The 115,343-nt window shown below is 67.6% G+C and carries 97 protein-coding genes and 1 riboswitch (2 of these 98 running past the window's edge); of the genes, 24 read left to right on the top strand and 73 right to left on the bottom strand.

What is annotated here, in order from left to right; all coding sequences use genetic code 11:
* The 6 genes from VX037_RS04960 to VX037_RS04935 all read left to right on the top strand — a co-directional run.
* Window positions 1-283: the 3' portion of an SDR family oxidoreductase gene (locus tag VX037_RS04960; protein WP_287014824.1), read on the top strand. 491 nt of this gene lie to the left of the window's left edge; 283 of the gene's 774 nt are visible here — the last part of the coding sequence; its start codon lies off the left edge, out of view; it ends in the stop codon at window positions 281-283.
* Between the two features lie 4 nt (window positions 284-287).
* Entirely contained in the window at window positions 288-1,418 is a 1,131-nt protein-coding gene (locus VX037_RS04955) for a lycopene cyclase family protein (RefSeq protein ID WP_328713420.1), read from the top strand.
* A gap of 102 nt (window positions 1,419-1,520) precedes the next feature.
* Entirely contained in the window at window positions 1,521-3,569 is a 2,049-nt protein-coding gene (locus tag VX037_RS04950) for a glycosyltransferase (RefSeq protein ID WP_328713417.1), read from the top strand.
* Window positions 3,566-5,812, top strand: coding sequence for a hypothetical protein (locus VX037_RS04945; RefSeq protein WP_328713415.1), 2,247 nt, complete (start codon window positions 3,566-3,568; stop codon window positions 5,810-5,812). Before VX037_RS04950 ends, VX037_RS04945 begins: the two co-directional genes overlap by 4 nt.
* Window positions 5,809-6,003: a hypothetical protein gene (locus VX037_RS04940; RefSeq protein WP_235722030.1), complete on the top strand. Its 195-nt coding sequence runs from the start codon at window positions 5,809-5,811 to the stop codon at window positions 6,001-6,003. The genes VX037_RS04945 and VX037_RS04940 overlap by 4 nt, the downstream gene beginning before the upstream one ends.
* Window positions 6,004-6,014: 11 nt before the next feature.
* Complete coding sequence (locus VX037_RS04935; protein ID WP_328713413.1) at window positions 6,015-6,929, top strand: glycoside hydrolase family 16 protein; 915 nt, start codon at window positions 6,015-6,017, stop codon at window positions 6,927-6,929.
* 1 nt (window position 6,930) lies between these two features.
* Here the strand turns inward: VX037_RS04935 and VX037_RS04930 are convergent, their stop codons facing one another.
* Window positions 6,931-8,178 carry a lipopolysaccharide biosynthesis protein gene (locus VX037_RS04930; RefSeq protein ID WP_328713412.1) on the bottom strand — a complete coding sequence of 416 codons (1,248 nt, stop codon included), beginning with the start codon at window positions 8,176-8,178 and terminating at the stop codon, window positions 6,931-6,933.
* Window positions 8,179-8,371: 193 nt separating this feature from the next.
* On the opposite strand from VX037_RS04930, the gene VX037_RS04925 reads away from it, so the two are divergent.
* Genes VX037_RS04925 through VX037_RS04915 form a run of 3 tightly spaced genes read left to right on the top strand, consistent with a single transcriptional unit; the run spans window position 8,372 to window position 12,962 of the window.
* A complete protein-coding gene (locus VX037_RS04925; protein WP_328713409.1) occupies window positions 8,372-10,807 on the top strand; it encodes an AMP-binding protein in 2,436 nt (811 codons plus the stop codon).
* Window positions 10,804-11,670 (top strand): beta-1,6-N-acetylglucosaminyltransferase, encoded by an 867-nt coding sequence (locus tag VX037_RS04920; RefSeq protein WP_328713407.1) that lies wholly within the window; start codon window positions 10,804-10,806, stop codon window positions 11,668-11,670. The genes VX037_RS04925 and VX037_RS04920 overlap by 4 nt, the downstream gene beginning before the upstream one ends.
* A complete protein-coding gene (locus VX037_RS04915; RefSeq protein WP_328713405.1) occupies window positions 11,664-12,962 on the top strand; it encodes a lipopolysaccharide biosynthesis protein in 1,299 nt (432 codons plus the stop codon). The genes VX037_RS04920 and VX037_RS04915 overlap by 7 nt, the downstream gene beginning before the upstream one ends.
* A 20-nt stretch (window positions 12,963-12,982) precedes the next feature.
* Here VX037_RS04915 and VX037_RS04910 read toward each other — a convergent pair whose 3' ends face one another.
* From VX037_RS04910 to VX037_RS04890, 5 genes are all read right to left on the bottom strand, one after another.
* On the bottom strand, window positions 12,983-13,903 hold the full coding sequence (locus VX037_RS04910; RefSeq protein WP_328713404.1) for a glycosyltransferase family 2 protein: 921 nt from the start codon (window positions 13,901-13,903) through the stop codon (window positions 12,983-12,985).
* Between the two features lie 69 nt (window positions 13,904-13,972).
* The gene (locus VX037_RS04905) at window positions 13,973-14,134 is read right to left on the bottom strand and encodes a hypothetical protein (protein ID WP_235722037.1); all 162 of its coding nucleotides are present in this window, start codon (window positions 14,132-14,134) and stop codon (window positions 13,973-13,975) included.
* A 75-nt stretch (window positions 14,135-14,209) separates the two neighbouring features.
* Window positions 14,210-15,193, bottom strand: coding sequence for a glycosyltransferase family 2 protein (locus tag VX037_RS04900; protein ID WP_328713403.1), 984 nt, complete (start codon window positions 15,191-15,193; stop codon window positions 14,210-14,212).
* Between the two features lie 81 nt (window positions 15,194-15,274).
* Window positions 15,275-15,637: a J-domain-containing protein gene (locus VX037_RS04895; RefSeq protein ID WP_235722356.1), complete on the bottom strand. Its 363-nt coding sequence runs from the start codon at window positions 15,635-15,637 to the stop codon at window positions 15,275-15,277.
* 106 nt (window positions 15,638-15,743) lie between these two features.
* Window positions 15,744-16,889, bottom strand: a complete 1,146-nt coding sequence (locus VX037_RS04890) for a helix-turn-helix transcriptional regulator (protein WP_328713400.1) — start codon at window positions 16,887-16,889, stop codon at window positions 15,744-15,746.
* Window positions 16,890-17,007: 118 nt separating this feature from the next.
* On the opposite strand from VX037_RS04890, the gene VX037_RS04885 reads away from it, so the two are divergent.
* Window positions 17,008-17,316 carry a hypothetical protein gene (locus tag VX037_RS04885; protein ID WP_328713398.1) on the top strand — a complete coding sequence of 103 codons (309 nt, stop codon included), beginning with the start codon at window positions 17,008-17,010 and terminating at the stop codon, window positions 17,314-17,316.
* 3 nt (window positions 17,317-17,319) lie between these two features.
* On the opposite strand, the gene VX037_RS04880 is transcribed toward VX037_RS04885, so the two are convergent.
* The 7 genes from VX037_RS04880 to VX037_RS04850 all read right to left on the bottom strand — a co-directional run bounded on the left by VX037_RS04880 (window position 17,320) and on the right by VX037_RS04850 (window position 23,838).
* On the bottom strand, window positions 17,320-17,700 hold the full coding sequence (locus VX037_RS04880) for a metal-sulfur cluster assembly factor (RefSeq protein WP_235722041.1): 381 nt from the start codon (window positions 17,698-17,700) through the stop codon (window positions 17,320-17,322).
* Window positions 17,697-18,152 carry a Fe-S cluster assembly sulfur transfer protein SufU gene (gene sufU / locus VX037_RS04875; RefSeq protein WP_235722042.1) on the bottom strand — a complete coding sequence of 152 codons (456 nt, stop codon included), beginning with the start codon at window positions 18,150-18,152 and terminating at the stop codon, window positions 17,697-17,699. Before sufU ends, VX037_RS04880 begins: the two co-directional genes overlap by 4 nt.
* On the bottom strand, window positions 18,152-19,435 hold the full coding sequence (locus tag VX037_RS04870) for a cysteine desulfurase (RefSeq protein ID WP_328713396.1): 1,284 nt from the start codon (window positions 19,433-19,435) through the stop codon (window positions 18,152-18,154). The genes sufU and VX037_RS04870 overlap by 1 nt, the downstream gene beginning before the upstream one ends.
* A 23-nt stretch (window positions 19,436-19,458) precedes the next feature.
* A complete protein-coding gene (gene sufC, locus VX037_RS04865; RefSeq protein WP_235722043.1) occupies window positions 19,459-20,232 on the bottom strand; it encodes a Fe-S cluster assembly ATPase SufC in 774 nt (257 codons plus the stop codon).
* 116 nt (window positions 20,233-20,348) lie between these two features.
* Window positions 20,349-21,566 (bottom strand): Fe-S cluster assembly protein SufD, encoded by a 1,218-nt coding sequence (gene sufD, locus VX037_RS04860; RefSeq protein ID WP_287014804.1) that lies wholly within the window; start codon window positions 21,564-21,566, stop codon window positions 20,349-20,351.
* Window positions 21,566-23,029: a Fe-S cluster assembly protein SufB gene (gene sufB, locus VX037_RS04855; RefSeq protein ID WP_266062209.1), complete on the bottom strand. Its 1,464-nt coding sequence runs from the start codon at window positions 23,027-23,029 to the stop codon at window positions 21,566-21,568. The genes sufD and sufB overlap by 1 nt, the downstream gene beginning before the upstream one ends.
* Window positions 23,026-23,838 (bottom strand): helix-turn-helix transcriptional regulator, encoded by an 813-nt coding sequence (locus tag VX037_RS04850; RefSeq protein WP_235722358.1) that lies wholly within the window; start codon window positions 23,836-23,838, stop codon window positions 23,026-23,028. Before VX037_RS04850 ends, sufB begins: the two co-directional genes overlap by 4 nt.
* Window positions 23,839-24,029: 191 nt before the next feature.
* Here VX037_RS04850 and mptB point away from each other — a divergent pair, with 191 nt between their 5' ends.
* From mptB to VX037_RS04830, 4 genes are all read left to right on the top strand, one after another.
* Window positions 24,030-25,838 (top strand): polyprenol phosphomannose-dependent alpha 1,6 mannosyltransferase MptB, encoded by a 1,809-nt coding sequence (gene mptB / locus VX037_RS04845; RefSeq protein WP_442903637.1) that lies wholly within the window; start codon window positions 24,030-24,032, stop codon window positions 25,836-25,838.
* A gap of 144 nt (window positions 25,839-25,982) precedes the next feature.
* Window positions 25,983-26,927, top strand: a complete 945-nt coding sequence (locus VX037_RS04840; RefSeq protein WP_235722046.1) for an ABC transporter ATP-binding protein — start codon at window positions 25,983-25,985, stop codon at window positions 26,925-26,927.
* Window positions 26,924-27,718 carry an ABC transporter permease gene (locus VX037_RS04835; RefSeq protein WP_328713394.1) on the top strand — a complete coding sequence of 265 codons (795 nt, stop codon included), beginning with the start codon at window positions 26,924-26,926 and terminating at the stop codon, window positions 27,716-27,718. Before VX037_RS04840 ends, VX037_RS04835 begins: the two co-directional genes overlap by 4 nt.
* On the top strand, window positions 27,715-28,794 hold the full coding sequence (locus VX037_RS04830; RefSeq protein ID WP_328713393.1) for a COX15/CtaA family protein: 1,080 nt from the start codon (window positions 27,715-27,717) through the stop codon (window positions 28,792-28,794). The genes VX037_RS04835 and VX037_RS04830 overlap by 4 nt, the downstream gene beginning before the upstream one ends.
* A gap of 40 nt (window positions 28,795-28,834) precedes the next feature.
* Here VX037_RS04830 and VX037_RS04825 read toward each other — a convergent pair whose 3' ends face one another.
* Complete coding sequence (locus VX037_RS04825; protein ID WP_328713392.1) at window positions 28,835-29,212, bottom strand: hypothetical protein; 378 nt, start codon at window positions 29,210-29,212, stop codon at window positions 28,835-28,837.
* A gap of 110 nt (window positions 29,213-29,322) precedes the next feature.
* On the opposite strand from VX037_RS04825, the gene VX037_RS04820 reads away from it, so the two are divergent.
* The gene (locus tag VX037_RS04820; RefSeq protein WP_266062247.1) at window positions 29,323-30,291 is read left to right on the top strand and encodes a quinone oxidoreductase family protein; all 969 of its coding nucleotides are present in this window, start codon (window positions 29,323-29,325) and stop codon (window positions 30,289-30,291) included.
* A 58-nt stretch (window positions 30,292-30,349) separates the two neighbouring features.
* Here the strand turns inward: VX037_RS04820 and VX037_RS04815 are convergent, their stop codons facing one another.
* Complete coding sequence (locus tag VX037_RS04815) at window positions 30,350-31,330, bottom strand: heme o synthase (protein WP_372474963.1); 981 nt, start codon at window positions 31,328-31,330, stop codon at window positions 30,350-30,352.
* Window positions 31,331-31,715: 385 nt separating this feature from the next.
* On the opposite strand from VX037_RS04815, the gene tkt reads away from it, so the two are divergent.
* Genes tkt through pgl form a run of 5 tightly spaced genes read left to right on the top strand, consistent with a single transcriptional unit; the run spans window position 31,716 to window position 38,181 of the window.
* On the top strand, window positions 31,716-33,812 hold the full coding sequence (gene tkt / locus VX037_RS04810; RefSeq protein ID WP_235722051.1) for a transketolase: 2,097 nt from the start codon (window positions 31,716-31,718) through the stop codon (window positions 33,810-33,812).
* 4 nt (window positions 33,813-33,816) lie between these two features.
* Window positions 33,817-34,935, top strand: coding sequence for a transaldolase (tal, locus tag VX037_RS04805; RefSeq protein WP_235722052.1), 1,119 nt, complete (start codon window positions 33,817-33,819; stop codon window positions 34,933-34,935).
* Between the two features lie 6 nt (window positions 34,936-34,941).
* Entirely contained in the window at window positions 34,942-36,480 is a 1,539-nt protein-coding gene (gene zwf / locus VX037_RS04800) for a glucose-6-phosphate dehydrogenase (protein ID WP_235722053.1), read from the top strand.
* Window positions 36,481-36,529: 49 nt separating this feature from the next.
* Complete coding sequence (locus tag VX037_RS04795) at window positions 36,530-37,450, top strand: glucose-6-phosphate dehydrogenase assembly protein OpcA (protein WP_235722054.1); 921 nt, start codon at window positions 36,530-36,532, stop codon at window positions 37,448-37,450.
* Window positions 37,450-38,181 (top strand): 6-phosphogluconolactonase, encoded by a 732-nt coding sequence (gene pgl, locus VX037_RS04790; protein ID WP_235722055.1) that lies wholly within the window; start codon window positions 37,450-37,452, stop codon window positions 38,179-38,181. Before VX037_RS04795 ends, pgl begins: the two co-directional genes overlap by 1 nt.
* A 74-nt stretch (window positions 38,182-38,255) precedes the next feature.
* Here pgl and VX037_RS04785 read toward each other — a convergent pair whose 3' ends face one another.
* From VX037_RS04785 to VX037_RS04620, 34 genes are all read right to left on the bottom strand, one after another.
* The gene (locus VX037_RS04785) at window positions 38,256-38,957 is read right to left on the bottom strand and encodes an NAD(P)H-dependent oxidoreductase (protein WP_268899909.1); all 702 of its coding nucleotides are present in this window, start codon (window positions 38,955-38,957) and stop codon (window positions 38,256-38,258) included.
* Window positions 38,958-39,086: 129 nt separating this feature from the next.
* Complete coding sequence (gene ppc, locus VX037_RS04780; protein WP_266062195.1) at window positions 39,087-41,939, bottom strand: phosphoenolpyruvate carboxylase; 2,853 nt, start codon at window positions 41,937-41,939, stop codon at window positions 39,087-39,089.
* Window positions 41,940-42,112: 173 nt separating this feature from the next.
* Window positions 42,113-42,346 (bottom strand): preprotein translocase subunit SecG, encoded by a 234-nt coding sequence (secG, locus tag VX037_RS04775; RefSeq protein WP_235722058.1) that lies wholly within the window; start codon window positions 42,344-42,346, stop codon window positions 42,113-42,115.
* Between the two features lie 182 nt (window positions 42,347-42,528).
* Window positions 42,529-43,317: a triose-phosphate isomerase gene (tpiA, locus tag VX037_RS04770; RefSeq protein WP_328713469.1), complete on the bottom strand. Its 789-nt coding sequence runs from the start codon at window positions 43,315-43,317 to the stop codon at window positions 42,529-42,531.
* Window positions 43,314-44,525: a phosphoglycerate kinase gene (locus tag VX037_RS04765; protein WP_235722059.1), complete on the bottom strand. Its 1,212-nt coding sequence runs from the start codon at window positions 44,523-44,525 to the stop codon at window positions 43,314-43,316. The genes tpiA and VX037_RS04765 overlap by 4 nt, the downstream gene beginning before the upstream one ends.
* A gap of 31 nt (window positions 44,526-44,556) precedes the next feature.
* Window positions 44,557-45,576, bottom strand: coding sequence for a type I glyceraldehyde-3-phosphate dehydrogenase (gap, locus tag VX037_RS04760; protein WP_235722060.1), 1,020 nt, complete (start codon window positions 45,574-45,576; stop codon window positions 44,557-44,559).
* A 162-nt stretch (window positions 45,577-45,738) separates the two neighbouring features.
* Entirely contained in the window at window positions 45,739-46,716 is a 978-nt protein-coding gene (gene whiA, locus VX037_RS04755) for a DNA-binding protein WhiA (protein WP_235722362.1), read from the bottom strand.
* A 131-nt stretch (window positions 46,717-46,847) separates the two neighbouring features.
* Complete coding sequence (locus VX037_RS04750; RefSeq protein WP_272492736.1) at window positions 46,848-47,897, bottom strand: gluconeogenesis factor YvcK family protein; 1,050 nt, start codon at window positions 47,895-47,897, stop codon at window positions 46,848-46,850.
* Complete coding sequence (gene rapZ, locus VX037_RS04745; RefSeq protein ID WP_266062192.1) at window positions 47,894-48,826, bottom strand: RNase adapter RapZ; 933 nt, start codon at window positions 48,824-48,826, stop codon at window positions 47,894-47,896. The genes VX037_RS04750 and rapZ overlap by 4 nt, the downstream gene beginning before the upstream one ends.
* Window positions 48,810-50,918: an excinuclease ABC subunit UvrC gene (uvrC, locus tag VX037_RS04740; protein WP_266062190.1), complete on the bottom strand. Its 2,109-nt coding sequence runs from the start codon at window positions 50,916-50,918 to the stop codon at window positions 48,810-48,812. The genes rapZ and uvrC overlap by 17 nt, the downstream gene beginning before the upstream one ends.
* Window positions 50,919-50,939: 21 nt before the next feature.
* Window positions 50,940-51,428, bottom strand: coding sequence for a PH domain-containing protein (locus VX037_RS04735; protein ID WP_235722063.1), 489 nt, complete (start codon window positions 51,426-51,428; stop codon window positions 50,940-50,942).
* Window positions 51,425-51,913, bottom strand: a complete 489-nt coding sequence (gene ribH, locus VX037_RS04730) for a 6,7-dimethyl-8-ribityllumazine synthase (protein WP_235722064.1) — start codon at window positions 51,911-51,913, stop codon at window positions 51,425-51,427. Before ribH ends, VX037_RS04735 begins: the two co-directional genes overlap by 4 nt.
* Complete coding sequence (locus VX037_RS04725; protein ID WP_235722364.1) at window positions 51,910-53,208, bottom strand: bifunctional 3,4-dihydroxy-2-butanone-4-phosphate synthase/GTP cyclohydrolase II; 1,299 nt, start codon at window positions 53,206-53,208, stop codon at window positions 51,910-51,912. Before VX037_RS04725 ends, ribH begins: the two co-directional genes overlap by 4 nt.
* Before the next feature lie 35 nt (window positions 53,209-53,243).
* Window positions 53,244-53,933, bottom strand: coding sequence for a riboflavin synthase (locus tag VX037_RS04720; protein WP_235722065.1), 690 nt, complete (start codon window positions 53,931-53,933; stop codon window positions 53,244-53,246).
* 67 nt (window positions 53,934-54,000) lie between these two features.
* Window positions 54,001-54,159: riboswitch (FMN riboswitch) on the bottom strand.
* Window positions 54,160-54,250: 91 nt separating this feature from the next.
* On the bottom strand, window positions 54,251-55,246 hold the full coding sequence (gene ribD / locus VX037_RS04715) for a bifunctional diaminohydroxyphosphoribosylaminopyrimidine deaminase/5-amino-6-(5-phosphoribosylamino)uracil reductase RibD (protein WP_328713391.1): 996 nt from the start codon (window positions 55,244-55,246) through the stop codon (window positions 54,251-54,253).
* A 49-nt stretch (window positions 55,247-55,295) separates the two neighbouring features.
* Entirely contained in the window at window positions 55,296-55,994 is a 699-nt protein-coding gene (gene rpe, locus VX037_RS04710) for a ribulose-phosphate 3-epimerase (protein WP_235722067.1), read from the bottom strand.
* A gap of 39 nt (window positions 55,995-56,033) precedes the next feature.
* Complete coding sequence (locus VX037_RS04705; RefSeq protein ID WP_328713467.1) at window positions 56,034-57,392, bottom strand: RsmB/NOP family class I SAM-dependent RNA methyltransferase; 1,359 nt, start codon at window positions 57,390-57,392, stop codon at window positions 56,034-56,036.
* A gap of 65 nt (window positions 57,393-57,457) precedes the next feature.
* On the bottom strand, window positions 57,458-58,402 hold the full coding sequence (gene fmt, locus VX037_RS04700) for a methionyl-tRNA formyltransferase (RefSeq protein ID WP_328713389.1): 945 nt from the start codon (window positions 58,400-58,402) through the stop codon (window positions 57,458-57,460).
* Window positions 58,403-58,493: 91 nt separating this feature from the next.
* Complete coding sequence (locus tag VX037_RS04695) at window positions 58,494-60,434, bottom strand: primosomal protein N' (RefSeq protein WP_328713465.1); 1,941 nt, start codon at window positions 60,432-60,434, stop codon at window positions 58,494-58,496.
* A gap of 85 nt (window positions 60,435-60,519) precedes the next feature.
* Window positions 60,520-61,731 carry a methionine adenosyltransferase gene (gene metK, locus VX037_RS04690; RefSeq protein ID WP_235722069.1) on the bottom strand — a complete coding sequence of 404 codons (1,212 nt, stop codon included), beginning with the start codon at window positions 61,729-61,731 and terminating at the stop codon, window positions 60,520-60,522.
* 155 nt (window positions 61,732-61,886) lie between these two features.
* Complete coding sequence (gene coaBC / locus VX037_RS04685; protein WP_235722070.1) at window positions 61,887-63,161, bottom strand: bifunctional phosphopantothenoylcysteine decarboxylase/phosphopantothenate--cysteine ligase CoaBC; 1,275 nt, start codon at window positions 63,159-63,161, stop codon at window positions 61,887-61,889.
* Between the two features lie 17 nt (window positions 63,162-63,178).
* Entirely contained in the window at window positions 63,179-63,478 is a 300-nt protein-coding gene (rpoZ, locus tag VX037_RS04680; protein WP_160902411.1) for a DNA-directed RNA polymerase subunit omega, read from the bottom strand.
* 76 nt (window positions 63,479-63,554) lie between these two features.
* Entirely contained in the window at window positions 63,555-64,223 is a 669-nt protein-coding gene (gmk, locus tag VX037_RS04675; protein ID WP_235722072.1) for a guanylate kinase, read from the bottom strand.
* 42 nt (window positions 64,224-64,265) lie between these two features.
* Complete coding sequence (gene mihF / locus VX037_RS04670; RefSeq protein ID WP_160902413.1) at window positions 64,266-64,580, bottom strand: integration host factor, actinobacterial type; 315 nt, start codon at window positions 64,578-64,580, stop codon at window positions 64,266-64,268.
* Between the two features lie 478 nt (window positions 64,581-65,058).
* On the bottom strand, window positions 65,059-65,895 hold the full coding sequence (pyrF, locus tag VX037_RS04665; RefSeq protein WP_266062181.1) for an orotidine-5'-phosphate decarboxylase: 837 nt from the start codon (window positions 65,893-65,895) through the stop codon (window positions 65,059-65,061).
* The gene (gene carB / locus VX037_RS04660) at window positions 65,892-69,224 is read right to left on the bottom strand and encodes a carbamoyl-phosphate synthase large subunit (protein WP_328713387.1); all 3,333 of its coding nucleotides are present in this window, start codon (window positions 69,222-69,224) and stop codon (window positions 65,892-65,894) included. The genes pyrF and carB overlap by 4 nt, the downstream gene beginning before the upstream one ends.
* Complete coding sequence (carA, locus tag VX037_RS04655; protein WP_328713386.1) at window positions 69,224-70,402, bottom strand: glutamine-hydrolyzing carbamoyl-phosphate synthase small subunit; 1,179 nt, start codon at window positions 70,400-70,402, stop codon at window positions 69,224-69,226. Before carA ends, carB begins: the two co-directional genes overlap by 1 nt.
* A complete protein-coding gene (locus tag VX037_RS04650; protein ID WP_287014819.1) occupies window positions 70,399-70,947 on the bottom strand; it encodes a PH-like domain-containing protein in 549 nt (182 codons plus the stop codon). The genes carA and VX037_RS04650 overlap by 4 nt, the downstream gene beginning before the upstream one ends.
* On the bottom strand, window positions 70,944-72,254 hold the full coding sequence (locus VX037_RS04645; RefSeq protein WP_287014820.1) for a dihydroorotase: 1,311 nt from the start codon (window positions 72,252-72,254) through the stop codon (window positions 70,944-70,946). Before VX037_RS04645 ends, VX037_RS04650 begins: the two co-directional genes overlap by 4 nt.
* Window positions 72,255-72,289: 35 nt before the next feature.
* Window positions 72,290-73,234: an aspartate carbamoyltransferase catalytic subunit gene (locus tag VX037_RS04640; protein ID WP_235722078.1), complete on the bottom strand. Its 945-nt coding sequence runs from the start codon at window positions 73,232-73,234 to the stop codon at window positions 72,290-72,292.
* Window positions 73,234-73,854 carry a bifunctional pyr operon transcriptional regulator/uracil phosphoribosyltransferase PyrR gene (gene pyrR, locus VX037_RS04635; RefSeq protein ID WP_235722079.1) on the bottom strand — a complete coding sequence of 207 codons (621 nt, stop codon included), beginning with the start codon at window positions 73,852-73,854 and terminating at the stop codon, window positions 73,234-73,236. The genes VX037_RS04640 and pyrR overlap by 1 nt, the downstream gene beginning before the upstream one ends.
* 148 nt (window positions 73,855-74,002) lie before the next feature.
* Window positions 74,003-74,470, bottom strand: coding sequence for a transcription antitermination factor NusB (gene nusB, locus VX037_RS04630; protein ID WP_235722080.1), 468 nt, complete (start codon window positions 74,468-74,470; stop codon window positions 74,003-74,005).
* Window positions 74,471-74,482: 12 nt separating this feature from the next.
* A complete protein-coding gene (gene efp / locus VX037_RS04625) occupies window positions 74,483-75,046 on the bottom strand; it encodes an elongation factor P (protein WP_235722081.1) in 564 nt (187 codons plus the stop codon).
* 37 nt (window positions 75,047-75,083) lie between these two features.
* Window positions 75,084-76,208, bottom strand: a complete 1,125-nt coding sequence (locus VX037_RS04620; RefSeq protein WP_328713385.1) for a M24 family metallopeptidase — start codon at window positions 76,206-76,208, stop codon at window positions 75,084-75,086.
* Window positions 76,209-76,317: 109 nt separating this feature from the next.
* Between VX037_RS04620 and VX037_RS04615 the strand changes: the two genes are divergently transcribed.
* Entirely contained in the window at window positions 76,318-76,809 is a 492-nt protein-coding gene (locus tag VX037_RS04615) for a B-4DMT family transporter (protein ID WP_235722083.1), read from the top strand.
* A gap of 45 nt (window positions 76,810-76,854) precedes the next feature.
* Here the strand turns inward: VX037_RS04615 and aroB are convergent, their stop codons facing one another.
* The 14 genes from aroB to aspS all read right to left on the bottom strand — a co-directional run bounded on the left by aroB (window position 76,855) and on the right by aspS (window position 98,298).
* On the bottom strand, window positions 76,855-77,976 hold the full coding sequence (gene aroB, locus VX037_RS04610; RefSeq protein WP_266062167.1) for a 3-dehydroquinate synthase: 1,122 nt from the start codon (window positions 77,974-77,976) through the stop codon (window positions 76,855-76,857).
* 4 nt (window positions 77,977-77,980) lie between these two features.
* Window positions 77,981-78,538 carry a shikimate kinase gene (locus VX037_RS04605; RefSeq protein ID WP_235722085.1) on the bottom strand — a complete coding sequence of 186 codons (558 nt, stop codon included), beginning with the start codon at window positions 78,536-78,538 and terminating at the stop codon, window positions 77,981-77,983.
* Window positions 78,535-79,743: a chorismate synthase gene (gene aroC / locus VX037_RS04600; RefSeq protein WP_287015985.1), complete on the bottom strand. Its 1,209-nt coding sequence runs from the start codon at window positions 79,741-79,743 to the stop codon at window positions 78,535-78,537. The genes VX037_RS04605 and aroC overlap by 4 nt, the downstream gene beginning before the upstream one ends.
* 51 nt (window positions 79,744-79,794) lie before the next feature.
* The gene (locus tag VX037_RS04595; protein ID WP_328713383.1) at window positions 79,795-80,178 is read right to left on the bottom strand and encodes a prepilin peptidase; all 384 of its coding nucleotides are present in this window, start codon (window positions 80,176-80,178) and stop codon (window positions 79,795-79,797) included.
* 120 nt (window positions 80,179-80,298) lie between these two features.
* Entirely contained in the window at window positions 80,299-81,126 is an 828-nt protein-coding gene (locus VX037_RS04590) for a shikimate dehydrogenase (protein WP_235722088.1), read from the bottom strand.
* 5 nt (window positions 81,127-81,131) lie between these two features.
* Entirely contained in the window at window positions 81,132-82,949 is a 1,818-nt protein-coding gene (locus VX037_RS04585; protein WP_328713381.1) for an endolytic transglycosylase MltG, read from the bottom strand.
* Between the two features lie 100 nt (window positions 82,950-83,049).
* Entirely contained in the window at window positions 83,050-83,481 is a 432-nt protein-coding gene (gene ruvX / locus VX037_RS04580; protein WP_328713380.1) for a Holliday junction resolvase RuvX, read from the bottom strand.
* Window positions 83,478-86,186 carry an alanine--tRNA ligase gene (gene alaS / locus VX037_RS04575; protein WP_235722091.1) on the bottom strand — a complete coding sequence of 903 codons (2,709 nt, stop codon included), beginning with the start codon at window positions 86,184-86,186 and terminating at the stop codon, window positions 83,478-83,480. The genes ruvX and alaS overlap by 4 nt, the downstream gene beginning before the upstream one ends.
* Before the next feature lie 88 nt (window positions 86,187-86,274).
* Window positions 86,275-87,762, bottom strand: a complete 1,488-nt coding sequence (locus tag VX037_RS04570) for a replication-associated recombination protein A (protein WP_328713378.1) — start codon at window positions 87,760-87,762, stop codon at window positions 86,275-86,277.
* Window positions 87,763-87,768: 6 nt separating this feature from the next.
* On the bottom strand, window positions 87,769-88,953 hold the full coding sequence (locus VX037_RS04565; RefSeq protein ID WP_328713376.1) for a phosphotransferase: 1,185 nt from the start codon (window positions 88,951-88,953) through the stop codon (window positions 87,769-87,771).
* Between the two features lie 195 nt (window positions 88,954-89,148).
* Window positions 89,149-90,117 (bottom strand): transglutaminase family protein, encoded by a 969-nt coding sequence (locus VX037_RS04560; RefSeq protein WP_287015979.1) that lies wholly within the window; start codon window positions 90,115-90,117, stop codon window positions 89,149-89,151.
* Window positions 90,117-92,822 carry a circularly permuted type 2 ATP-grasp protein gene (locus VX037_RS04555; RefSeq protein WP_328713463.1) on the bottom strand — a complete coding sequence of 902 codons (2,706 nt, stop codon included), beginning with the start codon at window positions 92,820-92,822 and terminating at the stop codon, window positions 90,117-90,119. The genes VX037_RS04560 and VX037_RS04555 overlap by 1 nt, the downstream gene beginning before the upstream one ends.
* Before the next feature lie 41 nt (window positions 92,823-92,863).
* Window positions 92,864-96,334: a transglutaminase family protein gene (locus tag VX037_RS04550; protein ID WP_328713374.1), complete on the bottom strand. Its 3,471-nt coding sequence runs from the start codon at window positions 96,332-96,334 to the stop codon at window positions 92,864-92,866.
* Window positions 96,335-96,456: 122 nt separating this feature from the next.
* Window positions 96,457-98,298 (bottom strand): aspartate--tRNA ligase, encoded by a 1,842-nt coding sequence (aspS, locus tag VX037_RS04545; RefSeq protein ID WP_328713372.1) that lies wholly within the window; start codon window positions 98,296-98,298, stop codon window positions 96,457-96,459.
* Window positions 98,299-98,461: 163 nt separating this feature from the next.
* On the opposite strand from aspS, the gene ypfJ reads away from it, so the two are divergent.
* Both ypfJ and VX037_RS04535 read left to right on the top strand, forming a co-directional pair.
* On the top strand, window positions 98,462-99,328 hold the full coding sequence (gene ypfJ, locus VX037_RS04540) for a KPN_02809 family neutral zinc metallopeptidase (RefSeq protein WP_235722097.1): 867 nt from the start codon (window positions 98,462-98,464) through the stop codon (window positions 99,326-99,328).
* Complete coding sequence (locus VX037_RS04535) at window positions 99,325-100,989, top strand: DUF885 domain-containing protein (RefSeq protein ID WP_328713370.1); 1,665 nt, start codon at window positions 99,325-99,327, stop codon at window positions 100,987-100,989. Before ypfJ ends, VX037_RS04535 begins: the two co-directional genes overlap by 4 nt.
* Before the next feature lie 10 nt (window positions 100,990-100,999).
* On the opposite strand, the gene VX037_RS04530 is transcribed toward VX037_RS04535, so the two are convergent.
* From VX037_RS04530 to VX037_RS04520, 3 genes are all read right to left on the bottom strand, one after another.
* Complete coding sequence (locus VX037_RS04530) at window positions 101,000-102,985, bottom strand: HNH endonuclease signature motif containing protein (protein ID WP_328713368.1); 1,986 nt, start codon at window positions 102,983-102,985, stop codon at window positions 101,000-101,002.
* A gap of 378 nt (window positions 102,986-103,363) precedes the next feature.
* A complete protein-coding gene (gene hisS / locus VX037_RS04525; protein WP_328713366.1) occupies window positions 103,364-104,629 on the bottom strand; it encodes a histidine--tRNA ligase in 1,266 nt (421 codons plus the stop codon).
* Window positions 104,626-105,369, bottom strand: coding sequence for an MBL fold metallo-hydrolase (locus tag VX037_RS04520; RefSeq protein ID WP_235722101.1), 744 nt, complete (start codon window positions 105,367-105,369; stop codon window positions 104,626-104,628). The genes hisS and VX037_RS04520 overlap by 4 nt, the downstream gene beginning before the upstream one ends.
* Before the next feature lie 230 nt (window positions 105,370-105,599).
* Here VX037_RS04520 and VX037_RS04515 point away from each other — a divergent pair, with 230 nt between their 5' ends.
* A complete protein-coding gene (locus tag VX037_RS04515; protein ID WP_287015496.1) occupies window positions 105,600-106,535 on the top strand; it encodes a peptidylprolyl isomerase in 936 nt (311 codons plus the stop codon).
* A 107-nt stretch (window positions 106,536-106,642) separates the two neighbouring features.
* Here VX037_RS04515 and VX037_RS04510 read toward each other — a convergent pair whose 3' ends face one another.
* From VX037_RS04510 to ruvB, 7 genes are all read right to left on the bottom strand, one after another.
* Window positions 106,643-109,135, bottom strand: coding sequence for a RelA/SpoT family protein (locus VX037_RS04510; RefSeq protein ID WP_287015495.1), 2,493 nt, complete (start codon window positions 109,133-109,135; stop codon window positions 106,643-106,645).
* 119 nt (window positions 109,136-109,254) lie between these two features.
* Window positions 109,255-109,845: an adenine phosphoribosyltransferase gene (locus tag VX037_RS04505; protein ID WP_235722103.1), complete on the bottom strand. Its 591-nt coding sequence runs from the start codon at window positions 109,843-109,845 to the stop codon at window positions 109,255-109,257.
* Window positions 109,838-111,493: an ABC transporter substrate-binding protein gene (locus tag VX037_RS04500; RefSeq protein ID WP_328713462.1), complete on the bottom strand. Its 1,656-nt coding sequence runs from the start codon at window positions 111,491-111,493 to the stop codon at window positions 109,838-109,840. The genes VX037_RS04505 and VX037_RS04500 overlap by 8 nt, the downstream gene beginning before the upstream one ends.
* A 64-nt stretch (window positions 111,494-111,557) precedes the next feature.
* Window positions 111,558-112,799 carry a protein translocase subunit SecF gene (gene secF / locus VX037_RS04495; RefSeq protein WP_328713364.1) on the bottom strand — a complete coding sequence of 414 codons (1,242 nt, stop codon included), beginning with the start codon at window positions 112,797-112,799 and terminating at the stop codon, window positions 111,558-111,560.
* Window positions 112,796-114,433 carry a protein translocase subunit SecD gene (gene secD / locus VX037_RS04490; RefSeq protein ID WP_287015493.1) on the bottom strand — a complete coding sequence of 546 codons (1,638 nt, stop codon included), beginning with the start codon at window positions 114,431-114,433 and terminating at the stop codon, window positions 112,796-112,798. Before secD ends, secF begins: the two co-directional genes overlap by 4 nt.
* Before the next feature lie 155 nt (window positions 114,434-114,588).
* Window positions 114,589-115,005: a preprotein translocase subunit YajC gene (gene yajC, locus VX037_RS04485; RefSeq protein WP_266062148.1), complete on the bottom strand. Its 417-nt coding sequence runs from the start codon at window positions 115,003-115,005 to the stop codon at window positions 114,589-114,591.
* Window positions 115,006-115,165: 160 nt separating this feature from the next.
* Window positions 115,166-115,343, bottom strand: the 3' end of a protein-coding gene (gene ruvB / locus VX037_RS04480) for a Holliday junction branch migration DNA helicase RuvB (protein WP_235722107.1). The gene runs 911 nt beyond the window's last position; 178 of the gene's 1,089 nt are visible here — the last part of the coding sequence; its start codon lies beyond the right edge, outside the window; its stop codon occupies window positions 115,166-115,168.

Below are 115,343 nucleotides of genomic sequence, written 5' to 3'. Positions count from 1 at the left end.
GAAGGCGGCGTTGATCCGGTTGACCGAAGAACTCGCGTGGGAACTGGGGCCCGGGATCCGGGTGAACGCGATCGCCCCATCGGTGGTGCGGACGACCTTCGCTTCCGGACTGATCGCCGGTGACAACGAGGCGCACATCGCCGCCGGCTACCCGATGGCCCGTATCGGCGAACCCGTGGACGTGGCCCGCGCGGCCGCATTTCTCGCAGGCGACGCATCGGCCTGGATCACCGGAGAGACCATTCGCGTGGACGGCGGCATGATGGCCACCGGCGGCGCGTGAGGATGTGACAACGCACGTCGCAGTCCTCGGTGCAGGACCCTCGGGCCGCGGCCTCGCCCATCGACTCCTCGTGGCCGGTCTCGACGTCACGGTGGTGGAGGCCCACCCGAGCCGACCGTGGTTGGCGACCTATGCCTGCTGGACCGACGAACTCCCGGCCTGGCTGGACCCGTCCACGATCGCCGCCCAGGTGAGTGCTGTCGGAGTGATCGGCCACACCGCAACCGAACTCGCTCGCGGATACAGCGTGTTCCACACCGCCGCGCTGCAGCGCAAGCTCACGCTCGACGACGCGCGGGTGGTCGGCGGACGCGTCGCAGACGTCGACGGTGGGCGCATCCGCCTCACCGACGGAACAACTGTCACTGCCGACGTGGTGGTCGACTGTCGCGGATCGTCGGCGCGCCACGCGCCGCGCCAGACGGCTTTCGGCATCGTCGTCGACGCGGCCACCGCGCGCCGCCATCTCGACAGCGCCGACGCCGTTCTGATGGATTGGCGTGCCACCGAGCGTGATCCGGGTGCCCTGCCGTCATTCCTGTACGCCATCCCGCTCGGTGATGACGAGTTTCTCCTCGAGGAGACGTGCCTGGCCGGTCGGCCCGCACTGTCGCTCGACGTGCTCGAGCATCGTCTGCGCAGTCGTCTCCGGGGCACCCCAACCGGCGTCCGACGAACCGAGCGGGTGTCGTTTCCGTTGACGGCGACGTCCGGACGACCCTGGCGACACCGGCCGTTGCGCCACGGAGCCGCCGGTGGCCTCTTGCATCCCACCACCGGATACAGCGTCGCGTCGGCACTGTGCGAGGCCGATCGGCTGGTCGGGGCGATCTCCGCCGGCCGCGACCCGGCGTCGACCCTGTGGCCTCGGAGCGCACGGGCGGTGTACCGCCTCCGCTTGCGGGGGCTCGCCGTGCTGCTCCGACTCGACGCCGAGGAGACCATCGGCTTCTTCGACGCCTTCTTCGCCATGCCGTTGACCGCCCAACGCAGCTATCTCAGCGACCGTGGCGACCTGTCCGGGACCCTGGCCGCCATGGCGCGAGTGTTCGCCGGTCTCGACATGTCCGTGCGAGCCGACGTCGCCCGGGGGTGTCTGGACCGGCCACCACCGTCCGGCGACGTCCCCGATTGAGCTGCTGCCCGACCATCGCCTACTCTAGGTTAGCCTTGCCTTGCCTAATTGAGGTTTCTCAAGGTGACCAAGGTTTCGTTGGACGTTCAGAGGAGACGGTCGGTGACCAGTTCTGCCACCGGTGTACACAGTCCCGCTCGATCCGGCCCGGTCTCGATCTGCGCGGTGATCTGCTGCTACACGACCGACCGGTGGTCGGTGGCCACTCGCGGCATTGATGCGGTGGCGCGACAGCTCGCGCCGACCGATCGGCTGCTCATCGTGGTCGACCACAATGCGGTTCTGCGCCGGCGATTCCTCGACCACGTCGACGTACAGCGGCCGGTAGGCGTTGCGACCGATCAGATCGTCGTGGTGGACAACGCAGGTGAGACTGGTTTGTCCGGCGCGCGCAACACCGGACTGGCCAACGCCACCGAGGACGTCCTCGTCTTCCTCGACGACGACGCGATCGTCCGACCGGGCGGGATCGACGAGGTACGGATCGCGTTCACCGATGCCGCGACCGTGGCGATCGGCGGTGGCGTCCACCCCGCGTGGGAAGGTCGGGCGCCGCGGTGGTTTCCCCGTGAGTTCGGCTGGGTGATCGGATGCGACTATCGCGGAATCGCGGCCGACGGCGGCGAGATCCGTAACCCGATCGGTGCCGCGATGGCGGTTCGACGTGCCGCACTCGAGACGATCGGGGGCTTCGCCACCGAACTGGGGCGAGTCGGCACGATCCCGGCCGGCTGCGAGGAGACACTGATGGGAATCGAGTTGCGCCGGGCCTACCCCGACGGCCGGATACTGCGACGGGTCGCTTTCGCGGTCGACCATCACGTGCCTGCGCAGCGTGCCGACCTACGCTACTTCCTGTCCCGCTGTCGTCACGAAGGCCAGTCGAAGGCGCTGCTGAGTCGCATCGCCGGACCATCGCAGGCGCTGTCCGCCGAGATCAGGTTCGTGGCGACGACGGTGACCACCGCAGTCGCCCGATACACCGCCCGGTTCTTCCGCGGTGACCGCAGCGCCGCAGCGCGCCTGGCCGTTATGGTCCTCGGCGTGGCCGTGACCGCGATCGGCACACTGATCGGATCGCTTCGCGGCGCCCCGTCGGCCGCCCGGCCCTCGGTTCCCGGAAGGTCACACACCCCGGTGACCGCCGACGATCTGGTGTCGATCGTGATCCCGTCGGTCGGCCGGGACCTGTTGCCGCTCACGGTGCACGCGCTGCTGGCACAGGAGAGCCCGAACATCGAGGTGATCGTGGTGGACAATCGTCCCGCGCGGGGTGACGCCCGCGCGCTGGTCAGCGCGATCACCGACGGTCGGTTACGCGTGGTCGACCAGCCCCGCGCTGGTGTGTCCGCCGCCCGCAACGCCGGCATCGCGGCGGCGTCCGGGCGCATCATCGCCTTCACCGACGACGACGCGATCCCCGATCCCGACTGGGTGACACGGATTCTCGACACCTTCGCCGCCGACTCCACCGGCAGCCTGGGCGCGGTCAGTGGTCGCGTGTTCAGCGCCGAACAGACGACCGAGATCCAGGGATGGTTCGAGGCCACCGGAATGTTCGACAAGGGCCCCACCGCCACCGTCTGGTCGATGGCGCCGCAGCCCGCCCACCGGGTGCTCGGCGAACAGGGGCCCACCGGGGTCTTCTTCCCTTACGTGGCCGGGCAATTCGGCTCCGGCAACAACATGGCGTTCACCGCGGAAGCGCTGTCACGCATCGGTGGGTTCGACGAACGACTGGGAACCGGGACGCCCTCGCGTGGGGGTGAGGATCTCGATGGCTTTCGCTCGGCGATCCTCGCCGGATGGACAGTCTGCTATCGCCCGGAGATGATCGTGCGTCATCATCATCGCGACACGATGGCGGATTTGCGTGCCCAGTGCTACGGCTACGGCACCGGCATGGCCGCGTCGTTGGCCAAGGTACTCGGCTCGCGTCATGCGCTCGGCGTGCTTCGGTGCCTACCGCTGGGGCTCTGGTTGTTGTTCGCACCGGGGTCGACGCGCAACGAGATCTTCCCGGACGCCTGGCCTCGGCACCTGCGCGCTCTCGAACAGCTCGGATACCTCACCGGTCCATGGCTGTTCGTGCGTACGCATCTGCAGCTGCGTCGACGCACCGTGGCCGGCCCGAGGAGACGGCAGTCGTGACCACCACCGTCGCCGAGCCGGTCGGTACGCATACGAACGCCGAGTCGACCGCCTACGGGTGGTCTCCGCGCGTGGGGTTGTATTCCGCTGCTCTGCTGGGTCTCTCGCTGCTGCTGATCACGCTGTGGCAGTCGGTCATGCCCGATACCGCGCCGCCCACGGCAGTCCGGGTGGTGCTTGTCGTCGCCGGGGTGATGTTCCTGCCGGGTATTCCCGTGGTGATCGCGCTGCGGATCCCGGGGCGGGCCTTGAGCACGGTCTTGGCCGTGTCGGTGTCCGTGTCGATCAATGCGCTCGCCGCACAGGTGAGCATCGTCGCCGAGGCGTGGAACCCGCTGCGCACCCAGAGCATCGTCGTGATCCTGGGCCTGGTTGCGTGCGCCGTCGCCTTCCGTACGGTCCCGGCGCGTACCTCGAGCGGTCCGATCGGGTTCGCCCGTCACCGGTGGACGGGCCGACGAGGATGCGAACTGCTCGCACTCGCCGTCGCGGTGGTGATGTTCGTCGCCGCGGCGCGCAGCATCGATGTCCTCGACGCCGGCCACTACGGCGTCATCGCCCTGGTGGGCCCCTGGTACATCGTCGGCATAGCCATCGTCGCCGGCGTCCTCGTGTCGGCGTTGCGAGCCCGGCGTCTCGACACGGTCGTGCTCGGCGCGCTCACCACCGTGATCATCCTCTTCAACACCATGCTGGTGGGACTGGCCACCGGCCAGACCTCGATCCCGACGTCCTTCGTGCACCGTGGATTCATCTCGATCCTCGCCGAGTCGCATCACCTGCCCAGCCAGATCGACGCGCGGTTCAGTTGGGCCGGGTTCTTTGCGCTGAGCGCCGGAATCCAGGACCTCACCGGATTGTCCGACGTGACCGCGTTGATGGTGTGGGCGCCTCTGGTCTCCGGGATCGTGTTGTCGTTCGGGCTCTATGCCATCGCCATCGCGATCACCGGTCGCGCACGCCTCGCGTGGCTGGCGGTGTTCCTGTACCACGCCACCAACTGGTACCAGCAGGACTACTTCGCCCCGCAGGCGATGGCGATGATCGGCTATACCGCGATCATCGCGACACTGTTGTGGCAGCTACGCCGCGCCCCACTGCCACCGCTGACCGGTGACACGCGCGGACAACGCATCCGACAGGCGATCTCCCGCACCCCCGGCCGCGTCCCCGGCTTCGGTCCCGGACGCACACTCGCCGTGGGCGCCGTCGTGCTGGTGATCATCACGGCGAACACCGTGACCCACCAGATCACACCGATGCTGACCGTGCTGGCACTCGCCGCCTTCGCGCTCACCGGGGCCACCCGGTACCGAACACTCTGGCTGGCAGCGGGTCTCATCTTCGCGGCGTGGTTCACCTACGGCGCGACGGACTACTGGTTCGGGCATCTGCCATCGGTGGTCAGCGAGATCGGTCAGGTCGGGCAATCGGTGAACGCGGGCGTCGGTGATCGCCTCAACGGAGATCCCACCTACCAGCGGATGCAGTACCTGCGGATGGCGGCCTCCGGCGGTTTCGTGCTGCTGGGGCTGGTGGGGTGGAGTCTGTGGCGTGGCAGACGGTCCTGGGCGGTGGGCGGCATGGTGTGCGCGTCGCCGTTCGTCCTCGTCTTCCTGCAGAGCTACGGCGGCGAGATGATCCTGCGTGCTTTCCTGCTCGCCTCCCCCACCGTGGCCCCGTTCGCCGCACTCGCGCTGGCCCTCCTCGCGCCCCGACTGCGCCGGATGTTTGCACCCGCAGTCGTGGTCGGCGCGATGGTCCTCGTGACCCTGCTGGGTGTGCTGGAGACGACCAATCGCGGACTCAACACCGCTTTCGAGGCCACCACCCGCGACGAGGTGGTGGTGACAGACGCGTTCATCGCCGCCGCGCCACCCGATGCGCGGGTGTTGAGTTTCGGCTACGCACCGCAGAGCGTCGGGGTGCGCCGCACACTCGACCCCGCCGGCCCACAGTTGTTCACCGTCGACAGTTACGACTGTCTCGACGATCTGGCGAGGTGCGCCGACGAACACGGTCCCGACTACCTCTACATTCCCAATCAGGGACTGCAGATGATCGCCTTGCAGTACGGCGTGCCACTGGCCGAGGTACACGATGAGATCGACGCGATCCTGGCGTCCGGCACCTATGTCACCGACGTCGACACCGACTCGGTGACGATTCTGCGGCGCGTCACCGAACCGTCGATCGACTACTCCGGAGTACTCGGGCCCAACTATCGACGGGATCTGCCATGAACGTCTCGATCGTGTTCTTCATCACCTGCGGACTGCTCCTGTTGTGCGGGGATCTGCTGCGCGAGTTGACCGTCGCCTCGACCGGAACGATCGGGCGGCAGGCGTCGGCGCACCGCTTGACCGCGGTGCTGGCCATCTGCACGGTGGCCACCGCCTACGTCACGCTCATGCGGTTGGCCGAGGCCCTGTGAGGGTGGGCGCGGTGAGGGTGGGCGCGCCACGTCGCCTGCTCAGTACCGCACTGGTCCCGCTCGTCGCCATGGTGTCCGCCTGCACCGCGGCATCGGGGTCCGCCGATGAAGCACCGACCACCGGTGGCGCAGCCTGTCCGCAGCCCGATGCGGTGAATGCAACGGCACCGGCACCATCGGCGGCGGGACCTGCGTGGGAACAGGTCTTCGTCGACGACTTCGATCGGTGTTCGCTCGGCGAACAGTGGGGTACTTATGCGGGCAGCCCGGGCGGCAATCCCGTGGGGACATGGGACGAGTCGATGGTCACGCTGGCCGACGGCACGCTTCGGCTGGCCGGCGAACGGACACCCACCGGATGGGTGACCGGCGGTGTCTCCAATTATCCGGTGACCCAGACCTATGGGCGGTGGGAGGTGCGCATGCGCGCCGATCCCAGCGCCGACCTGTCCTATCACCTACTACTGTGGCCGCAGAACGAGCAGTGGCCGCCGGAGATCGACTTCGCCGAATCGGTGTCGGCGATGCGCGACGAGATGTCGGCGTTCGTGCACTGGCAGAGCGCGGGCCAGAACCGAAAGGCCAACGCCGACATCGCGGGTCGCTTCATCGACTGGCACACGGTCGGGGTCGAGTGGCTGCCGGGCCTGATCCGCTACCTGCTCGACGGCCAGGTGTGGGCCGAGGTGCGTTCGGCCGACATGGTTCCGAACACGCCCATGTGGCTCGGCATGCAAGTCGAGGCAGGTGCCTGCGAGCGGCGCCTGGACTGGGGTATGACGCCGTGCGGCGATGACGAACCGAGGCCGCAGAGCGCGGATCTCGAGGTGGACTGGGTCAGTGTGTACCGACCGAGCGCAGAGTTCGCCTCGGCCGCCGAGGGCTACTTCAGCCCCACCCCCGGTGCGATACAGATCGGCGAGTGAGTCACCCCGGATATCGCCGCGGTGGCCGATCGAGCAGGGCGCGGGCCACGGGAATGGCCACCAGCACGGTGGTGATCGCCTCGGCCACGATCATGGCCCATCCCGCGCCGGCCAGTCCGTCCCGGGAGATCCACAGCGCACAGAGGGTGAGCATCACGACGGCATTGAGCGACTGGACCAGCAGTGCGGGAAGCAGTCTGCGCCGCACCCGGCAGATCGCGGTGAACGCCAGTCCGGCCACGGCGCAGGGAATCGCGATCGCAGCCAACCGCATCAGCGGTGTCCCCGCATCACTGTAACCGGGCCCTGCGAGTCGCAGGAGCAGCGGCCCGACGGTCAGCAGACCGAGCGACGCGACCCCCGCCACCACCGCCAGGATCGCTACGAAACGTCTCGTCAACGACACCACGTCCTCGGGCGCCGCGCTGACCGCGGCAACATAGGGGCCCATCAGCATCGTCATCAGCACCAACACGGCACTCACCAGCGACCATACGATCGCGAAATAGGCGTTGGACTCGGCGCCGAGAAGTCCGATCACCACCGGCGGCAACAGCAGCGGCGTCAGCGAACTCGCGACGTAGATGCCGTAGTTGCCGGCGATGAAGCGCCACTGCTGCGACCACGGGGGCAGATCCACGTCGACGGCCGCGGGTGTGCGCGCCGCCTGCACCAACGCGCGGCGTGCCACCACCCACAGAGCACCGCTCAACAAGGCTGCGGTCACCACCCAACCGAGAATCATGCCCAGACGTCCGGCCACCGCCGCCACACCCGCCGCCACAAGGAGTTTCAGGACGGCGTGGGCGATGTTCTTGCGCGCCGCCCAATCGGCGCGTTGCATCGCGATCGAGATGTGGTCGAGCAGCGCGAACCCCGACAGCACCACCACCACAACCGGAAACAGTGCCATCTGCGCCGGCGAGGCGAACATCTCTGAAGTGGGGCCGACGAGCAGGAAGCCGAGTCCGAGCAGAGCTCCCACCGAGGCGCCGACGGCGAGTCCTCGGATGGGGAGCCGCACGCTGCGAGCGCCCGCGATCGGCAGGAACCGCTCGAAATACGCGCCCAACCCGAGATTCCCGAAGGCCGACAACATCGTCGCGGTGGTGATAACCGCTGCCGCAGCGCCGACCTCGCCGGGCGGGTAGAGACGGCCCATCACGATCCAGTAGACGAGCCCAACCCCCGCGGTGACGACGCCGGAGATCGCGAGCGCCAGGGAGTTCCGCTCGATTCCGGGTGCCACCGACGTCCGCGACCCCATTGCTTCCCCATTTCGTGTAGGAGATCCCACAGCGCAGCTACCGAGCCGCCCCGCTCCGACAGGTAACAGTAGGCTAACCTAACCAATGTCTCGCACGTACCTCGCCGCGAGCACGAACAGGGGGTCCAGACCGTTGACACCACAAGCAGTCCTGAGCGACAGGTTCGCTGCTGTGGTGTCCGCACACGCCGACCGCACGGCGGTGCACACAGGGCAGGCCTTGATCACCTACGCGGAACTGGGACGGCAGGTCGCACAGCGCAGCGACCGGATCGGCGGGGCCGACGACCCGCGGCCGCTGGCGGTGCGTCTCGACGGGTCCGGCGACGCGGTGGCCGCACTGATCGCCGCGCTGCTGTCGGGCCGTCCGGTGGTTCCCGTCGACGCCGCCCTGCCATCCGAGCGGGTGCGCGCCATGGTCGGCGCGGTGCACGCGCGTGCGTTCCCGGGCTGCGACCTCCCGGACTGCGATCTCCCGGCTGCGGCGACCGCCGCCGGGCCACCGCCCGCGACCGTGCGGATACCGCCGTCGTGCCTGGTGATCGCGTTCACCTCGGGTAGCACGGGTCGGCCGAAGGCCGTCTTGCATCCGGCTGCATTGTGGCTCAACCAGATCGAGGAACTCGGTGAGGAACTCGGCCTGGGCCCCGACCACCGGGCCGCTCAGGCCCTGCCGGTCGGATACGGCGGCGGGCTCGACATCACCCTGGCCGCCCTCTTCAACGGTGCGACGCTGCACCTGGTGGAACCCCGCCTCGACGGCGTCGACGCGGCAGTGCAGGCGCTGCGGCACCACGCGCCGGACTCTCTGCACCTGAGTCCGGCCCTCCTCCGTGCGATCTGCGGCGAACCCGACGCCCATGCGGCACTACACGCTGTGGGTGTGGTCGCCACCTGCGGCGAAGCCGTCCACTCGGCGGATGTGCGGGCGCTACGCGCACTCGCCCCCTCGGCGACGTTCATCAATAGATCGGGTTCTTCGGAGACCGGGAACCTCACCTTCAACGTGGTTCCGCCCGCATGCCCGCTGCCGGACGGGATGCTCAGCGCCGGCCGACCGGCGCGGCACAAGCAGATCCGCATCGTCGACGACGCCGGAACCACGTTGCCCGACGGCGAGATCGGGCACGTCCATGTCACTTCGGCCCACATCGCGTCGGGCTACGTCGTCGACGGCCGGGTAGAGCTCTTCGAATCCGCTGCTGACGGGCGCCGCGACCACAGACTGGGTGACCGGGGTCGCTTCCACGATGGCGAGCTGCATCTCGTGGGCCGCACCGACGACACCATCAAGATCCGCGGCTACCGCGTGGACATCGCCGAGATCACCTCGGCCGCGATGGCCGTCGCGGGCATCGACGATGCGGTCGTCACGATCACCACGACGCGGGGACGTCCCGAGATCGTGGCCCATCTGGCCCCGACCCCGGGCAGGCGGCCTCCCGCGGTCGCCGACGTCCGTGCCGCGCTGGGCACGGTGCTGCCGACCTGGATGCAGCCGACCCATCTCATCATGGTTGCGGCACTGCCCCGCACCAGCAACGGCAAGGTCGACCGCACCGCCCTGCCCGACCCGGTCGATCGTGCGCCGCGGGTGGCGCCGAGAAGTGTGACGGAGGGTCTGCTGGCGCCGATCTGGGCGGATCTGTTGTCGGTGAGCGATATCGGCGCCGACGACGACTTCACGTCTCTCGGCGGTGACTCGTTGACCGCTGTCGAACTGATCCGGCGGATCGAGGACACCTTCGGCGTCCGGATCTCCCCGTCGACCGTTGTCAGCGCCGGCACCCTGGCCGCGCTGGCCACGCGCATCGATGGACAAGCCGACCATGCCGGCGCCGGAGTTGTTGCCGAACTCCCGTCCGTGGACGACAACCTCATTCGATCGGCCGGGCGACCGCTGGTCTTCGCGTTCGCCGGCGCCGGCGAAGCTGCGCTCGCGTTCGCACCGCTGTCGCGTCGGATGCGGGGATACCGAGTGATCGGATTACAGGCGCATGCCCTGGAGCGCCGCGGACTGCCCGATTGGACCATCACTCGCGCGGCCCGTCGGTGCGTCGACCACATCACTGCGATCGACCCGACCGGACCGTATCAGTTCGTCGGACACTCCCTCGGCGGCGTGATCGCCATGGAGGCCGCGCACATCCTGGCCCGATCCGGCCGAGAGGTCAGTCACATCGTCTGCCTCGACACCATTCTCACCGGTCCGCTGGGCACCCGCAGCAGTGTCGCGTTGACCGACTGCACCGCGTCGGCGGCTGACGCGGCGCAGTCGCGCGCCCCGGCCCGGCGCACCGAGTTGTGGCGCACCCGCATGGCTCTGTTGACCGCCGGGTGGTGGCGGCGACCAACCGAAGCACAGTGGGCGCTGTTCCACGAGCTCGGCCGCCGTTCGGCGATGCTGCATCGACTGCGGCCCTATCCCGGTGCCCTCACCGCCGTGCTGGCCGAGGACAATCCGGATCTCGCGGAGTGGTGGTATTCGGTGGCACCCGAGTGCCGCGCGGTCCACCGCGTCGGCGGCGATCACAACGGCATGCTGCGCTCACCGCATGTCGATCGCACCGCCGACCTCGTCCGATCCGCATTGTCGGGAGTGCCGGTGTGAGCGCACGATTCGCCGCGCACATCATGGCGCACGACAAACCTCAGCTGCTCGGCGCTCTCGTCGAGTCGTTGCACCACGCCCGCATCGACGTCTACATCCACATCGATGCAGGTGTGGCGCAACCGATGTTCGTCGATGCGCTACCCCGCGGGATCACCGCACACTTCGTGCCGCACCACCGACGGGTACGGGTCCGGTGGGGCGGGCTGAGTCAACTGCGCGCCACCTTCGCACTGCTCGACCAAGCCCGAGCCAACGGCGGCCGCTATCACCGGCATTCACTTCTGTCCGGGACCGACGTGCTGCTGCGCGACCTGCCCGAACTGATCGACCTGTGGTCCGGCGACGACGAACTGATCCGGGTCGACCGACGGATCGACAGCCCCGATCAGCCGATGGCGCAGAAGATCACCACGTACCACTTCCCCGACCATCCCCTGCTCGACCGGCTTCGGCTCTCCGGCCGGATACCACGCAGGACGGACATCACCCTGCCGATCTTCCAGGGATCGCAATGGTGGTCGCTCACCGATGACGCGGTCGCCGCAGCCCGCAAGGTGATCGACGATCACCCGAAGTGGCTGCGACGCCACCGCTTCTCGCACTGTCCCGACGAATTCGTGATCCACTCGGCGCTGATGGCGACCCGCTACCGGGAAATGATCGCGCAGGAGTACTCCGCGCTCACCGAGTGTCCTGATCACACGGTGCACGGTCAGCATTTCATCGACTGGTCGGATCCGACGGCACTGCGACCGCCCGAGCTGACCGCCGAATCGCTTGCGCGCGCACGCGCCGGTCCGGCCATGTTCGCCCGCAAGGCCGGCGCCGACTGGACCTGGCGGATGGTCCCCACATGCTGAACCGTTCCACCAACACCGCCAACCGGGTCACCGCCAACCGATTGGTGGTCAACGCCGGTGCGCTGATGATCTCGTCGCTGGCGACCGGGCTGCTGGGCCTCGTCTACTGGGTTGTCGCGGGGCGATGTTTTCCCGCGGCGGCAGTCGGCCAGGCCTCTGCGGTGGTCAGCACCGCCACCGCGTTGGCATCGCTGTCATGTCTGTCGCTCGGTGGCGCCTTCCAACGGTTCCTGCCCATCGCCGGCGACCGGTCGGCGAGGTTGGTGGCCGGCGGCTACGCGATCGTCTGCACCGCCGCGGTGGTCTTGGGCACCGGATTCGTGCTGACGGGATTCGGCGACCGCATCCTGCTGACCACCGTGGAGAGGGCCACGTTTCCTCTGGTGGTGATCGTGTTCGCCCTCTACGCGCTCACCGATCCGATCCTGACCGGCCTACGGCGCGCACCAGCCGTGGCCACCAAGAACATCACGTTGTCGGTGATCAAGATCGTCCCGTTGTTCCTACTGGCCGGCAGCGGTTCGGCACTGTCGATCACCGGATCGTGGACGGTGCTGGCCGCCGTCATCACCACCGCCTTCGTGTTCCACGCGGTGCGTCACGCAGCCGCCCGGCGCGGCGAGAGGGGCGACCAGCTCCCGCCCGCCCGCGAGATGCTTGCCTTTCAAGGCGCCTTCTTCACCATGACCCTGGTCAGTTCCACCACGCCGTTGGTGGTGCCGTTGATCGTTGTGCACGAGTTGGGCACCACCGCCAATGCCTACTTCAACCTCGCGTGGACGATGTGTACGGCTGCCGGGCTGCTGCGCAGCGCGGTCGGTTCCGCGTTCGTGGTGGAAGCGTCCCAACCCTCTGCGGATCGTCCGGCGCTGCTTCGTCATCTGCGACGCATGCTGACCGGCGTCACCGCGCTGACCGTTGTCGGCGTGGCCATCGGCGGACCCATCGTCCTGCTCCTCGCCGGCCGTGAGTACGTCGAGTCCGCAGGCTGGTTGATGGTGATCATGGCAGGCACCGCGGTCGTGGAGACGGTGGTGCTCACCTACTTCCTCATCGCGCAGTTGCAGCGGCGAATGCGGCTGATGCTGATCACGCAGATCGTGATGGTGATCGTCACCGTGGGCGGAGCATTTGTCCTGATCGGACCTCTCGGCCTGACCGGGGTCGGGCTTGCCTCGCTGGCATCGGCCACCGTGGCGTTGGCGCTCGTCGCACGGCCCCTCGCACGCGGCGTTCGGGAGATGGCGGGCGAACCGTCACCGGTCGCACCGGCCCGCCCGCTGGTGGGGTGAGCAGGCTCAGGAAGCCGCGGTCAGTCCTTGACGGCGTTCAGCGTTGCCTCGACCACCCGGCGCCCGCCGAACCGGGCCGTTTCCATGCCCGGCCGTTGACGAAGGGCGGCGGCCGCTGCAGCCGCCGTCGACATGGTGGTCCGGATCACCGGTGCGGGGGCCGGCCACATCAACTGACGGATGGTGGCCTCCGACACCGGCCGCCTCCCCGTCCGCTCGGCGTATGCGGCGGCCACCCGGAGATGAGTCGCCCGCTGGATCTCGGCGTGCCGTGCACTGACCTGCGCGCTGTGTGTGCGATACCGGTAGCCGACCATCGGGAGGTTGCCGAGTTCACCGTGCTCGGCCAGCCGGGAGAAGAACTCGTAATCCTCGGCGTGCGGATACTTGGGGTCGTAGCGTAAGCCGTTCCGGGCGAGCACTTTCCGACGCATCATCACCGACGCGCCGCAGTGACAACTCGCCAGCAGCAGCCGCTCCCGACAAGCCCGATCGCCACGGGGCATGCGCACCCGACCGGTCATCGTCCCGAACATCTCGTAGTCCGTACCGCACACGACCGCTGTCGGTCGTTCCTCGAGCCAGCGCACTTGTGCCGTCAGTCGTCCCGGGACGGACAGATCATCGGCATCCATCCGAGCCAGGTACGTGCCACGCGCCTCGTCCAGCCCGGCGTTCAGGGCCGCGATCAGCCCGGAGTTCGGCTGACGCACCACCCTGATGCGCGGATCGCCCAACGCGGCGAGTTCATCCATCCCGCCGTCGGTCGACCCGTCGTCGACGACCAACAGTTCGAGGTCGATGGGATCTCCGGCCATCACCGAACGAGCCGCATCAGCGATGTAGCCCGCCGCGTTGTACACCGGCATCAGGATGGTGATCAGCGGTATCCGTGTCGGCGCCATTGCCCATCCGCTCCATCCGACGACCCGTTGAGACAACCAACTTAGGTTAACCTAATAGCTGCTGGCGGCGGCAGGCGGGAGCACCCCTGGGGTGAGCCGAGGATGTCAGTGTCGTTGGCCCGGTGTCACCGGCGCGATGGCCTCGGTTTCGTCGCTGACGGTGTCGTGGCTGGTGGCCGGGTAGTCGTCATCGCCCTCATCGACCTCCATCGACTGCTCGATGAGATCGGCGTCATCGGCAGACGGGATCGGATCGTTGACGGTCATCGCGCACCTCTTTCGAAACTCGCGTTGGTCCGTACGTCCCCCAGCGTAGCAACGCCCACCGCGCCCATCGACCCGTCAACGGCGACGCAGGATGGCCGAGTACATGCCGGGGAGGTACTTGACCAGACCGGCGAACACCATTTCCCGGTAGTGCCTGCCCTGCCACAGTATCGGGATGTCCCGGAGCGCGATCCGGGTGCGCACCTGGCTGATGGCGGTGTGCTGCAGACCCGATCGTGTTCCCTGGGCGTGCTGGTCACGCATGGCCAGATGTGCGACCGAGGTCAGGACCTCCCGATACCGGAATCCAGTGAACTCGCGGCGCCAATCGTGCTCGAGCGATGACTCGCACAACAGCTCGCGGATGTCGTCTTCGACGGTGAACAGGTCGAGGGTCGCCGGCGACATGGTGGTCGAGATCGAACCCTCCCGATAGAGGTAGTGGTACAAGGGTCGATCGACCATCGCCACGCGTCGTGACGACAGCGCAATGCGCACACTGGTACCGATGTCTTCGTAGGCCTGGCCCTCCGCCCAAGGACGTGCACCGAGCACCTCCCGGCGAAACATCTTGGTGCATGCATATCCCTTGGCGCCGCCACTGATCAGCTCGCGTGCGTAGTGCGTTCCGGTGACCACGGGCGCCCGAACTTGCTCCTCGTCGATCTGCAGCGTGTTCCCTGCTTCATCGACACGCCGCGTGCGGGTGACCGCGAAATCTGCGTCTGCGGCCTCGAGTGCGTCGACGAGTGTTTCGACGAACTCGGCATCGACCTGGTCGTCGCTGTCGAGGAACCACACGAGGTCGGTGGTCAGGGCGGCCAGACCTGTGTTACGTGCGGCGCCGAGCCCTTTGTTGTGGGGCTGCGTGAGGAGGATGTAGGAACGCCCCTGTCCATCGAGGGTGGCGGTGGCGATGCCGACCGAGTCATCATCGCCACGATCGTCGACGAGAACGATCTCATCGATCGGCCGGGTCTGGGCGAGCACGGATTCCAGACACCCCCGAACGTGGGGCGCGCACCGATAGAGCGGGATCACGACGCCAACGGTCGGCATTCGACACCCCCATCACCGAAGACCGGACGATCTGGGATTAGGCTACCCTAATCTTGCGGTCCCCTTCCGGCCGGGCCCCCGTCAGCGCTCGCGTAGCGTACGCCAGCGCAACACCAGGGCATCGACGTCGACGGTGTGCGCGGTCACCAGGGTCGGAAGTCCGGCCCGACTGCTCAGGTGGGCTTCGCGCACACGACGATTGAAATCGATCAGGATCTCCCGCACCGCGACCTCGTCGGCGATGTGGCGCAGCGACTCCGGAAAGCCCTGCGCCTCTTTTCTCAGTTGCAGTGGCATCGGGAGCAATGCCGAGGAGTCCAGATTCTCGTCCCGGATCTTGCGTTTGACCCACCAGTCGGGGTCGTCGGCGTCACTGAGATCGAGGGGCTTGCCCATACCGTCCAGGTTGTCGAACTCGCCACGTTCGGTCGCCTCCCGGATCATCTTTTCCACGCGTGACTCGTAGACGGGCGGTTTCCAGCGCCGCACGCGCCGAAACCGCCCGTCCGATGCCGCATGCTCATCCGACGGTTCACCCACGTGTGCAGTTCTACACCGCGCATCGACCCGGGGCGTCCCCACGACCGAGAATGCCCTCGTCGACGCGTGCATCTGCCGGTAGGTCACCGGCCACCCGCGCCACGAGCCCGTGTCGGTTCGGGCATCCCGTCTTCGTAAGTATCGCTTTCACGTGATCGTTGACGGTGTGCTCGGACACCGTCAATTCCCGCGCGATCGCGTGAGTGTCCGCGCCACGCAGCACCGATTCGAGCACGTCGACTTCGCGGCGGGTGAGACCGTGTACCCGACCGAAAACGTCACGCCGATCGGTGAACCCGGATGGTTCGATCGTGACGGCGATGTCGCGCTCGTCGACGGGTGCCGCTCCGATCATCCGATCGGCCTCCAGCGTGAGCCAGCCCACCCCGGCGATGTGCACCCGCGCACGGGCGGGCTGGCCATCGACACCGCGCTCGCGCGCAACCAGTTGCGCAGCAACGTTGTAGGCAGCTGCAGGAATGGCCGGCACATCCGGCGGCGCACCGTCGGGACCGGGATCGGGAGGATTGAGCCGATACAACTGTCGCCCTGCTTCCGCGGTCTGCCCATGGACCGACAGGTCCGGCGCCAGCACGAGTACCGACGGACCAGCACGTGCACCGTCGACGCGGTCCCCGAAGCATCGGACCTGACACCCGCGCAGCGCAGGTGTCACGGCGGACCGGATCTGCGCGAGGAGCTCCAGATCGGCATCGTCGAACAGTCGGCGGCCGTTCGATCGCCAGAGATCGAGCCATCCCCAATACCCGTGTTTGTCGGCGAAGACCACCGAGGCGATGTCGACGACGCCGAGCTTCGCCAATTCCGTTCGCCACAGTTGCGACCCGGCGAGCTCGGATTCGGTTGCCGCAGAGAGCCTTCCGACCTGCCGAGGGGACGACGTCAACGCCGTCCAGCGGTTGGCGGTGGCGAGATAGCGTGCGGTGATGAGCGCCGGAAGCCGGTGCCACGGCAAACCGGGAATCGCGGCCAACGGTGATGTCCCGACGCTGGTCTGTGGATCGGTGAGCAGCCATACGTAGCCGTCGAAGGCGAACTCGTCACGCAAGTGCTCGAGGACTGCCGACCGCAGTCCTTTCGCGTCCTGGCGCCGGGAGCAGGTTCGTTCCACCCGCGCCACGAGATCGGCACGCATGATCTCACCCTATCCTGCCGGCGACCGGGCGAAGATCCCCGGAGTTGGGGATGGTGGCACCGCAGACCAGGGCTCTACGTTGAGGTCACACGGACACCACAACAACAGGGAGAAAGTCATGTTCGCACTGCATGTCGCCACCGTGACCGACGACTACGGCCGCTGGCACGACGCATTCGCACAGGCCGAAGGGTTCCGCGCGGGCGCGGGAGTCACCGCATACCGAGTCACGCGGAACCTCGACGATCCGACAGAGGTCTACGTCGACCTCGACTTTTGCGCGAAAGAGCAGGCCGAGCACTTCATCGGCGTACTGCAGAACATCTGGGACAGCAATCGATCACGATGTGTGGCACGCGGCCATGACCGGCCACAGGTGCGCGAGATCCTCGACGTCCACCAGTATGCTTCGTCGCAGCACCGCTGACAGCTACACCGTGAAGCCGAGCGCCCTCAGCTGCTCGCGGCCGTCATCGGTGATCTTGTCCGGACCCCACGGCGGGATCCAGACCCAGTTGATCTCCAGGTCGGTGCACAACCCGCTGCTGACGAGTGCTCCGCGCGACTGATCCTCGATCACATCGGTCAGCGGGCACGCTGCCGAGGTGAGGGTCATGTCGATCTTGGCCACCGCCTCGTCGGTGACCTCGATGCCGTACACCAGACCGAGATCGACGACGTTGATACCGAGTTCCGGGTCGACGACGTCGCGCATCGCCTCTTCGACATCCTCGAGTTGAGGCAGCGACGTGTTCGGCGCCTCAGGCTGTGCTGTTTCGGGCGCCTCCGGCGCGGTGATTTCCTCGCTCATGCTGACTCCTTTGCGTCGACCGTTTGTGACAACGCGTCTTTGAACGCCATCCATCCCAACAGCGCACACTTCACCCGCGCTGGATACTTGCTGACACCAGCGAACGCGATGCCGTCGCCGATCAGATCTTCGTTTCCTTCATCGGCACCCCGCGAGGTCATCATCGAGTTGAACGACTCGACGGTGGCCAGTGCGTCGTCCACCGACTCCCCGACCAGCTGGTCGTAGAGCACCGAGGTGGAAGCCTGTGAAATCGAACAGCCCTGACCGTCGTAGGAGATGTCCTCGATCGTTGTGTTGTCCGCCGAGACCGCGACGCGCAGGGTCACCTCGTCACCGCAGGTCGGGTTGACGTGGTGCACCTCGGCACCGAATGGCTCACGCAGGCCACGACCGTGCGGATGCTTGTAGTGATCCAGGATCACCTCCTGGTACATCTGCTCCATCCGCATCAGCGCACTCCGAAGAAGCTCTGGGCCTTGACGATCGCGTCGACCAGCGCGTCGACCTCGGCGGTGGTGTTGTACGCGGCGAACGATGCCCGAGCGGTCGCGGCCACACCGAAACGTCGATGCAACGGCCAGGCGCAATGATGACCCACGCGAATCGCCACACCCTCGTCGTCGAGGATCTGCCCGAGATCGTGTGCATGCACACCCTCGGTCAAAAACGCGACAGCACCGCCGCGATCAGTGGCCGTCTGTGGGCCGATGATGCGTAGCCCATCGATTGTGCCGAGGCGTTCCAGGGCGTACACGGTGAGTCGATGCTCATGGGCCGCGATCGCATCCATGCCGATCTGGTTCAGATACTCGACGGCTGCCCCCAGCCCCACCACCTGCGAGGTCATCGGCACGCCGGCCTCGAAGCGCTGCGGTGCCGGCGCATACGTCGAGGTCTCCATCGTGACCAACTCGATCATCGACCCGCCGGTGACGAAAGGTGGCAGGGACTCGAGGAGTTCCGGCTTGCCGTAGAGCACCCCCACGCCCGACGGGCCGAACATCTTGTGTCCGGAGAACGCAGCGAAATCGACGTCGAGCGCCGTGAAATCCACCGGTGCATGCGGCACCGACTGGCACGCGTCGAGCACCACTCGGGCGCCCACCGCCCGTGCGCGCCGGACGAGTTCGTCAACGTCGGACACTGCCCCGGTGACATTGGACTGGTGGGTGAAGGAGACGATCTTGACGGTCTCGTCGAGCTCCAGCGAGTCCAGGTCGATACGTCCGTCGTCGGTTACGCCGTACCACTTGAGGGTGGCTCCGGTCCTGCGGCACAGCTCTTGCCACGGGACGAGGTTGGCGTGATGCTCGAGCTCGGTGATGACCACGGTGTCCCCGGCACCCAGGCGCCGCCCGCCCAGCAGGGCGGCTGACCGGTCGTCGGAGAGTGTGTAGGCGACGAGGTTGATGGCCTCGGTCGCGTTCTTGGTGAACACGATCGTCTCCGAGGTCGCACCAACGAACTCGGCGATCGCGGCACGTGCATCCTCGTAGGCGTCGGTGGCCTCCTCGGCCAGCTGATGCGCCCCGCGATGAACAGCAGCGTTGTGTGTAATGAGGAAGTCGCGTTCGGCGTCGAGCACCTGGACCGGGCGCTGCGATGTCGCGCCGGAATCCAGGTACACCAACCGTTTCCCGTCGCGAACCGTGCGCGCCAGGATAGGGAAGTCGGCCCTCAGACGGTCCACATCGATAGGCTGCGACGCCACCACATCCGGTGAGATCGTCACGTCTGCACCTCCTTCGACTGGGCTCAGCCCGCGGCAGCTGCCGAGGTGAACCGCACGTAGCCGTTCTCTTCGAGTTCGTCGGCGAGTTCGGGACCGGCCGACTCGACCACGCGACCGTTGACGAACACGTGGACGAAGTCCGGCTTGATGTAGCGCAGGATGCGCGTGTAGTGGGTGATCAGCAGGATGCCGCCGTGTTCGGTGGCCTTGTATCGGTTGACACCCTCGCTCACCACGCGCAACGCGTCGACGTCGAGTCCCGAGTCGGTCTCGTCGAGGATCGCGATCTTCGGCTTGAGCAGATCGAGCTGCAGGATCTCGTGACGCTTTTTCTCACCACCGGAGAAGCCCTCGTTGACGCTGCGCTCGCCGAACGACGGATCGATCTCCAGCGCGCTCATCGCCTCCTTGGTCTCCTTGACCCAGTGGCGCAGCTTCGGGGCCTCACCTCGTACCGAGGTGGCCGCCGTGCGCAGGAAGTTCGACATCGACACGCCGGGCACCTCGACCGGGTACTGCATGGCCAGGAAGAGACCGGCGCGGGCCCGCTCGTCGACGCTCATCTCGAGGACGTCCTCGCCGTCGAGGGTGATCGACCCCTGGGTCACCTGATACTTCGGGTGTCCGGCGATGGCGTAGGACAGCGTCGACTTACCCGAACCATTGGGTCCCATGATCGCGTGCGTCTGATCGGACGACACGGTCAGGTCGACACCCTTGAGGATGTGGATGGGTTCGGCGTCGGTGTCGCTCTGCGCGACGTCGACGTGCAGGTCACGAATTTCCAGTGTGGTCATGTGGTGTGTTTCTTTCTAGGGCTGGTGATCTCGATCTCGATACGTCCTCGGCCAGCGCCTCGGACTACTCGATCAGCGGGTGGTGTCTCGGGTTACTCGATCAGCGGAGGTACAGGTCAGGCGCCGGCGAGTTCGAGTTCTTCTTCGATCGCGGCTTCGAGCCGTTCGCGCAGGTCCGGGACGCCGATCTTGGCGATGACCTCGCGGAAGAAGCCCCGGATCACCAGGCGACGCGCCTGATCCTCGGGGATGCCGCGGGCCTGCAGATAGAACAGCTGTTCGTCGTCGAAACGTCCGGTGGCGCTGGCATGTCCGGCGCCGACGATCTCTCCGGTCTCGATCTCGAGGTTCGGTACCGAGTCGGCGCGGGCGTTATCTGTCAGCACCAGGTTGCGGTTGAGCTCGAAGGTGTCGGTGCCCTCGGCTTCCGCACGGATCAGGACGTCACCGATCCACACGGTGTGGGCTTCGCGGGTGCGATCGCCGGTCGTATCACCTTGCAGCGCACCCTTGTACACCACATTCGAGCGGCAGTGCGGCTGACTGTGGTCGACGAGTAGACGCTGCTCGAGGTGCTGGCCGGCGTCGGCGAAGTAGAGGCCCCACAGTTCGACGTCGCCACCTGGTGCGTCGTAGTGCACCACCGGCGAGAGCCGGACCAGATTGCCACCGAGGCTGACGGCGAAATGACGAATCGTCGAGTCACGACCCGCACGCACATGGTGGGCGGCGACATGCACGGCATCGTCGGCCCAGTCGTGCACGTTCACCACGGTCAACGATGCCTGGTCACCAACGACGAACTCGACGTTCTCCGCGTAGGTGCCGCTGCCCTTCTGGTCGAGGACCACCACGGCGCGGGCGAACGGTTCGAGCCGGATCTGGATGTGACCGAAGGCCACCTCGTCGACGCCCGGCCCGGTCACGGTCAGCGTGATCGGGTCGGTGTGATCGACCTCCTTGCCGACGGTGACCACGGTGGCCTGAGTAAACGACGTGTACGCCTGCGCTGCGATGCGATCGAACGGGACGCCGCCGTCGCCGAGCCGCGCGTCGTCGCGCCCTACGGTCTGCACCGAGACGCCGTCACCGGCGCCCTCGACCGTGACCTGCGCTTCGGCGGTGCGGGTGGCCTTGCCGTCGTGCAGTCCGCGCAGGCGGCGGAACGGCGTGAACCGCCAGACCTCTTCGCGCGGGCTAGGGATCTCGAAAGCGTCGACGTCGAACGAGGTGAACATCTCACCCTTGTTGACGGCCGTCGTGGTCAGTCCGGGGGTGCCGGCAGTGCTGTTGGTTGCCGGGCTGCCGGTCGTCGGAATAGTCGGATCGGCCATCAGCCGACGGCTCCTTCCATCTGCAGTTCGATGAGGCGGTTGAGTTCGAGGGCGTACTCCATCGGGAGTTCCTTGGCGATCGGCTCGACGAATCCGCGCACCACCATGGCCATCGCCTCGTCCTCGGTGAGGCCACGGCTCATGAGGTAGAAGAGCTGATCGTCGCTCACCTTGGAGACGGTGGCCTCGTGGCCCATGGTCACGTCGTCCTCACGGATGTCGACGTACGGGTAGGTGTCGCTGCGGGAGATCGTGTCGACCAGCAGCGCATCGCATTTCACCGTGGACCGACTGCCGTGGGCACCGTTGTTGACCTTGATCAGGCCGCGGTACGAGGCTCGCCCGCCGCCGCGCGCAACGGACTTGGAAACGATGTTGCTCGACGTGTTCGGGGCCAGATGCACCATCTTGGAGCCGGTGTCCTGATGCTGCCCCTCACCGGCGAACGCGACCGAGAGGACCTCGCCCTTGGCGTGCTCACCGGTCAGCCACACGGCCGGGTACTTCATGGTGACCTTGGACCCGATGTTGCCGTCGATCCACTCCATGGTGGCGCCGGCCTCGGCCTTGGCACGCTTGGTGACCAGGTTGTAGACGTTGTTCGACCAGTTTTGGATGGTCGTGTAGCGGCAGCGTCCGCCCTTCTTCACAATGATTTCGACGACCGCCGAGTGCAGCGAGTCGGTCTTGTAGATCGGCGCGGTGCAACCCTCGACGTAGTGCACGTAGGCACCCTCGTCGACGATGATCAGCGTCCGCTCGAACTGCCCCATGTTCTCGGTGTTGATGCGGAAGTAGGCCTGCAGCGGGATGTCGACGTGCACGCCCGGCGGCACATAGATGAACGAACCACCCGACCACACCGCGGTGTTGAGCGCGGAGAACTTGTTGTCCCCGGCCGGGATGACCGAGCCGAAGTACTCCTGGAAGATCTCCGGATGCTCACGCAGTCCGGTGTCGGTGTCCATGAAGATGACGCCCTGCTCCTCCAGGTCCTCGCGGATCTGGTGGTAGACCACCTCCGACTCGTACTGGGCTGCGACGCCGGCGACCAGACGCTGCTTCTCGGCCTCCGGGATGCCCAGCTTGTCGTAGGTGTTCTTGATGTCCTCGGGCAGGTCGTCCCAGCTCGCCGCCTGCTTCTCCGTGGAGCGGACGAAGTACTTGATGTTGTCGAAGTCGATCCCGTCGAGGTCGCCGCCCCAGTGCGGCATCGGCTTGCGATCGAAGATGCGCAGCGCCTTGAGTCGCTGCTCGAGCATCCACTCCGGCTCGTTCTTCTTGCCGGAGATGTCGGCGACGACGGCATCGGACAAACCGCGCTGCGCGCTGGCGCCGGCGACATCCGAGTCGGCCCAGCCGTAGCCGTAGTTGCCGAGCGACGCGATGGTCTCCTCTTGGGTCAGCGGAGCAGGCTTCGTCGGTGTTCCGGTATCGGTTGCGGTCGGGTCGGTCACTGTCATCGCGAGGCCTTTCGACTCGTCTTCTGTGTTCGAGCGGATGCGGGCTGTGCATCACTCGCTTGCGTCGTGGTGGTCCCGGACGGGACCTGGGCACTCTCCGGCGGAGGGTGCAGCGGCACGTGGGTGGTGCACGCGCAGTCGCCGTTGGCGATGGTCGCCAGACGTTGCACGTGCGTGCCGAGGAGTTCGGTGAACACCGCGGTCTCGGCTTCACACAGTTCGGGGAACTCGGTGGCGACATGTGCGACCGGGCAGTGATGCTGGCAGATCTGCATCCCGGTACCCACCTGACGCGTGTTGGCCGAGAACCCGGCGCTGGTGAGCGCGTCGGCGATCTCGTTGACCGTGTCCGCGACCGAACCGGATTCCTGCGCGGGCACGACGTCGGCCACGATCTCCTCCACACGATCGCGCGCGAACTCCTCGACCGCCGCCTCGCCGCCGACGGCGCGCAGTCGGCGCATCGCCGCACCCGCGAGATCGTCATAGGCGTGCCGCAACTTGCCCCGGCCGGTGGCCGTGAGCTGGAACCACTTGGCCGGTCTTCCCCGGCCGCGGTGAGCTCGGCCGAAGCCCGACGACGAGGTCTCGACGTCACCGGCGTCGGTGAGCGCCTCCAGATGGCGGCGCACACCGGCAGCGCTTATCCCCAACCGATCGGCGATCTCCGAAGCGGTCAAGGGTCCGTCTTCGACCAGCAGTGACACCACCGCAGCACGGGTCTGGCCATCGGGATGACCGAGGCCGGCCGCTCCCCCGTCCACGGGGGCGGCATGCGCTGCTGATCGCAGCGTCGTATCGCTCCGCATGGTTTTCACAACACAAGTGTGACGTAATTGCTTCCCCGGTGCCAGCAAGGGTCGCCTTAGTGTGGTGAATCCGACCGGTTCGCGCCCCGTCTGTCTGTGGCGGATCCGCCGCGACCACCCGGGGCATTAGAGTCGTCGGCGTGCCAGACACCACAGTGACGGGTGGTCGGGCCCGTTCGCTGGGTCCGCGCCTGCGGGGGGCAGTGGACTACCTCGGCCTGCGCCGGTCCCGCCCCCGCCGAGACAACGGCGCCGCCGATGACGCCACCGAACGGCGCGGCGACTACGGCAGGACGGTCGCCCGGCTCCATGACGACGAGCGCGAAGTCGGCCCGCTCAACGAAGCGGAGAACCGTCGGCTGCTGCGCATCAAGCTGTTCGGCGCCACCGGGTCGGTTCTGCTGCTGATCGGTTCGCTCGGCACGGGCGCGATTCCCGTGCTGCAGAACCCGGTGGCCGGTATGCGGGTGCTCTCGCTGCCCTCCCGCATGTGGAGCACGGCGCTGACCTTGTCGATCGGCGGCACCATCATGCTCGTGGTGGCATGGCTGCTGATCGGCCGATTCGCCGTCGGACGGTTCGGTGTGGAGGTCCTGCACGGACGCAGCCCCGACCGTCGGATGACCCGCCGACAAGCCGACCGCACCCTGATGCTGTGGATCGCGCCGATCATCGTCGCACCGCCACTGCTGTCCAAGGACATCTACTCGTATCTGGCACAGAGCGCGATCGCGTTCCGAGGGATGGACCCCTACGTGATCAGCCCGGTGCGCGGCCTCGGGGTCGACCACGTACTGACGCGGTCGGTGCCCAACCTGTGGCGCGACACCCCGGCCCCCTATGGCCCCCTGTTCCTCTGGCTCGGCAAGGGCATCACCGCTGTGACCGGGGAGAACATCACCGCTGCGATCTTTTTGCATCGGCTGCTGGCGTTGGTGGGCATCGCGCTGATCGTGTGGGCACTGCCTCGGCTGGCCCGCCGCTGCGGGGTGTCCTCGGTGGCCGCGCTGTGGCTCGGTGCGATGAACCCGTTGCTGATCCTGCATCTCGTCGGCGGCATCCACAACGAAGCCCTGATGCTCGGCATGATGCTGGTGGGTCTCGAACTGTGCTTCCGCGCCATCTACGGCAGCGATCGATTACGCAGACCCGGGTCGATCTGGCCATCGTCGGCGGGTTGGATCCTGATCGCCGGCACCGCGGTGATCTCCGCGTCGGCCATGGTGAAGGTGACGTCGATGCTGGCACTCGGGTTCGTCGGCATCGCGCTCGCCCAACGCTGGGGCGCGTACCTGCCCGCGCTGCGTCACGCACCGGTGCGCCAGTGGTGGGATCGATCGCGTCGATCCATCGCCGCGCTCGCTGCCTCGGCGGCCACCCTGGCCGGTGTGCTGGTGACGGTGATGGTGGGCATCTGCGTCGGTACCGGCCTCGGGTTCGGCTGGACCAGCACCCTGTCCACCGGCGACGTGGTGCGTTCCTGGATGTCGATGCCGACCTTGCTGTCGGTCACCACCGGCCGGCTCGGCGTCGCATTGGGTCTCGGCGATCAGACGCAGGCGATCCTGGAGGTCGGTCGACCGTTGGGCCAACTGATCGCCGCGGTGTTCATCGTCCGATGGATGCTCGCCTGCCTCGGCGGACGGCTGCATCCACTCGGCGCACTCGGTGTGTCAATGGCCACAGTGGTCGTCTTCTTCCCGTTCGTGCAGGCCTGGTATCTCCTGTGGGCGGTCATCCCACTGGCAGCGTGGGCGACCCGCCCGTGGTTCCGCATCACCACCATCGCGGTATCGGCGATCATCGCCATCGTGGTGATGCCCACCAGCTCCAACACCAGCGGAGTGGTTCTGGCACAAGGACTTCTCGCCGGCGTGATCATGGTCGCGGTGATGACCGCCTTGTTCTTCGAGGATCTGCCGATCCAGCGCTGGTGGCGGGCGCGGCGCGGCGCCCACCGCGACCGGGAGTCGGCACGAGACGATGCGCACACCGGCTGAACCGACGCGATTCCTCGGTTCGACGCAATTTTTGGCCGACGGCCCCCTCCGCATACTCTGGCGGGTGTGCACGGCACGACGATGCGGGAGCGGTACCACGGCGATGATCGGCGAGATGAGCAACGGTCGGCCGACGGTCGCCCGATGAACACCGATCGCGCCGCGAGGACCACACCGGCTCTGCACGTCACCGGCCTGGTCAAGAGATACGGCACGCACACCGCGGTCGACGGCCTCGACCTCCACCTCGCGCCCGGCTCGATCCTCGCGCTGCTCGGGCCGAACGGTGCCGGGAAAACCACCACCGTCGAGGTCTGCGAGGGCTTTCTGACCGCCGACGCCGGCTCCGTCCGAGTGCTGGGCCTCGACCCCATCGAGAACAACGATGAACTGCGGCGGCGCATCGGCGTCATGTTGCAGGGCGGTGGCGCGTACCCGGGCGCGCGGGCCGAGGAGATGCTCCGACTCTGCGCGTCCTACAGCGCCGACCCCGTCGATCCCGGCTGGTTGCTGGACGTGCTGGGTCTCGCCGATTGCGCGCGGACACCATTTCGTCGACTCTCCGGTGGCCAGCAACAACGGCTGTCACTGGCGTGCGCGATCGTCGGACGACCGGAGTTGGTCTTCCTGGACGAACCGACCGCGGGCCTCGACGCCCACGCCCGGATCCTGGTGTGGGAACTGATCGATCGCCTGCGCAGCGATGGGGTGGCGGTGCTGTTGACCACACATCTGATGGATGAGGCCGAGGAGCTCGCCGACGACGTGGTGATCATCGACCACGGTCGGGTGGTCGCCGCCGGGACACCTGCCGACCTCACCAGCCGCGGCGCCGAGAACGAATTGCGATTCTCCGCACCCCGCGGCCTCGACGTCTCACTTCTGCTGCTGGCATTGCCCGAGGGCTATCGCTGTACGGAGACGGCGCCGGGCAGCTATCTGGTCCGGGGGCCGGTGAGTCCGCAGGTCCTGGCGACCGTCACCGCGTGGTTCGCGAAGATCGATGTGCTCGCCACCGATCTGCGGGTGGAGACCCGCAGCCTGTCGGACGTGTTCCTCGACCTGACCGGGCGGGCGCTGCGCTCATGACCACCGCCGCCAATCGGTTCGCCCCCGGCACGTTCGCACCTCGCCCACGCGCGTCATCGCTGCCGACGATCCTCGTCGCGCAGTCGCGGATGGAACTGAAGCTGCTGCTGCGTAACGGCGAGCAATTGCTGCTCACCATGTTCATCCCGATCACGCTGCTGGTAGGGCTGTGCCTGCTGCCGTTGGACACTGACCTCGGCGCGTCGACGGCCGAACGGGCGACCACGTTCGTCCCGGCCATCATGACGGTTGCGGTGATGTCGACGGCCTTCACCGGCCAGGCGATCGCCCTGGGCTTCGACCGACGGTACGGCGCGCTCAAACGACTGGGCGCCACACCGATCCCCCGCTGGGGCATCATCGCGGGCAAGTCGATCGCGGTCGTGCTCGTGGTCGCCCTGCAGGCCGTCATCCTCGGGGCCATCGGTCTCGCATTCGGCTGGCGACCATCGGCGCTCGGCATCGTCCTCGGAGCGCTTGTCATCGCGGTCGGGACCATCACCTTCTCGGCGCTCGGCCTGCTGCTGGGCGGCACACTGAAGGCCGAGGTCGTGCTGGCGCTGGGCAACCTGCTGTGGTTCGCGATGGTCGGTGTCGGCAGCTTGGTGGTGATGGGTGATCGGGTTCCCGACGCGATGCAGTGGATCGCCCGCGCCGTCCCATCCGGCGCATTGACCGAAGCCCTCGGCCAGGCGACCGCGGGTTCGATCGATTTCTTCGGCATAGGTGTATTGCTCGCATGGGCGGCGGTGGCCGCTGTGCCCGCGGTGAGGTGGTTCCGGTTCGAATGACAACGTCCAACACGCGGCCGGCCGGATCGGCTGCCGATCCTTCGACAACCGAGACATCGGCGACCGAGACGTCGGCATCGACATCCGACCGGCCCGGCAGGTTCACGCGGGTTCCGGGCTTCGGGCACCCGACCGCTCGTTTCGTGTGGCTGTGGAGCATCGCACTGCTGGTCGCAAACGTCGGGATCGTCGCGACCGGCGGCGCCGTCCGACTGACCGGTTCCGGACTCGGATGTCCCACCTGGCCGCGCTGTACCGACGATTCGTTCGTACCCCACGGCGCATTGGGCATGCACGGGGTGATCGAGTTCGGCAATCGCATGCTCACCTGGGTACTGGTGGTGATCGCGATCGCCACCTTCACCGCTGTGTACCGATACGCCCGCTCCGAGCGCCGCGACCGCTGGCTCGCCGCACTCCTCGCCCTCGGCATCCCTTTTCAGGGCGTCATCGGCGGGATCACCGTGCTGACCCAGCTGAACCCCTGGGTCGTCTCGCTGCACTTCGTGTTGTCGATGGTGCTGGTCTCCGGTGCGACGGTGCTGGTGTACCGGATGCGTCCGCGGACCGCTGCAACACCGGTCGCCGACCTCGCGTCACGTCTGGGGCATCGGCTCGCGTGGCTGCAATATCTCGTGGTGTGGGTGGTCATCTATCTCGGCACCGTGGTCACCGGTTCCGGTCCGCATGCAGGTGATGCCGACGCCCCCCGTAACGGGTTGGCACCCGACAACGCCACCCAGCTACACGCCGACGGGGTCTTCGTACTCATCGGTCTTGCCGTGGCGCTCGCGGTGGTCACCCACCTGATGCGCCAGCCCGAACGCCGAACGGCCGATGTGGTGCTCGGATTGATCACCCTGCAGGGTGTGCTGGGTGTCGTCCAGTACAACACCGGTCTGCCGATCGCCCTGGTGATCGCGCACATGACGGTGAGCGCGTTGCTGCTCATCGCCGCCACGTGGATGATCCTGCGGTTCGGCGACCGTCCACGGCCGGTGGACCGGGAATCGGTGCACGACGACGGGGAGGTGTCGGCCACCGCCGGCACCCTGCGGGCCGAGCGTCGCCGCTAGAGCGCCCGCAAGGCCCGCGCCGGAACGCAGACCGCGAACCTCACAGAATCGCCCGATTACGCGGCTTCGGGAAGCGCTTCTGGTTGGCCACCCAACCCGCCATCTTCGTGTAGTGCGACGGTGAGACATTCGCCGCCGACGTGAGGTCACGGTCCCACTCTGCGGTCTCGAGACCGTCCACCGCCGCAACCACGACGTGGGCCACGGCCATGTCGGACACCACGCGGTCGCCGAGGATGCCTCCGCTCTCACCGACCAGCGTGATGCGTACCCCGGCTGCGCCGATCGGCTGCAAAACCACCTTCGCCGAACCCCCCTCGCGTTCGACGAAGCCCTTGATGGACGCGACGACGTCGTTCGGCACCTCGACGGCGGGGGCGGAGGCGTCGACGGAATCGGTTGCGGGCTGATCGCTCATGGTGCTTGAGCATACCGGTGCCCACCCGCCGTGATGTCGACCCACCGGTGGCCGGCACGCTGCGCATGGCACGCGCGATCACCTCTCGGCCGATGGGGTACAACGGTGCCATGCGTGCAATCCAGGTGGTCCGCCACGGCGGCCCCGACGTCCTCGATTTCGGCACCGTCGATGACCCCATACCCGCACCGGGAGAGGTCATCGTGCGCACCGCCGCGGTCGGGGTCAACTTCATCGACACCTACCTGCGCCGCGGCCTCTACCCGTCGGTGCCGCCGTATGTGCCCGGCACGGAGGGCGCCGGCGAGGTGACCGCGGTCGGCGCCGACGTCGACGATGTGGTCGTCGGACAACGGGTGTGCTGGGTCGACGCGCCGGGCAGCTATGCCGAACTGGTCGCGGTGCCCGCCGCCCGCGCTGTGCCGATCCCGGACGGGGTGGCCGACGATGTCGCCGGATCGGCCATGCTCCGCGGACTCACCGCGCACTACCTACTCGACGGGAGTGCTCGACCGGCCACGGGTGAGACCGTGCTGATCCATGCCGGCGCCGGCGGAGTCGGTCTGATCCTGACGCAGATGGCCAAGCGTCGTGGCCTGCGGGTGATCACGACAGTGTCCTCGGACGACAAGGAGACCCTCTCCCGAGCGGCAGGCGCCGATCACGTGGTGCGATACGGCGACGCGCTGGCCGAGGAAGTTCGGTCACTCACCGACGGCCGCGGGGTGTCGGTGGCCTATGACGGTGTGGGGGCCGACACCTTCGAACAATCGCTGGCATCGACCGCGGTACGCGGCATCATCGTGCTCTTCGGCGCGGCGTCCGGACCGGTTCCGCCGTTTGATCTGCAGCGTCTGAATCCGGCCGGTTCGCTGTCGGTCACCCGGCCGACCCTGGGGCACTTCATAGCCGACACCGAAGAACTGCGTTGGCGCGCCGGCGAGTTCCTGGGTGCTGTCGCAGACGGTGACATCGACATCCGGGTGGGACAGCGCCATCGCCTCGCCGACGCCGCCGAGGCACACCGGGCGCTGGAGTCACGCCTGACCACGGGAACGACCGTGCTGATCCCGGGCTGACCCCGGTCTGGGCGCCACCGCCCGGCGACTGATGCCGACCGGCGAGGATGCGGAGGGGTCAGAAGTAGCTGGTGATCAGCGGCAGGTTCACCACCGCATCGATGGCGAGACCGCAGAACAGGATGGCGAGATACTCGTTGGATTGCAGGAAGATCTTCAAAGGCGCCACTTCGGCACCGGCCCGGGTCTCCCTGTACAGCTTGTGCACACGGCTGGCAAACCAGCCGCCGGAGAGCACCGCGACCGCAGCGTAGATCCAACTCGTGCCGGCGATCAGCGCAAGCGAACTGAGCACCGTCGCCCAGGTGTAGAGGACCATCTGGCGGGTGACGCGCTCCTCGGTGGCGATCACCGGCAGCATCGGCACGCCGGCCGCCCGGTAATCCTCCTTGTAGCGCATCGCCAGCGCCCAGGTGTGTGGCGGTGTCCAGAAGAAGATCACCAAGAACAGCACGATCGGCTGCCAGCCGATGGATCCGGTCACCGCTGCCCAGCCGACGAGGGTCGGCATACATCCGGCGGCCCCGCCCCACACCACGTTCTGCCAGGTGCGACGCTTGAGGATCATCGTGTAGACGCCTACGTAGAACGCGATGGTCGCGGTGACCAGCAGCGCACTGAGCAGATTCGCCGCCGACCACAGCACCGCAAACGACGCGATCCACAGCACGATGCCGAAGATCAGCGCGTTGCGCGTGGTCACGGCGTGACGCGCCAGCGGCCGGCGCGCGGTGCGCTTCATCTTCTGGTCGATGTCGGCGTCGGCCACCATGTTCAGGGTGTTGGCACTGCCCGCGCCGAGCCAGCCACCCAAGAGGGTGGCGGCGATCAACGCGATGTCGACGTGGCCACGGTCGGCCTGCAGCATCACCGGGATCGTGGCCACCAACAGAAGCTCGATGACCCGCGGTTTGGTGAGCGCGACGTAGGCGAGCACCGTCGCCTTCGACCGGGCCAAGAACGAGTCCCCCGCGGCGGCTGGTGCCGGCGCGACCGACCCATGGGACCCGCGGGATGCAGCGGACAGATCTCCGCTCACACGTTCCCCAATCCTCACGGCCTCTCCTCGTCTGCCCCGACGACGTCGGAGCACGGCGGATTCGGATACTTCGGCGCGGAACTCGACGAGGGGCTACTACAGAGCATGGTAGACGGTGGGTCGGGCGATCGAAGAATCGCCTCCCGGGTCCATTCGGGCAACTCGACGCGCAGTCGCACAGCGAGGGCGACTAGGCTTGACGACGTGGCTGCCGTACTCGCGGCCGGTGTGGTTGCACCCCGCCATCGTGGCGACGTCGCCGACAGGGCGATGGTCGTGCGAATCACACCGTCGAGCACCTTGTGGACTTGTACATACTGTTGATGGCAGGACCAGACAACCTGCGATCGGATCGCACCGACTAGGCACAGGAGACACCACGACCGTGGCGCTGACAGATGACATTCGCGCGTTGACCCAGCCGGCTTACCCCGACGATTGGACCGACGTGGACACCCGCGCGGTCGACACCGTGCGGGTACTGGCCGCCGACGCCGTCCAGAAATGCGGAAGTGGCCATCCCGGCACCGCGATGAGTCTCGCTCCCCTGGCCTACACGCTGTTCCAGCGTGTGATGCGCCACGACCCCGCCGACACCGAGTGGGTCGGGCGCGACCGCTTCGTGCTGTCCTGCGGCCATTCGAGCCTCACCCTTTACATCCAGCTGTATCTCGGCGGATTCGGCCTCGAATTGGCCGATCTCGAGGCGCTGCGCACCTTCAAATCCAAGACCCCGGGCCACCCGGAGTTCCGGCACACCCGTGGCGTCGAGATCACCACCGGACCGCTCGGACAGGGCTTGGCGTCGGCGGTGGGCATGGCGATGGCCGCTCGCCGCGAACGGGGTCTGTTCGATCCCGAGCCGGCGTGGGGTGAGAGCCCGTTCGATCACTACATCTACGTGGTGGCCTCCGACGGCGACATCGAAGAGGGCGTCACTTCCGAGGCGTCGTCGCTGGCGGGTACCCAACAACTGGGGAACCTGATCCTGTTCTACGACGACAACGAGATCTCGATCGAACACGGCACCAGCATCGCGCTCTCCGAGGACACCGCCAAGCGCTACGAGGCATACGGCTGGCACGTCCAGGTCGTCGAGGGCGGCGAGGACGTGGCCGCCATCGAGGCCGCGGTCGCCGAGGCCAAATCGGTCACCGACCGACCGTCGATCATCCTGCTGCGCACCATCATCGGCTACCCGGCACCCACCAAGATGAACACCGGTGGCGTGCACGGCTCGGCGTTGGGTGCCGAGGAGGTTGCGGCGACCAAGAAGATCCTCGGTTTCGACCCCGACAAGTCCTTCGAGGTGAGCGACGAGGTCATCTCGCACACCCGCGGTCTCGTCGACCGCGGTCGGGCGGCGCACCAGGAATGGGAGTCGTCGTTCAACGCGTGGGTCGAACGCGAACCGGCGCGCAAAGAGCTGTTCGATCGGGTCAGCCAGGACCGGCTACCCGCCGGCTGGTCCGACGTGCTGCCCAGCTGGGAACCCGGCGGCTCGGTCGCCACCCGATCCGCATCCGGTGACGTGCTCAACGCCGTGGCCCCCGTGCTGCCCGAACTCTGGGGCGGTTCGGCCGACCTCGCAGGCAGCAACAACACGACCATGAAGGGCGCGAAGTCCTTCGGACCGACCTCGATCTCCAACGCCGACTGGGATGCCGAGCCCTACGGGCGGACGCTGCACTTCGGCATCCGGGAGCACGCCATGGGTTCGATCCTGTCCGGCATCGTGCTGCATGGACCGACCCGCGCCTACGGTGGCACCTTCCTGCAGTTCAGTGACTACATGCGTCCGGCGGTCCGGTTGGCCTCGCTGATGGACATCGATCCGATCTATGTGTGGACCCACGATTCCATCGGGCTCGGCGAGGACGGACCCACCCACCAGCCGATCGAACACCTGTCGGCCCTGCGCGCCATCCCGAATCTCAGCGTGGTCCGTCCGGCCGATGCGAACGAGACCGCGTTCGCGTGGAAGACGGTGCTGGAGAAGTCCAGCAGCAGCGGACCGGTCGGTCTGTGCCTGACCCGCCAGAAGGTCGGGGTGTTGGAGAACACCTCGGCCCAGGGCGTAGAGAAGGGCGGCTACGTCCTCGTCGAGGCATCCACACCCGTCCCCGACGTGATCCTCATCGCCACCGGCTCGGAGGTCGAGATCGCCGTCGCCGCCGGCCAGAAGCTGGAGGCGCAGGGCATCGGCGCGCGGGTCGTATCCATGCCATGCGTCGAGTGGTTCGAAAGTCAGGACCAGAACTACCGCGATCAGGTACTGCCGCCGACGGTCAAGGCGCGCGTTTCGGTGGAGGCCGGTATCGCCATGTCGTGGCACAAGATCGTGGGCGGCTTCGGCGAATGCGTTTCACTCGAGCACTACGGGGAATCCGCCGACTACCAGACGCTGTACACCGAGTTCGGCATCACACCCGACGCCACCGTCGCCGCCGCACAACGCTCGATCGCCAACGTGAAGGGATAGCAGCATGACTCAGAACGCAAAGCTGGCAGAACTGTCCGAGGCCGGCGTCTCGGTCTGGCTCGACGACCTGTCCCGAGAACTGATCTCCTCCGGTGGCCTCAAGGAACTGGTCGAGACCAAATCCGTCGTCGGAGTCACCACGAATCCATCCATCTTCCAGGCGGCCCTGTCGAAGGGAACCGCCTACGACGGCCAGGTCAACGAGCTGGCCGCGCGCGGAGCCGACGTCGACGCGACGATCCGGACCGTCACCACCGACGACGTACGCAACGCCTGCGACGTGCTCGCACCGGTGTTCGAGGAGTCCGACGGCGTCGACGGGCGCGTGTCGATCGAAGTGGATCCGCGACTGGCCCACGAAACCGACGCCACCGTCGCACAGGCCGTCGAACTGTGGAAGATCGTCGACCGGCCCAACCTGCTGATCAAGATCCCCGCCACCAAGGCCGGACTGCCCGCGATCACCCGCACCCTGGCCGAGGGCATCAGCGTGAACGTGACGCTGATCTTCTCGGTGGAGCGGTACAAGGAGGTGATGGACGCCTACCTGGACGGCCTCGACGCGGCCGCCGCAGCGGGCCATGACCTCTCGACCATCCATTCGGTCGCCTCGTTCTTCGTCTCGCGGGTCGACACCGAGGTCGACAAGCGTCTCGATGCCATCGGTACCCCGGCCGCCACCGACCTCAAGGGCAAAGCCGCACTGGCCAACGCACGACTCGCCTATCAGGCCTATCAGGAGGTCTTCGAGGTCGAGTCCCGCTTCCCCGACCTTCTCGCGCAGGGCGCCCGCCCACAGCGTGCCCTGTGGGCGTCGACCGGGGTGAAGAATCCCGACTACCCCGACACCCTGTATGTCAGCGAACTCGTCGCCCCCAACACGGTGAACACCATGCCGGGCAAGACGATGGATGCGTTCGCCGATCACGGCTGGGTCAACACCGGATCCATCGTCGGCCTGGCGAACGAGTCGCAAGAGGTCTTCGACAGTCTCGCCGCTGTCGGCATCGACGTCGCCGACGTCTTCAAGGTCCTCGAGGACGAGGGCGTGGAGAAATTCGAGGTGTCGTGGAACGAGTTGCTCGACGCCACCGCCGAGCAGCTCACGGCCGCGAAGGGCTGACCGCGCGTGCCCGGCGGCGGTACCACCTGGAACAACCCGCTCCGCGATCCCCAGGACAAGCGGCTGCCACGGATCGCGGGCCCGTGCAGCCTGATCATTTTCGGCGTGACGGGCGACCTCGCCCGCAAGAAGTTGATGCCGGCGGTCTACGACCTCGCCAATCGGGGTCTGCTACCGCCGTCGTTCGCGCTTGTCGGTTTCGCTCGGCGCGACTGGGACGACGAGGACTTCGCCAAGGTCGTCCATGACGCGGTGCGCGATCACGCACGCACGGGGTTCCGCGAGGAGGTGTGGGAGCGACTCGCCGAAGGCTTCCGGTTCGTCCAGGGTGCCTTCGACGACGACAGCGCGTTCGACCGCCTCAAGGAAACCCTGGAAGGACTCGACAAGGAACGCGGCACCGACGGCAACCACGCGTTCTACCTGTCGATCCCGCCCAAGGCCTTCCCCACGGTCTGCGAGCAGCTGGACCGCAGCGGCCTGGCCAAGGAAGACGGCGACCACTGGCGTCGCGTGGTGATCGAGAAGCCGTTCGGACACGACCTGGAATCGGCCAAGGAACTCAACGCGATCGTCAACGGGGTGTTCCCCGAGTCGTCGGTCTTCCGGATCGACCACTACCTCGGCAAGGAGACGGTGCAGAACATCTTGGCGTTGCGCTTCGCCAACCAGATGTTCGATCCGCTGTGGAGTTCGCATTACGTCGACCACGTGCAGATCACCATGGCCGAGGACATCGGACTCGGCGGCCGCGCCGGCTACTACGACGGCATCGGCGCAGCACGTGACGTGATCCAGAATCATCTGCTGCAGCTGATGGCGCTGGTCGCCATGGAGGAACCGATCTCCTTCGAACCCAAGCAACTGCAGGACGAGAAAATCAAGGTGCTCGCGGCGACCCGCAACATCGAGCCGCTCGACGAAAACACCGCGCGAGGGCAGTACGGCGGTGGCTGGCAGGGCAGCCAGAAGGTGCCGGGACTGCTCGATGAGGAGGGCTTCGCGAAGGACTCGACCACCGAGACCTTCGCCGCGATCGCCCTCGAGGTGGACTCCCGACGCTGGGCCGGTGTCCCGTTCTACCTGCGCACCGGCAAACGCCTCGGACGCCGCGTCACCGAGATCGCACTCGTGTTCAAACGGGCTCCCCATCTGCCGTTCGACAAGACCATGACCGAGGAACTCAGCCAGAACGCGCTGGTCATCCGAGTACAGCCGGACGAAGGGATCACCCTTCGGTTCGGGTCCAAGGTGCCGGCGTCGAGCATGGAGGTCCGCGACGTCAACATGGACTTCAGCTACGGCACCGCGTTCACCGAGGCGTCGCCGGAGGCCTACGAGCGACTGATCTTGGACGTGTTGCTCGGTGAGCCGTCGCTCTTCCCGGTCAACGAAGAAGTCGAACTCTCCTGGAAAATACTCGACCCGGTCATAGAACACTGGGCCGAGTCCGGCACGCCCGACACCTACGAGTCGGGGACCTGGGGCCCGGCGTCCGCCGACGAGATGATGTCGCGCGTCGGCCGAACCTGGCGCCGACCATGACCGCGACGCCCGTGCATCCGCCGGTAGACCAACGACAGAATGGCTGACGATGATCGTCGAGTTGCCCAACACCTCCACCACCGATGTCGCGAAGAAAATCGTCGAAGTCCGGGAGGCCGGCGGCGCCATCAGTCTCGGTCGCGTGCTCACGCTGGTCGTGTGTGCCGAACACGGCGAACCCACCGAAGGTGCCATCGAGGCCGCGATCGGTGCCAGCAGTGAGCATCCGAGCCGAGTGATCGTGGTGACCCGCGGCGATCGCTCTGCCGACTCCCGGCTCGATGCCGAGATTCGGGTGGGTGGCGACGCCGGGGCGTCGGAAGTGGTGCTGCTCTCGCTACAGGGTGAACTCGCCGATCACCCGCGCTCGGTGGTCACCCCGTTCCTGTTGCCCGACACACCGGTTGTCGTGTGGTGGCCCGGCGAGGCGCCCACTGCGCCGGCATCCGATCCGATGGGTTCACTCGGGCGCCGTCGCATCCTCGACGCCAACCGGTGTGCCAATCCCAAGACGGTGCTTGCCCGGCGGTTGGCCACGTACTCGCCGGGTGACACCGATCTCGCCTGGACGCAGATCACCCATTGGCGGGCCCTGCTGGCCTCGGCAGCGGATCGACCGCCGCACACGCCGCTCACCGAGGTCGTGGTGGCAGGCCCCGCCGACTCCCCCGGCATCGACCTGCTCGCGGGCTGGCTACGGTCGGCGCTGTCGGTGCCGACCCGGCGGACCGTGGGAAGCTTCGAGGTCCGTCTGATGCGCGAAGACGGCCCGACCGTCCTCTCGCTCGACATGAACAACAACGCTGTGCTGAGCATGCCGGGCAAACCCGACGGGCGCGTCGCGATGACCCGCCGCGAACTGCCTCTTCTGCTGGCCGAGGAACTACGTCGCCTCGACACCGACGACGTCTACGCACTGGCACTGCAGGGTGTGGTGGACGTGGAGTTCGAAGGACAGGCGGTCGCCTGATGATTCCGGAAACCCTGGTGTTCGACGACAAGAGCGACCTGGTCGCGACCGCGTCCAGTCGATTCGTGGATCTGGTCACCAAGGCCCAGGCCGACCACGGTGTCGCCTCGGTCGTGTTGACCGGCGGCAGCAACGGGATAGCGATCCTGCGTGCGTTGGCGGCCGACAGCGGTGACGTCGACTGGTCACGGATCGAGTTGTTCTGGGGCGACGACCGATTCGTGCCCGCCGACGACCCGGAGCGCAACTACGGACAGGCGCGCGAGGCGTTGCTCGATCATGTTCCGGTCGACCCGGCGCGAGTGCACGCCATGGCACCGTCGGATGGCGAGTTCGGCGATGACATCGAGGCCGCCGCCGCCTCGTACGCATCGGTGTTGACGCGGACCAGTGCCGGCCGTGTGCCGCATTTCGATCTGCACCTGCTCGGGATGGGCGGTGAGGGTCACATCAACTCGCTGTTCCCGCACACCGCGGCCACCGCCGAGACCGAGAAGATTGTTGTCCCCGTGGAAGACTCGCCCAAGCCGCCACCCCGACGCATCACCCTGACGCTCCCCGTGGTCAACCGCAGCAAGGCGGTGTGGTTTCTGGTTGCCGGCGAGGACAAGGCCGAGGCGGTCGCGGCAGCCCACACCGGCGCGCACGCAGCCGACTGGCCCTGCGCCGGTGCGCACGGAACCGACGAGACGGTCTGGTTCCTGGATCGTCCCGCCGCGTCGCGCCTCTGAGGCGGTCGTCGTCGGGCCATGCTCTTCGCATGGACCAACTGGGCGGCCGGCGGGTACACGTCGTCAGGCCCCGGTCACGTCACGAAGCGATGAGCGGCGTTGCCGGTGAGCCCAGGTGAGACACCCTCGCACAATCGAATCGGATGATCGTAGAACTCCTCGTCGAGGGGTAGGAATCCGATCGGTTCCTCGTCGGCAACACTGCGAAGTCTGTCGGCCAGCTCGCGTTCGACCCCTTCGATGGTGGACGCATTCACGTCGCGCGCCTGGGTGATGAGATGCGGACGGAGTGCGGACATCCCGGTGTACCAGAGGGTTCCGTGCAGCGTAGGCCACAGCACGTCCTCGATGTCGCCGCTGATCCCGCGCGGGCCGAGGCTACCGGGACGGTCGCCGGCGGTGACGATCGTCAGCGCACGTCGTCCGACCAACCCGCCGTCGCCGTACTTTCGGGCTCGCCCCGTGGCCGGATCCATCACGTCGTAGGCGAAACCGCGCTCGAAGACCCGGTCGATCCATCCCTTCATGATCGCCGGCATGCCGTACCACCAGAGCGGGAACTGCAGCACGACGAGGTCGGCATCGGCCAGTTTGCGCTGTTCGGTTTCGACGTCGGCCCCGCCCTCCTCGCGCAGAACCGGGTCCCAGTCCATCGCGTAGAGATCGGATTCGGTCACCTGCCACCCCTCGGCGTGCAGAGCCCGCACACCGAATTGATGGAGATGGCAGTTGAGGGACCCGCGATCGGGATGTGCACTCACCCACAAGGCCTTCATGCCGGGTGCAACACAGACAACCGACTCCCGCATTCCGCGCGAGGGAACCGCCTGCGCCGGTCGGGGCGCCCAGTCAACAAGAATCAGTGCCCAATCGACGGGAAAGGCGCCCAGTCGACGGGCCGGGGACTAGCCCGAGTTGCGTAGGGCGGTGGCGAGGCCGTTCATCGTCAGCTGGATCCCGCGGCGTATCCGTGGCTCGTCGTCACCGGCACGGAACCGGCGCAGCAGCTCGATCTGCAACAAGTTGAGCGGCTCCAGATACGGGAACCGGTTGTACACCGAGCGTTTCAGCGCCGAGTTGTCCGACAGCAGGTCCTCGGTACCGGTGATCTTCGCGCACATCGCGATGGTGCGTTCGTGTTCGTCGACGATCATCCCGAACACCGTGTCGCGTAGGTCCTCGTCCTCGACGAGCTGGGCGTAGCGGTGCGCCAGTCCCATATCGGACTTCGCGAGCACCTGCGCCATATTGGATATGACGGTGCGGAAAAACGGCCAGGTCTCGTAGTAGCGGCGCAAGGTTTCCAAACGCTTCTCGTCGTCGCCCACCCATTGTTCGAAGGCAGAACCGGTGCCGTACCACCCGGGCAGCATCACCCGCGATTGCGTCCAGGACAGCACCCACGGGATGGCCCGCAGATCGGAGATCTTCTCGGTCTGCTTACGCGACGCCGGCCGGCTGCCGATGTTCAGCGCGCCGATCTCCGACAACGGTGTCGACGTGGTGAAGTACTCCACGAAGCCGGGCGTCTCGTGAACCAACTTGCTGTAGGCGGAACGTGCGAGGGCCGCGATCTCGTCCATGTTGCTGTAGACGTCCTCGGATTCGTCGCCGAGTCCTTCCACATCGAGCAGCGACGACTCTATGGTCGCTGCCAGCAAGGTCTCCAGATTTCGTTCGGCCAGGACGGGTTCGGCGTACTTGGCCGCGATGATCTCGCCCTGCTCGGTGATTCGCAGAGAACCCTGCACGGCTCCGGGCGGTTGCGCGAGGATGGCGTCGTAACTCGGGCCACCACCGCGCCCGACGGTGCCACCACGTCCGTGGAACAGTCGCAGTCGGATTCCGGCCTTCTCGGCCGCCTCCACCAGGTCGAGTTCGCCGCGGTACAACGCCCAGTTCGCGGCCATGTACCCGCCGTCCTTGTTCGAGTCGGAGTAGCCGAGCATCACCTCCTGCATACCGGCCTGACCTTCGACGAGGTCGCGATAGAGGGGGATGTCGAGTGCCGCCAGTAGTGTCTCGGCCCCTTGCTGCAGATCCTCGATGGTCTCGAACAGCGGCACGATACGCACCGACGACGACAGCTTTCCGGTCTCCGGATCCAGATCGATCAATCCGGCTTCCTTCAGCAGGATCATCGGCTCGAGCATGTCGCTCACCGACGTACACATGCTGATGACGTAGTTCGGCACCGACTCGGGGCCGAACATATTGACGGCCTTGGCGGCTGCCCGCACGATGTCGAGTTCCTTGGTCGCGAGCTCGCTGAGCTCCGCGTCCAGTCGGGTGAGCGGACGTCGTGCGGTGAGCTCGCGTGTCAGGATCTCCACCCGTTGCGCCTCGTCGAGTGAGGCATAGTCCGGGTGCACGCCGGCCCATGCGAGCAACTCGGCAACGACCTCTTCGTGCATGTCGGAGTTCTGCCGCATGTCCAGGCCGGATAGGTTGAAACCGAAGGTACGGACCGCTTCTCGCAGCATGAGCAGGCGGTCGTCGGCGATGATGTCGTCGTGGGTGGATCGCAGCGCGGCGTCCACGATGTCCAGCTCGGCGAGCAGTTCGTCTGCGTCGGAATACGGCTCGGCCCCGTCGAGCTCGAAGAGATCCGATGCCTTCATGACCTCCTCACCGAACATGTGGACCGCGGTGGCCACGAGACGAGATCGGATCTTGCCCAAGGCGAGTCGGAACGGCTCGTCGGCTGCGGGATCGGCCCGGTCGACTCCCCCGAGTTCATAAATCCGGTCGTCGGGCGACATGAGGCGCGTCGACATGCTCAGTTCTTCGGCCAACAGGCGCAGTTCCGACAAGTGGTGACCGATGGCCGTACGCGCCGCGAGGGTGGTGGCCATCTCCACGATCTCCCCGGTGACGAAGGGATTGCCGTCGCGGTCGCCACCGATCCAGGAACCCATCCGCAGCATCGGATCGTCGTCGAGCCCGGCGTCGGGGTACGCGCTGCGCAGCGCCGCACGGACACCTGTGTTGATCTTGGGTACCACCTCGAAGAAGGAGGCGTCGTAATACCGCAGGCCGGAGCGGATCTCGTCCTTGATGTTGAGTCGCTCGAGACGGATCAGCGCCGTCTGCCACAGGGTCAGGATCTGCCGGCGGAGGCCTTCGAGCACCTCGGCCTCTTCGGCCGGCGTCAGTTCTGTCCGGCTGCGGAAACGCATGAGTTCGGTGATGCGGTTCTGAGCTTCGAACACGGTGCGGCGGCGCGTCTCGGTCGGATGAGCGGTGATGACCGGCACCACCGTCGCGTCCGCCAGCGCCTTGCCCACCTGAGCATCGGTCAGCCCGGCTTCGGCCAGCTTTGCGTAGGTTGCCGCCAGGGTGCTGTCCTGGGGCGGATCGCCCGCTCGCACATGGATGGCGCGCCGCCGTTCGCGGTGGATGTCCTCGGCGAGATTGGCCAGCAGGGCGAAGTTGCAGAACGCACGGATCACGGGCATGGCAACCGACAGGTCGACATCGGCGAACATGTCGGCGAGGGTGTCGCGATCGATCTCCGCGCGACGGATGCGGAATGCGGCGATCCGCGCGTTCTCGACCAGATCGAAGACCTCGTCGCCCGAGTGTTCGCGAACCATGTCACCCAGCAGGCCGCCGAGCAGGCGGATGTCCTCACGCAGTGGCTCGGTGAGAGCGCGGCCCTCGTCGTCGATGATGATGTGGTCGGCGATTGTCATCGTGGGACGCCACGCAGGCGCTCCGGCGGACCGAGTGGACTCAGACGAGATCGATTCGCTCATGAGGTCAGTATCCCGGTATTCAGACGGTGCGTCATCTCGGGGCGCGTCGGGGCGCGTCGGCCCGGCGGCCGGTATCGGGCACCGTGGCGGGCGCGGTCAGCGCGAAAACGGCGACCCATACCTCCGCACTGATGCGGAAAGGCAGGGTCGCCGAATGTTTCGACGTCTGATCGTCAGGAAAGTTTGATGTCGACTCCGATGCCGATGATGAAGATGAACCAGATGATGCCGACGAAGACGGTCAGCCGATCCAGGTTGCGCTCGACGACGCTCGAACCGGACAGACTCGACTGCACACCGCCACCGAACAGCGACGACAAGCCACCGCCCTTACCGCGGTGCAGCAACACCAGCACCACCATCAACACGCTGGTGATGACCAATCCGATGTCGAGTGCGAGCTTCACGTGTAGTCAGTCCTGTTCGGTCGGTGCAAAGCAACTGTGGCAGGTCGCGCGGAGCGTCGAACTCCGCACAACCTGCCACAGTCTACGCGCTCGTCGCCGGTGCTCAGAGAATGGGGTGAGGGGGGTCAGCGGAACCAACCCCTGCCGCCCTCAGGAGGCCCGGAGCTTGCGAGCAGGAGCCGTCACGGCAGTGGCCCGCCGGCCGCGATGGCCGACAATGTCGCGAACTCGTCGGATTTCAGCGACGCACCGCCGACGAGGGCTCCGTCGACATCGGTCTGGCCGACGATGTCGCCGACGTTCTTCGCGTTCACCGAGCCGCCGTACAGCACCCGAACCGAGTCTGCGGTCGCATCGTCCGAGATTTCGGCGAGTGCACCCCGCACGGCCGAGCACACCTCCTGGGCGTCCTGCGCGCTGGCCACTCGCCCCGTGCCGATGGCCCACACCGGCTCGTACGCGATGACCACCTTGCCGATCTCCTCGGCCGACAAACCCGCCAACGACCCCTTGAGTTGGGTGACGTTGTATGCGACGTGTTCGCCCGCCTCCCGGATGTCGAGACCCTCACCGATGCACACGATCGGCGTCAGGCCGTGCTTGAGCGCCGCCTTGGTCTTGGCCAGGACGACCTCGTCGGTCTCGGCATGCATGGTGCGACGCTCGGAGTGTCCGACGACGACATAGGTGCACCCCAGCTTGGCCAGGAAGGCACCGCTGATCTCACCGGTATATGCCCCCGAATCGTGTGCCGACAGATCCTGCGCACCATAGGTGAGCAGCAACTTGTCGCCGTCCACGACGGTCTGGACGCTCCGGATGTCGGTGAACGGCGGGATGACCGTCACATCGACCTTGTCGAAGTACTTCGCGGGCAAGGCGAACGCGATCTTCTGGACGAGCGCGATGGCCTCCAGATGATTCAGGTTCATCTTCCAGTTGCCCGCAATGAGCGGTGTACGCGCCATCAGCTCTCCAGCACTTTCAGTCCGGGCAGCTCCTTGCCCTCGAGATACTCCAGGGATGCCCCGCCACCGGTCGAGATGTGCGAGAAATCGCTGTCGGGCAGACCCAGGGTGCGCACGGCGGCCGCCGAGTCGCCGCCGCCGACAACCGTGAACGCGCCGCCCTTGGTGGTCGCCGCGATCGCTTCGGCGACCCCGCGGGTACCCGATGCGAACTTCTCGAACTCGAACACGCCCGAAGGCCCGTTCCAGAACACCGTCTCGGCTCCGGAGAGCACCGCGGTGAAACGTTTGACCGATTCGGGTCCGATGTCCAGACCCATCCACCCCTCCGGGATCTCTGTTACGGAGACCGTCTTCGCCTCGGCGTCGGCGGCGAACTTGTCGGCCACCACCACGTCGACCGGCAGCCGGATCACGTCACCGAACTGCTCGAGCAGGCCCTTGCAGGTGTCGATCTGATCTTCCTGCAGCAGCGAGTTGCCCACCGAGTGTCCCTGCGCGGCAAGGAAGGTGAACGCCATGCCGCCACCGATGACCAGGGTGTCGACCTTCGGGGCCAGCGCTTCGATGACGCCGAGTTTGTCCGACACCTTCGACCCGCCCAGGACGACCGCATACGGCCGCGCCACCTCGTGGGTCAGCTTGGACAACACGTCCACCTCGGCCGCCACGAGCTTGCCGGCGTAGTGCGGCAAGAGCTTCGCGACGTCGTACACCGACGCCTGCTTGCGATGCACCACACCGAAGCCATCGGAGACGAAGGCACCGTCGTCGCCGACCAACTCGACGAGCGCCTTGGCCAGCGCTTCCCGTTCGGTCTCGTCCTTGGAGGTCTCGCGCGGATCGAAACGCACGTTCTCCAGCAGCAGGACATCGCCGTCGGTGAGGCCTTCGGCCCGGGCGAGCGCATCGGTTCCGACCACATCGCCGGCCAACTGCACGTTGCGGCCGAGTTCGGCGCCGAGTCGCTCGGCCACCGGGGCCAGCGAGAACTTCGGATCCGGTTCGCCCTTCGGACGACCGAGATGCGCGGTGATGATGACCTTTGCACCGGCATCGACCAGTGCCGACAAGGTCGGCAGGGAGGCCAGGATGCGGCCCGGGTCGGTGATCGTGGTTCCGTCGAGCGGAACGTTGAAATCCGACCGGACCAGCACTCCCCGACCCGAAACGCCTTCTTCCAGAAGGTCTTTCAGTGTGGGTACGCCCATGGTGGCGTTGCTCCTAGTGACTCGAGGGCGATTACAGCGACTTGCTGACGAGACCGGTCAGGTCAACCAGGCGGTTGGAGTAGCCCCACTCGTTGTCGTACCAGGAGACAGCCTTGACCTGGTTGCCGATGACCTTGGTGAGGCCGGCGTCGTAGAGCGACGAGTGCGGATCGGTGACGATGTCGCTGGAGACGATCGGCGCGTCGTAGTACTTCAGGATGCCCTTGAGCGGTCCCTCGGCAGCAGCCTTCATCGCAGCGTTGATCTCGTCGGCGGTCGCGGACTTCTCCAGGATCGCGGTGAGGTCGGTGACCGAGCCGGTCGGGATCGGCACGCGCAGGGCGTAACCGTCGAGCTTGCCGAGCAGTTCGGGCAGCACCAGGCCGATGGCCTTGGCCGCACCGGTGGAGGTCGGGACCACGTTCAGCGCGGCGGCGCGGGCGCGGCGCAAATCCTTGTGCGGGCCGTCCTGCAGGTTCTGGTCCTGGGTGTAGGCGTGCACGGTGGTCATCAGGCCGGAGACGATGCCGAACTCGTCGTTGAGCACCTTGGCGAACGGGCCGAGGCAGTTGGTGGTGCACGAAGCATTGGAGATGATGTTCTGGCTGCCGTCGTACTTGTCGTCGTTGACGCCCATCACGATGGTGATGTCCTCGTTCTTGGCGGGCGCGGAGATGATGACCTTCTTGGCACCGGCGTCGAGATGCCCCTTGGCCTTGGTGCCGTCGGTGAAGATGCCGGTCGACTCGACCACGACATCGACGCCGAGATCACCCCACGGGAGTGCCGACGGGCCCTCCTTGATCGCCATCGCCTTGATCTTCTTGTCGCCGACGACGATGGTGTCCTCACCCTCGAGGCTGACGTCCTCCGGGAGGCGGCCGAGGATGGAGTCGAACTTGAGCAGATGAGCGAGTGTCGCGTTGTCGGTCAGGTCGTTGACCGCGACGATCTCGATGTCGGTGGTACCCAAAGCCTTCTGTGCTTCCACGGCGCGGAAGAAGTTGCGGCCGATCCGGCCGAATCCGTTAACGCCTACCCGAACAGTCACTGTTGTGCTCCTTAGCGGTATTCATCATCAAGGCCTGCGGCCGCAAACAGGGGCGACATTCACGATGGTGAACATCACCCGTGGCCCACCTCAGCCTAGTAGGAGGCTCACCGAACAGCATGCGATGGGTACGAATCGCCCGACACGCGGGTTCGACTGCGCTCAGGCGTCGTCGAGCAGGTCCGAGGTCACGGCCGATTCGGTGTCCGGTATGCCGTCGGTGCGGGCCTTCTTGTCCGCCATCGACAGCAATCGTCGAATGCGCCCGGCGACGGCATCCTTGGTCATCGGCGGATCGGCGAGCTGACCGAGTTCCTCCAGGGAGGCCTGCCGATGGGTGATGCGCAACTGGCCGGCGGCCACCAAGTGATCGGGCACCTCATCGCCCAGGATGTCGAGGGCCCGCTCGACCCGGGCGGCCGCCGCGACGGCGGCCCGAGCCGAACGACGCAGGTTGGCATCGTCGAAGTTGGCGAGGCGGTTGGCGGTTGCGCGGACCTCGCGACGCATGCGCCGCTCCTCCCACACCAGCCGGGTGTCGTTGGCACCCATGCGGGTCAACAACGCACCGATGGCCTCCCCGTCCCGGATGACCACCCGGTCGGCTCCGCGCACCTCACGTGCCTTCGCGGACACACCGAGCCGGCGGGCCGCGCCGACCAACGCGAGGGCCGCTTCGGGGCCGGGGCAGCTGACTTCGAGTGCTGAGGAGCGACCCGGCTCGGTCAACGAACCGTGGGCCAGGAAGGCACCGCGCCACGCGGCCTCGGCGTCGGCGACGCTGCCGCCGACGACCTGAGCCGGGAGGCCCCGGACCGGTCGGCCACGCAGGTCGAGCAGTCCGGTCTGGCGCGCCAGACCCTCACCGTCCTTGGTGACCCGCACGATGTAGCGGGCACCTTTTCGAAGACCGCCGCTACGCAACACGTGGACGTCGGAGTTGTAGCCGTACAGGTCGAAGATCTCCCGCCGCAGCCGTCGCGCGACGTTGCCGAGGTCCACCTCCGCCTCGACCACCACCCGCCCCGCCACGATGTGCAGTCCGCCGGCGAATCGCAACAGCGCCGACACCTCGGCCTTGCGGCAACTCACCTGGGTCACGGTCAGACGTGAAAGCTCATCCTTCACCGCCGCGGTCATCGCCACCGGTCCCTGCCCTCCTGTCACGGTTCTTCTGTCCGGGTCGCGCCGTGGCACGCCAGGAGCATTGAACCCATCCCCGGTGATCACCGCGTCGGCTCCGAACGCCGTCGCCGGTGCACACGACTCACTCACGATTCTTGCGCTCGGACAGCGTATCGACTCAATTCACCTTCGCACAGTTGCTTCACCAGAGTGGCGACTTTCTCCGGGTCGTGCACGTGCCGACCAGGTATTGCGAGGTCACCTACGTGCAGGCGTGCGCCGAACAACTCAGCCGCCCGGATCAGGTGATCCCGCTCACGCCCGGCGGGTACCGAGGCCGCGTCGACCACGATGTCGTCGACCTGGAACACGTCGGCGTGGGCGTGCAGCACATGGAGGTGGCGTTCCACCGAGAATCCGGTCGTCTCACCGGGTTCGGGTGCCAGGTTGACGAACAGCATCCGCCGCGCGCGGGTCTCCCGCAGCGCCCGGAGCTGCTCGGGTACCAGCACGTGCGGGATCACGCTGGAGAACCAGGACCCCGGGCCCAGCACCACCAGATCTGCCTCGCGGATCGCCTCGACGGCATCCGGGCACGCCGGCGGGTCTGCCGGGAGCAGACGGACCCGCCGGACCTTTCCGGGTGTGGTCGCGACCGCGACCTGCCCGCGGATGCACCTGCTGATGCGCGGGTCGCTCTCCAGCCCGGAGACGTCGGCCTCGATGTCGAGTGGCACCGCCGACATGGGCAGCACGCGGCCATCGATGTCGAACACGGCGACGAGCTCGTCGAGCGCCGCCACCGGATCCCCGGTGACCTCGGTCAGGCCTGCCAGCAGCAGGTTGCCGACCGGGTGACCCGCCAGAGCTCCCCGACCGCCGAATCGATGCTGGAAGATACTCGCCCACAGTTCGTGTGCCGACGGGCCGTGCGGGGTGGGTCCGTCTACCCTGTCGGCCAGCGCAGCCGGCGCAGACATTAACGCCGACAATGCCATTCGCAGATCACCAGGCGGGATGACGCCCAACTCGGCGCGCAGCCGTCCCGACGATCCACCATCGTCGGCGACAGTGACCACTGCCGTGACATCAGGGCTCAGATAGCGCATCGCCGTCAGCGTCGCGTACAGACCGTGCCCCCCGCCGAGCGCCACGATCCGCATGTCGCGCGCCGCGGGTTCCTGCGGGGCACTCATTCGCGCCCCAGATCACGATGGATCACCCGCACGTCGTAGCAAGGCGTGCCGTGCGTGTCGGTCGCCGCCGCGAGCCGACGGCCGACCTCCTCCGAGATCGCCACGCTGCGGTGTTTGCCGCCGGTGCACCCGATGCTGATCGTCATGTACCGCTTGCCTTCTCGCAGGTATCCGGGAGCCACCACCGCCACGATCTCGAGATGGAGATCCACAAAACGACCCGCACCGTCCTGACCGAGCACGTAGTCCCGGACCTCGTCATCACGACCGTTCTGCGCCCGCAGGTCGGCGATCCAATACGGGTTCGGCAGGAACCGGACGTCGGCCACGTAGTCGGAGTCGATCGGCAGACCGTACTTGAATCCGAACGACTGCACGGCCACGCTGAGGCGGTTGTCGGTGTCGTGCGGGTACACCCCCTCCACCACCTCGCGCAGTTTGGCTGCGGTCAGCGCCGATGTCTCTACGACAAGGTCGGCGGAGTTCTTGATCGGCGCCAGGATGGCGCGCTCGCGGGCGATGCCGTCGACAAGTGTCTCGCGGCCCTGCAACGGATGGCGTCGCCGCACCTGTTCGAAGCGGCGCACCAGGACATGGTCACTGGCGTCGAGGAACAGCAGCTTGGTGCGCGCGCCGGACGTTTCCAGTGACTTGCGGAGATCGTCGAGTTGACCGCCGATCTCGTCGTCGGACGCGCGGATCACCATCGCCAGGCGCGAGATCGTCGGGTCGCTCTCGCGTACCATCTCCACCATTGTCGCGATCAACGACGGCGGCACGTTGTCGGCGACGTACCACCCGTCGTCCTCGAGCACGTTTGCGGCGGTGGAACGGCCGGCCCCCGACAGACCGGCGACGAACAGGACGGTGAGGTCCGTGGCCTCTCTGCCGGTCTCGGCGGTCGGTTCGGCGTCAGGTGGGTCGATCACCGGTCGTCTCCTCCACTCGTTGCTCCGTCGATTCGCGTTGAGTTGTTGCAGCTCCCGCGCCGGCGTGCTCCGGCCCAGCAGGGTCGCGCACCGCAGGGTCTGGCCCATCGTGATCGGCCCCAGCGGGATCCGACACCGCGGGGTCGGGTGCCGCATCCTGGGCCAGTGCGGCTCGGACGGCTCGTGCGGTCGCCGACCCGATTCCCGGGACCCCCGAGATCTCCTCCAGAGACGCCTCGCGCAGGCGGGCGACCGACCCGAAATGCGTGACGAGCGCCGTGCGGCGGGTACGACCGAGCCCCGGCACACCGTCGAGAACGGATTCGGTCATGCGTTTGCTGCGCTTGCTGCGGTGGAAGGTGATCGCGAAGCGGTGCGCCTCGTCGCGCACGCGTTGGAGCAAGAACAACGCCTCGCTCGTCCGCGGCAGGATCACCGGTTCATCATCACCCGGAATCCACACCTCTTCCAGCCGTTTGGCCAGTCCGACGACCGCGACGTCGGTCACGCCGAGCTCGTCGAGCACCGTGGCGGCGGCGTGCGCCTGCGGCGCACCACCGTCGACCACGAAAAGGTTTGGTGGGTAGGCGAACTTGCGGGCGCGACCGGTATCGGGGTCCACCGCGGAGGTGATCGGACTCTCCTGATCCTGCCGATGCCGCAGGAATCGCCGTCGGGTCACCTCGGCGATCGAGGCGACGTCGTCGGAGCGGCCGTCTCCGGCAGCGTGCCGGATCGAGTAGTGCCGGTAGTCAGATTTGCGGGCGAGGCCATCCTCGAACACGACCAACGACGCCACGACGTCGGTGCCCTGCACATGGGAGATGTCGACGCACTCGATTCGCAGCGGCGCCTGGTCGAGGCCGAGTGTCTCCTGTAGCTCGGTCAGGGCGGCCGACCGCGTCGTGAGGTCGCCGGCACGCCTGAGCTTGTGCTGCGCCAGTGCCTCGGCGGCGTTGCGCGTCACGGTGTCGAACAGCGCCTTTTTGTCACCGCGTTGCGGCACACGCAGGTCCACCCGGCTGCCCCGCAGATCCGACAACCACTGCTGGAGATCCGCGTGATCGTCGGGCAGCGCCGGGACCAGCACCTCGCGCGGGATCGACTCGCCGTGCGCACGGTCGTCGTCGATCTCGACGGTGGCGTCGAGATCGACCTGGGCACCGTAGAACTGGGTCAGGAACTGCCCGACCTCCTCACCGGCGGAATCGTCGTCGGACCGCTCGACCACCCATCCGCGTTGGCCACGGACCCGGCCATCGCGAACGTGGAAGACCTGGACCGACACCTCGAGTTGATCCCCGGACATGCCGACCACATCGGCGTCGGTACCGTCACCGAGGACCACTGCCTGCTTCTCCATCGCGCGCCGCATCGCGCCCACGTCATCACGCAGTCGAGCGGCCCGCTCGAAGTCGAGTTCGTCGGCAGCGGTGGTCATCTCACGCTCGAGTCGGCGGATCATCTGATCGGTGCGGCCGGCCAGGAAGTCGCAGAAGTCGTCGACGATCTCACGGTGCTGCTCGGCGGTCACGCGCCCGACGCACGGCGCCGCACACTTGTCGATGTACCCGAGCAGGCAGGGCCGGTCGATCTGTCGGTGGCGTTTGAAGACGCCGGTCGAACATGTGCGGGCCGGGAACACGCGGGTCAGCAGATCCACGGTCTCGCGGATGGCCCAGGCGTGCGAGTAGGGCCCGAAGTAGCGCACCCCGCGCCGTCGCGGGCCACGGTAGACGAACAACCGCGGGTACTCCTCGTTGAGGGTCACCGCGAGCACCGGGTAACTCTTGTCGTCGCGATAGCGGACGTTGAACCGGGGATCGAATTCCTTGATCCAGTTGTACTCGAGCTGCAGCGCTTCCACCTCGGTGCCGACCACGGTCCACTCGACTGCCGCGGCGGTGGTCACCATCTGGCGAGTGCGCGGATGCAGCCCGGTCAGGTCCGCGAAGTACGACGTCAGGCGCGACCGCAGATTCTTGGCCTTGCCGACGTAGATGACCCGGCCGTGTGCGTCACGGAACTTGTAGACCCCGGGTTCGGTCGGGATGCTGCCCGCGGCGGGGCGATAGGTTGACGGGTCTGCCACACAGTCCAGGCTAATCGGTGCCTACGACTGCTCGACCGGACCCATCTCGCCGCCGGAGTCCGAGCCGTAGCGCTCGGCCAACTCACGAAACGAATTCATGGCCGACACCGCGCGATCGGCGTCGGCTGCCTGCACCGCGAGAACCGGCACGTGCTCGTCGTCGGGCAGCAACAACCGTGCGGAGAAGCCCTTGTCCGGATAGGTCATGCCGCGCACCCGATCCCAGCCGAACAGGCGCTCACCCACCAAGTTGCGTACCGCGACACCCGACGGACCCACCCGCAGCCGTGGCTGAGTGAACAGCAGGATGGCGGCGGCCTCGACGACCCCGATGAGCGCGAGACCGAGCTGGTCGGAGCCACCGATGTGCACGCCGGTGTCGGAGATGGTCAGCAGCGCGGCGAAGACGATGTGGATGGCCAGCACCACCGCGGCCGCCGCGATCGCGATCCGCGGCATCCGCCGGGGACGGTAGATCAGGTCCCACTCCACGGCTGTGTCCGCACTCATCCCAGCGACTCGCCCCGAGCCAGCGCACGCAGGGTCAGCGCTGATGCGAGTGCCGCTGTGGTGGCCTGGGCGCCCTTGTCCTCTTTCGAGTCCGGCAGGCCCGCTCGGGCCAATGCCTGCTCCTCGGTGAGCGTGGTCAGCACCCCGTTGCCCACCGGCGTGGACTCATCCAACGACACCCTGGTCAACCCGGCGGTGACAGCGTCACAGACGTACTCGAAGTGGGGGGTCTCCCCCTTGATCACCACACCCAGCGCGACCACGGCGTCGTGGGTGCGTGCCAGCGCCTGCACGATGACCGGCAGTTCGATCGCCCCGGCCACCCGGACCACGGTGGGGTCGACGACGTGATGGGACTCCGCCACCCGCAGCGCGCCCTCGAGTAGTGCAGTGCAGATGGTGTCGTGCCACTGGGAGGACACTATTGCCAGCCGCAGAACACTCGCATCGGCGAGGTCGAGTGTCGGCTCACCGTGTCCGCTCACGCCGGATCCGCCTCATCGTTGCGCTCCACCCAGTCCTCCAGTCCCACCAGGTCGTGGCCCATCCGGTCGCGCTTGGTACGCAGATAGTGCAGGTTCTCGGAGTTCGCGCGGACCGGCATCGGTACCCGGTCGACGATCTGTAGTCCGTAGCCGTCGAGACCGACGCGTTTGGCCGGATTGTTGGTGAGCAGGCGCATCGAACTCACGCCGAGGTCAACCAGGATCTGCGCCCCGAGCCCGTAGTCGCGTGAGTCCGCGGGCAGCCCCAACTGCAGGTTCGCGTCCACCGTGTCCGCACCGGAGTCCTGAAGCTGGTAGGCCTGCAATTTGTGTAGCAGTCCGATGCCGCGGCCTTCATGACCACGCATGTACAGCACCACGCCGCGGCCCTCGGCAGCGACCATCTCCATCGCCGCATCGAGCTGTGGCCCGCAGTCGCAACGCAGGGAGCCGAAGACATCACCGGTCAGACACTCGGAGTGGACCCGCACCAGCACGTCGTGGCCGGCTCCGTCCGGGCCCGTGACGTCGCCCTTCACCAGCGCGACGTGTTCGACGTCGTCGTAGATACTGGAGTAGCCGACAGCGCGAAAATCACCGTGCCGGGTGGGGATCCGGGCCTCGGCGACGCGGACCACGTGCTTCTCGTGCCGCCGACGCCAGGCGATCAGGTCGGCGATCGAGATGAGGGCAAGATCGTGATCGTCGGCAAAGACCCGCAATTCGTCGGTCTGCGCCATCGACCCTTCGTCCTTCTGGCTGACGATCTCGCAGATCACGCCGGCAGGCGCGAGTCCGGCCAGCCGCGACAGGTCCACCGCGGCCTCGGTGTGGCCCGGCCGTCGCAGCACGCCCCCCTCCTTGGCGCGCAACGGCACGACGTGGCCCGGTCGCGTGAAATCAACGGCGCTGCTGGCCGGGTCGGCGAGCAACCGCATGGTGGTGGCACGGTCGGCGGCGCTGATGCCTGTGCCGATCCCCTCCCGGGCGTCCACGGTCACTGTGTAGGCGGTGCCGTGTTTGTCCTGGTTCATGGAGTACATCGGGGGCAGGCCGAGCCGATCGCAATCGTCGCCTGCCAGCGGGACGCACAGGTAACCGGAGGTGTAGCGAACCATGAAGGCGACGAGTTCGGGCGTGGCCTTCTCGGCCGCGAAGATCAGGTCACCCTCGTTCTCACGGTCCTCGTCGTCGACCACCACCACCGCCTTGCCGGCGGCGACGTCGGCGATGGCCCGCTCGACCGAGTCGAAACGCACCTTCTCACGAACCGCCGGATCTGCCGGACCCGTCATGCCCTCACCACCTACCGTTGCACTGCTGATCATGTCTACTCCGCCGCCGATCCGTCTCGTCCACCAGTGTCGCCCACCGGTTGCGCCGGCGGGGAGTGCGCCTCCTGCAGAGCGGGATGGAGACGTTCGACGTACTTGGCGATCACATCGACCTCGAGGTTCACCGGGGCGCCGACGGCCGCCGCCCCGAGGTTGGTCTCCTGCAATGTGGTGGGGATCAGCGATATCTCGAACCAGGGCCCCGAGGTTCCGGGCTCGGAGGTTGCGGGCTGGGAGATCGACGACACGGTCAGTGAGACGCCGTCGACGGTGATCGATCCCTTCTCCACGATGTAGCGCTCGAGTTGGGTGGGTACCGCGATCCGTACGACGGTCCAGTTCTGTGACGGGGTCACCGACAGGATGCGTCCCACCCCGTCCACGTGGCCCTGCACGATGTGGCCGCCGAAGCGGCCGCCGGCCGCCATCGCGCGTTCGAGGTTGACGTGGTTGCCGGCAGTCAGGTCGGCGAGCGAACTGCGACGCAACGTCTCGGCCATCACGTCCACGGTGAACTCGTCGGTCTGATGCTCCACGACGGTCAGGCACACGCCGTTGACGGCGATGGAATCGCCGAAGCCGGCGTCGCTGGTCACCAGGGGGCCTCGGACGGTGAGTCGGGCCGCGTCGGCCAGGTCGTCTCGGCGGACGATCGTGCCGAGCTCCTCGACGATGCCGGTGAACACGGTGTGTACTCCTCACAACTCGCTCGGTGCATACGGCGATGTGAGAAGGAGGGCAGGCACTGGCCGGCCCGGTTCTCTCACATCCGGACTATGACCGTCGGCTCCGGATTCACACCGGATCTGCTGTCCCTGCCGGAGGGCAGGCGCTCGCGGGCTCGGCATCCTCACGAGGTATGAGTACGCCATCACCGCCGGTGGGGAATTCCACCCCGCCCCGAGAACTCTGACATCGAAATTAGCACGCACTGACCCGCGACGGCACGCGGCGTCCCTGTGCGGCATGAGAGCGCGGACCCGTCGGCTGACGCCGGCGACGGTCAGACCGCGTCATCCGTGCGGGTCAGCCTCACGAGCACGTCATCGCCGAGGGTGTCGACCGCGGCGAGTGAGAACCGGTGCGCATCGGTCAGGGTGGTGATCCCCGGGATCTCCACCGACGCGGCGCCCCCGCCGAGCACCATGGGTGCGAGATAGGCATCGATCTCGTCGACGAGTCCCGCGGCGAGAAAAGCACCGATGATCGACGGACCGCCCTCCACCAGCACCCACAGCGCTTCGTCGAGCGCGTCGAGCACGGCCGCCGGGTCGTGGCTGCGGATGTGATGCAGGGGCGCGATACCGTCGGCGACCCGCGCACCGACCGGGATCGCGCGCCGGCCCATCACAGCTCGACTGGGCTGATGCGGGAGCAACGCCCCGTCGTCGGTGCGGGCGGTCAGCGCCGGGTCGTCGGCGAGCACTGTTCCGGTACCGACGACGATGGCGTCGAGCCGTGCTCGCTGTGCGTGCACACGCCGTCGACTCTGCTCGCCGGTGATCCAGCGACTCGTCTGGTCGGGCGCCGCGATCCTGCCGTCGATGGTGGAGGCGAGCTTGACGGTGACCAGCGGCCTGCCGTGGCGGTGACGAAACAGCCACGGCCGCAACGGCCCCGACTCCGCGGCAGCACGCTCGACGCCCGCCGCCACGGTCAGTCCCGCCGCCCGCAAGGTCGCGGCACCCCCGGCTGCCGCCGGGTTGGGATCCTCGGCCGCGAAATGCACGGCGACCACACCCGCATCGATCAAGGCTGCCGTGCAGGGTCCGGTACGTCCGGTGTGATCACAAGGTTCCAAGGTGACCACGGCGGTGGCACCTTTTGCCGCGGCGCCCGCCGCTCGCAGCGCCATCACCTCTGCGTGCGGACCGCCGGGCGGTTGGGTGTGCCCGCGTCCGACGACGGTGCCGTCGCGGTCCAGGATGACCGCACCGACAGGCGGGTTCGGCGAGCTGACACCTTGCGCGGCCGCCGATTCGTCGATCGCCATTCGCATCGCGCGAGCGATGTCGACGTCTGTCGGCCGACGATTCGCCACCACGTCGTCAGGCGCGCGTCGTGCGCGCGGCGAGCGCCTGGTCGCGCAGCGCGGCAACGGCCGCCCCCGGGTCGTCGGCGCCGTAGACCGCTGATCCGGCGACGAAGCAGTCGATGCCCGCCTCCGCGGCCTGTTCGATGGTGTCGGCGTTGATCCCGCCGTCGATCTCGACGAGCAGGCGCAGGTCCTCGGTGTCGATGACCTTGCGGATCGCCCGCGCCTTGGCGAGCACCTCGGGCATGAACTTCTGCCCACCGAAGCCCGGTTCGACGCTCATGATGAGCAGGGTGTCGAAGTCGCGGATGATCTCCAGGTACGGCTCGAGTGGTGTGCCGGGTTTGATGCTCAGCCCCGCTTTGGCGCCGGCGGCGCGGATATCCCGGGCAACCGCGAGCGGGTCGTCGGTGGCCTCGGCGTGGAACGTCACATTGTGGGCGCCGGCCTCGGCGTACGGCGGCGCCCACCGCTGCGGATTCTCGATCATCAGGTGACAGTCGAGCGGGATGTCGGTGGCCTTGAGCAGGCTCTCCACCACTGGCAGCCCCAGTGTGAGATTGGGCACGAAGTGGGCATCCATCACGTCGACGTGCAACCAGTCGGCACGGTCGGCGCCCGGCCCGCCGACGGCCTGCGCCTCGGCGGCCAGGTTGGCGAAGTCGGCGGAGAGGATGGACGGGGCGATCATCGGGGCACCGGTGGCACACATGAGCACAGATTGTAGGGCGAGCTCGGACGACGACGATCGTCAGCGCCGCAGGACGGCCAGGAACATCGCATCGGTGCCGTGGATGTGCGGCCACAGTTGGACGTGGGGGCCGTCGCCGAGATGGTCGGCGGGTACCAGCGTCCGGGCGTCAATCTGCTCGACCTCGGGCTGCGCAGCGAGGACGTCGGCGACCACACCGACGGTCTCCGCCGGGTGCGGCGAGCAGGTGGAGTACACGACGACACCACCCGGACGGAGCAGCCGCACGGCCTCGGTGAGCAACTCGCGCTGCAGCGTGACCAGCCCGGGGATGTCCGCCGGGCCACGGCGCCACCGCGACTCGGGTCGCCGCCGTAGCGATCCGAGGCCACTGCACGGCGCGTCGAGCAGAATCCGGTCGAATCCGGGAGTCAACCCGCTCTCTCGCGCATCGGCGACATGGACGTCAACGGGCAGGTCACGCACCACCTTGCGGATGAGTTCGGCCCGGTGCTCGGAGACCTCCACCGCGTCGAGGTGGGCACCGTCGATGTCCGCGATGGCCGCGACCAGCGCGGCCTTCCCGCCGGGGCCGGCGCACATGTCCAGCCAACGGCCCGCGTCGTCGGCCACCTCGGCGACGGTCAGCGCCCGTCCCACCAGTTGGCTCCCCTCGTCCTGCACACCGGCGTAGCCGTCGCGAATCGCGTCCAGCTCCCCCGGGTCGCCGCCGGGCAGGTAGACGCAGTATGGCGAGTACCGGCCGACGTCGCCGCCGCTGACGAGCGCCAGTTCTTCGGCGGTGATCAGTCCCGGTCGGGCCACCAGGTGTACAGGTGGCCGTTCGTCGTCGGCGGCCAGCGCGGCCTGCAGCGCTCCCGCGGACCCGCCGAGCGCCTCGGCGAACACCTCGGCGATCCAGCGCGGATGGGCGTACCGGAAGGCGAGGTTGCCGACGAGGTCGTCGGCCATCGACGGTGCGAGTTCGTCGATCCAGAGATCCTCGTCGCGCTGCGACACCTTGCGCAGCACGGCGTTGACGAAACCCGACGGCCCCATACCCATCTCGGACCGGACGAGGTCCACCGACGTCGACACCGCCGCATGGGAGCCGATCCGGGTGCGCAGCAGCTGATATGTGCCCAGGCGCAGCACATCGAGGACGGCCCCGTCGATCTCGCCGACCGGGCGGTTCGCCGCCGCGGCGATGACCGCGTCGAGCAACCCCTGCGCTCGCGCGGCCCCGTAGGCGAGTTCGGTGGCCAGCGCGGCGTCACGACCGGTGATCCCGCGGTCGGTCAGCATCCTCGGCAGCACCAGGTTGGCGTAGGCGTCGCGCTCCCGCACTGCGCGCAGGGTGTCCCGGGCGGCTTCCCGGGCCGGGTCGACCGCCTTGTCCCGCAGCGCCGCCTTCTTCATTCGCCCGGCTTCGGCGGGTCGCGCACGACCCGGGCGCGCACTGTCGGACCGTCTGTGCCGGTCGCTCATGCCAGTACCGTCCCGTCGGTCAGCCGCGCGCCACGCGCCCAGTCGGCCGCCGGCATCGCCTTCTTCCCCGGAGGCTGTACCCACGACAACCGCACCGGTCCCGTCGCCGTCGCGACATCGACCCACTTCTTCGCGACCCGCAGCGCCCCCGCGGCACCCGGTGTCGGAGCCCTGTCGCCACCTGCGTCGAGGATCTCGACCGGCCCGACCTTGATCCGCGCTCCGTCCAGCGTCGTCCAGGCACCGGGCGCGGGGGTGTGTGCCCGGATACGCCGGTCAATGATGTGTGCGGGCAGATCCCAGCGAATGCGTGCGTCGTCGACGCCGACCTTCGGTGCGTGGCTGACACCTGTTGAGGACTGCGCAACCGGGGTCAGCGAGCCGTCCTCGATGCCGTCGAGGGTGGACACCAGCAGGTGGGATCCGGCCCCGGCCAGTCGTTCGAGCAGATCACCACTGGTGTCGGCGGACCCGATGGCCTCGGTGATGATGCCGTAGACAGGTCCGGTGTCGAGTCCTTCCTCGAGCTCGAACGTCGTGGCACCGGTGACCTCGTCGCCTGCGGCGATGGCGTGTTGCACCGGTGCGGCCCCGCGCCACGACGGCAGCACCGAGAAGTGCAGATTGATCCATCCATGGGTCGGCAGCGTCAGCAGGCCGGGCGGTACCAAGCCGCCGTAGGCGACCACCGCACCGCAATCCGGACGCCACGAGCGCAGCCGATCCAGCACGCCGGCGTCGCTGAGTCGGCGCGGGGTGATCACGTCGATGCCGTACTCATCGGCGAGTGCCGCGATCGGCGACCGGACCTCCTTGCGGCCCCGCCCGGCGGCTGCGTCGGGGCGTGAGATCACCCCGACCACCTCGTGCTGCGGGGACTCGATCAGCAGGCGCAGCGACGGCACCGCGACGTCCGGAGTTCCGGCGAATACGACCCTCATATGACCCTTTCACGGCGTTCGCGACCTGCATCGAGGTCACCTCTGCGGCGGATGGCCTCGGATTCGTCTCGGACCACGACGATGTCCGCGCTCATCCGATCGTAGGCGGATCGACCTGGACTCGGATCGGTCCGGTCTCGTGCTGGGCGTTGCGGTGGACCTGCGCGGCGGTCAACGCCGCACTCAACTGCCGGCCGTCGCGTCGCGGCACCCGCACCAGGATGCGTTCCACGGCTCCGTCGAACGCGTCGCCCGATCCGGCCGGCGGACGAACGCCGACGGGCAGCGGAACCGGACCGAGGAGTTCACCGGTCGGCGGCAGCACCATGGCGTCGACGAACGCCGACACCGTGTTCCGAGCCCCATCGACCGACGCCATGGTCACTGCGGGCGGGAAGCCCAGCTCGCCTCGTTGATTCAGTTCTTCGTCGGCGAAACCCACCGGGTCCCAACGAATCACCGCTTGCACCGGCGCCAGGCCCGCATCGGCGACGATGACGAGGCTGCCACCGTCGGTGTGTGATCGGACCATCGACCCGACCGCCATCCAGTGCCGGACCGCGTCCTCGGCGGCGCGCAGGTCCGCTCGGTCGAGTTGCGCCCAGGTGTCGAGCAGAATCGCCGCGCCGTACCCGCCGTCGGCGATCGGCTCGGCGCCCGGCGTCGCGACCACGATGCGGGCGCCGTCGGGCACCGTCGCGGCGATGTTCGCTCCACCCGAGGTGGTGATCGGCACGCCGGCAAAGGCACGACCGAGTTCCTCTGCGGTCCGTCCCGCTCCGGTGGTCAGCGCCCGCACCTGCGAACCGCCGCACTCCGCGCAGCGAAACGCCCGTTCGGCGCGCCCACACCAGCGACACGAGATCTGATCGCCTACGTCGAGTTGCAGGGGCCCGTGGCAGGCGCGACAACGCGCGTGCGCCCGACACCGCGCACACGCCAGCGACGGCACGTATCCGCGGCGCGGCACGCTGAACAACACCGGCCGGTCGGCGGCGACGGCCCGCCGAGCCGCATCGAAGGCGATACCCGGGATCCGGGCCGACCGGGCCAATGGATCGCCGGCGACCCGACGGTCCTCGGCGCTCAATGCCAACACGCGCGCGGTCCGCGCACGGACGGTGGTGCGGTCGGCGAGAAGATCGTGCGCCCAGCCGGCGGCCACCAGCGCATGGGCTTCGGTCGTGCGGGCCAGTCCCCCAACAACCAACGCGCTGCGCTGCTGATGGGAACGGATGACCGCGACCTGCCGCGGATGCGGATAGGGCGCGCGCGGCTCGTTGAGACTGTCATCGCCGTCGTCCCACACCACGAGCAGGCCGAGATCGTGTACCGGCGCGAAGATCGCGCTGCGGGTACCGAGCACCACGTCGGCCGCCCCGCGCCGGACCGCGAGCCAACGCCGGTACCGCGCGGTGGGCCCGAGTCCGGCGGCCAGTGTCACGCACCGGTCGCCGAACAGCGGTGCACAGACCCGTTCGAGCCGATCGAGATCCCGCTGGTCGGGCACGACGATGATTGCTCCGCGGCCCGCCGCCGCGGTCACCGCGGCCAATTCGGCCAACCGCGTCGGCCAGTCCTCACCGGCGGTGGCCTGCCAGACCGCGCGAGGATTGCCGGCCGGCAGCAGGTCGATGAAGGACGGGGCGGCGGGGTATGCCTGCCATGCCGTCAGGTCCGGCACCGCCGCGACTGCACTCGCCGCATTCGGTGGGTCTTCTTTCTCGGTCCGGGCGTGCCGCGGCGGTACGGCCAGGCGCAGCACATCAGACAGTGTTCCCGCATACCGGTCGGCCACCGCCCGACAGACTCCGATCAGTGCCGGATCGAGAACCGGTTCGCCCGACACGACCCGCTCCAGCCAGCCGAGCCGACCGGTGTGGGCGGTCTCGTCGACCCGGTCGAGCAGGAAGCCGTCGATCAGTCTGCCCGAGAATCGCACGCGCACACGCACTCCCGGAGTCGCGACCTCATCCTGCTGTTCATCGATGAGGTAGTCGAACTCACGGTCGAGGTGCGCCAGTCCGAGCATCGGCAGCACTTTGCCGATCGGCTTGCGCGTTGCGGGCACCCGCGACCCGCCGCGGGCGGACACAGTGCTCAGACGATGCGGCAGCTCAGAGTCCGGCCGCAGCGCGGAGCTTCTCGGCGCGGTCCGTGCGCTCCCACGGCAGATCGACGTCGGTCCGTCCGAAGTGGCCGTAGGCCGCGGTCGGCGCGTAGATCGGGCGCAGCAGATCCAGGTCGCGGATGATCGCGAGCGGACGCAGATCGAACTCCTCGGAGATGACCTTCTCGATCACGGTCGGATCGACGCGCTCGGTGCCGAAGGTCTCCACGAACAGGCCGACGGGCGCGGCCTTGCCGATCGCGTAGGCGACCTGAACCTCGATCCGCCCGGCCAGACCGGCGGCGACCGCGTTCTTGGCCACCCACCGCATCGCATAGGCGGCGCTGCGATCCACCTTCGACGGGTCCTTGCCGGAGAAGGCCCCGCCACCGTGGCGGGCCATGCCGCCATAGGTGTCGACGATGATCTTGCGGCCGGTGAGGCCGGCATCACCCATGGGCCCGCCGAGCACGAACTTGCCCGTCGGATTCACCAGCAGCCGCACCTCGGAGGTGTCCAGAGTCGGCAACGCCAACTCGGCGAGGACCGTGTCGACGACCTTGCTGCGGATGTCGGGGGTCAACATGTTGTCCAGATCGATGTCGGCCGCGTGCTGGGTGGACAGGACGACGGTGTCGAGCCGGACCGGCTTGTCCTTGTCGTATTCGATGGTGACCTGGGTTTTGCCGTCGGGCCGCAGGTATGGGAGCACGCCGGATTTACGGACCTCGGTGAGTCGGCGCGAGAGTCGGTGCGCCAGCGCGATGGGCACCGGCATGTACTCGGGCGTCTCGTCGGTCGCATAGCCGAACATCAGGCCCTGGTCGCCGGCTCCCTGGCTGTCGATCTCGTCCTCGGAGATACCGCTGCGGCTTTCGTGGGAGGTGAACACACCACCGGCGATATCCGGCGACTGGGCACCAATGGCGACGTTCACACCGCACGAGGCGCCATCGAAACCCTTGGTCGACGAGTCGTAGCCGATCTCGAGGATCTTGCTGCGCACGATGTCGGGGATGTCGACATAGGCACTCGTGGTGACCTCACCGGCGACATGAACCTGCCCGGTGGTGACCAGGGTCTCCACCGCCACCCGCGCGGTCGGATCCTTGGCCAGCATCGCGTCGAGGATCGAGTCACTGATTGCGTCGCAGATCTTGTCGGGATGCCCCTCGGTGACGGATTCGCTGGTGAACAGGCGTGACGCAGAGGTGGTCATCTGATCCTCTCAGGCTCTTTCCGGGCCCCGTCTCGGGCGCGTGTGCCGACGACGGGTGCCGTCGATTGTCTCTTCTGCCGAGCATTCTCGCAGCCCGGGAATCGCCCGGCTGTGAACGCGTTCCAACCTACACATCGGCTCCGACGGCCGTGCCGTCAGGCCACACCATCTCCTTCGGGCAGCAATGCCCGTACCTCGTCGAGGATTCGGCTCGACATCAACGTCTTGGACCCCAACGGCAGCGCCGTTTCGGTACCGGTGGCCGACAGCAGCCAGCCGGTGTTGTCCTCGGTGCCGAATGCCTTGCCTTCCCCCACCGCGTTCACCACCAACAGATCGCAGCCCTTGCGACGCAACTTGGCGCGCCCGTGATCGAGGACGCCGCCCGTTTCGTCTCCGGTCTCGGCGGCGAAGCCCACAATGACCGTCTCGGCCGGGATACGCCCGGCGGATCGGTCGGTGACGAGCCCGCGCAGGATGTCGGGGTTGGTGGTGAGCTCGATCGGCGCCGGTCCCGCATCGGTCTTCTTGATCTTCGACTCGGTGAACGCGACGGGCCGGAAGTCGGCGACAGCAGCCGCCATGATCACCACATCGGCCTCGGCAGCGCGTTTGGTCATCTCGTCGGCCAGTTGCTGCGCACTGGCCACACGGACGATGTCGACACCGGCCGGATCACCGGGGTCGGCCGTCGACCCCGCGACGACGGTGACGGTGGCGCCGCGTTGGGCTGCGGCACGCGCCAACGCGAAACCCTGCTTACCCGAACTGTGGTTGCCCAGGTAGCGCACCGGGTCGAGCGGCTCGCGGGTACCTCCGGCGCTGATCACCACCCGCACCCCGGCGAGGTCGTAGGGCAACGCGTCGGGACGGTCGAGCAGGAGTTCGCCGATCATCGCGATCTCCTGCGGATCGGGCAGCCGTCCACGACCACTGTCGGTACCGGTGAGCCGGCCCGACGCCGGTGTCATCACCGTGTTGCCGTGGGCGCGCAGGGTGGCGACATTGGCCTGGGTGGCCGGGTGCTCCCACATCTCGGTGTGCATCGCGGGCACGAACAGGACCGGACAGCGCACCGTGAGCAGTGAGGCCGTCAACAGGTCGTCGGCACGCCCCGACGCGGCGCGGGCCATCAGGTCGGCGGTGGCGGGTGCCACGATCACCAATTCGGCGCCCTGCCCGAGGCGGACATGGGCGACCTGGTCGACATCGTCGAAGACGTCGGTGGAGACCGGGTTACCCGACAGGGCCTCGAAGGTCGCCGCGCCGACGAACTTCAGCGCGGATTCGGTCGGCACGACGCGCACGTCGTGACCGGCCTCGGTGAAGTGCCGGATCACCGAGCAGACCTTGTAGGCGGCGATACCGCCGCCTACGCCGATGAGGACCCGACGGTGATTGCCGGGAGTGCTGGTGTGCGCCGTTGCCATCCCCGCGCCCGAGGCTCTTATTCGCCTTCGGTGTGCTCGAGGAGATCGGAGTGGATCTCCCGCATCGCGATCGACAGCGGCTTCTCCTGCAGACCTGGCTCGACCAGCGGACCGACGTACTCCAGGATGCCGTCGCCGAGCTGGTTGTAGTAGTCGTTGATCTGCCGGGCACGCTTGGCCGCGTAGATCACCAGTGCGTACTTCGACGACGCGCGCTCGAGCAGCTCGTCGATGGGCGGGTTGGTGATGCCCAGCGGGGTGTCATAGGCCGGGGCGTCGGCAACTTCGGTCAGGTCGAAATTGGTGGGGGTGCTCACGCAAACTCCTGCATCACTGTGTGCTCTGGTGGCGCCGGCCTGCCGGGTTCGACAGGTGTCGGCGATGGAAACGTCTTCACGTCGACTGTCGGGTGGACGACGGCGCCGGGCTCGACCCATCGACTCGTGACGGATCAGTTGTTGAATCGTCGGACCCGACCAGCAAGGATACCAACTCCGAGGCCACCTGGTCGACTTCGTGGTTCACCAGGACGTGATCGAACTCGTCCTGGGCGGCCATCTCGACCCGCGCGGTCTCCAACCGGCGCGCCACGGCGTCGGCCGATTCGGTCCCGCGTGCGGTCAACCGGGCAACCAGGTCGTCCCACGTCGGCGGCGCCAGGAACACACCGGTCGCCTCCGGAATCCGCCGCAACACATTGCGCGCCCCGACGAGGTCGACCTCCACCAACACGGGCACGCCACGCTCCATCGCCTCGATGACCGGCCGGCGCGGCGTACCCGAGCGCTGCAGTCCGCCGTGGATCTCCGCCCACTCCAGCAGCTCATCGTCGTCGATCATCCGGTCGAACTCGGCGCGGTCGACGAAATGGTAGTCACGTCCGGCTGTTTCTCCGGGGCGCGGTGCCCGGGTGGTGGCCGAGACACTGAAGAACAGTTCCGGTAGTAGCTGACGTACCCGGGAGACCACGGTCGACTTCCCCACGGCCGAGGGGCCGACCAGTACAACCAGTCGGCCCCTCGGGGGCGTGGATTGCGGCTCTCCCGGTGTCGGGCGGCTCACCGCCGAACCTGTGCCGTCATCACACTCGTCTCGTTCACTCGGTCAGGAGCTGAACTTCTCGAGCAGCGCCTTGCGCTGACGATCGCCGAGGCCACGCAGGCGGCGGGTCGGGGCGATCTCGAGCTCGGTCATGATCTCCTGTGCTTTGACCTTGCCCACCTTGGGCAGTGCCTCCAGCAGCGCCGAGACCTTCATCTTGCCCAGGATCTCGTCGTTCTCGGCATCCTTGAGCACCTGCTCGAGGTTGGTGCCGCCGCGCTTCAAGCGCTCCTTGAGCTCGGCGCGGGCCCGCCGAGCGGCAGCTGCCTTCTCCAACGCGGCAGCGCGCTGCTCGTCTGTCAACTGCGGAAGGGCCACGGGTTCCTCCGTCTTTCTAGTCTTCGATTGGACTGTCATCAGTCGCGTGTTGCTCCTGATGGCGGTTGGTCGCCCACGCGACCATGGCGGTCGCCATGAGCGGGCCTGCCATCGCCGCGCAATGGTGCGGCGAAAGCGACCGTACCCACGTGAGCAGGCATTTGCGAGTGCCACCCCCTGCGCAACCGTCGGAACGGCATGCTGTAGCGCCACTGCCCCACGAACCTAACGTATGACGCCGACACGGCACCCGGGCAAGCCCCTGACTACGCACTTTGCCTCGAAACCGCAGGTCAGGGCGTCACGGGCACGAGGAACGCTCACGTCGCCGCAATCGAACCGCAAATTGGCCCCCTGCCTGCGGTGATACCTGTGTGACGAGAGTGACGATCGCGGATTTCCTGCTTTCGGTGTCGCGGTCGCGCGTGTCGCGGCGAGATCGATCGGGTCGCGACCATGTCGGCTCGCCGCAGGGCTGTCAGCCCAGGGCGGTCTCCACCGCGTCCCGGGTGTGACAGAACGCGTCGCGCAAGGCGTCGACATCGGGTCCCGAACGCAAAACACCGCGGCTGCTCGCGGGAACCAGCCAGCGGGTGTCGGCGCCGGCGAAGACCTCCGGCAGGTCCCCGGGGGTGGCGCCCTGGGCGCCCAGCCCAGGCGCGAGGATCGGTCCGTGCAGCCCGGACAGATCTAGTCCGTGCGCCCTGGTGGCGCCGACGACGAGCCCTACCGATCCGCTGCCGTCCGTGTTCTCGGCGGCGGCCGCATCGACGACGGTCTGCCCCACCGCGCGGCCACCTGCGTCGGCGAGCTGGATTTCGGCGCCATCCGGATTGGAGGTGCGCGCCAGCACGAAGGCACACCGCTGCGCGGCACTCGCCGCGTCCAGGGCGGGTCTCAGCGCCCCGAAACCCAGATACGGCGAGACTGTCACGGCGTCGGCACACAGCGGCGAGCGGTCCTCGAGCCAGGCGTCGGCGTAGGCGGCCATGGTGGTCCCGATGTCGCCACGCTTGGCGTCGGCCAACACCAGCGCACCGGCTTCTCGACAGTCCCGGATCACTCGTTCGAGCACCGTGAAACCGGCCGCCCCGAACACCTCGAAGAACGCGACCTGAGGTTTGACGACCGCAGCCACCGGCGCGAGCGCTGCCACGCAGATATCGGCGAATCGCTCGAGCCCGGTGGCAGAGACCGGCAGTCCCCACTGCTCGAGCAGCTCGGTGTGCGGATCGATCCCGGCGCACAGCCGTCCGCGCTGCTCGACCGCCGCGCGATGGCGCGACGCATAGCCGTGGGGTGCCGACGTGGTCATCGGTTCACCAGCACCGCGTGCCGTCGTTGCAGCGACTGCACGCCCATCTGACCGTTGATCGCGGCCTCGATGCCCTGCACCGCGGCGCTCGCGCCCTGCACCGTGGTGATGCAGGGGATGTTCACCGAGACCGCGGCACTTCGGATCTCATAGCCGTCCACCCGCGGACCGGAGTTGCCGTAAGGGGTGTTGATCACCATCGCGACCTCACCGGCCCGGATGATGTCGACGATGGTCTGCACATCGTCGGCGGCCTCGTAGTGTTTGCGGACGGTTCGGCACTCGATTCCGTTGCGCCGCAGGACGTCTGCGGTGCCCTCGGTGGCCAGGATGTCGAAGCCGAGATCGGCCAGGTGTTTCACCGGGAAGATGAGCGCCCGCTTGTCCTTGTTGGCCACCGAGACAAAGATCGCACCACCGGTGGGCAGCGATCCGTAGGCGGCGGTCTGCGATTTGGCGAACGCCTGACCGAAGTCGGCGTCGATGCCCATCACCTCGCCGGTCGATTTCATCTCGGGGCTCAGCAGCGAGTCGACCCCGCTGCCGTCGTGGCGGCGGAACCGGTTGAACGGCAGCACCGCCTCCTTGACCGATATCGGCGCGTGCACGGGCGCCTCGCCCCCGTCGCCGGTGGCGGGTAGCACCCGCTGGGTGCGGAGTTCGGCGATCGTCTCCCCCATCATCACCCGCGCGCATGCCTTGGCCAGCGGCACGGCAGTGGCCTTGGACACGAACGGCACTGTGCGACTCGCCCGGGGATTGGCCTCGAGCACATAGAGGATGTCGTCTTTGAGTGCGTACTGCACGTTGAGCAGCCCGCGCACCCCGATGCCCTTGGCCAGCGCCTCGGTGGAGGCCCGGACCATGGCCAGATCGGACCGACCGAGGGTCACCGGCGGCAGCGCACACGCCGAGTCACCGGAGTGGATGCCGGCCTCCTCGATGTGTTCCATCACGCCACCGATGTAGACCTCGTTGCCGTCACACAACGCGTCGACGTCGATCTCGACCGCGTCCTCGAGGAAGCGGTCGACGAGCACCGGATGGTCCTCGGTCAACTCGGTGGCACGGGAGATGTAGTCCTCCAGGGACTTCTCGTCGTAGACGATCTCCATGCCGCGCCCGCCGAGTACGTAGGAGGGCCGGACCAACACCGGGTAGCCGATCCGCGCCGCCGTGGCGCGGGCCTCGTCGAAGCTGGTGGCGGTGCCGAAGGCCGGCGCGGGCAGGCCGGCGGCGGTGAGTACCTTGCCGAACTCGCCACGGTCCTCGGCGAGGTCGATCGCCTCCGGGCTGGTGCCGACGATCGGGACGCCCGCGGCCGCGAGCCGGTGGGCAAGTCCCAGCGGCGTCTGTCCGCCGAGTTGGACGATCACGCCGGCCACGGTGCCCGATTCGGACTCGGCCCGATACACCTCGAGGACGTCCTCGAAGGTCAGCGGCTCGAAGTAGAGTCGGTCGGCGGTGTCGTAGTCGGTGGACACCGTCTCCGGATTGCAGTTGACCATGACCGTCTCGTAGCCCGCCTCCGACAGGGTCAGCGCGGCATGTACACACGAATAGTCGAACTCGATGCCCTGACCGATGCGGTTGGGACCCGAACCGAGGATCAACACTTTGGGCCGGTCCGGCTGGGGTGCAACCTCACTCGTGGCAGACGGGTCGAGCTCGTAGGTCGAGTAGTGATAGGGCGTTTTCGCCTCGAACTCCGCCGCACACGTGTCGACCGTCTTGTAGACCGGATGCACACCCAGCCCCAGGCGATGGCTCCGCACCGCCGACTCGTCGGCGAAATCCCTTCGCAGCGCGGCGATCTGCCGATCCGAGAAGCCGGTGCTCTTGGCCTGGCGCAGCAAGGATTCGTCGAGGGTGTCGGCATCACGGATGTCGGCACCGAGTGCGGCGATGCCGCCGATCTCGGCGAGGAACCACGGGTCGATGGCGGTCGCCTCATACAGCTGTTCGACACTCGCACCGGCCTCGAAGGCCAGCATCAGCCCGTAGAGTCGCCCGTCCCTGGGTGTTTTGAGCGACTCCAGCAGGGCGTCGAGGTCCAGGGTGGCCGGGTCGGGGCGATTGGGCTCGGTCCAGAAGCCGGCGGCCTTGGTCTCCAACGACCGCATCACCTTGCCGAGTGACTCGGCAAAGCTGCGGCCCAGGCTCATCGCCTCGCCCACCGACTTCATCGTGGTGGTGAGCGTGTCGTCGGCGCCGGGGAACTTCTCGAAGGCGAACCGCGGCGCCTTGACCACGACATAGTCGAGAGTCGGCTCGAAGCAGGCCGGGGTCTCCTTGGTGATGTCGTTGACGATCTCGTCGAGGCTGTAGCCGATGGCGAGTTTTGCCGCGATCTTGGCGATCGGGAAACCGGTCGCCTTGGATGCCAGCGCCGACGACCGCGACACGCGTGGGTTCATCTCGATGACGACCAGCCGTCCGTCGCGGGGGTCCTGCGCGAACTGGATGTTGCAGCCACCGGTGTCCACGCCGACCTCACGCAGGATCGCGATCGAGAGGTCCCGCATGATCTGGTATTCGCGGTCGGTCAGCGTCATCGCCGGTGCGACGGTCACCGAGTCACCGGTGTGCACACCGACCGGGTCCACGTTCTCGATCGAGCAGACCACCACGACATTGTCGCGGTTGTCGCGCATCAACTCGAGTTCGTATTCCTTCCACCCGAGGATCGACTCCTCGATGAGGACATTCGCGGTGGGTGAGGCCGCGAGGCCGCCGCCGGCGATCCGCTCGAGATCGTTGCGGTCATAGGCCATACCGGAGCCGAGTCCGCCCATGGTGAACGACGGCCGCACCACCACCGGGTAACCGAGATCCTCGACCGTGGCGTACACCTCGTCCATGGTGTGACAGACGCGTGACCGTGCGCTCTCGCCGCCGACCTGGGCGACGATGTCCTTGAACATCTGGCGGTCCTCGCCGCGCTGGATGGCGTCGAAGTCGGCGCCGATCAGTTCGATGCCGTACTTCTCCAACGACCCGCGGTCGTGCAGTGCGACAGCGGTGTTCAGCGCGGTCTGACCACCGAGGGTGGCCAGCACCGCGTCGATCGGATGCCCGGCGTCGCGTTCGGCCTCGATCACCTTCTCGACATATTCGGCGGTGATCGGTTCGATGTAGGTGGCGTCGGCGAACTCCGGGTCGGTCATGATGGTCGCCGGGTTGGAGTTCACCAGACTGACCCGCAGCCCCTCGGCCTTGAGCACGCGGCAGGCCTGGGTACCGGAGTAGTCGAACTCGCACGCCTGACCGATGACGATCGGTCCGGAGCCGATGACGAGTACGTGGGAGATGTCTTCGCGGCGTGGCATCAGGCGCTCGTTCCTCGTGCACGGTCACCCTCGAGGAGGGTGACGAATTTGTCGAACAGGTAGGCGGCGTCGTGCGGCCCGGCCGCCGCCTCCGGGTGGTACTGAACCGAGAATGCTTGTCCGGACAGGAGTTCCACACCTTCGACGGTGCCGTCGTTGGCGCAGACGTGGCTCACCCGGGCGCGCCCGAAGTCGGTGTCGAATTCCTCGCCGGCCTCACCTTCGAGGGCGAACCCGTGATTCTGCGCGGTTATCGACACCGTGCCCGTGGCATGGTCGATGACCGGAATGTTGATACCCCGGTGGCCGAACTTCATCTTGTAGGTGCTACGCCCCAGGGCGCGTCCGAGGATCTGGTTGCCGAAGCAGATGCCGAACAGCGGCAGGCCCTCCCCCAGGACGCCTCGGGTGAGCTCGACTGCGGTGTCCGCGGTGGCCGGGTCCCCCGGCCCGTTGGACAGGAACACCCCGTCCGGGTTGAGCGCGGTGACCGCATCGATCCCCGAGTTCGCCGGCAGGACGTGCACCCGCACGCCCCGCTGCGCGAACATCCGGGGGGTGTTCGTCTTGATCCCCAGATCGATGGCGGCGACGGTGAACCGAGCCTGGCCGTCGGCCGACTCGGGGCTCACCTCGTATGCCGCCGCGGTGGTCACCTCGCCGGCGAGGTCGGCACCGGTCATCGGCGGTTGATTGCGCACCCGTGCGACGAGCTCGTCGTCGGAGGCCAGTGCGGGCCCAGAGAACACCCCGGCCCGCATCGACCCGTGGTCGCGCAGGATGCGCACGACGGTGCGGGTGTCGATGCCGGCGATTCCCACCACCTGCTGGCGACGCAGCTCGTCCTCCAGGGAGGTGGTCGCGCGCCAGTTCGACACCCGTCGGGTGGGGTTGCGGATCACGTAGCCGGCCACCCAGATCTTGCCGGAATCGCCGGTGGCCGAATCGCTGCCGGCGCTGCCGGTGCTCTCCCCGTCCTCGTCGTTCCACCCGGTGTTGCCGATCTGCGGCGCCGTGGCGACCACGATCTGCCGGTGATAGCTCGGATCGGTGAGGGTCTCCTGGTAGCCCGTCATCGCGGTGCAGAACACCGCCTCACCCAGGGTCTCGCCGACGGCGCCGTAAGGCAGCCCGCGGAACACCTGTCCGTTCTCCAGCACGAGAACTGCTGTGCTCATTGATCATTCCCCTGTTCGGCTTGGTCTGACCCGGTCTGATCGGGGGCGCCCGCAGCATCGGCGAACTCACTCACCCACCCCGGGTAGATGGTCTTGTCATCGGCCCGGACACCGGAGTCGACCTCGGTCCCGCTGGGCAACAGCCACCGGATCACCAGCACACCGTCGGCGGTCATCACCTTGCCGGCCAGCCCTCGTTCGGTGCGGACGGCGGTGATCGACTCGCGCGGAATCCAGATCTCGGAGGCCCCTTGCCGATCGACCAGGATTCCCTGCGGGTACGCCGAGATCGATGCGGCCGCACGGTCGCCGAAGTCTCCGACGGCGACGCGGTCCTGCCAACTCGGCGCGAGGGTGCTGCCCACATACAGGCCGGTGTCCGGACCGCGGAGCGGGGCGGGCAGATCGGCCGGCACCGGCGGCGGTGTGCCGATCGCCTCGGCCTGCCGCCGACCACGATTGCGCCAGCCGCGCAGGGCCAGGGCCACCAGGCCCAGCCACACCACGATCACGACGACGACCACCACGACCTCGAGACCGCTCACCGGGTGACCTCGCCGTCACGCGCGGTCACCACACCGCGCAACACTGTCGCGGTGACCGTCGCGGGCATGGTCATCGCCGCATACGGCGTGTTGCGCGACAGACTCGCGAGTTCGTCCGGGCGTACCACCCAGGAACGGTCCGGATCGACAAGGGTGAGCGATCCGGGCTCTCCGACCTCGATCGGGCGGCCCTGATCGGCGAGCCCGACGATCTGCGCCGGGCGTTCGCTCATCACCCGAGCAACCCCGCGCCAGTCGAGCAGACCGGGGTTCACCATGGTGTCGACGACGATCGGCAGCGCGGTCTCCAGACCCAGCATGCCGGGACGGGCCTGGGCGAACTCGCAGGCCTTCTCCTGTGCGGCATGCGGCGCGTGATCGGTGGCCACACAGTCGATCACGCCGTCGGCCAGGGCGCGGCGGAGTGCGTCGTTGTCGCGGGTCTCGCGCAGCGGCGGGTTCACCTTGTTCACCGGGTCGTAGGTGGCCAGTCGGGAATCGTCGAGCAACAGGTGATGTGGGGTGACCTCCGCGCTGATCGCGATGCCCTGCTCCCGTGCCCACCGGAGCAGTTCGACAGTGCCTTCGGTCGAGGCATGGCAGATGTGCACCCGGGTCCCGGCATCGCGGGCGAGCAGTGCGTCGCGGATGACGATGGACTCCTCGGCGGCGCGCGGCCATCCCGTCAGACCCAGCCGGGCGGCCGTTGGACCTTCGTGCGCGACCGCGCCCACGGTGAGCCTCGGCTCCTCGGCGTGCTGCGCGATCAGGACATCGAGGCTCTTCGCGTACTCCAACGCGCGGCGCATCAGCAGCGGGTCATCGACGCACTTACCGTCGTCGCTGAACATACGCACCCCGGCCGCTCCGGCGGCCATCATGCCCATCTCGGCGAGCTGCTTGCCGGCGAGGCCGACCGTGACCGCCCCCACCGGATGCACATCCACGAGGCCGATGTCGCGGCCGGTGCGCCAAACGTTGTCGGTGATCGTGGAGTTGTCGGCGACGGGGTCGGTGTTGGCCATGGCGAACACCGCGGTGTAGCCGCCGAGCGCGGCGGCGGCCGAGCCCGTGCGGATGGTCTCGGTGTCTTCGCGGCCCGGCTCACGCAGATGGGTGTGCAGGTCGACAAAACCCGGGAGCAGGATCGCGCCCCCACCGTCGATCCGGTCGGCGGCGTCGGGTGTGGACAGGTCGGCGCCGATCTGCGCGATCGAACCGTCCACGACCAGTACGTCGACCGGGTCGCCCTCGCCGTAGGGACGGACGTCGGCGATCAGTACCGATCCGGTTGCCGGGATGCTCATTGCGCCGTCTCCACTGACTGCGATCTCCTCATCACTCAAGTTCCTGGGTTCTCCGTGCCGACGAGCAGTCGGAACAGCACCGCCATCCGCACATGCACGCCGTTGCGCACCTGCTCCAGCACGGTCGCCCGCGGCGAGTCGGCCACCGAATAGCCGATCTCCATACCGCGCAACATCGGCCCGGGGTGCAGCACCACCGCGTGGTCGTCGAGCAGAGCCAGACGTCGGTCGTTGAGTCCGTAGCGGACGGAGTACTCGCGTGAACTCGGGAAGAACCCGCCGTTCATCCGCTCCGCCTGGACGCGCAGCATCATCACTGCGTCGAGCGTGGGTAGTTCACCATCGAGGTGGTGTGACACCGTCACCGGCCACTGATCGACACCGACGGGCAGCAGCGTCTGCGGTGCGATCAACACCACCTCGGCACCCAGGGTGGCCAGCAGGTGCGCGTTGGAACGAGCCACCCGCGAATGTAAGACGTCGCCGACGATGCCGATCCGACGGCCGTCGAGCGAACCGAGTCGCTGCCGCAACGTCAGGGCATCGAGCAGGGCCTGCGTCGGGTGTTCATGGGTGCCGTCGCCGGCGTTGATCACTGCCGGTCCCGCACCGTCCTCATCGGCGGTCCACGCCGCGATCTGATGGGCCGCGCCCGACGCGGGATGTCGCACGATCAGCGCATCGGCGCCCGCAGCATGCAGGGTCTTGACCGTGTCGCGCAGCGACTCACCCTTGCCGGCCGAACTGCTCGAGGCGCTCACGTTGATGACGTCGGCGCTCATCCACTTTCCGGCCACCTCGAACGACACCCGGGTACGCGTGGAGTTCTCGTAGAACACCGTCATCACGGTGCGACCCCGCAGGGTCGGGAGCTTACGCACCTCACGTCCGGTGAGGGCCTGTTCGAATCGCTCGGCCTCGTCGAGCAATTCGGTCGCTTCGTCGCGCGACAGATCCTGCGTGGTCAGCAGGTGACGCATCAGATCCCACCCCCGGTGTGCGGGGTCGGCTGCGACCCTGCTGCGCTCAGCACGACCTCGTCGACACCGTCGTGCTCCTCGAGATGCACGGACACGTTCTCGTCGCGGGAGGTGGGGATGTTCTTGCCGACGTAGTCGGCGCGCAGCGGCAACTCACGATGCCCTCGGTCGACGAGCACCGCGAGCTGTACCGCGGCCGGACGTCCGAGATCACGCAACGCGTCCAAAGCGGCGCGGACGGTACGACCGGAATAGAGCACGTCGTCGACCAGGATCACGATGGCGTTGTCCACCCCGCCGGCCGGGACGACGGTCCGTTCGAGCGGTCGATGCGGTTTGGCGCGCAGATCGTCGCGGTAGAGCGTGATGTCGAGGTAACCGACCGGGACGTCGGTGCCGGCGAACTCATTGATCCGGGCGGCCAGCCGAGAGGCGAGATAGGTGCCGCGGGTGGGAATCCCGATGATGACGACATGTGGGCTGCTGGATGAGTCGAGCGCCGTCTTCTCGATGATCTCGTGCGCGACCCGGGCGATTGTGCGCGAGACATCGGAATCGTCGAGCAGAACCCGGCCGGGGGGCCGGGAACCATCGGTTGGTGGTGCACCGTCTGTCGACATGACCAAGCCGACCTCCTTCTCCGCCTCGCGGGACGGATCGTTAAAGGATGTCTGTCCCGAAGGACTCTACACCGGCCCACCTCGCACGAACGAGGCAACGCGATGTGGGCTTCGTCAATATGTCGCCGAGCCTGCAGGCAACCGAGGCTCAGTCCCGGCGGGGCGGCTCCTCGGCCGCGGCGGCCGCGCGCACCTGAGGCGCAAGGTCGGCGATCTGGGCCAGCACCCCGTTGACGAACGCGGGCGAGTCATCGGTGGACAGCTCCTTGGCCAATTCCACCGCCTCGTCGACGATCACAATCGGGTCGACGTCGGTCGCGTGGAACAACTCCCATGTCGCCAGGCGCAATATGGCCCTATCGACCGCCGGTAGCCGCTGCAGGGTCCAGCCCTTCAGGTGTGAGGAGACCACCGCGTCCACCTGCGGCAGATCGGCGGCCAACCCGTCGATGACGGTGGCGGTGTAGTCGTGGATCGTCCCCACGCTCTCGTCCTCGCGCACATACTCGCGGCGTTCTGCCACGAGTTGTGTCGCGCTGACCTTCTTGGCCTCCGCCTCGAACAGCAGGTCGACTGCGCGGCGGCGGGCCTTGTGTCGGGTACCGGGTTGTTTCACGGGTCGGACGGCTCAGGCGTTGACGCGACCGAGGTAGCTGCCGTCGCGCGAGTCGACCTTCAGCTTGTCGCCGGTGTTGATGAACAGGGGCACCTGGATCTCGGCACCGGTCTCCATGGTCGCGGGCTTGGTGCCGCCGGTGGAACGATCGCCCTGCAGGCCCGGATCGGTCTGCTGCACGAGCAGCTCGACGGTGACCGGCAGTTCCACGAACAGCGGGTTGCCCTCGTGCACGGACACCTGAACGGTCATGTTCTCGAGCAGGAAACGCGCGGAATCGCCCATCGTGGCCGGCGAGATCGAGATCTGCTCGAAATCCTGGGCGTCCATGAACACGAAGTCGGTGCCGTCGTTGTACAAGTAGGTCATGTCCCGGCGATCGACGGTCGCGGTCTCCACCTTCACGCCGGCGTTGAATGTCTTGTCGACGATCTTGCCCGACATCACGTTCTTGATCTTGGTGCGCACGAAAGCCGGCCCCTTGCCGGGCTTGACGTGCTGGAACTCCTGGATCTGCCAAAGCTGATCGTCCATGCGGAGTACGAGGCCGTTCTTGAAGTCGGCGGTGGTCGCCATGCGGTGTTCTTCCCTTGCAGTCGTCGATGAATGACCGTCAGATGACGGTGAACGTCTTGTCGGTGGCGGTCAGCAGTTCCGGTGCATCGTCGGTGACGACCAACGTGTCCTCGATCCTGACGCCACCTCGGCCGGGGAGGTAGACGCCGGGCTCCACGGTCACCGCCGCGCCGCATGGCAGTGTACCCGTCGCCAGCGCGCCGATTCCCGGCGCTTCGTGGATCTGCAGTCCGACGCCATGACCGAGCCCGTGCACGTAGTGCTCGGCGTGCCCCGCATCGGCGATCACCGACCGCGCCGCGGCATCGACATCGCGCAGGTCGGCGTCCGGCCGTAACGCCGCACGACCGGCGGCCTGTGCGCGTGCGACCAGGTCGTAGATCTCGCGTTGCCAGTCGGAGGCGCGTCCGAGCACGTAGGTGCGCGTCATGTCCGAGTGGTAGCCACCGACCACCGCGCCGAAGTCGATCTTGACGAAGTCGCCGTCGGCGAGCACGTCCTGGGTCGGTCGATGGTGCGGGACCGCCGAGTTCGGCCCGGCCGCGACGATGGTCTCGAACGCGATGTCATCGGCGCCGAGTGCGTACATCTCCCACTCGAGAGACCGGGCCACCTCGCGTTCGGTGGCACCCACGTGGATCACACCCCGTTCGATGATGGTCGCCAACGCCTTGTCGCCGATGGTGCAGGCCGCCCGCAGCAGCTCGATCTCGCCGGCGTCCTTGACGATGCGCAGTCGCTGCACCGCTCCGGTGTGCGCGACCAACTCCGGCACCACCCCGTTGTCGTCGTCGAGCGCGTCGACCAGGGCGTCGTGGGCCGCGACCGTGACCGCGTCGGCTTCGAACCCGACGGTGGCAGCGCCTGCGGCGCGTGCCCGGCGGGCGAGTTCGGTGAGACAGTCGCGGGCGATGATCGCCTCGAGATCACCGGACTGCTCGGCCACCTGGGTGCGGTAGCGGCCGTCGGTAGAGATCCGGTCGGCCTCGGGCGAGGCACCGATGAGCAGTGCGGCGTTGGAGCCGGTGAACCCGGTCAGGTAGCGGACATTGATCAGATCGCTGACCACGAACGCATCCACCGGACGGTCCGATCCGGCGAGTTGGTCGCGAAAGCGGTCGCGGCGGGCCCGATAGTCGCTGGTCATGGCTGTGGCGGACATCCCTTCACGCTACCGCGCGCCACTCGCGGTCCCGGTGGGACCGCCGCGCCCACGCCCGTTGGACGGGATGTGTTTTCGAACACGTTCCACATTGCGTACCCTGTCCGCTATGTCTTCGTGGTTGCCGCGCGGTCTGGTGATGACCGCCGTACACGTCATAGCCCGTGTGCTTCTCGGTGTGGCGGTGGTCAATGCACCGCTGCACACCACCGTGTGGAAGACCATCGCCATCGCAGCCGTGGTGCTCGTCGCGCTGGTGTGGGGCGGGTTCGACGGTGTCGCCGACGCGCGCGCCAACCCGGACCCCGACGACTACGCGGACCTGACCGTGCGGTGGCTGCAGGCGGGCCTGCTCGCCGGTGTCGCGTCGGGCGTGATCGGGTGGTTCCTCGGTCGGTTCGTGTTCGCCGGTATCGGCGAGGCCAGCCTGTTCATCGAGGTGATCGCCGGCGGGTCGTTCACCGCACTACTGGTGTTCGTACCGGCCTTCATGGGTGCGGCGGTCGGCCGCTGGCTCGTCCGTCGCGACCAGCGCAAGACCGCGGCCGACGACGACTGGTCGGTTCACCCGGATCGCGATCCGGAGCACGCGGCGAGCTGAGCCATCAGCACGCTCGGGGCCACCCCGCCCTGAGGAAACAAGGCGTCAGAGCAGGACGCCGCCGGATGCCGGGGCCTCACCGGCGATCGCAGAGTACGCCGCGGCGATGAGGCCCGGGTCGGGTCCTTCGAGCCGGCCCGGTTTGGCGAGACCGTCGAGGACGACGAAGCGCAACACCCCCGAACGGTTCTTCTTGTCTCCCGACATGGTCTCCAGCAGGTCCGGCAGCGCGTCCGGATCGTAGGTCGTCGGCAGACCCACCAGATCCAGCACCGACCGGTGACGGTCGGCGGTCTCGTCGTCGAGACGGCCGGCGAGCCGGGCGAGCTCGGCGGCGAACACCAGACCCACCGACACCGCGGCGCCGTGGCGCCAGCGATAACGCTCGCGACGCTCGATGGCATGACCCAGGGTGTGTCCGTAGTTGAGGATCTCGCGCAGCGACGACTCCTTCAGATCGGCAGAGACGACGTCGGCCTTCACCTGCACCGAGCGTCGGATCAGCTCGGGCAGTACCGGACCACTGGTGTCGACGGCGGCACCGGGGTCGGCCTCGATGAGGTCGAGGATCACCGGGTCGGCGATGAAGCCGGTCTTGATGACCTCGGCGAGGCCGGCGACCACCTCATTGTGCGGGACGGTCTCCAGGGTTGCGGTGTCGATCAACACCGCGTCGGGCTCGTGGAACGAACCCACCAGGTTCTTGCCGGCATCGGTGTTGATGCCGGTCTTACCGCCCACCGCCGCATCGACCATCGCCAGCAGAGTTGTCGGGATGTGGATCACGCCGATGCCGCGCATCCAGGTGGCCGCGACGAAACCGGCCAGATCGGTGGCCGCTCCCCCACCCAGGCTGATCACCTTGTCGTTGCGTTTGAGGCCGATCCGTCCGAAGACATCCCAGCAGAACGCCGCCACCGACAGGTCTTTGCCCGCTTCCGCGTCCGGGATCTCCACCCGGTGGGCGTCGAATCCTTTGTCCGCCAGGAAAGCCCGGACCTGTTCGGCGGTCTGGGCCAACGTGGGCTGATACAGGATCGCGATCCGGTCGGCTCCGGTGGCGGCGAGGCCGACGTCGTCGAGCAGGCCGCGGCCGATGATCACGTCATAGGGTGATCCGGCGTTGACGGTGATCGCCGTCGGTTCGGTCGTGTGGTCCCCACTCATGAAGTCACGGCCTTTCTCCCACTCTCTCGCCCGTCAGGGCGTGGGCCAGTCGGGTCAGGATGGCATCGGCCACCGTATCGGGCTCACCGGCGCCCGCGTCGACGACGAACACCGACGCACGTACATAGGTGTCGTCGCGCGCGGCGAGCAGCTCGGCGTAGCGCGCGTGCGGATCGTCTCCGGCGATCAGCGGCCGATCGCTGTCGGCGACCCGGGCGAAGCCCGCATCGGCATCGATGCGCAAATAGATCACCCGGTGACCTGCGAGCGCGGACTCGACCGCAGGGGTCATCACGGCCCCGCCGCCGAGGGCCACCACGCCGCGATGGGTGCGCAACACGTCGAGCACCACGTCGCGTTCGATCTCGCGGAAATGTTGGGGCCCGTCGGAGGTGAAGATGTCCGGGATGCTGCGGCCGGTGGTGCGAACGATCTCGGAGTCGGTGTCGACGAAATCGACTCCCAGCCGGTCGGCGAGGATACGACCCACCGTCGACTTACCGGCCCCCATGAATCCGATCAGGACGGCCGACGGCCCGCGGTCGGTGAACTCTCCGGTCATGAACGTGGGAACCGGGCGTCGACGCGTTTGCGGTAGGCGGCAACGTTGTCGGCGGTCTCGGCGACCGAGTCGCCACCGAACTTCTCCAGCGCCGCCTGGGCCAGGACGAGGGCGACCATCGCCTCGGCGACCACGCCGGCGGCGGGGACCGCGCACACATCGGAGCGCTGATGGATGGCGACCGCCTCGTCTCCGGTCGCCATGTCAACGGTGGCCAGCGCGCGCGGCACCGTCGAGATGGGCTTCATCGCGACCCGGACACGCAGGTCCTCGCCGTTGGTCATCCCGCCTTCGAGGCCACCGGCACGGTTCGTCGAGCGAAGCACACCGTCCGGTCCCGGCACCATCTCGTCGTGGGCCTGACTGCCGCGCCGCCGGGCGGTGGTGAACCCGTCGCCGACCTCGACCCCCTTGATCGCCTGGATGCCCATCAACGCACCGGCCAGTCGTGCATCCAGTCGCGTCTCGCCGCTTACATGCGAGCCCAGGCCGACCGGCACATCCGTGGCGACCACCTCGACCACACCACCGAGGGTGTCGCCGTCCTTCTTGGCCGCCTCGATCTCGGCGATCATCCGATCCGCGGATGCGGAATCGAAGGCACGTACCGGACTCTCGTCGATGGCGGTGAGGTCGCTGTGACGCGGCGCCGGACCGTCGTAGGGTTCACTGGCGCCGATCGAGATGACGTGCGAGAGCACCTCGATACCCAGGACCTGCCGCAGAAAGTTGCGAGCCACGGTCCCGGCGGCGACGCGGGCGGCGGTCTCGCGCGCGCTCGCCCGCTCCAACACGGGCCGAGCGTCGTCGAACCCGTACTTGAGCATCCCGGAGTAATCGGCATGGCCGGGGCGCGGCCTGGTCAGCGGCGCATTGCGCGCGCTGCCCTCCAGCTCGGCCGGATCCACCGGGTCGGCGGCCATCACCGTCTCCCATTTGGGCCACTCGGTGTTACCGATCTCGACGGCCACCGGGCCGCCCATGGTGCGGCCGTGTCGGAGTCCACCGACGATGGTGATCTTGTCCGCCTCGAATTTCATCCGGGCGCCACGGCCGTAACCGAGCCGGCGGCGGGCGAGTTGTTCGGCGATGTCGGTCGAGGTGACCTCGACACCGGCCACCATGCCTTCGATCAGGGCTACCAGGGCCGGGCCATGCGATTCTCCGGCAGTCATCCAGCGCAACACAGTGCTCAATTGTTCCATGCGACCATCGACCTGCGGTGCGCGCATCCCACCCGCACGAGTGCGGTGCCCTCAGCCGAGGCCCAGCCCGATGACGGCGGCGGCCACGAGCGCCGGAGCGTGCGGCCGCGGACCACCCGAGCGCACCCACAAATGATCGAGACCCCCGAGTGTCGCGGCGAGGAGCACCACCAGCAAGGCGAGGGTCGGATCGGCGGCCAGCCCGCCGATGACGAAGGCCAACTTGATGTCACCACCGCCGCCGTGACCCACGAGCGCCGCGATCAGATACGGGACCGCGGCGAGTGTCGCTGCGGCCGCCACCGTCGGATCCGTGGGGATGAGCGTGACGGGTATCACCAGACCCGGCCACATCAACGCCACCGGGATGCGCCCCGTGCGGCGGTCGCGCTCGGCGATGGTCGCCAACCAGCAGAGGACGAGAACGGTGGCCATCGACCCACCGTGCCCGCCACGCCGCGGCGGCGGCGTTGCCCGCGTCCGCCGCTTGTGGACCGGTCCCGGCCTGTGGATGGATTGGTCGACGAGTCACCGTCGACGCGTTACGGCGGCGGCTCAGATCGCGCCGAGCGCGGCGGCCATCGCCTCGCGCGGCGCCGGCATCTCCGTGAACTGCTCGACCTGGCTGTATGCCTGATTCAGCAACATCACCAACCCGCCGACGACGTGGCCACCCGCGGCGGATACCGCCTCGGCCAGCGGCGTCGGCCATGGGTCGTAGATGACGTCGACCAGCCGTGGAGCCCCGGCGAGCGCACCCGCCAGGGCGTCGGCGCCACTCGCGGGCACTGTCGAGATCACCACCCCGCTGATGCGCGCGCGCTCGGCGAGCACATGGTCGGCGTGGAAAGGCAACACCGACACCGTCAGGCCGAGTCGCTGCGCGAGATCGATGACCGGCTCGGCGCGTCCCGCGTCTCGGGCCACGACGGCCAGGTCGGTGAACCCGAGGTCGGCGAGCGCGGCGACCGTCGGCAACGCCGTGCCCCCGTTTCCGATCATCGTTGCGGTGGCGTTGACCTGCGCGTCGGCCCCCACTTCGGAGAGGGCGCCGGCCATTCCGTCGATGTCGGTGCAGTCGGCCCGCCAGCCCCGCTCGGTGCGCACCAACGTGTTCGCCGAGCCGACCAGCTCTGCACGAGCCGTGCATTCGTCGGCGAACGCCAACGCCGCCAGCTTGGCCGGCATGGTCACCGACAACCCGACGAACTCCGGCCCCAGCCCCGACACCAACTCCGGCAACGCTTCGGCGGTGCACTCGATGCGGTCATAGGTCCAATTGGTGAGCCCGAGCGCCCGGTAGGCGGCCAGGTGCAGGTCCGGGGAACGCGAGTGCCCGACCGGGGATCCGAGCACGGCGGCCCGGCGTGTGGTGGATGTCATCGTCGTCAACTGCACCCGGTGGTCAGCAACTGGTTCTCACAGGCCTGCTCACGATTGCGTTTGTGCTGTTCGAAGGTGTCGGCGAACAGCGTGGTGCCGTCCCGATCGATGGTCACGAAGTAGAGCCAGTTTCCGGGGGTCGGGTACTCCACGGCGGTCAGCGCACGCTCCCCGACCGCACCGATCGGCGTAGCCGGCAGGCCTTCGATGCGGTAGGTGTTCCACACGTTGTCGGCGCGGTAGGCCTCACCGTAGACGTCGATGTTGGTGACCTCGGCGGTGTAGTTGGCGGTGGAGTCCATCTCCAGCCGCTGACCTTTGTCCAGGCGGTTGAGGATCACCCGGGCGACCTTGGCATAGTCGTCGGGGTCGGTGACCTCCCGTTCGACGACCGACGCGGCGACCAGCGTCTGGTACGGGGTCAACCCCGAGTCGTGTGGTTCGAGCAGCCCCCACTGCTCGAATCGAGATGTGCTGGCCGTGATCAGATCGTGCAGGATCGACGTCGCCGAATCGTTGGGGTCGATGGTCTCCCAGGTGCCCGGCGCGATGAGGCCCTCGATCCGCCGATGATCTCCGTCCAGATTCTGCACCTCCGCACGCGCCCAGTCGGGCACGCCGAGCTGTTCGGGGGTGTCCTGCGCCGCTGCCTGTTCCAGCTCGGCGACGTCGGTACCGATGCGCTCCCCGTTCACGGTGACCGCTGTGGCGTTCTCGATCATCTGGAAGATGCCCGGAGTGATCTTGCCGTCGACCCCCTCCTTGTTGTCGAGCTGCAGCCCCTCGGGCACCACCATGCGCCCGACCCGGTGCGCGGTGTCGTCGGTCATCATCTCTACCGCCGTCGCTGCCGGGATCTGGGTGCGCAGCTTGTAGTACCCGCCGGACATCGGCTGTCCGTCGGCGGCGTTGATGAACGCCTGCACGCTACCGACCACATCGTTGTCCTCGAGGATCTGGCCGAAGTCCATCAGCGTCGAGTTCTCCGGGATGTCCACGATCACGTCGGCAGTGCCCGCGGCGTCGGTGTAGTCCTTGGTGTTCTCGAAGACCCCGAAGGCTCGCAGACCGACGAAACCGACACCGACGACCAGGATCAGCATGCAGGTGAGCACGATCGCCAACACGACACGCTTGCGGAGCCGACCCGCGGTGGCCGGCCGAGTACGTCCCGACTTCCCCGCGCCCGAACGGCGGGTCCGGCCGCCGTCACGGCGCCCGGGGTTCACCGATTCCGGATCGTCGCGGTCGTCCCAGAGGTCCAGGACACCCTCGGCGCTGTCACCGGCGTCCGCACGGTCCTCGTCGAGCACGTTGGGGGGCGCCGCAACGGGTCGCGGCGGAACCCGGTGGGGCACGGCGCGCCGCATGGGGTCGTCGAACTCGCCACCGCGAACCGGAATGGCTTCGCCGGGTTCGTGGAAATGATCGACGGGTTGACGTGGCGGTAGGCGGCGTGGCGCCACCCGTTCGGGTTGCGGTCGGCCCGGTCGCCCTGCGGGCGGCGGAGCCGGCCACCCGCCGGTAGCCGCCGACGGTGACGGCGGTGAGGACGGCGTCGGCCCGGTGGTTGGTGCGGGTGCGTCGTGGGCCTGCGGATCGATGCCGCGGGCTCCACCGGAACCCGTCGTCGCGGGCGGCTGCACCGCTGGTTGCGGCCCGGTCATCGTCGGGTCACCCGGCACGGCCCGGCGCCGCCGGTGGCGTGTGGAGGGCTTTCCGTCGGCGGGTTGGGTGAAGTACCGCAACCGCTCGAGATCGAGCTGTTCGGTGGGTTGGTCGGACAGATCGTGCCGCCTCGGTCGGTGGCGTTCGTCGGTCACCGAGCGATTCCTCCCCGGGTCGGGCATGATTCGGTCGCGGGACACGCACTCTTTGTGATCGCGAATTGCGTTGTGCCGTCTGGACGGACGCATGCAGAAGTCATCGTCGCGAGTCCAGCCACCCTTGCAGGATAGCGACCGCGGCCGCCTGATCAATCACGGCACGCGAGGACTTGGCGTTGCGTCCACTCGCTCGCAGGGCCTGGCTCGCGGTGACGGTGGTCAGTCGTTCATCGTGGTACTCGACCGTCACCGGCGCGATGCGCTCGGCGAGGAGGTCACCGAACTCCCGCGCCAGTCCGGCTGCGGTACCACTCTCGTTGCGCAGAGTCTTGGGTAACCCCACCACGACACCGACGGCATCGTATTCCTCGACCAGCGCGGCGATCCGCGTGAGATCCGAGTGACCACCGGGCGTACGCCGTACCGTCTCGACCGGGGTGGCGAGAATGCCGTCGGGGTCGCACACGGCGATCCCGATACGCACCGAACCGACGTCGACCCCCAGACGCCGTCCGCGAGTCCAGGTCATCGATCCCGCACGACGTCGCGGATCCGGCCCATGGCCGGTTCGACCCCGGCCGGGTCCGAGCCGGCTCCCTGCGCCAGGTCGGGTTTACCGCCGCCACGGCCCCCGACGAGGGGGGCGACCTCTTTCACCAGGTCACCTGCCTTGATGCCGTGGCTCCGGGCGGATTCCGTCGTCGCGACCACGAACGGCACCTTCGTGCCGTCGGCACTCGGTGCGAACAGCGCGATCACCGCGAGTCGATCGGCGACCTTGCCGCGCAGATCGGTCGCCAGACCCCGCAGACCGTTGGCGTCAAGCCCGCCGGGCACCAGTCCACCCACGAGCAGGGTGTCGCCCGACACGGTCGCCGCATCGATCAGACCGCCGGCGGCAGCGCGAGCCGAGTCCGCACGCAGCCGCTCGACCTCACGTTCGGCGTCCTTGAGGCGTGACACCAATTGCTCGACACGGTCGGGCACCTCGTCCGACGGCACCTTCAGCGAGGACGCCAGGCCGGCCATCAGGGCCCGTTCCTTGGACAGGTACCGGAACGAATCCATGCCCACGTAGGCCTCGACACGCCGGATCCCCGAACCCACCGACGACTCGCCGATCACGGTCACCGGACCGATCTGCGCCGACGACGCGACGTGTGTGCCGCCGCACAACTCCATCGAGAACGGCCCGCCGATCTCGACGACGCGTACGACGTCCCCGTAGTTCTCACCGAACAACGCGACTGCGCCCATCTGCTTGGCCTCGGTCAGCCCGGTCTCAAAGGTGTGCACCGGATAGTTGGCCTCCACGGCGGCGTTGCTGATCTCCTCGATCTCGCGACGCTGACTGTCCGACAACGGTTTGCCGGAGTGGAAGTCGAAGCGCAGATATCCCGGACGGTTGAGCGAGCCGGCCTGGGTGGCGGTGGGTCCGAGCACCTCACGCAGCGCGGCGTGCACCATGTGCGTGCCGGAGTGGCCCTGCGTCGCTCCGTGGCGCCAGGACTGGTCCACCGCGGCAATGACCTCATCCCCCTCGGCGATCTCACCTTCGTCGACGGTGACCTTGTGCAGCCAGACGGACTTGCCCGCCTTCTGCACGTCGGTGACGCGCAACCGGACACCGTCACCGGTGGTGATGGTGCCGACGTCGGCCATCTGGCCACCGGATTCGGCATAGAGCGGGCTGCGGTCGAGTACCACCACCAACTCCTGGCCCGGCGTTGCGCTCTGCACGCGGGCGCCATCGGCGACCAGGCCGAGGACGGTCGCCTCGGAGATGAGTTCGTCGAACCCGGTGAACAGGGTGGGCCCACGGTCGAGGAACTCGCGGTACACCGACAGGTCGGCATGGCCGGATTTGCGGGCCGTCGCATCGGCCTTGGCACGCTGCTTCTGCTCGGCCATGAGCTCGGTGAACCCCTCACGATCGACCGAGAGGCCGGCCTCGGCGGCCATCTCCAGGGTGAGGTCGATCGGGAATCCGTAGGTGTCGTGCAGGGTGAACGCGTCGTCACCGCTGATCGTCGAACGGTCGGCGGCCTTGGTGGCCGTTGCGGCGTCGGCGAACAACTTCGAGCCGGCGGCGAGGGTCTTGCTGAACGAGGCTTCCTCGGCGACGGCGACATCGACGATGTGCTCACGCTGCTCGGCGAGGTTCGGATAGGACGGCGACATGGTGTCGACGACCAGCGAGATGATGTCGCCCATCGTCGGCTGATCCGCCGCTGCCGGAGCCGTCCCGCTCGCTTCGCTCCCGGCGGTCAGCAGCCGCACCGACCGGACCACGCGCCGCAGCAATCGGCGCAGCACATAGCCACGTCCGTCGTTGCCGGGCAGGACCCCGTCGCCGATCAGCAGTGCGGCGGTGCGGGCGTGGTCGGCGATCACCCGGAATTTCACGTCGTCGTCGTGGTTGCCGGCCCCGTAGGCGCGACCGGTCAGCCGGGACGCCAGGTCGATGATCGGCTTGAGCAGGTCGGTCTCGTAGACATTGTCGACACCCTGCAGGATGCAGGCGACCCGCTCGATGCCCAGACCGGTGTCGATGTTCTTCTTGGGCAGCGGACCCAGGATCTCGTAGTTGTCCTTGCCGCCGCCCGGGCCGCGGACGTTTTGCATGAAGACGAGATTCCAGATCTCGATGTAGCGGTCCTCGTCGGCCTCGGGCCCGCCCTCGACACCGTAGGCGGGTCCGCGGTCGTAGAAGATCTCCGAGCACGGGCCGCACGGGCCGGGCACGCCCATCGACCAGTAGTTGTCCTTGAGCCCCCGACGCTGGATGCGCTCGGCGGGTACCCCGATCTCGTCGCGCCAGATGGACTCGGCCTCGTCGTCGTCGAGGTAGACGGTGGGCCACAGCTTCTCCGGGTCGATCCCGTAGCCGCCCTCGTCGACACTGTTGGTCAGCAGCGACCAGGCGAACCCGATCGCCTCGCGCTTGAAGTAGTCACCGAACGAGAAGTTGCCCGCCATCTGGAAGAAGGTGTTGTGCCGGGTGGTGATGCCGACCTCCTCGATGTCGAGGGTGCGCACACACTTCTGGACGCTGGTCGCACGGTCGAACGGCGGGGTCTGCTCGCCCAGGAAGTACGGCTTGAACGGGACCATGCCGGCATTGACGAACAGCAGGTTCGGATCGTCGAGGACCAGCGAGGCGCTGGGCACCTCGGTGTGGCCCGCCTTGATGAAGTGATCCAGGAAGCGCTGCCTGATGTCATGCGTCTGCACTGAGTTCGTCCTTGAAGTGGTGGTCGGTCACGCCGTCGACGTCCCGCTGCCCCGGTGATCTCGTGTCCGGGCTGGTCGACACACCAGCCTACCGTCGGCGTGCCCGGCTGGTGACACCCCGCACGATCGAACGCAACTTGCCCAGTCGCGGGCCGATCTCTCGCTCATTGCCGTGATCGGTCGGCTGGTAGTAGTCGACGCCGACGAGATCGTCGGGGGGATACTGCTGCGCGAGCACTCCATCGGGGTCGTCGTGAGGGTAGCGATAGCCGATCCCGCTGCCCAGACCCTGTGCCCCCGCATAGTGGCTGTCCCGCAGATGCGCCGGCACCGCACCCGACTTGCCTGCTTCGACGTCGGCGATCGCGGCACCGATCGCCGATACCACTCCAGCGGACTTGGGCGCGGTCGCCAGGTGGATGGTCGCCTGGGTCAGTGCCAGGCGGGCCTCCGGCATGCCCACCAGGGCGACCACCTGCGCTGCGGCGACGGCGGTCTGCAGTGCCATCGGATCGGCCATACCGATGTCTTCGCTGGCATGGATCATCAGCCGCCGCGCGATGAATCGCGGGTCCTCCCCCGCGACGATCATCCGGGCGAGATAATGCAGCGCGGCGTCGACATCGGAACCGCGGATCGATTTGATGAACGCGCTGGTGACGTCGTAGTGCTGGTCGCCGTCGCGATCGTAGCGGACCGCAGCGCGGTCGATCGCGGCCTCCACGTCGGCGATGTCGATCACGGGCGCAGCGGACGCCCCGGATTCGAACGTCGATTCGTCGTCGGTCGGGTCGGCATCAGTCGGGTCGGCATCAGTCGGGTCGTCGTCGGGGTCGCGTGCACGGTCGTCGCCCCGCAGTGCCGCATCCGCACTGGCCTCCAGTGCGGTCAGCGCTCTGCGCGCGTCACCGCCGGCCACCGCGACCAGATGATCGAGCGCGGCGTCGGTGACCTCGACACCGGCGTCGAGTCCCCGGGGGTCGGTGATGGCCCGGGTGAGCACCTCGCGGATGTCGGCGTCGGTCAAGGACCGCAGCTGCAACACGAGTGACCTCGACAGCAACGGCGCGACCACCGAGAAGGACGGATTCTCGGTGGTGGCGGCGACGAGCAGCACGATGCGGTTCTCCACTGCATCGAGCAGCGCATCCTGCTGTGTCTTGGAGAACCGATGGACCTCGTCGATGAACAACACCGTCTGCTGACCGTCGACCAACCGCCGTCGTGCCACGTCGATGACGGCTCGGACCTCTTTGACCCCGGCCGACAACGCCGACAGGGCCTCGAACCGGCCACCGGTGGCGCGCGAGATCAACGCGGCCATGGTGGTCTTGCCGGTACCCGGCGGTCCGTAGAGCATCACCGACGCCGCACCGGAACCGTTGATCAGGCGACGCAGCGGGGAGCCGGCGCCCAGCAGATGCTGCTGACCGACGATCTCGTCGAGCGACTGTGGCCGCATCCGCACCGCCAGCGGCGCAGACGGCGACGGCGTGCTCGTCAGCGCACCGCCGGTCACCGCACCACCACCGGGCGCGGCGATCGGGCCGGGCGGAGGGTCGAAGAGCCCATCCATACCGGGTCAGGTGAGCCAGGTGCGCTGCAAGGCCGCCCCTAGTTGCGCGGCGAACTCGGCGATCGTCGGATCACCACCGCGCACCGCAGCGGCGGACAGGTCGGTCCACCGGGCCACGACGACTCGCGGATCGTTGGTGTGCAACGCCCAGTCGTGGGTGTAGCCGGCCGGACTGATCGCGAAGCCGGCCTGATTCAACTGATCGATCTCCGCAGCCGTGGAGGCGTCCTTGGCCGGCAACATCCACGTCGTCGACAGCCAGGTCCACAGCAGTCGTGCGGTGAGGATCTTGCGGGCGCAGTCGGCGTCGCGGCCCAGCGACGGCCAGATGGCGTGGACCTCGGATCGCCACGCGTCCACGAGCGCGATCTCCAGATCCGCCCGGTGCCCGGCGTTGACCGGTGACAGTTGCGCGCCGCAGGTGACCAGGGCGTAGGCGATGTCGAGGGTCGCGTCCCGGAATCCACCCCATTCGTAGTCCATGAACTGGACGCCGTCATCGTTGAGCAGGATGTTCTCCGGGCCGACGTCCGACGGGCTGAAAGCGCGGTGATCGCCGTCGACGAACAGGGTGCACGCCGCGGCGAGGCGGTCCCGGATGTCGTCGGGAAGGTCCACTCCCAGCCGTGACAACTGTGCGGGCGCGTCGGCGATCGCGCGACCGGCCGATTCGGCCAGGATGTCGACATCCTCGGAACCCGCCGCGTCGCGACGCAGGATGGCGAGGAAGTCGATCTCCCCGCCGACCGTCGCGGCATGCATCCGGCCGAGCGCCTGCCCCCACGCGCTGACCGCATGGGAGGCGTCGGCAGCGTCGGTGCCTGCCAGCAGTGAGTTCATCGAGCGCCCGTGTCCCAGGTCGGTGAGCACCAACACCCGGGTCTCCGAATCAGAGGCGATCAGCTGTGGTCCCGGCCGGGACTCACTCGGCAACGCATTGGCGTACTTGTAGGACGCGAGCTCGCGGTGGAATGCGCGCGGATCCTCGTCGGCGGGGAGCACCTTGATGACCAGCGTGCGGTCCATCGACAAGGGGTTGGCCAGCACCCGCGCCCGGACCACGACCGTACGGCCGCTGCCGCCGAGGTCTTCTGGGTCGGCGAGGGTGACGGGGGCGCCGGCCCGGTGCGACAGCACCGCCTCGGCTGCACGCACCACACTGGTGATGCGACTCTCAGTTATTACCGTCATGTCGTCAACCAACCTACCCAATCCGCGATCGCGGTGTCGTCGTCTTCATCCATCTGCAACCCGGTTGCCGCACGCAACCCCTCCACAAACGCCAGATCTTGTCTCGCACAACAAGGGTCGCGCCGTTAAGACTCCACGTCAGCACATGTCGTACGTTCGGACCACCATCGTCGCGAGCCCGTGACCAGCGCGGGATCAGTCGGTGACGCCGATCGATGTCTCCGGCACCTCATCGGGTGCGCTCTCGATGGGACTCACGTCCACCGACACGTCGATCCGGCTCTTCTTCGACTCGGTGTAGATCACACCCCGTAGCGGCGGTACGTCATCGTAGTCGCGCCCCCACGCGACGGTGACGTGCCGCTCGTCCACGAGTTTGTCGTTGGTGGGATCGAAGGCCACCCAGTGGTCACCGGGCAACCACACGGCCGCCCACGCGTGGCTGGCATCGGCGCCGAAAATGCGTTCGCGACCCGGTGGCGGGTCGGTCGCGAGGTAGCCGGATTCGTAGCGTGCAGCGAGCCCGACCGAACGCAGGCATGCGATCGCGACCCGCGCGAAGTCCTGGCAGACGCCCATCCGCCGCTGCATCACGGTGTCGACCCGGGTGCTGATGGCCGTCGATCCCGACTTGTAGTCGAAGTCACGGTAGATGCGTCCGGTGAGGTCGGTGACCGCCTCGATCATCGGCCGACCGGGAGTGAACACGTCGCCCGCGTACTCGCGGACCGCAGCGGTGATCTCCGGCGGGTACAGATCGAGGACGTACTCGGTGGCGGCCGCCCCGGCCACCCCGGCAGCAGCCGGGCGCGCCAGCTCCCACGGTCCGAGCGCAGCCGCCGACAACAGCACGGTGGCGTCGGGTGGGTCGACCTCGACGACGGATGTGGCGGTCACCGTCAGCTCGTCGTGGTTGCTGCGCACATGGAAGTACGAGTCGCTGTTGCCGTACACGTCCACCCCGGTGGACCAGTCGTCGGGTTCCGGATCGATCCTCACCTCGGCGTCCAGCACTCGCTGACCGGGCAGGTCGCGCGGTGTGAGGTAGCACCGCCCGTACGACGACGACACGACGTCGTCGTAGGTGTAGCGGGTTCGGTGCATCACCCGATACCGGCGGGTGGCACCGGGTTCGACGGCCCGGCCCTGCTCGGGACTGCTCATCACAGCGCACCTCCCCCGCCCCAGATGGGCTGCGCCTCGCGCGGCGGTGCGAATCGGGTCCGGTTGAGCACGTCGGACAGCTCGCGCACCCCGGCACCGATGGCGGTCATCAACTCCTCGAGGTCGGTCCGTTGGCCTGCGGTGTCGACGGTGGCCAGATCGTCCGGGTCCGAGCGGCGCAATTCGGCGATGAGATCCTCGATGATGCGTTCGGCGGCCGCGGATCGCAGCGCATCCGGCAGGGCGCCGAGGTTCTCCTGGAGCCGGTTGAACTGGAAGACCATCGCCCGTGGGTTGGTCTCGTCGAAGAAGAGCAGCTCGGCGACGGCGTCGAGTTGGTAGAGGCCGCGGTTACGGCGCCGGTAGATGACCGACGACTCGTTGGCGACCAGGAATGACTCCAGCAGCGTCTGTTCGACCTCCCGGTCGTGATGTTCGACGAAGAGGGCGCGGGTCAACTCGGCCAGGTTGACCGCTCGTTCGATACGTCGGCCGATGTCCAGATACCGCCACCCGGCGTCGTGCACCATCGAGTCGGCCTGCAGACCGGCCAGGGCCAGCACACCGTGGAGCACCTCGTCGTGGGTGTGACCCAGTTCGGAACCGAGGTCGAGCCCCGCATCGGTGCCGCCGGTCTCGCGGGCCGCGCGGACCTGGGCAGCGAGCTGCTCGATGGCGCGTTCGACCGGCGCCAGCACCATCCACGTGCTCGTCGACATCTGGTCGCGCACCGCGCGGGCGGTCGACACCAACCGCTCTGCCGAGTGCGCGATCGTTCCCGGCACGACCCGCGCCACGGTGAGATCGGTCAGTTTCGCGATCGCGTCGACGACCCGCTGCGGGCTCGGCGTGCCGTCCTCGGCCTCGGCGGTGAGCTCGGCGGTCCGCAGGTAGGCGGCAGTTCCGGTCACGGTGGCGGCGGCATGCAGCACCAGCGGCACGGCCGCGGTGCCGCTCATCCAGGGCCGGTATTGCACCTCCTGGTAGCGCTCGCGGGCCACTTTCGCCAGCCGGGTGGTGGCCTCGGTGCGCTCACCGTAGCGACCGAACCAGAACAGGTCGGCCAGCACGCGTGGGCTGGCCGCTGCTGCGACGTCGGAGTATTCGAGTGCGCGGGCATGCCGCACCGCGCCCCGCGACACCGCTTCGTCGACCGCCCCGGTCGCCGTGGTGGTCGAACGCCGCGACACGTGACCGCCGATGTCCGAGCTGGTGACCCAGACGTCCTTGGCGGCGATCGTACGTTGTGCAGCTCCCGCGGGTCCATCGGTCAACACGGCACCGAGACCACCGGGCATCACCGCGTAGGTGGGGCCCTGCGCGACGCTGAAGGCTCGGATGCCGACCGGCGCGGGCCGTACCGAACCGGCACCCGGCGCGTCGTTTCGGCCGGGTGTCATGCTCGGCGCCACCGAATAGGAACGCAGCTCCCGTCCCACCCACTGCCAGGACTCGGCCTCGACGCGGGCGGCCAGTTCGGCGCGTGCCGCGGCGTCGACCAGCGGCGCCACGACCTCTTCGCCGGTGCGGAAGTTGGTCAGCACGAGGTGGTCGAGGTCGGCACGGATCTTTCCGCGCTGCACGTCATCGCCGGCCCAGTAGGTGGGCACCGACGGTAAGGCGAGCTCCTCGTCGACGAGAACCGGGGCCAGCTTGTCCAGGACCGTGTGGATGGCGGGATTCTCGACCACCCCGCTGCCGAGAGTGTTGACCACGGTCACCGTGCCCCGCGACACGGCCTCCACCAGGCCCGCGACACCCAGGCGTGAGTCGGTGCGAAGGTCCAGCGGGTCGGCGTACTCCGCGTCGATCCGCCGCAGCAGCACGTCGACGCGTTTGAACTTGCCGAGCGAGCGCATGTAGACCACCCCGTCTCGCACGGTGAGGTCGCTGCCCTCGACGAGGGGGAAGCCCAGAACCGCAGCCAGATATGCCTGGTCATAGGCTGTCTCGGACATGCTGCCCGGACTCAGCACCGCCACGGTGGGGTCATCGACGCCGGGTGGCGCGTAGTCGAACAGGGCCAGCCGGACGGTGCCGGCGAAGTTGGTGACCGGACGAGGTGCACACGTCTGGAACAGCTGTGGGAAGGTACGCGACAGCAGCCGACGGTCGATCATCGCGAAGCCGATGCCCGACGGCGCCTGAGTGCGGTCGGCGAAGACCTCGAAACGGCCGTCGGGGGCGCGTCCCAGATCCAGCGCGTGCAGGAACAGCGCGTGCGGACCGGGCAGTTCGAGGCGTACCGCCTTGCGGATGTAGCCGGGGTGGCCGAACACCATCTCGGGTGGGACCAGCCCCGAGCGGATGGTCTTCTGGTCGCGGTACAGGTCGCGCAGCAACAGGTCGAGCACTGTCGATCGCTGGATGATCGCCTTTTCCAGATCGGACCAGTCGACCCCGTCGACCACCAGTGGCACCGGGTCGACCTGCCAGTCGCGCGCCACCGTGACGCCACCGACGACCTGGTTGTAGACCACACCCTCGTCGCCGATCGCGGTGGCGAGCCGACCGGCCGCGGACCGCAGTCGCGCGTCTCCGCGCAGCCCGTATCCGGCCACCAGATCTGTCCACGCCGCTCGCACTCGGCCGTCGGTGTCCAGCATCTCGTCGTACGGAGTCGTCGCACTCGGTGATGCGGTGGGCGCGGCGAGTCGTGCCACGTCGAACAGGGCGGAACCGTCTGGACGGTACCGGTCGAACACCGCGGGCAGGCCGACGCCGGCAGGGTGGTCCGACGAAACAGTCACCGGAGAACTGTACGTGCCCGACGCAGATCCAGAATTGCCGGGACCCCGGTGTCGGTGGCGATGCGCGCCTGCCGCTCCCGCAGGAGCCCGACGTCGACGGAACCGCTCGTGTGGCCGGATGCCTCGAAGCGGCCGTTGCGTCGTGATTCGGCTTCCACGGCGTTGACCGGCGGACGGTCGTAGGCCCGCCCGCCGGGGTGCACCACGTGGTAGGTGGCGCCACCGACGGATCGTTCGGAGACGGTGTCGACCAGATCGAAGGTCAGCGGGGTGTCGACGGTGATCGTGGGATGCAGCGAGCTCGGCGGCTGCCAGGCGCGGAAGCGGATACCGCCCACCTGCTCGCCGGTGCGTCCGGTGGGCCGCAGCGGTATCGGGTAACCGTTGCACGTGAGCAGGAACCGGTCGTCGTCGCCGCCGAGCACCCGTACCTGCACCCGCTCGATCGACGAGTCGACGTAGCGGGCGGTGCCGCTACCGGTGGACTCCTCGCCGAGGGTGTTCCACGGCTCGATCGCGCCGCGCAGTTCAACCTCGTGGTCGCGGATCTGCACAGTCCCCAACCGAGGGAAGCGGAACTCGGTGAACGGATCGAGCCATGCGGTGTCGAATGCGTAGCCGGCCTCGCGCAGTTCCTCGGCGACCGCGGCGATGTCGGCGATGACGTAGTGCGGGAGGAGGTGTTTGCCGTGCAGGTCGGCGCCGTGTCGGATCAGTCGGCCGCGGTAGGGCTGTTCCCAGAACCAGGACACCAGCGAGCGCACCAGCAGCGACTGCACCATCGCCATCTGATGATGCGGCGGCATCTCGAAGGCCCGCAACTCCAGCAGCCCCAGACGTCCGCGGGGCGAGTCGGGACTGTAGAGCTTGTCGATGCAGAACTCCGCACGGTGGGTGTTGCCCGTGATGTCGGTGAGCAGATGTCGCAGCGCGCGATCGGTCACCCACGGGTTGGGGGGCGCGTCGACGCCTTCGCCGGCGGCTGCCTTCACCGCGAGTCGGTCGATTTCGGCGAACGCGATCTCGAGTTCGTACAGCGACGACTCCCGCCCCTCGTCGACGCGGGGCGCCTGTGAGGTGGTACCGACGAACCGCCCGGAGAACAGGTACGACAGCGACGGGTGCCGCTGCCAGAACGTCAGCATCGACACCAACAGATCCGGTCGGCGCAGCATCGGGGAATCGGCGGGCGTGGGCCCGCCCAGCGTGATGTGATTGCCTCCGCCGGTGCCGCCGTGACTGCCGTCCAGGTCGAAGGTCTCGGTCCCGAGGCGGGCCCGTCGCGCGTGGTCGTATAGCGATTCCAGCAGTTCGGACTGTTCTCCGAAGCTGTTGGTGGGTTGGATGTTGACCTCGATGACTCCCGGATCCGGGGTCACGGTAAGCGTGGTGAGACGACCATCGGCGGGCGGGCCGTACCCCTCGACCACCACGGGGGTGTCGATGGCAGCGGCGGCTTGCTCCACCATCTCGACGATGGCCAGGAACTCCTCCAGCGTGGCGGTCGGCGGCAGGAAGACGTGCAGCACTCCCCCACGCATCTCGGCGACCACGGCGCTACGTGGCACGAAGGCAGCGGGGTCCATCTCGCGGACCGTCACGCCCAACGCTTCGGCGGGATCGTCGGGCAGCGGGTCGGGGCGGGCCGACGGGTCGGATTCGAACAGGGTCGGCGCGGGCCCCCAAGACAACGAGTTCAGGGGCAACCGCAGGCCTGCCGGGGAGGTGCCCGGGGTGAGCACCAACCGTCCGCGGCGAGTGGTCCAGCGGGCACTGTGCCATGCGGTCTCGTCTTCGGAGCGGCTCAACGGCAGCACATAGGCCGTCGGCGCATTCACCGCTTCATCCAGTTTGGCCAGCAGCGCCCGCCGCGCCGGCGTGGTGTCGGCCGGTGGTTCGAGGTCCTCGCCGGAGTCGGCGGCCTCGACCGCCGCCTCCGCGAGCTTGGAGGTGACGACGGTGCGCAGCGTGGGATCGGCGCCAGGGTCGCCGGGCGGGAGGGCGGCGAGTTCCCGCATCCGCACCAGCGGGTCCTCGAATGCGGGCATCACCTGCGACAACGGAAGTCCGAGCAGGCCGGCAAAAGCGGTCAGCAGTTTCTGCGCGGTCTCCGAGGTACCGCGCGTGCCGGGTGCCGGGCCGCTGGTCTCGACTTCGATGGAGGCCTGCGCCGCGGCGCGATTGCGCCACGGATCGGCCAGCAACTCGGGACGACGCCAGATGGGGTGGCCGTCGGTGCGCCACAGTAACGCGATCTGCCAGCGCGGCAGCGGTTCACCGGGGTACCACTTGCCCTGGCTGCGCTGCACCAGCCCGGTCGGCGCGTAGGCATCCTTGAGGCGCCCGGCCAGGTCGGAGGCCAGCGCCCGCTTGTGCGGGCCGTCGGCGGCGGTGTTCCATTCGGGGTCGGTCTGATTGTCGATGGAGACGAACGTCGGCTCACCCCCCATGGTGAGCCGGACATCGTTGTCCGCCATCTTCTGGTCGAGGTCGGCGCCGAGTTCCTGCACGCGTTTCCACTGCGACGCGGTGTAGGGCAGCGTGACGCGGGGATCCTCGTGGAATCGGGTGACCGTGTTGGAGAAGTCGAGGGTGGCGTGACACGGACCGGTCGCACCGGTGATCGGTGCCGCACCGCCCGGGTTCGGGGTGGCGGCGAGCGGGATGTGGCCTTCGCCGGCGAACAGGCCCGAGGTGGGATCCATACCCACCCAGCCGGCGCCGGGCAGGTAGACCTCGGTCCAGGCGTGCAGGTCGGTGAAGTCGGCGTCGGGGCCCGACGGACCGTCCAGCGACTTGATGTCGGAGGTCAGCTGCACCAGGTAGCCGGAGACGAAGCGCGCCGCAAGCCCCAGTTCCCGCAGGATCGCGACGAGCAGCCACGCCGAATCACGGCAGGATCCGATCCCACTGGCCAGGGTGTGCTCGGGCGTCTGGACACCGGCCTCGAGCCGGACGGTGTAGCCGACGGCCTGCTGGACGGCCTGGTTCAGCGCGACCAGGAAGTCGATGATCCGGATCTCGGCGGTGGGTTTGTGTCGCGCGGCGAATTCGGCGACCGACGGATGCACCGGCGCACCCACGAACTCCCCCTCGCTGACGCCGACGGGCCGCAAGAAGATCTCCAGATCGTGGCGCAACTCGTCGGGGTAGTCGAAACCGTAATTCTCGGCCCAGTCCTCGATGAAGAAGTCGAACGGGTTGATCGCGGTGAGGTCGGCGATCAGACTCACCGAGATCGACAGCACCGACGAGGGTTCCGGGAACACCAACCGGGCCTGATAGTTGCTGAAGGCATCCTGCTGCCAGTTCAGGAAGTGCTGTGCCGGTTCGACATTGAGCGAGTACGCCTCGATCGGCGTGCGCGAGTGCGGCGCAGGTCGCAGCCGCACCACATGCGGAAAGATCTTGACCGGGCGATCGAATGCGTAACTCGTGCGGTGCTCGAGGGCCACCTTGATCGTCATGGTCAGAAATCACATCACAATTACCGATCCGATGCCGGGTTTGCGGTGGGCATCACCGACATAGCCGAAGCGCCGTCGGCCGATCGGGATGACATATCCGGATCGACCGACGGTGGACCACGTCAGGATTCGCCGGTGGTGTGCTCGGCGGTGGCCGCCGACTCGGTGGTCGTAGGGCCGTCGCCGGTCCCGGTCTGTTTGCGCGGAATCGGCTTCGCGTCGATTCCCGACTCCTTGCGCTGCTGGGCAGTGATCGCCGCCGGTGCATCGGTGAGCGGGTCCACGCCGCCACCGGACTTCGGGAAGGCGATGACCTCGCGGATGGAACTCTCCCCGGCCAGCAGCGCGGTGATGCGGTCCCAGCCAAAGGCGATGCCGCCATGCGGGGGCGCACCGTAGGCGAAGGCGTCGAGGAGGAAGCCGAATTTCTCCTGCGCCTCGTCGTGGCCGATGCCCATGATCTCGAACACCCGTTCCTGCACGTCACGCTCATGGATACGGATCGAACCGCCGCCGATCTCGTTGCCGTTGCACACGATGTCGTAGGCGTAGGCCAGCGCCGAACCCGGGTCGGATTCGAGAGCTTCGATCGATTCCGGCTTCGGGGCGGTGAACGCGTGGTGCACGGCGGTCCAGGCGCCGGAGCCGACGGCGACGTCACCGGAGGCCGTCGCGTCGTCGGCCGGTTCGAACAGTGGGGCGTCGACGACCCAGGTGAACGCCCAGTCGCCGTCCTTGATCAGGCCGAGGCGATCGGCGATCTCACCACGGGCGGCACCGAGCAGAGCGCGCGACGACTTGACCGCGCCGGCGCCGAAGAAGACACAGTCCCCTGGCTTCGCACCCACGTGCTCGACGAGCCCGGCGCGTTCGGCGTCGGACAGGTTCTTGGCGACCGGGCCGCCCAGTTCGCCGTCCTCACCCACGAGGACATAGGCCAGTCCCTTGGCGCCGCGCTGTTTGGCCCATTCCTGCCAGGCGTCGAGCTGCCGGCGTGGCTGCGACGCGCCGCCGGGCATGACCACCGCGCCGACGTAGGGCGCCTGGAACACCCGGAACGGCGTGTCCTTGAAGTACTCGGTGCACTCGACGAGTTCGATGTCGAACCGGAGGTCGGGCTTGTCGGTGCCGAACCGCCGCATCGCGTCGGCGTAGGTGATTCGTGGGATCGGCGTGGTGATCTCGACACCGATCAGCTGCCACAGCGCGCGCAGTATGTCTTCGGCCAACGCGATCACGTCGTCCTGGTCGACGAAGCTCATCTCGATGTCGAGCTGGGTGAACTCGGGCTGCCGGTCGGCGCGGAAATCCTCGTCGCGATAGCAGCGCGCGATCTGGTAGTAGCGCTCCATCCCGGCGACCATCAGCAACTGTTTGAACAGCTGCGGGCTCTGCGGCAGCGCGTAGAACGTGCCGGGCTGTAGGCGGGCGGGCACCAGGAAGTCGCGCGCCCCCTCCGGCGTCGATCGCGTCAGGGTCGGGGTCTCCACCTCGACGAAGTCGTGCTCGGCGAGTACGCCACGCGCGGCCGCGTTCACCTTGGAGCGCAGCCGCAGCGCGCGGGCCGGCCCCTCTCGGCGCAGGTCGAGGTAACGATAGTGCAGCCGCGCTTCCTCGCCCGGGTTCTCGTCGAGCTGAAACGGCAAAGGCGCCGCGGCGTTGAGGACCTCGAGGGAGACGGCATTGATCTCAATCTCGCCCGACTGCAGGTTCGGGTTCTCGCTGCCCTCGGGGCGCACCTCGACGACGCCGGTGACCGCGACACAGAACTCTGCGCGCAACCGGTGTGCGGCCTCTGCCACCGCCTCGTCGCGGAAGACGACCTGGACCAGCCCGGAGCTGTCGCGCAGATCGATGAAGACCACGCCACCGTGATCGCGGCGGCGCGCGACCCACCCGGCGACGGTGACGGTCTGCGAGGCGTCGGCGCGACGAAGCGAGCCGGCGAGATGCGTGCGGAGCACTCAGGAGTCCTTCCCAATGGAGATCGAGGCGAATCTCGGCTCATCCTACTGTCGTGACCAGGACCGACCCGCAACCGGGCAGGTGGGCGAATATGCTCGACCCTGCCGGACCGGACAACGGTGCGGGACGGTCGGGCCGTGGCGCAGAACGCGAGGAGCGGGGATGGTTTTTCAGGGCGACGGGCCACTCGACACCGGCTCGGTCTCCGGTGGTGGTGGCGGTGGCGGTGTGGGCCGTATCGCCGTCGGGGGTGGTGCCGGTCTGATCATCACCATCGTCGCGCTGTTCTTCGGAATCGACCCCGGTTCACTCACCGGTGGTTCGTCGTATGGCGGTGGAACCGCCGACAACCGGGACGTGGCGCAGATCAACCAGCACATCCAGTCGTGCACCATCGAAAAGGCGAACGTGGACACCATCTGCCGCATCGTCGCCACCACCAACAGTCTCGACGCCGTGTGGTCGGACCTGATGCCGGGCTACACGCCGCCGAGCACCAAGATCTTCACCGGTGCGGTGAGTACCGGCTGCGGCCCGGCGACGTCGGCGACCGGGCCGTTCTACTGCCCGGCCGACCAGACGGCCTACTTCGATCCCTCCTTCTTCGCCCAGCTCGAACAGATGGGCGGCAGCGACGGGCCACTCGCGCAGGAGTATGTGGTTGCCCACGAGTACGGCCATCACATCGAGAATCTGACCGGGGTGCTCCAGCAGGGCAACCGCATGGGGTCGCAGGGTCCGCGCTCCGGTTCGGTCCGCGTGGAACTGCAGGCCGATTGCCTCGCCGGGGTGTGGGCGTATCACGCCGACAACGGCCCGGACGCGATGCTCGAGCCGTTGACCCCCACACAGATCGACACGGTGATCCAGACCGCGAAGGCGATCGGCGACGACACCATCCAGGGCGCGAATTCCAACCCCGAGGGTTGGACCCACGGCTCGTCCGAGCAACGCGCCCGTTGGTTCACCGTCGGCTACGACTCCGGTGACCCGCGGCGCTGCGACACCTTCGCGACCAACGACCTATGACCGGGCCCGCCGGATCGATGCCACGCGAACCGAGTGCGATCGATCGCATCGCCGAGCAGTACCTATCGGATCAGACGGCCCAGGATCCGCTGTTCGCCACCGAGATCGGCGTGGCCGGGCACGATCACCTGTTGACCGACTTCTCCCCCGCCGCCTGTGCCGCGCGCGCATCGTCGGCGCGGGCGACCGTCCACGCACTGGCCGAGGCCCATTGCGTGGACGATGTGGATCGGGTCACCGTCGCCACCATGTGTGCATCGTTGCGCCGCGAGATCGCCCTCGCCGAAGCCGGTGAACGTGTCGGAGACTGCAATGTGATCGCTTCGCCACTCCAGGCGGTCCGCGACATCTTCGACCTCATGCCCGCCGACACGCCGACGCAGCGCGACGTTTTCCTGGAGCGTCTGCGCGCGCTGCCGGAGTGTGTCGACACGATCATCGACGGCCTGCGTCATCGGATCGCTCACGGCCCGCCGCTCGCCCAGAGGCAGGTCGAACTCGTTGCGGCACAGGCAAGCACCGCAGCCGACGCGATCGCCTCCAACACGGGTCCGCTCGCCGCCGACCCCCGCCTGCAGGGTCCGCTCGAGGTGGCGTTGAGTGACGCGCGGGTGGCGTTCGGGGCCCTCGTCGCGGTGCTGCGTGCGGAGGCCGCACCGTCGGCAACCGCGGTGGATGGGGTTGGGCGCGAACGATATCTGCGTTTTCTCCCGGCCTACCTCGGCGCCGACGTGGACCCGGACGAAGCGTATGCGTGGGCGACCGACCGACTGTCGGCGATCGTCGCCGAGCAGGCGGCGCTCGCCCACGAACTGTTACCGGGTGCATCGGTCGCCGAGGCGATGGCCCATCTGGATACGCTGCCGCGCTATGCAGTTCACGATCGCCACGAATTCGTCGTGTGGATGCAGGGGCTGTCCGATCGCGCAGTGGAGGGCCTGGCCGGAACACATTTCGACATCCCGGCGCGGTTGACCCGGCTGGAGTGTCGCCTGGCGCCTTCGTCGACCGGAATCATCTACTACACCCAGCCGAGTGCAGATTTGTCCCGCCCCGGGCGCATGTGGTGGTCGGTACCGCCGGAGCAGGAGGTGTTCCACACATGGCAGGAGACCACTACGGTCTTCCACGAGGGGGTTCCGGGGCATCATCTGCAACTCGGCGCTGCGATCGTCAGTGACGATCTCAACGCGTGGCGGAAACTGGCTTCGTTCACCTCGGGCCACGGCGAGGGTTGGGCTCTTTACGCTGAGCGACTGATGGCCGAACTCGGATGGCTCGACGATCCTGGCGATCGGATGGGCATGCTCGACTCGCAACGTCTGCGAGCGGCACGCGTGGTGGTGGACATCGGTGTGCACTGCAGGCTCCGCGCCCCCGCTGCGCTGGGCGGCGGGACCTGGGATGCAGCCAAGGCCTGGCAGTTCCTCACCGATTCGGTGGCGATGGACCGTTCGGTGTTGCGTTTCGAACTGGACCGCTACCTGGGATGGCCCGGTCAGGCGCCGTCGTATGCGCTCGGACAGCGGGTATGGGAAGAGACCCGAACCGCAGCGCTCGCCACCCACCGCGACTGGACGCTGAGGGATTTCCATACTCGCGCACTGGCCCTCGGCGGAGTTTCCCTCGATGTGCTGGCCGATGAACTCGCGTCGGGGTGAGCTCCCGCTGTCATCTGGGGTAGGTGACGATGACCTGTCCGGTGCGGGCGTTGCGCCAGGTGATGGTGCGGTCGGTGTGCATGGTCGGTATCCACGGCCCGTCATGTTTGCGGTCGTGGTCGGGCCGGCACAGGGGTGCGAGGTTGAAGGCCACGGTCCAGCCACCGGCCACCGGGTCGGCATGGCAGAACTTGAGCAGGTGGTCGAGTTCGCACTCCTCAGACCTGCGACCGCAGTAGGGATAACGGCAGCGCCGGTCCAGTTGGATGATCTCCGCCCGCAACGCGGCTGACGGCCTGTAGGTCAGCGCCCCCGGTGGTGGGGTGGCGAAACCTCCGTGCCCGGTCAGGTCGATCGGTGGGGCTGGTGTGCGGTTGCCGAAGATGATCAGTCCGCTGGCGGTACGGGTTTCACTGGGGCGGGCGGTGATGGTGGTGGCGTGTGGTGCGATCCGAGCGGCGTGGGCGGGGTCGATGGCGCCGTAGCCCATCAGGCGGGTCGGGTCGAGACCGGTGGGGTCGTGGAGCAGGGTCAGGCCGGGCACGACGAGGTCGGAGTCGGTGCCGGAGTCGGGATTGGATTCGGCGTCCGCGTCGGTGTCGGCGAGGTCGTGCTCGGCGGGTGGTGCGGTGATGGACTCTCGTCGCGGTTTCGGGCAGGGTTCGACATTCTGAGCGGTGTCATCGGCGTCGATTCCGGTGCCGGATTGGATACTCGCACCGATGTTGTCGTCGTTGTCGATGTTCGAGTCGCTGTCGCGGCTGTCGACATCGGTGTCGGCGTCGAGGTCAGCGAGGGTGATCGGCTGTTCTTCTGCCGCGTCAGGCCCACCCGTCTCGGGTTCGTCGGCGGTCTGGCCGGATGCGCTGGCGTCGTCAGCCGTGCTGGCGTCGACCGACGAGTCGCGGAAACTGCTGTCGCCGACGCTCGGGGTGGCATCCGTGGCCTGCGCCCGGTTACTGGTCCAAGTCTGCTTGGCGGGGCAGGTGTCGTCGCCGCAGTGGCAACGCAGTTTCGCGCCGGGTGCTTTGATGATCTCGGCGAACGCGGCGACGCGTTGGGCTTTGATGCTGCGCCCATCACGGCGACACACCCGTCGGCTGATCAAGGCGCTGATGCGGTCACGCAGGTGTACGCCGTGTTCGGCGGGGATGCAGGCATCGACGGTCATGTGCCCGAACGCTTCGGCACCGATCGTCACATCCCCAAACAAGTCGGCGATGTCATCGCGCGTCTGGGCCGCCCGATCAGGATCAAGACTGATGATGATCGCGTCGAGATCATCTCGCAGCGCCGTGTCGGTGGTGGGTCGGCTGGCCAGATCGAGCACCACATCATCGAAATCCCACGGCTCATCATCGGGATCGTCGGTGGCGGGGTCGGTCTCGGCCGCAGCGTTATCAGTGTCGTCGGTGCCCTCACCGTCTGTGCCGGCGTCGTCGGAGCCGGCGTCGTCGGTGCCGGGATCGACGTCAGATTCGGGGTCGTCGAGGTCGAGGGTGAGTTCCCCGTCGACATCCTTGCTGTCGGTGTCGGTTTCGTCGGTGTCGTCGGTGTGGGCGTTGTCGGCGAGTTCGCCCAGGCGCTCCCGCAGGTCGCCGGTGGGGCCGGTGGCGGCGCCGCGGATGGCCACACCCAGCCGGTGGGGCCTCAGGTCGCCGGCACGGAAGGCATCACGGATCTTGGGGTGCTCGTCGAGCAGTTCATCGAGACCGACCCATTCACCGGCTTGACGTCGAGAAATACCCAACTGCAGCGAGATTTCGCCTTTCGCGGCCTTGTCGGCGGCGTTGCGGACTCGGTTCGGAACGAAATCGTTGTATCCGGCGAGACGCTCGTTGTAGGTGGATTGCCCGATCTGACGGGCAATCTGCATCGCCAGGGCTTGGGCTTGATTACTCAACCGCAACAGGTCACGACCGTATTGCGCCAACTCATCGAGACTGCTGGAGGCCAGCAGAGCGTCGTCGGCAGCACGGTCGGTGAACGTGAACACAAGACGCTCCTTTCCTGCGAAGACGGTCTCTGAGGTCGGGATGGGTTGGTGGGGAATCGAACTGCTATCAGACTATCGGGTGGGTCCGACAGCTTTGGTGCGCTGCAAGTGGGGTGTGGATGGATCTTTCGGTGAGGTGTTGGGTTCAGGATAGCGGTGGGGTGTGACAACTTTTCGTGCGTGAGAGTGGTTGCGTGGGAGCGCCCTTCGTGACGCGGCCTCGCAAGCTCGGACGCTACTCAGGGAGAAGGGGTGACGTGGGGATACGAAGGGTCCGGGCGTTGCCAACACGGTGACCGAACTCAACCGACCTCGTCCACAACGCACACGGGCCACGACGAGAGCCTTCATCGTCGTGGCCCATCGAGGGTGCGGTGACTAGCCGAGGATCGAAAGCACCTCGTCCACAATGGAATCCAGCGAGACCTTGCGCTGCTCACCGTTCGACAGATCTTTCACCTCGACCTGGCGATCGGCCAGTTCCCGGTCGCCGAGAACAAGGGCGAGACGGGCACCGGAACGGTCGGCAGCCTTCATCGCACCCTTGAGTCCCCGGTCACCATAAGCCAGATCGACCGCGATCCCGGCGGCGCGCAGTTGTCCGGCGACACCGACCAATTCAGCCTTGGCGTCCGAACCGAGCGGCACTCCGAACACCCGACACCGTGCGACATCGGCGTGCGCCACGCCTTCGGCTTCCATCGCCAGCATCGTGCGGTCGACACCGAGTCCGAAGCCGATCCCGGAAAGGTCCTGTTTGCCGCCGATCTGCTGCATCAGGCCGTCGTATCGGCCTCCCCCACCGATACCCGACTGGGCACCGAGTCCGTCGTGTACGAATTCGAAGGTGGTCTTCGTGTAGTAGTCGAGTCCCCGCACCAGACGCGGATTGAGTTCGTACGGCACGCCCAGCCGCTTCAGGTGGGTGAGAACCAGATCGAAATGCGCACGCGCATCATCGGAGAGATAGTCGATGAGCAGCGGCGCGTCCGCCGTCGCCTCCTTCACCTCGGGGCGTTTGTCGTCGAGCACGCGCAGCGGGTTGATCTCTGCGCGGCGCCGGGTGGCCTCGTCGAGGTCGAGGCCGAACAAGAACTGCTGCAGGGCCTCCCGATACGGGCCGCGACTGGCGGCGTCACCCAGCGAGGTGATCTCCAGGCGGAATCCGGAGAGCCCCAGACGCCGGTAGCCCTCGTCGGCGACGGCGATCACCTCGGCATCGAGCGCGGGGTCGTCGACACCGATCGCCTCCACGCCGACCTGCTGCAGTTGGCGATACCGACCCGTCTGCGGCTTCTCGTAGCGGAAGAAGGGGCCCGCGTAGCACAGCTTCACCGGCAGCTGCCCCCGATCGAGCCCGTGTTGGATGACGGCGCGCATCACACCGGCCGTGCCCTCGGGGCGCAGCGTCACCGACCGATCTCCACGATCGGCGAAGGTATACATCTCCTTGCTCACCACGTCGGTTGACTCTCCGACGCCCCGAGCGAACAGCGCGGTGTCCTCGAAGATCGGCAACTCGATGTGTCCGTAGCCGGCGCGATGCGCGGCGTCGGTCAGGGCGTCACGAACTCGGCGGAAGTCCGCGGAGGCCGGGGGAAAATAGTCCGGTATCCCCCGCGGAGCGGCAAATTCGGCGCTCACAGTCCGAAACGTCCCTTCTTGGGTGTGGAATCCCCGCGCCCGGGCAGGTCGACGAGGAATGGGTTGCCGGCGCGTTCGGCACCGATCGAGGTCTGTGGGCCGTGCCCCGGAAGCACCTGGGTGTGATCGGGCAACGGCATCAGTTTGGCGGCGATCGAGTCGAGCAACTGCTGATGGTCACCGCCTGGTAGGTCGGTTCGACCTATGGAACCGGCAAACAGGACATCTCCCGAGAAACACACGGGTACGACCTCGGGGACGGAATCGTCGCCCTCGGCGGTGTCTGCTTCCACCGGCACCTCGATGCCGAGCAACACCGATCCCCGGGTGTGCCCCGGAGCGAGGTCGACAGTGATCCGGATACCGGCCAGCTCCACGTCCTCATCGTCGGCGAACTCGACCACCTTCTCCGGCTCGCGAAACTCCATCGAACCGATCAGGCCACCGAGGGCCTGCCCCAACCCCATACCGGGGTCGGTCAGCATCGGCCGATCTGCCGGATGGATATACGCCGGAATGGAGAACTCGTCGCACAGTTCGGTGGCATTCCAGGTGTGATCGAGGTGCCCGTGCGTCAGCAACACCGCGACCGGCGTCAGATCGTGCTCGGCGAGCAGTTCACGAACTCGGACCGCGGCGTCCTGGCCCGGATCGACAATGACCGCCTCTGAGCCCGCCTCATTGGCGAGGAGATAGCAGTTCGTCTGGAACATTCCGGCCGGAAATCCGGTGATCAGCATCTGTCCATTGTGACAAACGGCTCGGCACCTCCACCCGCGACGGTCACGCTCGGAGAATCCGCCGGTTCCGCATGCCCGATTCCGCCCCGACCATGGAACTCTCAGGTTCAGCTGGCACACTGGCCTGTCGATGTAGCATCAGCGCCGATTCACGTGCCGCCCGACCGCACGTACGCCCATGCCATCCCCCGGGGGAGCCACGGCACACGAGTTCAGGAGGACCCAACCGCGTGTCAAGCAACGAGGAACGCCGCGAAGCCGCCAAGCGCAAGCTCGAGGAGCGCCTCGAGCGGGAGCGGCAGGAGAAGCGGCGGCGCAAGATCATCATCGCCTCCGTATCGACCGTGGTCGTCGTCGCCATCGTGGCCACTGCCACCACGTTGATCGTCAAGAAGGTGCTCGACGATCGCGAGGCAGCCCGCTGGACCGCATGCTCGTACACCGACCAACCCAGTCGCTTCGACGAACTCCCCGACGAGGTACCGGCAGAGGTCCCTGCCGAACAGAGAGCACAGGCCCAGGCCTACCTCGATGAAATGCGTGCCGGCGAGTCCAAACAGCGCACCGCCCCCAAGCCCGACGAGAAGCAACTCAAGGAGGGCACCGCGAACCTGGTGCTCGACACCAACCAGGGCGCAGTTCCCATCACCCTGGACCGCACGGGCGCGCCATGCAACACCGGCGCGGTGATCTCGCTGGCCGAGAACGATTTCTACAACGACACCCCCTGCCACCGACTGACCAACAGCGAGTCGCTCAAGGTGTTGCAGTGCGGCGACCCCACCGGTACCGGTGCCGGTGGTCCGGGATGGTCGAGCCCCGACGAGTTGCCCACCGACCTGAAGCCGGCTGGTGAGCCCGACCCCATGTCGGGGACGGCTCCGGTCATCTACCCGCGTGGCACAGTGGCGATCGCGAACAGCAACAACCCGCAAAGCGGTCAGACCGACACCGGTTCGAGCCAGTTCTTCCTGGTGCTCCAGGACAGCCAGTTGGCGGCGAACTACTCCGTGGTGGGCCAGGTCGACCCTGACGGCCTCACGGTGCTCGACAAGATCGCGGCCAACGGCCTGACGCCGGGGCCCAACGGCAGCGCCGAGGACGGCAAGCCGAAGCAGCCGGTGGAAATCACTTCCGCGACTGTTGATTCGGGCAATCAGGACTGACCCTTCGTGACACTCGGCTAGCGCCTCGCTCCTCAGGGAACAGAACGTGACACTCGGCTAGCGCCTCGCTCTCTGGGCTCAGGCGGCCGAGGTCACGCTGCTCAGGCTCAGGCGGCTGAGGTCACCCGGTAGACGTCGTAGACGCCTTCGACGTTGCGGACGACGTTGAGCACGTGCCCGAGATGCTTCGGATCGCCCATCTCGAAGGTGAACTTGCTGATAGCCACCCGGTCACGGCTGGTGGTCACCGACGCCGAGAGAATGTTCACGCGCTCGTCGGCAAGCACCTTGGTGACATCCGAGAGCAGCCGATGCCGATCGAGGGCCTCCACCTGGATGGCCACGAGGAACACCGACGACGGCGACGGTGCCCACGAGACGCCGATGATCCGTTCGGACTGCTCACGCAGCGACGCGGCGTTGGTGCAGTCGGTGCGATGGACACTGATACCACCGCCGCGGGTCACGAACCCCATGATCTCGTCGCCCGGTACCGGCGTACAACACTTGGCGAGCTTCGCCAACACGTTGTCGAGGCCCTCCACGATGACGCCGGCATCGCCGCCGTGGCGTGTACGGGTGGGCAATGTGGACGGCGTCGACCGCTCGGCGATCTCGTCCACCGCATCGTCGAGGCCGCCCAGCGACGCCACCAGCCGGTTGACCACGTGTCGCGCGGACACATGATTCTCCCCCACCGCGGTGTAGAGCGCGGTCACATCCTGGTAGCGCAACTCCTTGGCGATCGCAGCCATGGAGTCGGCACTCATCAAGCGCTGCAACGGGAGTCCGCCGCGTCGAACTTCCTTGGCGATCGCCTCCTTGCCGGTTTCCAGCGCTTCTTCACGCCGCTCCTTGGCGAACCACTGCCGGATCTTGGCACGCGCCCGTGGCGACACGACGAAGTTCTGCCAGTCCTTCGAGGGCCCGGCATTGGGTGCCTTCGACGTGAAGACCTCCACCACTTCACCGTTCTCGAGCTTGCGCTCCAGCGCCACCAGCCGGCCGTTGACGCGGGCGCCGATGCAGCGGTGACCGACCTCTGTGTGCACCGCATACGCGAAATCGACCGGCGTGGACCCGGCGGGCAACGTGATCACGTCTCCCTTCGGGGTGAACACGAAGATCTCCTGGACCGCGAGGTCGTAGCGCAGGGACTCCAGGAACTCGCCGGGATCGGCGGCCTCACGCTGCCAATCGAGCAGCTGACGCATCCACGCCATGTCGTCGATCTCGGCGGCGTCGGATTTACGTGGCCCCTTGCCCTTTCCGCGGTTCTCCTTGTAGCGCCAATGGGCGGCGATGCCGAACTCGGCGGTCCGATGCATCTCGTGAGTCCGGATCTGCACCTCGAGCGGCTTGCCCTCCGGGCCGATCACCGTCGTGTGCAACGACTGGTACACCCCGAACCGGGGCTGGGCGATGTAGTCCTTGAATCGACCCGCCATCGGCTGCCACAACGAATGAACCACGCCGACCGCGGCGTAGCAGTCACGCACCTCATCACACAGGATGCGGATCCCGACGAGGTCGTGGATATCGTCGAAGTCACGGCCCTTGACGATCATCTTCTGATAGATCGACCAGTAGTGCTTCGGCCGACCCTCGACGGTCGCGGAGATCCGGGCGCCGCCGAGCGCATTGTTGATGTCGGCGCGCACCCGAGCCAGATACGTGTCCCGCGACGGTGCCCGATCGGCGACGAGCCGGACGATCTCCTCGTAACGCTTGGGATGCAGGATGGCGAACGACAGATCCTCGAGTTCCCATTTGACCGTCGCCATACCCAGCCGATGCGCGAGCGGCGCAATGACTTCCAGGGTCTCGCGGGCCTTGCGCGCCTGCTTCTCCGGCGGTAGGAACCGCATCGTACGCATGTTGTGCAGCCGGTCGGCCACCTTGATGACCAAGACCCGCGGGTCTCGCGCCATCGCGATGATCATCTTGCGGATCGTCTCGGCCTCGGCAGCGCTGCCCAACGCCACCTTGTCCAGCTTGGTCACGCCGTCGACGAGGTGCGCCACTTCGGCGCCGAAATCCTTCTCCAGCTGATCGAGGGAGTAGCCGGTGTCCTCGACGGTGTCGTGCAGCAGGGCCGCCACCAGCGTCGTGGTGTCCATCCCGAGGTCGGCCAGAATCGTCGCGACGGCCAGCGGATGGGTGATGTAGGGGTCACCGGACTTACGCTTCTGGCCGGTGTGCCGCTCATCGGCAACGTCATAGGCGTGCTGCAGCAGCGCGACATCGGCCTTCGGGTAGATCTCCCGATGCAGCGTCGCAAGTGGTTCGAGCACCGGCCGCACCGGGCTGCGGGTGGCGGTCATCCGCCGGGCCAGACGCGCCCTGACTCGTCGCGACGCCGAGGTGGACGGTGGTGCCAGTGTCTCGGTACGCGCTGCCCGAGCGCTTTCGTCGGCGGCGCCCGCACTGCCCGGCGCACCGGCAGCGGTGGGCGCGCCGGCGGGGGTGGGCGCGCCACCGTCGCCTTGTGGTGGCGCCGACCGTCCGTTCGCCGCGGTGTCCGTACGGAGAGGCCGGGCATCTGCACTCGACGTCCCCGTCTGCTCCTGACGGGAATCGGTGTCGACCTCGTCGTGCATCCTGACCTCCTTCCGGTGATGTCACCGATGACAGCAACACCGGTTGAGGCGAGTCTAGTCCGCCTGACGATCCCGGACCGCGCGCTGCCGAGCGGACGGCGCGCGCAGGTATCCGATGATCACCCTGTCGTCACCGCGTGTACCGGCAGCTGCGCACCCAAGCCGCGCGCAATGGTGCCGCGACCGTCGAGGCCGTCAAGTTCCATGATGACGGCCACGCCGACGACGACTCCCCCGGCGCGACCGAGCAGTTCCGCCGCCGCAACGGCCGTCCCACCGGTCGCCAACACGTCATCGACCAGCAGGATCCGCTGGGTGGCGACATCGACCGCATTCGCCGGGATCTCGAGGGTCGCCGTGCCGTACTCGAGTGTGTAGGTGACGCTGTGTACGGGTGGCGGCAGCTTGCCGCCCTTGCGCACCGCCAGCACTCCGACACCGAGCTCTCGCGCCACCGCGCCGCCGAGTAGGAAGCCGCGGGCATCGATCCCGGCCACCAGATCGACGTCGCTGCACCCGTGGGTCAATGCGGTGACGATCGCGGCCAAGCCGACCGGGTCGGCCAACACCGGGGTGAGGTCCTTGAAGTCGATACCGGGCTCCGGGAAGTCCGGAACCAGTCGAGCGTGATCGGCGATGGCCTGCCGCGCGCGGGTCACCGCCCGGTCTGTCGTCTCGTCGCCACCGGACACTTGCGCTGCGTCAGTCACGTACCGTCCACCGATCCATGTTCCATCCGGTCCCGTTGCGGCCCAGCCCCGCCACAACATTATCGACCCCGGGACCGAACACCTGCATCCGCGGCGCGGCGAAAAGCGGGATCGACGGCAGCGTCGCCCACGCGGTGTTCTCGATCGTGCGCACCAGCTCGAGTCGGTCGGCTGCCAGGTCCGCGGCGACCAGCCGGTCGATGGCACCACTGACCTGCGGGTTGCGGTAGTTGTTGATGTCCAGCGGATCGCCACCGCGCAGCGCGAAGGCATCGCGCGACGGATTCGCCGCCCCGGCTGCGGCGAACGACGCCCCGTTCGCCACGATCAGGGCGTCGACCTCGCCGCCCAGCGCACCCGTGGTGATGTCGGCCGACCCCGCGTCGACCACCTCGATGCCCACCTGCCGGCAAGAGTCGGCGATGGCGGCCACCATCTGCGCTCGTCGTTGCATCGGCGCGAGATATCCGATCCGGACCGTCATGGGAGTGTCGCCGGCCTCGGCGCCGAGGGTGCGCGCCCGGTTCAGGTTGGGCCGCGCATAGGCCCTGCCGAACGCGCCGTTGAGCTGGCCGGCCAGGTTGTCGGCCGGCGCGAGTACCCGAAGATTCCAGATCTGGGCGCCCTGTCCGAATTGGCGGGCGAGCGCATCACGCGGAACACATGATGCGAACGCCTGCCGGGCATTGAGCTCCGCAAACACCCCGCGCTGGGCGAGTACCAACTCTTCCACCGCGAGCGCGCGGTTCGGCTTCGGCAATGGGATCCGGGTTTCCTCGGCCCTCGCGGGCACCAGCTCCCCGCCGACGATGCCCGAACTGACATCGGCGATGTCGAAGTCACCGTCGGCCAGTCGGCGCTCGGCGTCGGTGCCCCGCCCCCACAAGACGATCCGTGACACCGCAGGGGCGTCGCCCCACCACGATCCGTTGGCGACCAACTCCAGGCCACCCGACTGCGAGTACTGCTGCACCCGGTACGGCCCCGAGGCGGGGAAACGTGCCTGATCGACGGTCCCCGGGGTCAGGTCGAAACCCGTGTTCCACGCATCGGCGATCTTGTTGATCGCGGTCCGATCGCCGGAGCGGATCGGCCGCACGACGTCACCGACACCGGCCAGGCGCGCGACGACGTGTGCCGGCAGCAAGGTGCCCGCACCGAACAGCGACAGCCAGTCGCGGTAGTCACGGCCGCGCGCAAAGCGCACGGTCGCGGTCTTCGAAGCGAGATCGCAGTCCACGGCCTCGATGTCGCGGTATCCGGCCGTCGTGGCCGGCGCGAACCCCGGGAATCGCCCACTCATCGCCGCCCAGGCCAGCACCAGGTCGTCGCAGTCGAGGGCCGTCTCGTCGGAGAACCGCGCAGCCGGCGAGAAGTCGTAGCGCAACGTGAGACCGGCGCCCGGGACCGGTGTCACGGTACCGATGTCACGGTCAGGGGTCACCTGACCGGACGCGCCGAGATAGCTGAACCCCGGCAACATCCGGGTGGTCGCCATCAACACGCCGCCGGCGTTGCCGTCGACGGTGTTCGCGTTGTAGGTGTCGATCCGCGCGTCGAGGGCGTAGTCGACCGAGGGCGGGCCTTCCTCGCCGCAGGCGGTCAACAGTCCCGTCAGCAGCAACACCACCGCCACGCAGGTGGCCATTGTCACGGGCAGGCCGGTTCGTCGGCGGGCGCCCGACCCGCTCCGCACAGTCACGTCCCGTACATTAACGCGCCCGGCGTGGCTTCCCGGTCGGGGTCTGGGGCGCGTCGGCATCGGCCGGGTTGGCGCGCCGGCGACCCGACGGGCGGCCACGGGCCGGTCGCGGATCGTCGATGAGATCGTCGCCCGCCTCCACACGGGCGCGGCGATCGAGTACCCGTTTGGTGTGCCGCGAGATGTCAGCGCGCCGTTCTTTCAACGTCACCAGCAGCGGGGCCGCCAGGAAGATCGACGAGTAGGCACCGACCACCACGCCGACGAGCTGAATGAGGCCGAGGTCCTTGAGCGTGCCGACGCCGAGCATCCAGACCGCGATCACCATCAACGCGATGATCGGCAGCACCGAGATGACAGTGGTGTTGATCGAGCGCATCAGGGTCTGGTTGACCGCGAGGTTGGCCTGTTCGGCGTAGGTACGTCGGGTGGTCTGCAGAACCGACCGGGTGTTCTCGGAGACCTTGTCGAACACCACGACGGTGTCGTAGATCGAGAAGCCGAGGATGGTGAGCAGACCGATGACCGTTGCCGGAGTGACCTCCCATCCGACCAGCGAGTAGACACCGGCGGTCACGATGATGTCGAAGAACAGTGAGGTGAGCGCTGCCACCGACATCTCCCGGTCGAACCGGATCGTGATGTAGATGAACACGATCACCAAGAACACCACCAGGGCGATCAGCATCTTCTCGGTGATCTCGCCGCCCCAAGTCGAGCTGACGTCGGACGAGCTGACCTCCGCGGTGGTCAGTTCCGGCGCGAACCGGTCAGCCAATGCTCGGGTGATCTGTTCGGTTTGGGCCGCGGTGAGGGTCTCGGTCCGCACCTGCACCGTCTCGGCGGATCCCGATCCGGCGGTCTGCACCGATTCCGGTTCCTCGCCAAGGGTCTCGGCGAACACCTCTTCGACGGCGTCGGTGGTGACCCCGGCCGAAACAGGGATGGACACCTGGGTGCCCCCCTCGAAGTCGATACCGAGGGTGAAGCCACGGATGGCGATCGACCCGATGCAGATGGCGAGGATCACCGCGGTGACGATGTACCAGGTCCGCCGCGACGGGATGATCCCGAACGCACCGGTACCGGTGTACAGCCGCGAGAAGAACGAGCGGTCCTTCTCGGCGACGTAGTTGGCGTCGGAGGGGCCGGCCGGTCCCTGCTCGACTGTGGTTTCGGAGGTCACCTCGCCGACCACGGCGCTGCGTCCTCCGCCGTCCCGCCCGGAATTGGGGCGTTGCGCATTGGTCATTTCGCCGATCCTTCCGTCGCCGCGACCCGCTCAGATCGCTCGGCCACGCGACGGCGCCGAGCCACCTCGCTGACCGCGCCGAGACCGTTGACCTTCGGTCGTGACAAGAACTCCGACCGACTGGCCAGCACCACGAGCGGATGAGTCACCAGGAACACCACCACGACGTCGAGAATCGTCGTGAGACCCAATGTGAAGGCGAATCCGCGGACCTCGCCGATGGCCAGCACGTAGATCACCGCCGCGGCGATGAAGCTGACCGCGTTGCCCGACCAGATGGTGCGGCGGGCACTGGCCCAACCGCGAGGCACCGCGGAGCGGAAACTTCGTCCCTCGCGCATCTCGTCCTTGATCCGCTCGAAGTACACGACGAACGAGTCGGCGGTCATACCGATACCGATGATGAGTCCGGCGATGCCGGCGAGATCGAGAGTGAAACCGATCCACCGGCCGAGCAGCACGATGATCCCGTAGACCATCGCGGCGGCCAGCACCAACGACAGCATCGTCAGGATGCCGAGCATTCGGTAATAGAGCAGCGCATAGATCAGCACCGCGATCATGCCGACGGCGCCGGCGATCAGGCCGGCCTTCAGTGACGACAGTCCCAGCGTCGCCGATACCGTCTCCGCGTCGGACGCCTCGAAGGACAACGGCAGCGAACCGTACTTGAGGACGTTGGCGAGGTCCTTCGCGTCCTGCTGGGTGAAGTCACCGCTGATCTCGGTCTGGGGTGTGGTGATCGCACCCTGGATCTGCGGGGCGGAGACGACCTTCGTGTCAAGAGTGAAGGCGGTCTGCTTACCGATGTTCTGCGCGGTGTAGGTCGGCCAGAAGTCCCTCGCCTCGTTCTTGAACTCCACCTGGACGACCCACGAGCCGGCCTGCTGGGTGGTACCCGCCGACGCGTTGGCGATGTCGCGTCCGTCGATGATCTCGGGACCGAGCAGGTACACCTCGCTACCATCCTCTGAACAGGCGACGAGGTACTGATCGGGCAGGTCATTGCCCTGCAATGCGTCATACGAGTCGGGCGAACAGTCCATCTTGGCCATCTGCGCGTTCAACGCGTCGAGATTGGCTCGCTCGGGGGCCTGCCGCAGTTCGCGTTGTTCGGCGATGGCGGCCGCCTGCGTGGCGTCGTCCTCGGGAGAGTCCTGCGCAGCGGAGTTCTGTCCGTCGCCACCCTCAGCGTCCTGATCGTCGGCGTCCGGCTGTGGCGTCGCGGGCGCCACATTCTCCACCGGTCGGACGAACAATCGGGCCGTCTGCCCGAGCGTGCGCGCCTGGGCGCCATCGTCACCGGGAACGGTGATGACCAGATTGTCGCCGTTGACGACCACCTCGGACCCCGAGACACCGAGTCCGTTGACGCGCTGCTCGATGATCTGCTTCGCCTGGTCGAGCTGCTCGCGCGAGGGAGGCTGCCCGTCCGGGGTACGCGCGGTGAGCGTCACCCGCGTACCGCCTTGCAGGTCGATACCGAGCTTCGGGGTCGGCGATCCACCTCCGGTGAAGAAGACCAGCCCGTAGACGACGGCCAACAACACGAAGAATGCGGTCAGGGGTCTCCACGGTGGAATCTCACGTGGAGGTCCCGACCGCTTCGCCGACGCCCGGCGGGGTGTGGTCACAGGTGTTCTGGTCTCCTAGGAAAGCGCGTGCGGACACGACCGGTCGGCACGCGCGCCCGATCCGGTCGGACGCTCACTCTACTGACTCCGCGGTAACCACCGGTTCTCCGGTGGTCATCTGCGGCTCGGACCGGGCGGACCGCCGAGCTCCCGGGTCACTTGTCGTCGGTCGTACCCTCGCCCGGGCGATCGGCGGAGTAGCTGTCGTCGGTGCGCGACTCGGTGCCCGGGTTGTCGATCTGCCTCGCGTCCGCGTCCTCGTCGAGTGCTTCGGGACGAGTGCTCAGCGCACCCGGGTACGTCTCGGCGGCCTCGTCGGTGGGCACCACGCGCACGATGGCCTGACGACTGAACCGGGTCACCACACCGGTGGCGATCTCCAGGTCGACGAAATCGGGTGTGGACTCGACGACAGTCGCGTACATGCCGGCCGTCAGTTGAACGCGGGCCCCGGTGGCCACGGAGTTCTGCATGTCCTGCATCTCGGTCATGCGCTTCTTCTGCTTACGGATGCTCAGGAACATGAATCCGGCCAGCAAGGCCAGCAAAAGGGGGAAGAAGAGGGACTCCATGACGGCAACAATCCTTGTCGGTTCGGTCGTGGTGATTTCAGGGCTTTTGCCCGTTTCGACCGCTCAGGTGGCGGCCGATCGCAGGCACGCTCGGACACACCAACTCATCCGGCGGCTCCAACCAGTGTGCCACGTCCCGTGGGGTGGTCCCGCGAGCCGGTCACAGGTCGTCGAAGAGACTGTCGGTGATGACGTCGCGGCTACGCACCCCGAAACTGGCATTCATGGCCCCCGCCGGTGGTGTGAGGCCGAGGTGATGCCAGGCCGCCGCTGTCGCCACCCGCCCGCGTGGGGTCCGCGCCATCATCCCGGCCCGCACGAGGAACGGTTCGCAGACT

Origin of the sequence: Gordonia sp. Z-3, assembly GCF_036233855.1 — a bacterium.
Lineage (GTDB): Bacteria > Actinomycetota > Actinomycetes > Mycobacteriales > Mycobacteriaceae > Gordonia > Gordonia tangerina.
The sequence above is the reverse complement of the archived record's forward strand: the minus strand, read 5'-3'. Positions and strand labels throughout refer to the sequence as shown.

Coding starts and splice junctions, on each gene's coding strand:
- VX037_RS04615 (WP_235722083.1), top strand. CDS start 76,318: ATGTCTTCGTGGTTGCCGCGCGGTCTGGTGATGACCGCCGTACACGTC.
- efp (WP_235722081.1), bottom strand. CDS start 75,046: ATGGCGACCACCGCCGACTTCAAGAACGGCCTCGTACTCCGCATGGAC.
- VX037_RS04750 (WP_272492736.1), bottom strand. CDS start 47,897: ATGAGTGCCCCGCAGGAACCCGCGGCGCGCGACATGCGGATCGTGGCG.
- VX037_RS04595 (WP_328713383.1), bottom strand. CDS start 80,178: ATGGCCACCGTTCTCGTCCTCTGCTGGTTGGCGACCATCGCCGAGCGC.
- yajC (WP_266062148.1), bottom strand. CDS start 115,005: ATGGAGTCCCTCTTCTTCCCCCTTTTGCTGGCCTTGCTGGCCGGATTC.
- ypfJ (WP_235722097.1), top strand. CDS start 98,462: ATGGTTTTTCAGGGCGACGGGCCACTCGACACCGGCTCGGTCTCCGGT.
- VX037_RS04820 (WP_266062247.1), top strand. CDS start 29,323: ATGCGTGCAATCCAGGTGGTCCGCCACGGCGGCCCCGACGTCCTCGAT.
- VX037_RS04705 (WP_328713467.1), bottom strand. CDS start 57,392: ATGAAGAAGGCGGCGCTGCGGGACAAGGCGGTCGACCCGGCCCGGGAA.
- rpe (WP_235722067.1), bottom strand. CDS start 55,994: ATGTGTGCCACCGGTGCCCCGATGATCGCCCCGTCCATCCTCTCCGCC.
- ribD (WP_328713391.1), bottom strand. CDS start 55,246: ATGCGAATGGCGATCGACGAATCGGCGGCCGCGCAAGGTGTCAGCTCG.
- VX037_RS04940 (WP_235722030.1), top strand. CDS start 5,809: ATGAACGTCTCGATCGTGTTCTTCATCACCTGCGGACTGCTCCTGTTG.
- sufU (WP_235722042.1), bottom strand. CDS start 18,152: ATGCGGATGGAGCAGATGTACCAGGAGGTGATCCTGGATCACTACAAG.
- VX037_RS04605 (WP_235722085.1), bottom strand. CDS start 78,538: ATGACCGGAGAGTTCACCGACCGCGGGCCGTCGGCCGTCCTGATCGGA.
- VX037_RS04895 (WP_235722356.1), bottom strand. CDS start 15,637: ATGATCCGGGAGGCGACCGAACGTGGCGAGTTCGACAACCTGGACGGT.
- pyrR (WP_235722079.1), bottom strand. CDS start 73,854: ATGTCGACAGACGGTGCACCACCAACCGATGGTTCCCGGCCCCCCGGC.
- VX037_RS04840 (WP_235722046.1), top strand. CDS start 25,983: ATGAACACCGATCGCGCCGCGAGGACCACACCGGCTCTGCACGTCACC.
- pyrF (WP_266062181.1), bottom strand. CDS start 65,895: ATGACCACGTCGGCACCCCACGGCTATGCGTCGCGCCATCGCGCGGCG.
- VX037_RS04695 (WP_328713465.1), bottom strand. CDS start 60,434: ATGCTCGGACTGGCGCACCTCGACCGTGAGTTCGACTACCTCATCGAT.
- VX037_RS04570 (WP_328713378.1), bottom strand. CDS start 87,762: ATGGATGGGCTCTTCGACCCTCCGCCCGGCCCGATCGCCGCGCCCGGT.
- VX037_RS04735 (WP_235722063.1), bottom strand. CDS start 51,428: ATGAGTGCGGACACAGCCGTGGAGTGGGACCTGATCTACCGTCCCCGG.
- VX037_RS04620 (WP_328713385.1), bottom strand. CDS start 76,208: ATGTCCGCCACAGCCATGACCAGCGACTATCGGGCCCGCCGCGACCGC.
- VX037_RS04825 (WP_328713392.1), bottom strand. CDS start 29,212: ATGAGCGATCAGCCCGCAACCGATTCCGTCGACGCCTCCGCCCCCGCC.
- coaBC (WP_235722070.1), bottom strand. CDS start 63,161: ATGGCAACGGCGCACACCAGCACTCCCGGCAATCACCGTCGGGTCCTC.
- aroC (WP_287015985.1), bottom strand. CDS start 79,743: ATGGAACAATTGAGCACTGTGTTGCGCTGGATGACTGCCGGAGAATCG.
- VX037_RS04850 (WP_235722358.1), bottom strand. CDS start 23,838: ATGCGGAGCGATACGACGCTGCGATCAGCAGCGCATGCCGCCCCCGTG.
- aroB (WP_266062167.1), bottom strand. CDS start 77,976: ATGAGTGGGGACCACACGACCGAACCGACGGCGATCACCGTCAACGCC.
- VX037_RS04640 (WP_235722078.1), bottom strand. CDS start 73,234: ATGCGTCACCTGCTGACCACGCAGGATCTGTCGCGCGACGAAGCGACC.
- carB (WP_328713387.1), bottom strand. CDS start 69,224: ATGCCACGCCGCGAAGACATCTCCCACGTACTCGTCATCGGCTCCGGA.
- VX037_RS04645 (WP_287014820.1), bottom strand. CDS start 72,254: ATGAGCATCCCGGCAACCGGATCGGTACTGATCGCCGACGTCCGTCCC.
- sufB (WP_266062209.1), bottom strand. CDS start 23,029: ATGACAGTGACCGACCCGACCGCAACCGATACCGGAACACCGACGAAG.
- fmt (WP_328713389.1), bottom strand. CDS start 58,402: ATGAGGGTCGTATTCGCCGGAACTCCGGACGTCGCGGTGCCGTCGCTG.
- VX037_RS04905 (WP_235722037.1), bottom strand. CDS start 14,134: ATGACCGTCAACGATCCGATCCCGTCTGCCGATGACGCCGATCTCATC.
- VX037_RS04510 (WP_287015495.1), bottom strand. CDS start 109,135: ATGCACGACGAGGTCGACACCGATTCCCGTCAGGAGCAGACGGGGACG.
- carA (WP_328713386.1), bottom strand. CDS start 70,402: ATGAGCACAGCAGTTCTCGTGCTGGAGAACGGACAGGTGTTCCGCGGG.
- sufD (WP_287014804.1), bottom strand. CDS start 21,566: ATGGCCGATCCGACTATTCCGACGACCGGCAGCCCGGCAACCAACAGC.
- VX037_RS04885 (WP_328713398.1), top strand. CDS start 17,008: ATGTTCGCACTGCATGTCGCCACCGTGACCGACGACTACGGCCGCTGG.
- VX037_RS04890 (WP_328713400.1), bottom strand. CDS start 16,889: ATGCGTGCCGATCTCGTGGCGCGGGTGGAACGAACCTGCTCCCGGCGC.
- pgl (WP_235722055.1), top strand. CDS start 37,450: ATGATTCCGGAAACCCTGGTGTTCGACGACAAGAGCGACCTGGTCGCG.
- metK (WP_235722069.1), bottom strand. CDS start 61,731: ATGACCACCTCTGCGTCACGCCTGTTCACCAGCGAATCCGTCACCGAG.
- VX037_RS04535 (WP_328713370.1), top strand. CDS start 99,325: ATGACCGGGCCCGCCGGATCGATGCCACGCGAACCGAGTGCGATCGAT.
- VX037_RS04560 (WP_287015979.1), bottom strand. CDS start 90,117: ATGAGCAGTCCCGAGCAGGGCCGGGCCGTCGAACCCGGTGCCACCCGC.
- VX037_RS04725 (WP_235722364.1), bottom strand. CDS start 53,208: ATGACGGGTCCGGCAGATCCGGCGGTTCGTGAGAAGGTGCGTTTCGAC.
- VX037_RS04830 (WP_328713393.1), top strand. CDS start 27,715: ATGACAACGTCCAACACGCGGCCGGCCGGATCGGCTGCCGATCCTTCG.
- secF (WP_328713364.1), bottom strand. CDS start 112,799: ATGACCAATGCGCAACGCCCCAATTCCGGGCGGGACGGCGGAGGACGC.
- ppc (WP_266062195.1), bottom strand. CDS start 41,939: ATGAGCGAATCGATCTCGTCTGAGTCCACTCGGTCCGCCGGAGCGCCT.
- VX037_RS04880 (WP_235722041.1), bottom strand. CDS start 17,700: ATGAGCGAGGAAATCACCGCGCCGGAGGCGCCCGAAACAGCACAGCCT.
- VX037_RS04520 (WP_235722101.1), bottom strand. CDS start 105,369: ATGCTGATCACCGGATTTCCGGCCGGAATGTTCCAGACGAACTGCTAT.
- ruvX (WP_328713380.1), bottom strand. CDS start 83,481: ATGACCTGGACTCGCGGACGGCGTCTGGGGGTCGACGTCGGTTCGGTG.
- VX037_RS04550 (WP_328713374.1), bottom strand. CDS start 96,334: ATGACGATCAAGGTGGCCCTCGAGCACCGCACGAGTTACGCATTCGAT.
- VX037_RS04765 (WP_235722059.1), bottom strand. CDS start 44,525: ATGGGCGTACCCACACTGAAAGACCTTCTGGAAGAAGGCGTTTCGGGT.
- VX037_RS04835 (WP_328713394.1), top strand. CDS start 26,924: ATGACCACCGCCGCCAATCGGTTCGCCCCCGGCACGTTCGCACCTCGC.
- tal (WP_235722052.1), top strand. CDS start 33,817: ATGACTCAGAACGCAAAGCTGGCAGAACTGTCCGAGGCCGGCGTCTCG.
- whiA (WP_235722362.1), bottom strand. CDS start 46,716: ATGACCGCGGCGGTGAAGGATGAGCTTTCACGTCTGACCGTGACCCAG.
- VX037_RS04795 (WP_235722054.1), top strand. CDS start 36,530: ATGATCGTCGAGTTGCCCAACACCTCCACCACCGATGTCGCGAAGAAA.
- sufC (WP_235722043.1), bottom strand. CDS start 20,232: ATGACCACACTGGAAATTCGTGACCTGCACGTCGACGTCGCGCAGAGC.
- VX037_RS04915 (WP_328713405.1), top strand. CDS start 11,664: ATGCTGAACCGTTCCACCAACACCGCCAACCGGGTCACCGCCAACCGA.
- VX037_RS04565 (WP_328713376.1), bottom strand. CDS start 88,953: ATGACGGTAATAACTGAGAGTCGCATCACCAGTGTGGTGCGTGCAGCC.
- VX037_RS04900 (WP_328713403.1), bottom strand. CDS start 15,193: ATGCCGACCGTTGGCGTCGTGATCCCGCTCTATCGGTGCGCGCCCCAC.
- VX037_RS04785 (WP_268899909.1), bottom strand. CDS start 38,957: ATGAAGGCCTTGTGGGTGAGTGCACATCCCGATCGCGGGTCCCTCAAC.
- VX037_RS04590 (WP_235722088.1), bottom strand. CDS start 81,126: ATGACATCCACCACACGCCGGGCCGCCGTGCTCGGATCCCCGGTCGGG.
- VX037_RS04500 (WP_328713462.1), bottom strand. CDS start 111,493: ATGGCCACCTGCGTGGCGGTGGTGTTGCTGCTGACGGGACTGTTGACC.